At 32.2% G+C, this 115,343-nt stretch carries 109 protein-coding genes and 1 tRNA gene (1 of these 110 running past the window's edge); 34 read left to right on the forward strand and 76 right to left on the reverse strand.

Translation table 11 applies throughout. The annotated features are described in order from the left end of the window. Positions 1-129 precede the first annotated feature (129 nt). The 4 genes from ACKGJY_RS13465 to ACKGJY_RS13480 all read left to right on the forward strand — a co-directional run bounded on the left by ACKGJY_RS13465 (position 130) and on the right by ACKGJY_RS13480 (position 1,899). Positions 130-348, forward strand: coding sequence for a hypothetical protein (locus tag ACKGJY_RS13465; protein ID WP_413974426.1), 219 nt, complete (start codon positions 130-132; stop codon positions 346-348). Positions 349-561: 213 nt separating this feature from the next. Then, positions 562-810: a type II toxin-antitoxin system ParD family antitoxin gene (locus tag ACKGJY_RS13470; protein WP_413974427.1), complete on the forward strand. Its 249-nt coding sequence runs from the start codon at positions 562-564 to the stop codon at positions 808-810. Between the two features lie 139 nt (positions 811-949). Continuing rightward, on the forward strand, positions 950-1,102 hold the full coding sequence (locus ACKGJY_RS13475) for a type II toxin-antitoxin system RelE/ParE family toxin (protein ID WP_413974550.1): 153 nt from the start codon (positions 950-952) through the stop codon (positions 1,100-1,102). A 149-nt stretch (positions 1,103-1,251) separates the two neighbouring features. After that, entirely contained in the window at positions 1,252-1,899 is a 648-nt protein-coding gene (locus tag ACKGJY_RS13480; protein WP_413974428.1) for a lysostaphin resistance A-like protein, read from the forward strand. A 289-nt stretch (positions 1,900-2,188) separates the two neighbouring features. On the opposite strand, the gene ACKGJY_RS13485 is transcribed toward ACKGJY_RS13480, so the two are convergent. Beyond that, entirely contained in the window at positions 2,189-3,568 is a 1,380-nt protein-coding gene (locus tag ACKGJY_RS13485) for a hypothetical protein (protein WP_413974429.1), read from the reverse strand. Between the two features lie 690 nt (positions 3,569-4,258). Further along, positions 4,259-5,989 carry a hypothetical protein gene (locus ACKGJY_RS13490; RefSeq protein WP_413974430.1) on the reverse strand — a complete coding sequence of 577 codons (1,731 nt, stop codon included), beginning with the start codon at positions 5,987-5,989 and terminating at the stop codon, positions 4,259-4,261. A 160-nt stretch (positions 5,990-6,149) separates the two neighbouring features. Between ACKGJY_RS13490 and ACKGJY_RS13495 the strand changes: the two genes are divergently transcribed. From ACKGJY_RS13495 to ACKGJY_RS13510, 4 genes are all read left to right on the forward strand, one after another. Continuing rightward, positions 6,150-6,668 carry an RNA polymerase sigma factor gene (locus ACKGJY_RS13495; RefSeq protein WP_413974431.1) on the forward strand — a complete coding sequence of 173 codons (519 nt, stop codon included), beginning with the start codon at positions 6,150-6,152 and terminating at the stop codon, positions 6,666-6,668. A gap of 191 nt (positions 6,669-6,859) precedes the next feature. Beyond that, positions 6,860-7,756 carry a FecR family protein gene (locus ACKGJY_RS13500; RefSeq protein ID WP_413974432.1) on the forward strand — a complete coding sequence of 299 codons (897 nt, stop codon included), beginning with the start codon at positions 6,860-6,862 and terminating at the stop codon, positions 7,754-7,756. Beyond that, positions 7,749-10,097: a TonB-dependent receptor plug domain-containing protein gene (locus ACKGJY_RS13505; protein WP_413974433.1), complete on the forward strand. Its 2,349-nt coding sequence runs from the start codon at positions 7,749-7,751 to the stop codon at positions 10,095-10,097. The genes ACKGJY_RS13500 and ACKGJY_RS13505 overlap by 8 nt, the downstream gene beginning before the upstream one ends. 69 nt (positions 10,098-10,166) lie before the next feature. Next, positions 10,167-11,234, forward strand: a complete 1,068-nt coding sequence (locus tag ACKGJY_RS13510) for an SGNH/GDSL hydrolase family protein (protein ID WP_413974434.1) — start codon at positions 10,167-10,169, stop codon at positions 11,232-11,234. A 1-nt stretch (position 11,235) separates the two neighbouring features. Here the strand turns inward: ACKGJY_RS13510 and argS are convergent, their stop codons facing one another. Beyond that, positions 11,236-13,020: an arginine--tRNA ligase gene (gene argS / locus ACKGJY_RS13515; RefSeq protein ID WP_413974435.1), complete on the reverse strand. Its 1,785-nt coding sequence runs from the start codon at positions 13,018-13,020 to the stop codon at positions 11,236-11,238. Between the two features lie 487 nt (positions 13,021-13,507). On the opposite strand from argS, the gene ACKGJY_RS13520 reads away from it, so the two are divergent. Continuing rightward, entirely contained in the window at positions 13,508-15,574 is a 2,067-nt protein-coding gene (locus tag ACKGJY_RS13520) for an ATP-binding protein (protein WP_413974436.1), read from the forward strand. Here the strand turns inward: ACKGJY_RS13520 and ctlX are convergent. Continuing rightward, the gene (ctlX, locus tag ACKGJY_RS13525) at positions 15,571-16,518 is read right to left on the reverse strand and encodes a citrulline utilization hydrolase CtlX (protein ID WP_413974437.1); all 948 of its coding nucleotides are present in this window, start codon (positions 16,516-16,518) and stop codon (positions 15,571-15,573) included. The genes ACKGJY_RS13520 and ctlX overlap by 4 nt on opposite strands. Positions 16,519-16,668: 150 nt before the next feature. Between ctlX and ACKGJY_RS13530 the strand changes: the two genes are divergently transcribed. Then, positions 16,669-17,442, forward strand: coding sequence for an FkbM family methyltransferase (locus ACKGJY_RS13530; RefSeq protein ID WP_413974438.1), 774 nt, complete (start codon positions 16,669-16,671; stop codon positions 17,440-17,442). 23 nt (positions 17,443-17,465) lie between these two features. Here ACKGJY_RS13530 and ACKGJY_RS13535 read toward each other — a convergent pair whose 3' ends face one another. The 36 genes from ACKGJY_RS13535 to rpsL form a co-directional block, all read right to left on the reverse strand. Beyond that, on the reverse strand, positions 17,466-18,380 hold the full coding sequence (locus ACKGJY_RS13535; RefSeq protein ID WP_413974551.1) for a dimethylarginine dimethylaminohydrolase family protein: 915 nt from the start codon (positions 18,378-18,380) through the stop codon (positions 17,466-17,468). A gap of 74 nt (positions 18,381-18,454) precedes the next feature. After that, positions 18,455-19,741 (reverse strand): citrate synthase, encoded by a 1,287-nt coding sequence (locus tag ACKGJY_RS13540; protein WP_413974439.1) that lies wholly within the window; start codon positions 19,739-19,741, stop codon positions 18,455-18,457. Between the two features lie 169 nt (positions 19,742-19,910). Next, on the reverse strand, positions 19,911-21,203 hold the full coding sequence (gene eno / locus ACKGJY_RS13545; protein WP_413974440.1) for a phosphopyruvate hydratase: 1,293 nt from the start codon (positions 21,201-21,203) through the stop codon (positions 19,911-19,913). A 117-nt stretch (positions 21,204-21,320) separates the two neighbouring features. Further along, the gene (carA, locus tag ACKGJY_RS13550; RefSeq protein WP_413974441.1) at positions 21,321-22,445 is read right to left on the reverse strand and encodes a glutamine-hydrolyzing carbamoyl-phosphate synthase small subunit; all 1,125 of its coding nucleotides are present in this window, start codon (positions 22,443-22,445) and stop codon (positions 21,321-21,323) included. A 184-nt stretch (positions 22,446-22,629) separates the two neighbouring features. Continuing rightward, positions 22,630-23,103 (reverse strand): 50S ribosomal protein L17, encoded by a 474-nt coding sequence (gene rplQ / locus ACKGJY_RS13555; RefSeq protein ID WP_413974442.1) that lies wholly within the window; start codon positions 23,101-23,103, stop codon positions 22,630-22,632. A gap of 71 nt (positions 23,104-23,174) precedes the next feature. Next, positions 23,175-24,167 carry a DNA-directed RNA polymerase subunit alpha gene (locus ACKGJY_RS13560; RefSeq protein WP_413974443.1) on the reverse strand — a complete coding sequence of 331 codons (993 nt, stop codon included), beginning with the start codon at positions 24,165-24,167 and terminating at the stop codon, positions 23,175-23,177. A 101-nt stretch (positions 24,168-24,268) separates the two neighbouring features. Continuing rightward, positions 24,269-24,874, reverse strand: coding sequence for a 30S ribosomal protein S4 (gene rpsD, locus ACKGJY_RS13565; RefSeq protein ID WP_413974444.1), 606 nt, complete (start codon positions 24,872-24,874; stop codon positions 24,269-24,271). A 182-nt stretch (positions 24,875-25,056) separates the two neighbouring features. Next, positions 25,057-25,440: a 30S ribosomal protein S11 gene (rpsK, locus tag ACKGJY_RS13570; RefSeq protein WP_413974445.1), complete on the reverse strand. Its 384-nt coding sequence runs from the start codon at positions 25,438-25,440 to the stop codon at positions 25,057-25,059. A gap of 103 nt (positions 25,441-25,543) precedes the next feature. Next, positions 25,544-25,918, reverse strand: a complete 375-nt coding sequence (gene rpsM, locus ACKGJY_RS13575) for a 30S ribosomal protein S13 (protein WP_413974446.1) — start codon at positions 25,916-25,918, stop codon at positions 25,544-25,546. A gap of 3 nt (positions 25,919-25,921) precedes the next feature. Next, positions 25,922-26,038 (reverse strand): type B 50S ribosomal protein L36, encoded by a 117-nt coding sequence (gene ykgO / locus ACKGJY_RS13580; protein WP_013305171.1) that lies wholly within the window; start codon positions 26,036-26,038, stop codon positions 25,922-25,924. Between the two features lie 54 nt (positions 26,039-26,092). Then, positions 26,093-26,308: a translation initiation factor IF-1 gene (gene infA, locus ACKGJY_RS13585; protein ID WP_007094967.1), complete on the reverse strand. Its 216-nt coding sequence runs from the start codon at positions 26,306-26,308 to the stop codon at positions 26,093-26,095. A gap of 12 nt (positions 26,309-26,320) precedes the next feature. Beyond that, complete coding sequence (gene secY / locus ACKGJY_RS13590) at positions 26,321-27,673, reverse strand: preprotein translocase subunit SecY (protein ID WP_413974447.1); 1,353 nt, start codon at positions 27,671-27,673, stop codon at positions 26,321-26,323. A gap of 14 nt (positions 27,674-27,687) precedes the next feature. After that, positions 27,688-28,140: a 50S ribosomal protein L15 gene (gene rplO / locus ACKGJY_RS13595; RefSeq protein ID WP_413974448.1), complete on the reverse strand. Its 453-nt coding sequence runs from the start codon at positions 28,138-28,140 to the stop codon at positions 27,688-27,690. Between the two features lie 16 nt (positions 28,141-28,156). Beyond that, the gene (gene rpmD, locus ACKGJY_RS13600) at positions 28,157-28,336 is read right to left on the reverse strand and encodes a 50S ribosomal protein L30 (RefSeq protein WP_413974449.1); all 180 of its coding nucleotides are present in this window, start codon (positions 28,334-28,336) and stop codon (positions 28,157-28,159) included. A 12-nt stretch (positions 28,337-28,348) separates the two neighbouring features. Next, positions 28,349-28,873, reverse strand: coding sequence for a 30S ribosomal protein S5 (rpsE, locus tag ACKGJY_RS13605; RefSeq protein WP_413974450.1), 525 nt, complete (start codon positions 28,871-28,873; stop codon positions 28,349-28,351). 6 nt (positions 28,874-28,879) lie between these two features. After that, the gene (gene rplR / locus ACKGJY_RS13610; RefSeq protein WP_413974451.1) at positions 28,880-29,236 is read right to left on the reverse strand and encodes a 50S ribosomal protein L18; all 357 of its coding nucleotides are present in this window, start codon (positions 29,234-29,236) and stop codon (positions 28,880-28,882) included. 10 nt (positions 29,237-29,246) lie between these two features. Then, positions 29,247-29,789: a 50S ribosomal protein L6 gene (gene rplF, locus ACKGJY_RS13615; protein WP_413974452.1), complete on the reverse strand. Its 543-nt coding sequence runs from the start codon at positions 29,787-29,789 to the stop codon at positions 29,247-29,249. Positions 29,790-29,804: 15 nt separating this feature from the next. After that, a complete protein-coding gene (gene rpsH / locus ACKGJY_RS13620; RefSeq protein WP_413974453.1) occupies positions 29,805-30,203 on the reverse strand; it encodes a 30S ribosomal protein S8 in 399 nt (132 codons plus the stop codon). Between the two features lie 74 nt (positions 30,204-30,277). Then, positions 30,278-30,547: a 30S ribosomal protein S14 gene (gene rpsN / locus ACKGJY_RS13625; RefSeq protein WP_130937895.1), complete on the reverse strand. Its 270-nt coding sequence runs from the start codon at positions 30,545-30,547 to the stop codon at positions 30,278-30,280. Positions 30,548-30,550: 3 nt separating this feature from the next. Further along, entirely contained in the window at positions 30,551-31,102 is a 552-nt protein-coding gene (gene rplE / locus ACKGJY_RS13630) for a 50S ribosomal protein L5 (RefSeq protein ID WP_413974454.1), read from the reverse strand. 2 nt (positions 31,103-31,104) lie between these two features. Further along, complete coding sequence (gene rplX / locus ACKGJY_RS13635) at positions 31,105-31,416, reverse strand: 50S ribosomal protein L24 (RefSeq protein ID WP_413974455.1); 312 nt, start codon at positions 31,414-31,416, stop codon at positions 31,105-31,107. A gap of 15 nt (positions 31,417-31,431) precedes the next feature. Beyond that, complete coding sequence (gene rplN / locus ACKGJY_RS13640; protein WP_413974456.1) at positions 31,432-31,800, reverse strand: 50S ribosomal protein L14; 369 nt, start codon at positions 31,798-31,800, stop codon at positions 31,432-31,434. Between the two features lie 2 nt (positions 31,801-31,802). Beyond that, entirely contained in the window at positions 31,803-32,060 is a 258-nt protein-coding gene (gene rpsQ / locus ACKGJY_RS13645; RefSeq protein ID WP_413974457.1) for a 30S ribosomal protein S17, read from the reverse strand. Positions 32,061-32,072: 12 nt separating this feature from the next. Next, positions 32,073-32,264 (reverse strand): 50S ribosomal protein L29, encoded by a 192-nt coding sequence (rpmC, locus tag ACKGJY_RS13650; protein ID WP_413974552.1) that lies wholly within the window; start codon positions 32,262-32,264, stop codon positions 32,073-32,075. 12 nt (positions 32,265-32,276) lie between these two features. After that, complete coding sequence (gene rplP, locus ACKGJY_RS13655) at positions 32,277-32,696, reverse strand: 50S ribosomal protein L16 (RefSeq protein ID WP_413974458.1); 420 nt, start codon at positions 32,694-32,696, stop codon at positions 32,277-32,279. A 20-nt stretch (positions 32,697-32,716) separates the two neighbouring features. After that, positions 32,717-33,439, reverse strand: a complete 723-nt coding sequence (rpsC, locus tag ACKGJY_RS13660) for a 30S ribosomal protein S3 (RefSeq protein WP_413974459.1) — start codon at positions 33,437-33,439, stop codon at positions 32,717-32,719. Between the two features lie 7 nt (positions 33,440-33,446). Then, positions 33,447-33,854, reverse strand: coding sequence for a 50S ribosomal protein L22 (gene rplV / locus ACKGJY_RS13665; protein ID WP_413974460.1), 408 nt, complete (start codon positions 33,852-33,854; stop codon positions 33,447-33,449). Positions 33,855-33,857: 3 nt separating this feature from the next. Beyond that, positions 33,858-34,136 (reverse strand): 30S ribosomal protein S19, encoded by a 279-nt coding sequence (rpsS, locus tag ACKGJY_RS13670; RefSeq protein WP_027880209.1) that lies wholly within the window; start codon positions 34,134-34,136, stop codon positions 33,858-33,860. A gap of 3 nt (positions 34,137-34,139) precedes the next feature. Then, on the reverse strand, positions 34,140-34,967 hold the full coding sequence (gene rplB / locus ACKGJY_RS13675) for a 50S ribosomal protein L2 (RefSeq protein WP_413974461.1): 828 nt from the start codon (positions 34,965-34,967) through the stop codon (positions 34,140-34,142). A gap of 5 nt (positions 34,968-34,972) precedes the next feature. Next, positions 34,973-35,263: a 50S ribosomal protein L23 gene (gene rplW, locus ACKGJY_RS13680; RefSeq protein ID WP_413974462.1), complete on the reverse strand. Its 291-nt coding sequence runs from the start codon at positions 35,261-35,263 to the stop codon at positions 34,973-34,975. A gap of 6 nt (positions 35,264-35,269) precedes the next feature. Next, positions 35,270-35,899 carry a 50S ribosomal protein L4 gene (gene rplD, locus ACKGJY_RS13685; RefSeq protein WP_413974463.1) on the reverse strand — a complete coding sequence of 210 codons (630 nt, stop codon included), beginning with the start codon at positions 35,897-35,899 and terminating at the stop codon, positions 35,270-35,272. Then, the gene (rplC, locus tag ACKGJY_RS13690) at positions 35,899-36,516 is read right to left on the reverse strand and encodes a 50S ribosomal protein L3 (protein ID WP_413974464.1); all 618 of its coding nucleotides are present in this window, start codon (positions 36,514-36,516) and stop codon (positions 35,899-35,901) included. Before rplC ends, rplD begins: the two co-directional genes overlap by 1 nt. A gap of 227 nt (positions 36,517-36,743) precedes the next feature. After that, positions 36,744-37,049 (reverse strand): 30S ribosomal protein S10, encoded by a 306-nt coding sequence (rpsJ, locus tag ACKGJY_RS13695; protein ID WP_106461997.1) that lies wholly within the window; start codon positions 37,047-37,049, stop codon positions 36,744-36,746. 11 nt (positions 37,050-37,060) lie between these two features. Beyond that, positions 37,061-39,187 (reverse strand): elongation factor G, encoded by a 2,127-nt coding sequence (gene fusA / locus ACKGJY_RS13700; RefSeq protein ID WP_413974465.1) that lies wholly within the window; start codon positions 39,185-39,187, stop codon positions 37,061-37,063. Positions 39,188-39,190: 3 nt separating this feature from the next. Beyond that, on the reverse strand, positions 39,191-39,667 hold the full coding sequence (gene rpsG, locus ACKGJY_RS13705) for a 30S ribosomal protein S7 (RefSeq protein ID WP_413974466.1): 477 nt from the start codon (positions 39,665-39,667) through the stop codon (positions 39,191-39,193). A 20-nt stretch (positions 39,668-39,687) separates the two neighbouring features. Next, positions 39,688-40,062, reverse strand: coding sequence for a 30S ribosomal protein S12 (rpsL, locus tag ACKGJY_RS13710; protein ID WP_042245171.1), 375 nt, complete (start codon positions 40,060-40,062; stop codon positions 39,688-39,690). 177 nt (positions 40,063-40,239) lie between these two features. Here rpsL and ACKGJY_RS13715 point away from each other — a divergent pair, with 177 nt between their 5' ends. The 4 genes from ACKGJY_RS13715 to rlmB all read left to right on the forward strand — a co-directional run bounded on the left by ACKGJY_RS13715 (position 40,240) and on the right by rlmB (position 47,520). Beyond that, entirely contained in the window at positions 40,240-41,934 is a 1,695-nt protein-coding gene (locus ACKGJY_RS13715) for a POTRA domain-containing protein (protein WP_413974467.1), read from the forward strand. Positions 41,935-42,051: 117 nt separating this feature from the next. Then, positions 42,052-45,207, forward strand: a complete 3,156-nt coding sequence (locus tag ACKGJY_RS13720; protein ID WP_413974468.1) for a SusC/RagA family TonB-linked outer membrane protein — start codon at positions 42,052-42,054, stop codon at positions 45,205-45,207. Between the two features lie 4 nt (positions 45,208-45,211). Then, a complete protein-coding gene (locus tag ACKGJY_RS13725; RefSeq protein ID WP_413974469.1) occupies positions 45,212-46,651 on the forward strand; it encodes a SusD/RagB family nutrient-binding outer membrane lipoprotein in 1,440 nt (479 codons plus the stop codon). 137 nt (positions 46,652-46,788) lie between these two features. Continuing rightward, positions 46,789-47,520, forward strand: a complete 732-nt coding sequence (gene rlmB / locus ACKGJY_RS13730; protein ID WP_413974470.1) for a 23S rRNA (guanosine(2251)-2'-O)-methyltransferase RlmB — start codon at positions 46,789-46,791, stop codon at positions 47,518-47,520. A 43-nt stretch (positions 47,521-47,563) separates the two neighbouring features. Here the strand turns inward: rlmB and ACKGJY_RS13735 are convergent, their stop codons facing one another. Then, positions 47,564-48,298: a rhomboid family intramembrane serine protease gene (locus ACKGJY_RS13735; RefSeq protein WP_413974471.1), complete on the reverse strand. Its 735-nt coding sequence runs from the start codon at positions 48,296-48,298 to the stop codon at positions 47,564-47,566. Between the two features lie 185 nt (positions 48,299-48,483). On the opposite strand from ACKGJY_RS13735, the gene ACKGJY_RS13740 reads away from it, so the two are divergent. Next, a complete protein-coding gene (locus ACKGJY_RS13740; RefSeq protein WP_413974553.1) occupies positions 48,484-49,761 on the forward strand; it encodes a replication-associated recombination protein A in 1,278 nt (425 codons plus the stop codon). Between the two features lie 27 nt (positions 49,762-49,788). Here ACKGJY_RS13740 and ACKGJY_RS13745 read toward each other — a convergent pair whose 3' ends face one another. The 6 genes from ACKGJY_RS13745 to radC are packed head-to-tail and all read right to left on the reverse strand — an operon-like array spanning position 49,789 to position 55,372. Beyond that, positions 49,789-50,652 carry a hypothetical protein gene (locus ACKGJY_RS13745; RefSeq protein ID WP_413974472.1) on the reverse strand — a complete coding sequence of 288 codons (864 nt, stop codon included), beginning with the start codon at positions 50,650-50,652 and terminating at the stop codon, positions 49,789-49,791. Continuing rightward, a complete protein-coding gene (locus tag ACKGJY_RS13750; protein ID WP_413974473.1) occupies positions 50,642-52,060 on the reverse strand; it encodes a DUF5723 family protein in 1,419 nt (472 codons plus the stop codon). The genes ACKGJY_RS13745 and ACKGJY_RS13750 overlap by 11 nt, the downstream gene beginning before the upstream one ends. Next, positions 52,057-52,611 carry a hypothetical protein gene (locus ACKGJY_RS13755; RefSeq protein WP_413974474.1) on the reverse strand — a complete coding sequence of 185 codons (555 nt, stop codon included), beginning with the start codon at positions 52,609-52,611 and terminating at the stop codon, positions 52,057-52,059. Before ACKGJY_RS13755 ends, ACKGJY_RS13750 begins: the two co-directional genes overlap by 4 nt. A 34-nt stretch (positions 52,612-52,645) precedes the next feature. Beyond that, positions 52,646-53,338: a YjjG family noncanonical pyrimidine nucleotidase gene (locus ACKGJY_RS13760; RefSeq protein ID WP_413974475.1), complete on the reverse strand. Its 693-nt coding sequence runs from the start codon at positions 53,336-53,338 to the stop codon at positions 52,646-52,648. A gap of 2 nt (positions 53,339-53,340) precedes the next feature. Continuing rightward, entirely contained in the window at positions 53,341-54,633 is a 1,293-nt protein-coding gene (locus ACKGJY_RS13765; protein ID WP_413974476.1) for a polysaccharide deacetylase family protein, read from the reverse strand. A 40-nt stretch (positions 54,634-54,673) separates the two neighbouring features. Next, positions 54,674-55,372, reverse strand: coding sequence for a RadC family protein (radC, locus tag ACKGJY_RS13770; protein WP_413974477.1), 699 nt, complete (start codon positions 55,370-55,372; stop codon positions 54,674-54,676). A 152-nt stretch (positions 55,373-55,524) separates the two neighbouring features. Between radC and ACKGJY_RS13775 the strand changes: the two genes are divergently transcribed. Beyond that, complete coding sequence (locus ACKGJY_RS13775) at positions 55,525-56,157, forward strand: MOSC domain-containing protein (RefSeq protein WP_413974478.1); 633 nt, start codon at positions 55,525-55,527, stop codon at positions 56,155-56,157. Positions 56,158-56,297: 140 nt separating this feature from the next. Here the strand turns inward: ACKGJY_RS13775 and ACKGJY_RS13780 are convergent, their stop codons facing one another. Next, the gene (locus tag ACKGJY_RS13780) at positions 56,298-58,931 is read right to left on the reverse strand and encodes a valine--tRNA ligase (RefSeq protein WP_413974479.1); all 2,634 of its coding nucleotides are present in this window, start codon (positions 58,929-58,931) and stop codon (positions 56,298-56,300) included. Between the two features lie 173 nt (positions 58,932-59,104). Between ACKGJY_RS13780 and ACKGJY_RS13785 the strand changes: the two genes are divergently transcribed. From ACKGJY_RS13785 to ACKGJY_RS13805, 5 genes are all read left to right on the forward strand, one after another. Further along, positions 59,105-59,530, forward strand: a complete 426-nt coding sequence (locus ACKGJY_RS13785) for a DUF1573 domain-containing protein (protein WP_413974480.1) — start codon at positions 59,105-59,107, stop codon at positions 59,528-59,530. A 199-nt stretch (positions 59,531-59,729) separates the two neighbouring features. After that, entirely contained in the window at positions 59,730-60,920 is a 1,191-nt protein-coding gene (locus ACKGJY_RS13790) for a pyridoxal phosphate-dependent aminotransferase (RefSeq protein ID WP_413974481.1), read from the forward strand. Continuing rightward, positions 60,920-61,933 (forward strand): UDP-N-acetylmuramate dehydrogenase, encoded by a 1,014-nt coding sequence (gene murB / locus ACKGJY_RS13795; RefSeq protein WP_413974482.1) that lies wholly within the window; start codon positions 60,920-60,922, stop codon positions 61,931-61,933. Before ACKGJY_RS13790 ends, murB begins: the two co-directional genes overlap by 1 nt. A 60-nt stretch (positions 61,934-61,993) precedes the next feature. Beyond that, positions 61,994-62,527 carry an RNA polymerase sigma factor gene (locus ACKGJY_RS13800; RefSeq protein WP_413974483.1) on the forward strand — a complete coding sequence of 178 codons (534 nt, stop codon included), beginning with the start codon at positions 61,994-61,996 and terminating at the stop codon, positions 62,525-62,527. 8 nt (positions 62,528-62,535) lie between these two features. Further along, positions 62,536-63,324 carry an anti-sigma factor domain-containing protein gene (locus ACKGJY_RS13805; protein WP_413974484.1) on the forward strand — a complete coding sequence of 263 codons (789 nt, stop codon included), beginning with the start codon at positions 62,536-62,538 and terminating at the stop codon, positions 63,322-63,324. Positions 63,325-63,418: 94 nt separating this feature from the next. On the opposite strand, the gene aqpZ is transcribed toward ACKGJY_RS13805, so the two are convergent. Next, entirely contained in the window at positions 63,419-64,105 is a 687-nt protein-coding gene (aqpZ, locus tag ACKGJY_RS13810) for an aquaporin Z (protein WP_413974485.1), read from the reverse strand. A 149-nt stretch (positions 64,106-64,254) separates the two neighbouring features. On the opposite strand from aqpZ, the gene ACKGJY_RS13815 reads away from it, so the two are divergent. The 7 genes from ACKGJY_RS13815 (at position 64,255) to ACKGJY_RS13845 (ending at position 71,481) form a co-directional block, all read left to right on the forward strand. Further along, the gene (locus ACKGJY_RS13815) at positions 64,255-64,461 is read left to right on the forward strand and encodes a membrane or secreted protein (protein WP_413974486.1); all 207 of its coding nucleotides are present in this window, start codon (positions 64,255-64,257) and stop codon (positions 64,459-64,461) included. Positions 64,462-64,464: 3 nt separating this feature from the next. Continuing rightward, positions 64,465-65,580: a glycosyltransferase gene (locus ACKGJY_RS13820; protein WP_413974487.1), complete on the forward strand. Its 1,116-nt coding sequence runs from the start codon at positions 64,465-64,467 to the stop codon at positions 65,578-65,580. Continuing rightward, complete coding sequence (locus tag ACKGJY_RS13825) at positions 65,571-66,116, forward strand: RNA polymerase sigma factor (protein WP_413974488.1); 546 nt, start codon at positions 65,571-65,573, stop codon at positions 66,114-66,116. Before ACKGJY_RS13820 ends, ACKGJY_RS13825 begins: the two co-directional genes overlap by 10 nt. 2 nt (positions 66,117-66,118) lie before the next feature. Next, positions 66,119-67,012, forward strand: coding sequence for a hypothetical protein (locus tag ACKGJY_RS13830; RefSeq protein WP_413974489.1), 894 nt, complete (start codon positions 66,119-66,121; stop codon positions 67,010-67,012). Beyond that, positions 67,002-68,249: an NRAMP family divalent metal transporter gene (locus tag ACKGJY_RS13835; protein WP_413974490.1), complete on the forward strand. Its 1,248-nt coding sequence runs from the start codon at positions 67,002-67,004 to the stop codon at positions 68,247-68,249. Before ACKGJY_RS13830 ends, ACKGJY_RS13835 begins: the two co-directional genes overlap by 11 nt. Before the next feature lie 44 nt (positions 68,250-68,293). Further along, a complete protein-coding gene (gene lipA / locus ACKGJY_RS13840) occupies positions 68,294-69,172 on the forward strand; it encodes a lipoyl synthase (protein WP_413974491.1) in 879 nt (292 codons plus the stop codon). Positions 69,173-69,249: 77 nt separating this feature from the next. Continuing rightward, entirely contained in the window at positions 69,250-71,481 is a 2,232-nt protein-coding gene (locus tag ACKGJY_RS13845) for an ATP-binding protein (RefSeq protein ID WP_413974492.1), read from the forward strand. Here the strand turns inward: ACKGJY_RS13845 and lpxK are convergent. Continuing rightward, positions 71,478-72,485, reverse strand: coding sequence for a tetraacyldisaccharide 4'-kinase (lpxK, locus tag ACKGJY_RS13850; RefSeq protein WP_413974493.1), 1,008 nt, complete (start codon positions 72,483-72,485; stop codon positions 71,478-71,480). The two genes, ACKGJY_RS13845 and lpxK, sit on opposite strands and share 4 nt — an antisense overlap. Before the next feature lie 143 nt (positions 72,486-72,628). Between lpxK and ACKGJY_RS13855 the strand changes: the two genes are divergently transcribed. The 3 genes from ACKGJY_RS13855 to msrA all read left to right on the forward strand — a co-directional run bounded on the left by ACKGJY_RS13855 (position 72,629) and on the right by msrA (position 75,526). After that, entirely contained in the window at positions 72,629-73,723 is a 1,095-nt protein-coding gene (locus ACKGJY_RS13855) for a Nif3-like dinuclear metal center hexameric protein (RefSeq protein WP_413974494.1), read from the forward strand. Positions 73,724-73,726: 3 nt separating this feature from the next. Next, positions 73,727-74,506: a zinc ribbon domain-containing protein gene (locus ACKGJY_RS13860; protein WP_413974495.1), complete on the forward strand. Its 780-nt coding sequence runs from the start codon at positions 73,727-73,729 to the stop codon at positions 74,504-74,506. Between the two features lie 357 nt (positions 74,507-74,863). Continuing rightward, positions 74,864-75,526 (forward strand): peptide-methionine (S)-S-oxide reductase MsrA, encoded by a 663-nt coding sequence (gene msrA / locus ACKGJY_RS13865; RefSeq protein ID WP_413974496.1) that lies wholly within the window; start codon positions 74,864-74,866, stop codon positions 75,524-75,526. Between the two features lie 8 nt (positions 75,527-75,534). On the opposite strand, the gene ACKGJY_RS13870 is transcribed toward msrA, so the two are convergent. Further along, the gene (locus ACKGJY_RS13870) at positions 75,535-76,221 is read right to left on the reverse strand and encodes a GNAT family N-acetyltransferase (RefSeq protein ID WP_413974497.1); all 687 of its coding nucleotides are present in this window, start codon (positions 76,219-76,221) and stop codon (positions 75,535-75,537) included. Positions 76,222-76,311: 90 nt separating this feature from the next. After that, a complete protein-coding gene (locus ACKGJY_RS13875; RefSeq protein ID WP_413974498.1) occupies positions 76,312-77,448 on the reverse strand; it encodes a glycoside hydrolase family 26 protein in 1,137 nt (378 codons plus the stop codon). Between the two features lie 354 nt (positions 77,449-77,802). On the opposite strand from ACKGJY_RS13875, the gene ACKGJY_RS13880 reads away from it, so the two are divergent. The 3 genes from ACKGJY_RS13880 to rpe all read left to right on the forward strand — a co-directional run bounded on the left by ACKGJY_RS13880 (position 77,803) and on the right by rpe (position 80,004). Continuing rightward, positions 77,803-78,666 carry an RNA polymerase sigma factor RpoD/SigA gene (locus tag ACKGJY_RS13880; RefSeq protein WP_034041378.1) on the forward strand — a complete coding sequence of 288 codons (864 nt, stop codon included), beginning with the start codon at positions 77,803-77,805 and terminating at the stop codon, positions 78,664-78,666. A 222-nt stretch (positions 78,667-78,888) separates the two neighbouring features. After that, the gene (locus ACKGJY_RS13885; RefSeq protein WP_413974499.1) at positions 78,889-79,299 is read left to right on the forward strand and encodes a BLUF domain-containing protein; all 411 of its coding nucleotides are present in this window, start codon (positions 78,889-78,891) and stop codon (positions 79,297-79,299) included. Between the two features lie 42 nt (positions 79,300-79,341). Beyond that, positions 79,342-80,004 carry a ribulose-phosphate 3-epimerase gene (rpe, locus tag ACKGJY_RS13890; RefSeq protein ID WP_413974500.1) on the forward strand — a complete coding sequence of 221 codons (663 nt, stop codon included), beginning with the start codon at positions 79,342-79,344 and terminating at the stop codon, positions 80,002-80,004. On the opposite strand, the gene ACKGJY_RS13895 is transcribed toward rpe, so the two are convergent. From ACKGJY_RS13895 to ACKGJY_RS14010, 24 genes are all read right to left on the reverse strand, one after another. Then, positions 80,001-80,420, reverse strand: coding sequence for a CBS domain-containing protein (locus tag ACKGJY_RS13895; protein WP_413974501.1), 420 nt, complete (start codon positions 80,418-80,420; stop codon positions 80,001-80,003). The two genes, rpe and ACKGJY_RS13895, sit on opposite strands and share 4 nt — an antisense overlap. A 133-nt stretch (positions 80,421-80,553) precedes the next feature. After that, a complete protein-coding gene (locus ACKGJY_RS13900) occupies positions 80,554-81,711 on the reverse strand; it encodes an alginate lyase family protein (RefSeq protein ID WP_413974502.1) in 1,158 nt (385 codons plus the stop codon). Between the two features lie 38 nt (positions 81,712-81,749). Continuing rightward, entirely contained in the window at positions 81,750-84,167 is a 2,418-nt protein-coding gene (locus tag ACKGJY_RS13905) for a glycoside hydrolase family 2 protein (protein ID WP_413974503.1), read from the reverse strand. Positions 84,168-84,258: 91 nt separating this feature from the next. Next, positions 84,259-85,446, reverse strand: a complete 1,188-nt coding sequence (locus tag ACKGJY_RS13910) for a glycoside hydrolase family 88 protein (protein ID WP_413974504.1) — start codon at positions 85,444-85,446, stop codon at positions 84,259-84,261. Between the two features lie 16 nt (positions 85,447-85,462). Beyond that, positions 85,463-86,974, reverse strand: a complete 1,512-nt coding sequence (locus ACKGJY_RS13915; RefSeq protein WP_413974505.1) for a RagB/SusD family nutrient uptake outer membrane protein — start codon at positions 86,972-86,974, stop codon at positions 85,463-85,465. Between the two features lie 18 nt (positions 86,975-86,992). Continuing rightward, positions 86,993-90,025 (reverse strand): SusC/RagA family TonB-linked outer membrane protein, encoded by a 3,033-nt coding sequence (locus tag ACKGJY_RS13920; RefSeq protein WP_413974506.1) that lies wholly within the window; start codon positions 90,023-90,025, stop codon positions 86,993-86,995. Between the two features lie 293 nt (positions 90,026-90,318). After that, entirely contained in the window at positions 90,319-94,377 is a 4,059-nt protein-coding gene (locus ACKGJY_RS13925; RefSeq protein ID WP_413974507.1) for a two-component regulator propeller domain-containing protein, read from the reverse strand. A 108-nt stretch (positions 94,378-94,485) separates the two neighbouring features. Beyond that, the gene (locus ACKGJY_RS13930; protein WP_413974508.1) at positions 94,486-95,250 is read right to left on the reverse strand and encodes an SDR family NAD(P)-dependent oxidoreductase; all 765 of its coding nucleotides are present in this window, start codon (positions 95,248-95,250) and stop codon (positions 94,486-94,488) included. A 36-nt stretch (positions 95,251-95,286) separates the two neighbouring features. Next, positions 95,287-96,585 (reverse strand): MFS transporter, encoded by a 1,299-nt coding sequence (locus ACKGJY_RS13935; RefSeq protein WP_413974509.1) that lies wholly within the window; start codon positions 96,583-96,585, stop codon positions 95,287-95,289. A 161-nt stretch (positions 96,586-96,746) separates the two neighbouring features. After that, entirely contained in the window at positions 96,747-97,457 is a 711-nt protein-coding gene (locus tag ACKGJY_RS13940; RefSeq protein WP_413974510.1) for a FadR/GntR family transcriptional regulator, read from the reverse strand. An 81-nt stretch (positions 97,458-97,538) separates the two neighbouring features. Beyond that, positions 97,539-97,886, reverse strand: a complete 348-nt coding sequence (locus tag ACKGJY_RS13945) for a cupin domain-containing protein (RefSeq protein ID WP_413974511.1) — start codon at positions 97,884-97,886, stop codon at positions 97,539-97,541. Positions 97,887-97,900: 14 nt separating this feature from the next. Then, positions 97,901-100,174, reverse strand: coding sequence for a heparinase II/III family protein (locus ACKGJY_RS13950; RefSeq protein ID WP_413974512.1), 2,274 nt, complete (start codon positions 100,172-100,174; stop codon positions 97,901-97,903). A gap of 24 nt (positions 100,175-100,198) precedes the next feature. Then, positions 100,199-102,499, reverse strand: coding sequence for a chondroitinase-B domain-containing protein (locus ACKGJY_RS13955; RefSeq protein ID WP_413974513.1), 2,301 nt, complete (start codon positions 102,497-102,499; stop codon positions 100,199-100,201). A gap of 566 nt (positions 102,500-103,065) precedes the next feature. After that, positions 103,066-103,139: transfer RNA gene (locus ACKGJY_RS13960), tRNA-Arg, on the reverse strand. 20 nt (positions 103,140-103,159) lie between these two features. Further along, positions 103,160-103,609, reverse strand: a complete 450-nt coding sequence (locus ACKGJY_RS13965) for a GatB/YqeY domain-containing protein (RefSeq protein WP_413974514.1) — start codon at positions 103,607-103,609, stop codon at positions 103,160-103,162. Positions 103,610-103,725: 116 nt separating this feature from the next. Next, on the reverse strand, positions 103,726-105,690 hold the full coding sequence (gene ftsZ, locus ACKGJY_RS13970; protein ID WP_413974515.1) for a cell division protein FtsZ: 1,965 nt from the start codon (positions 105,688-105,690) through the stop codon (positions 103,726-103,728). 58 nt (positions 105,691-105,748) lie between these two features. Then, positions 105,749-107,068, reverse strand: a complete 1,320-nt coding sequence (gene ftsA / locus ACKGJY_RS13975; RefSeq protein ID WP_413974516.1) for a cell division protein FtsA — start codon at positions 107,066-107,068, stop codon at positions 105,749-105,751. A gap of 3 nt (positions 107,069-107,071) precedes the next feature. Continuing rightward, the gene (locus ACKGJY_RS13980; RefSeq protein WP_413974517.1) at positions 107,072-107,764 is read right to left on the reverse strand and encodes a cell division protein FtsQ/DivIB; all 693 of its coding nucleotides are present in this window, start codon (positions 107,762-107,764) and stop codon (positions 107,072-107,074) included. A 16-nt stretch (positions 107,765-107,780) separates the two neighbouring features. Continuing rightward, positions 107,781-109,133: a UDP-N-acetylmuramate--L-alanine ligase gene (gene murC / locus ACKGJY_RS13985; protein WP_413974518.1), complete on the reverse strand. Its 1,353-nt coding sequence runs from the start codon at positions 109,131-109,133 to the stop codon at positions 107,781-107,783. Continuing rightward, positions 109,130-110,233 (reverse strand): undecaprenyldiphospho-muramoylpentapeptide beta-N-acetylglucosaminyltransferase, encoded by a 1,104-nt coding sequence (murG, locus tag ACKGJY_RS13990; protein WP_413974519.1) that lies wholly within the window; start codon positions 110,231-110,233, stop codon positions 109,130-109,132. The genes murC and murG overlap by 4 nt, the downstream gene beginning before the upstream one ends. Beyond that, positions 110,234-111,421, reverse strand: a complete 1,188-nt coding sequence (locus ACKGJY_RS13995) for an FtsW/RodA/SpoVE family cell cycle protein (protein ID WP_413974520.1) — start codon at positions 111,419-111,421, stop codon at positions 110,234-110,236. A gap of 104 nt (positions 111,422-111,525) precedes the next feature. Further along, complete coding sequence (gene murD / locus ACKGJY_RS14000; RefSeq protein ID WP_413974554.1) at positions 111,526-112,845, reverse strand: UDP-N-acetylmuramoyl-L-alanine--D-glutamate ligase; 1,320 nt, start codon at positions 112,843-112,845, stop codon at positions 111,526-111,528. A 120-nt stretch (positions 112,846-112,965) separates the two neighbouring features. Next, positions 112,966-114,201, reverse strand: coding sequence for a phospho-N-acetylmuramoyl-pentapeptide-transferase (mraY, locus tag ACKGJY_RS14005; RefSeq protein WP_413974521.1), 1,236 nt, complete (start codon positions 114,199-114,201; stop codon positions 112,966-112,968). Next, positions 114,202-115,343, reverse strand: the 3' portion of a protein-coding gene (locus ACKGJY_RS14010; RefSeq protein WP_413974522.1) for a UDP-N-acetylmuramoyl-L-alanyl-D-glutamate--2,6-diaminopimelate ligase. The gene runs 322 nt beyond the window's last position; the window shows 1,142 of its 1,464 coding nt (coding positions 323-1,464); its start codon lies off the right edge, out of view; the stop codon is at positions 114,202-114,204.

A 115,343-nucleotide genomic window follows, 5' to 3' on the forward strand; every position in this document is an offset into this window, starting at 1 on the left:
ATTGTTTTCTGCCAAATATGGGAATCCGAAACTGGAATTTTTCTCTGAATATATTCCAACTTCATTAACGAAAGAAATTAATACAACAAGAGATTCTTATAGTCAATATTATTATTGGATAAAGACAATTTGTGCGTCCAATTATCTGAATTTGGATATTCCGAAGAGGGTTCAAATAAAGAACGTAGGTCATTATTTATAACATATTCTTCGTTAAAGTTTCAAAAGGAAATTTTAAAAAGAACGAAACTAAAAGAGGAATTAGAGCTTAACAAGGAAAGACAAGAAGAAATTGATGAACGAAACAGGACAAGAAAAGAAGACAGCTTAAGAAAAGAAATATTTTAAAAAACGCACTACAACAATGTATAACCGCAATTACGGCGGATTCGACTACGTCCGAATCCACTCGGAATTGCTAATGTCAGTGCGTAACCGAAAATAATCGCTAATTAACCCGTAACTGACGGTTATACGAGACCGTTAGCTGTAATTTGCGAAAACGAGCAAAATTTGAATTTTTTACCAATTTTGGGTAAATTTGATAAAATTAATAAATAAATGAAAAATACATCAATATCACTCGGAAATTATTTTGATCAATTCGTAAGTAGTCAAGTTTCTGCTGGACGATACAAAAATGTCAGCGAAGTAATTAGGGCTGGACTTCGACTCTTGGAAGATGAAGAAAGTAAGGTTATTGCTTTAAGGGAAGCCATTAAAAAAGGTAAAGAAAGCGGTTTAGTAGAAGACTTTGACCCAGTTCAAAACCTAAAAAATCTAAAAGCCAAACACGGAATTGATGACTAAATATCGATTGACAAGTCTATCGAATCAAGATATAAACGAAATTTGGGAATATACTTTTCATAAATGGTCGATTAAACAAGCGGATAAGTATTATTGACTTATTAATTGAATCCTTTAATCAAATTACGATTGACCCAAACTGGGTAAGAATTACGGAGGAGTAGAACCAAAACTTCGTGGACTCAAAACGGGAAAACATATTGTGTTTTATGAAATTATAGATAAAGATACAATTGAAATTAACAGGATTTTACATCAAAGTATGGACATAAAAAATAAGCTGAAAAAATAAAAATTATACCCAAAATGGCTATAAATAGTTGCTAGTTCTCAGCTACTTTTGAATAATCTTTGCGGATTTTCAGTTTGGTGCATACTTGCAAAGTTCAGTACTAAACCACGCAACTACTCATAGCCGATAGCGTTGGCGTGCATTTGAAAATGAAGACACACAAAGCATTTTTTCATACTTTTTTATTTATTCTTTTTTTAGAATTAATAGGAATGTGGATTCTGTTAATACCAGATGAAATTGAAAATATAGGTCTGATAAAAGCATCACATTTTATCAACTCATTTATTACATTAATTTTATTGGTTCTAATATTCAAATCGTTAAAGCAACCTGATTTATTAAAGTTTAAGAAACCAGAACCTGGTTATTATTTTATTGCTATAATATTAGGGGTTGGATTTGTTTTCTTTCAATCGATTCTGAACATAATATATTATCAGGAAATATCATTTAATTATGACTTTACTCTTGACCATTTGAATTCTCTGAGTGTCATAGCTTCCATTATCTTTGTGCCGATTACTGAGGAACTGTTCTTTCGGAATTATTTGCTTCGCAGACTATTAGAAAAGAATAAACCTATAAAAGCCATAATTATATCATCTTTGTTGTTTGCTTTTATACATATTCCATTTGTCTCATTGTTTTTTGAATTTATGGATTTTAGTTTTCATCATGCTTATATAGCCTTATTTGGCGGATTAATCGCCGGAATTTCATTTTATAAATCCAAATCTATTGTTCCTTCAATAATTTTCCATGTATTTTGGAACTTGACAAGTTATATTTCATAAAAAACGACACGCCGACAAAGTACTGTGTTAAAAAAACAAATAAAATCTCATTAATTTTTCTTCAACATACTTTTATATTCACCATCATAAAACCAACCCAGATTTAGCTATTGCAAGATCTAGCCTCACTATACCTTACAGAATGGACGATGTAAATTAAAACAAGAACCACTGTCTTTAAAGAAATTAAATCAATTTTTTTAAGTTTACTGTACAAAAAATGCCGAACTATTAAAATAGTTCGGCATTTAAACTTAATAATTTATTCTAATTTACTATATATATCTTATTAATTAGTAGGATCACCATATTGTTGACCAATAGCACTTCCAAATGGTTGAGAAACTACAGGACAATTGATTATAGCACCTGCTGCAGTTAATAAACTTGATAAAGTATTTGAAGCTGGATATTGATTTAAATTACCTCTGAATGGTCTTAAAATACCTTCTTCTAACAATTGATTTATTTGATCAAAACTTTTTAAAATTACACGATCTTCTTCAGGAACTCTAAATTCTGTTAAATGTGCATCCCACATTGGTGCATATGATGGGTCTCTTGGATCTATTGGGAATGTATTTGTTGGATCCATTGTTTGTCTGTTACTTAAAGAAGCTGTATTTAATCCTTGGAATAAACCATCTCCAGTATCTCCTCTACCATTTACTGTAGGACTAAAAGGCAACATAGAACCCCCTGGAAAAACTCCGAATGTTGGAAGATTTGCTAATTTTGGAGCAAATACACCAAGCTCGATAGTTGCAGGTCCAGGATCTGAAGTATCTGTTACAATGTGAAAATAATAAGGTCTACCATTATGCCATCCATCAAGTAATTGTAATACTACAGCTGCACCATCTCTATCTATATTTGGATTGTTTTGATTGTCTTCTTGCTCAGAATTTGTTCCGTTTCCATGAGGAATTCTATCATGTAATCCTGTGCTATTAGCTAATGGTTGTGCGTTGATAACTACATCGGTTCCTGGTAATACGACATATGAAGACCAGTTATCATCTGCTACTGCACCAGGAGTTACAGATGCTGGAGGGAATCCAAGTAGTAAACCATCATCAGACAATCCACCAGGTATTAAACTTCTTTTTGGAGAAAAATCTACTGTCCCTTCAAAAACAAGTCGACCATCATCACTCCAAGTAGAATTTTGTTCTCCTCCAGATCCTATTGAATTAGCCATTCTAGGTGCATAAATAACCCCTAATAATCTTGCTAATTCCCTATCAGAAGCCTCTGTGATTACATAGTGAAGCTCTCTTGGTGTTCCATTTACTATTTCCCAACCTTGAAATAATGGAAGTCTTACGGTAGGCCCCTCAGGAGCAATATTTCTATCTACTGTATAATCGACTCCTAATACACTAGGAAAGAATACATTTGCTTCTTCTGGATACGTTACTGCTGGATTATCAGCATCAAATGGAACTCCTCCATCAGTTTGAATACTTGTTAATAGTAAATCTGCTGCATCAATCATCATAACTGTATTACCATCTTCACCGTCTTCACCATCTTCTCCATCTTCACCATCTTGACCATCTATACCATCAATACCGTCTTCACCATCAATACCGTCTTCACCATCACAACTTGTGAAGAATAAACTTAGTGACAATAATGTCACAATCATTAAATTAAACTTTTTCATTTTGGTTTTTTTAAAATTAATATATTTTTGAAATTTTTGTTTTTGTCTTCTCTAGAGTTTTTGGACAATTTTCATAATTATTAGACTAACCGCAATGAATTTACTTACGATTAGAAAAAGTCTCAGATGACAAAAAAAACTTTAATCACTCATAATCAAGTAATTAATAATTATTTTTTAACAAAAACTTAACAAAAAAAATTTTGAATTTTGAAAATTTAGCTATCGGATACAATTGATAAAAACCTAAATTTATAGACTAAAAATTGTTGGACTTATACTATTAAACATTTACAAGAAAAACAGTATAAAGGTTACATAATCTTAAACATTTTGTACAAAAAAATGAAAGGATTGTTATATAGAAATTTATATTATACCATAGAGTATATAAATAAAAAAACTCACTAGAAATAGTGAGGATTTTTGCGATCGTGACAGGATTTGCATCTAATCTCGAAACATAATATCAAATCTAAAACACGAAGTTTACCTATTTAACTATAATACTAGCACTATAAAATTTTATAAATAGAACATTTAAATACCGTATAATAATAAAATTTGTTAAACTAAAAAAGGCTGCCAAATTTAATTTAGCAGCCCTATAAAGGCATCTTAGTTAATTAACCTGAATGAATATTTAAGATGCACTTTTATTAACCAAAAGCAATTTATTTTCTTTTTCACTTATTGTACGTTTTCTAATACTAAGATACGCTCTATCTCTCCATTAGCATTGTAATCTTTTAGCTCTATTCTTTCTCTTGTAATTTCTTTAATTTTCCATCTGTGTCTTAATTCACTAAATGGTTCGTTTTGCGTTCTAAAGTTTAAGGCTAGGTTTAAGCCATCGTATCTGTAACCTCTCCAAGAGCCATTGTAATTATTACCTTGTCCTTCAGCAAATAATTTACCATTTACATCAAAGCCAATAACATATCCTTCATAATTGCTAGTTTCGTCAGCGCCTTGATCGTTATAAGATGCTACTACCCATACGCCATTAACTAAAACCTCTGTTATAAAATTTACGTCGCCGTCGTTTTCTGGACAGTCTCTTTTTAAAATCATTTCGTTATTAGCATTTTTTAATTTAATAGCATCTTCATCTAAAAATGTAATAACCCATTGTAGTTTTAAATCTGGGCGTCCTTCTAAGTTTATTTCTAAACCTATGGCACCGTTTCTTACTAATACCTCGTAAGTACCTTCAACTAACTCGCCATTAATTCTAATTTTAACGATGTTATCTCCAAAGAATTTTAAAGGTGTACCTATATAATCTTTCTCATTATCTGTTTCATTTACATTTAATCGTGTTACTCTCCAAAAACATACTTTTAAGAAATTTTCAACACGTGCTTTTGTAATATCTATAACAACATCACAGTTTCTTTTAAGTATTATTCTATTACCTCCAGTTTCAAAGATTTTAATTTTACCATCTTCAAAATCATACAATAACCATTGTAGTGTAAAATCTGCTAAGTTTTCAAACTCCATATTTAATAGTACGCCTCGTCTTGTTTGTGTTAACGTCCACGCTCCTGTTAATACATCTCCGTTTCTAGAACGTAATGTTACAATATTGTCTTCTTTATAGTTTATAGCATATTGCCCAAACTCTCCCGTATTATCTTGGTTATCTCTTTTAAATTCGTAAACAATCCAAGGGCATCTTTTTAAGTAGTTTTTTAAACGCTCTTTAGAGATATCGTTTTCTTCCTCACAACTATCTTTAGCATTAGTTATTATACGTCTTAGTTGTTCGTTATTCTCAGCAGTAAGTACTGTTCCATCTTTTAGCACCATGTTTACTGGAAAGTTTAGGCTTGCAAATACTTCAGAGTTTTTAACCCGCTTCATAAAACGGTGTAAATCTCTGTTGTTTTCGATAGTTACAACATTTATAACTTCAAAATCTCTATCGAATACTGAAAATGAAATTGGAAACTGAAAATCAACACAACGTATTTCTTTTTCGTCGTCGTCATCATCACCTTTACATTCAGCAATAAATCCTGCTAATTGTTCAGCACTTTCTATAGTAATTTCTTCATGGTCAGATGAAATAATTGTTATAGGAAATAGAATATCTAGGCGATCTAAATCGTCTTCAACCTCATCATACAATCGCTTAATTTTTGCATAATCAGCTTCGGTATCAATTCTAACTTCAATGCCACGAACTTTTACAACAACTGGTAGTTTTACAGAAATACAACTTGTACCGTCTATAATATTATCTTTAGAACCGTCGTTTTTAGATGTTGCACTTATAAAACTTGTAAGCTCTGAATTAGCTACTAATGTTTCAGCCTCGTCTGGAGAAGAAATTTCAACTGTCTCCTCCTGACATGAGGTGAATAATAAAAGGACAAAAAAAGGTATTGCTAATACTATTTTAATAGTTTTCATGGTATATATTTTTGGGTTAAACAAAGTGTTCTTTTCTTATAAAACAGATAAGCTTTAAAAACTCCTACCCTAGTTTGAAAAAAATTTAAATAAAATAATTCATAAATTCCGAAAACAAACTCTTAAAACCCTTATTTTAGTAGCGTTAACCAACAAACCAATGACTAAGCAATTACATGACAATATTTGTGAAGAGCGTATATTTTCGTCTATTTTTAATAAACACTCTAAAAATTTACATGATTTTTTGTATTACAAATTTGGCGACCTATTAAACCCGAAAGATAAAGTACAAGAAGCCTTTGTTAAGTTATGGCAAAACTGTGCTAAAGTTACTCCTGATAAAGCGAAGAGTTTTGTATTTACTACGGCTAATAATTTAATGTTGAATGAAGTAGCACACCAAAAAGTAGTATTAAAACATCAGCAAACTTCTAAACCTAAACTTAGTACTAATGAGAATCCTGAGTTTTTAATGCAGGAATCTGAATATAATGACAAACTACAACGAGCTTTGGCTAATTTAACTGAAGCACAACGGGTTGCGTTTATGATGAACAGAGTTGAAGGGAAACGCTTTAAGGAAATTGCTGAGTTATTAGATATTTCTACCAAAGCGGTAGAGAAACGTATTTACGGAGCTTTAACGAAATTACGGAAGGATATTAAGGAATTATAGAAAAAAACGGAAGACCGATGATAAATAAAAAAAAACAATTCCTACAAATGCGCTAAGACGTAAAGTTTTCACTCCGTGAATCTCTTAAAATCTCTTTGAAACAATTGGAATTTAGTTTTTAAAATTAGAATTTTTTAAAAAGTTAGGTAGGAAAAAATAAAAGTTAACTGTTATATAATTGAATAAAGATTATGAATAGAAAAGAACTCATATCGAAATGGTTAGATAACAACCTAAATACTGAGGAGCTTGAGGCTTTTAAAAAGCTTGAAGACTATGCCGATTTAGTGAAGTTAAACACCAATATGCAACGCTTTAAGGCGGATAATTATGATACTTCAATCGAATTAGAAAACGTATTATCTACCATTAAAGGTGAAAGCACATCAAAAATTCATTGGTTAAAACCATTATTGCGTGTTGCCGCTATTCTTGCTATTTGTTTTAGCGTGTACTACTACACTACAACGCTAGACACTACAATTACTACAGAATTGGCACAAAAAACAACTATAGAATTACCAGATGCATCTACCGTTTCCATCAACGCAAAATCGTTTTTAGCATACAATAAAAACGATTGGAAAAAAGATCGCGAAGTAGAACTTAAAGGTGAAGCCTTTTTTAAAGTGGCTAAAGGATCATCATTTAAAGTAAAAACAACATCAGGAATCGTTACAGTTTATGGTACTCAATTTAATGTAAAACAACGGGAAAATTATTTTGAAGTTATTTGCTACGAAGGACTTGTTGGGGTTACTTACAACTCTAATGAAATAAAATTAAAACCGGGAAACAGTTTTTTAATAATTGATGGGAAACTAATTACTAAAGATAAAGAAAACCGCGCCTCACCGTCGTGGTTAACTAACGAAAGTGATTTTAAAAGCATACCTTTTAAACAAGTTATTGCTGAGTTTGAAAGACAATATAATGTTGAAATCACTCTGGTACATGTAGATGAAACACAGTTATTTACTGGCTCGTTTACGCATAATAATATTGATTTGGCATTAAAATCTATTGCATTACCTTTACAAGTAACCTATAGCAAACAAAACAATACGATTATTTTAAAGCGTGAATAGAAAAGGACAACTTTTTCTTTTAAGTCTCTTATTTTTTTTGAATGGTTTACAAGGTTTCTCGCAAGCCAATCAAAAAACACAACCGCTTATCACTATTCTAAACGTGCTCTCTGATCGGTATAATATTAGCTTTTCGTATGTAGATGTAACTATTGCTGATATTAAAGCAATATTACCTGATGAAGATTTAAAACTTGAAGATGCTATTTATCAACTAGAATTAGATACCAACTTAAAGTTTAGCATTCTTAACAAACGCTTTGTTACTATTGTAAAACTAAAACAAAGCAATGCCATTATTCGAGAGCAGCTTGAAGAAGTTGTTATTAATAACTACTTAACTTCTGGTATCACCAAACTAAACGATGGTTCTCTTGTTTTAAGACCAGAGAAGTTTGGAATTTTACCTGGATTGATTGAACCTGATGTTTTACAAACCATACAAGCACTACCAGGTATTTTTAGTGTTGAAGAATCTGTATCAAATATTAATATTCGGGGTGGTACACACGATCAAAATTTAATATTATGGGATGGTATTAAAATGTATCAATCTGGTCATTTCTTTGGATTAATCTCTGCATTTAATCCTTATACTACAACACAAGTAAATGTATCTAAAAACGGAACACCTGCTAGGTTTGGCGATGGAGTTTCTGGTGTGATAGATATGCAATTATCTGACACTATTGATGGGATATTTAATGCTGGAGCAGGCTTTAATTTAATAAATGCTCATGCGTATGCTAAAATTCCCTTATCGCATAATACAGAAATACAATTATCTACAAGACGCTCTATTACAGATGCAATTGTAACACCAACATACAATCAATATTTTAAACGTGTATTTCAAGATTCTGATTTATCAAATAATGCACAAAGTGATAATATTATTTCACAAAACGAAGACTTTTCATTTTATGATATCACTACTAAATTTCTGTATAACATTAGCAAAAAAGATAAATTACGCCTTCACTTTATGACAATAAACAACGCGTTGAATTACGAAGAGCAATCTAAAATAAACGATAGAAGTGAAGCGCTTAACAGTAACCTATCTCAACAAAACTTTGCTTATGGATTATCTTATACCAGAGATTGGAATTCGGCTTTTTCTACGAAAGCACAATTATACGTTACCAATTATGATTTGGATGCTACAAATTTTGATATTATAAACAACCAACGCTTAATTCAAGAAAATGAAGTGTTTGATGGTTCTGCAAGATTAGATTTAAATTATAAACCAAATCAAAATTTTAAATTTAACTTAGGGTATCAATTTTCAGAAATTGGTATAAGTAATCTAGAGGATGTAAATAATCCTAATTTCAGGAGTTTTGTTCGTGATGTTGCTAGAAGCAATTCAGTATATGCTGAAAGTGCTTTTTTATCAACCAATGCTAAAACGAGACTAAATATAGGTATTCGCGCAAATCACTTAGATATATCTAATAACTTATTATTTGAACCACGACTTAACTTTAGTCAGCGCTTTTTAAATGTATTTCGTGTTGAACTTTTAGGTGAATTTAAAAGTCAAACTGCTTCACAAATTATCGATTTACAAAATGATTTTTTAGGTATTGAAAAACGACGATGGACTTTAGCGAACGACCGTAGTGAAGTAGAAATCCAAAATGGAAAATCATTATTTCCTGTGCCTGTAGTACAAAGTAAACAAGCTTCTGCTGGTATTCATTTTAATAAAAATAAGTTTTTAATTAGTGTTGAAGCTTTTATTAAAAACGTAGATGGAATTACAACTAGAAGCCAAGGTTTTCAGAATCAGTACCAATTTGAATATGCTATCGGGAGCTATGAAATTAAAGGTTTAGATGTGCTTATAAATAAACACTTTGAGGATGTTGTGAGTACTTGGTTGGGGTATTCCTATAGTAATAATGAGTATACATTTCCAACGTTAAACAACGGGCAGTCATTTCCTAATAACGCAGATGTTAGGCATGCGCTTACCTTTGCAAGCACTTATACTTATGGAAATTTTAAACTTGCAGCTGGTTTTAACTGGTTTTCTGGAAGACCTACTACACTGCCAACATTTATACAAAACGAAAATGATACTCGAATAAACTACTCTAATCCTAATGGGTCTCGTTTAGAAGATTATATACGTGCAGATATTTCTGCAACTTATAATCTTAAGGTATCAGAAGGTGTTAAAGCTGTTATTGGCACATCACTATGGAATGTGTTAAACCAACAAAATGTTTTAAACAGGTATTATATTTTAGATGAAGATAACAATGTATCACCTATTGAGAATGTAGCTTTAGGTATTACACCAAACGTTAGCTTTAGAGTAATTTTTTAAACTATTATTAGTGATAACCTATCTATTTTCATAATGAAATATTATTCGATTATCTATATAATTATCTTGATGGTACTAGTTTTATGTTGTAAAAACTCCTCTTTAAAATCAAAAGACACTTTGTTTATCAACTATTCGAACCCTAATATCACCTACGAGGGAAGAATAAATAATATTAACTCAAAAAGTGCTCGACTATATTGGTCTGGAAGTTCAATTTCAATGAATTTTAAAGGCAAATCAATATCAGCACTGTTAAAAGACAGTAAAGGTAAAAGCTACTACAATGTGATTTTAGATAAAGATAGCCTATACGTATTACGACCAAGTAAATTAAAGCAATATCATATTCTGGCTAAAAACTTAGATTCAGGAACTCATCATATTGAATTATTTAAAAGAACAGAATCCCATTATGGGGATACTGATTTTTTTGGTTTTAAAATTAAAGGTAATCCTAAACTACAACCAAAACCAGCTCCTAAAAAAAAGAAAATGGAATTTTATGGCAACTCTATAACAGCTGGTTACGCTGTTGAAGATTTATCTGGTGCGGATGTTCCAGATAGCACATATACTAATAATTACTTGAGCTATTCAGCTATTACAGCACGTCATTTTAACGCTGAATATAATGCAATTTGCAAAAGTGGTATTGGGATTATGGTAAGTTGGGACACCTTAATTATGCCAGAAATGTATAATAGATTAAACCCTAATGATCCTAACAGCCTTTGGGATTTCAAGTTGTATCAACCAGATGTAGTGGTTATTAATTTATTCCAAAACGATTCTTGGTTAATAAACTATTCAAATCATGAAAGCTTTAAAGCTCGTTTTGGAAATAAAGCGCCTTCTAAAACTGAAATAATAGAAGCTTATAAAACATTTGTGTATACTATTAGAGGGCATTACCCCGATGCTCATATAATTTGTATTCTAGGTAATATGGATGTTACTAAAGAAAACTCAAAATGGCCTGAATATGTTAATAGTGCAGTAAATGCTTTGGAAGACTCAAAAATTTACACACATTTTATACCTTACAAGAAAACCGATGGACATCCTTCTATCAAAGAACAGAAAGCCATAGCTAACGAATTAATTAAATTTATAGAAAATACTATTAAGTGGTAGATTACATACGCTCTGGTACATCAATACCAAGTAAACTAAACGCATTTTTAATAGTATTTGCAACTGTAATTGATAATTGCACTCTAAAGATTTTTTCATCTATACTATCGGCACCTAATATAGATACGTTCTGATAAAAAGAATTAAATTCCTTAACCAAATCGTAAGTATAATTTGCTATTAAAGCGGGACTATGATGTTCTGCAGCATTTTGAATTACTTCTGGAAACAGTTGTAGTTGTTTAATTAACTCTCGTTCTTTGTGATGGAGCAAGATACTATTTTTGGTATCTATTTGATCAGATTTTAAATCAGCTTTACGTAAAATTGATTGAATTCTAGCATAAGTATATTGAATAAACGGCCCTGTATTTCCTTGAAAATCGATAGAGTCTTTAGGGTTGAATAAAATTCTTTTTTTAGGATCTACTTTTAAGATATGGTATTTTAGAGCACCTAAACCAATGGTTTTATAAAGTTGTTGTTTTTCAGCTGCAGTATACCCCTCTAATTTACCCAACTCTTCAGAGATTTCTTCAGCTGTTTTAGCCATGTCATCAATTAAATCATCAGCATCAACAACGGTGCCTTCTCTACTTTTCATTTTTCCGCTAGGTAAATCTACCATACCATAACTTAAATGGTATAAATTTTTGGCCCATTCAAAACCTAACTTCTTCAGAATTAAAAACAAAACCTGAAAATGATAATCTTGTTCATTTCCAACAGTATATACCATTCCCCCTACATCAGGATTATCCTTTATGCGTTGTATGGCTGTACCAATATCTTGCGTCATGTAAACAGCGGTACCATCGGCACGTAAAACAATTTTTTTATCTAGGCCTTCATTAGTTAAATCACACCAAACCGAACCATCATCTTCTTTTTGAAACACACCAGTTTTTAAACCTTCAGCAACAAATTCCTTTCCTAGTAAATAGGTGTCACTTTCGTAATATAAAGTATCAAAATCAACTCCTAAATTTTTATAAGTAACATCAAAACCATTATAAACCCAACCATTCATTTTTTTCCATAGCGCAACAGTTTGGGCATCTCCAGCTTCCCAATCGCGTAACATAGCTTGAGCTTCTCTGAGAATAGGGGCCTCTTGCTTTGCTTCGGCTTCATTTTTACCATTGGCTATTAACGCTTGTACCTCTTTTTTGTATTCTTTATCAAACTTAACATAATAATTTCCTGCAAGTTTATCACCTTTTAAGCCTGTAGTTTCAGGGGTTTCATTATTACCAAAACGTTTCCAAGCTAACATACTTTTACATATATGTATGCCTCTATCGTTAATTATTTGAGTTTTATATACCTTTTTACCAGCAGCCTTTAAGATTTCTGAAACACTGTAACCTAAAAGATTATTTCTAACATGCCCCAAATGCAAAGGTTTATTTGTATTTGGTGAGGAGTACTCTACCATTATGGCTTTATCTGTATCATTAAAACTTTTAAACCCATAAGTAGTATTGTCTCTTATAGTATTAAAAAGATTAAGATAGTACGCATCACTTACTTCAACATTTAAAAATCCTTTTACAACATTAAAACCCTTGACTTCGTTAACATTTTTTTCCAGATATTGCCCAATAGATTCTCCTATTTGCACAGGATTTCCTTTGATAACTCGTAGCATTGGAAAAACAACTATTGTAATGTCTCCTGCAAACTCCTTTCTGGTTGATTGAAATTCAACAGAATCTAATTTCAAATTATATAACTCTAAAACTGCCTGTTTTACCTGAGAAGTTAATAACGCTTGAATACTCATTTCTTTCAAATTATAAGTCATCAAAGATAAAATTTTAAATCAAGTATCTCGGTTATTTAATTCTGAAATATTCATTGAGTAGGTTTAAAAAACATACATATTTTTTAATATGAAAAGTAGAATTTAGTTTACTTTGGTTTCATTTTTTTCAAAATTCATATGATAAAAACATTAAAAACTAACGTAAAATCATGTATTATGAAATTGAAAATTAAAACCCAATTAAATTATCAATATTGTAGATTTTCTATGTTTTTTGCAGTTAATCTATTCGTCGATTTTTTAAAAAAAACCCACCTCGCTCTTTATCTAATTTATTGGTAGAAAAACCTATAAATTAGAATATAAAAACCCTTTTTCTAACTTTTGTTTGTCTAAGCTATTATTGATAAAACATTATTAACTAATCTCAAAAGATATCTTGATTTCCCTCAACCAAGCTTCTTTAGAAAAACAATTTTACAAAAAGCTATAACTAAGCATTTATATGAGACGCATAGTTACTCTCATTTTATTATTACACCTATTTTTTGGTTATTCTCAAACCAAAGAGCTGGATAGCTTATCTATAGCCTTAGGTTTTGAAACCAATGATTCATCCAAGGTTGATACTTCTCTTAAAATAATTAATCTTCTTTATAATTCGCAAGATTTTGAACACGCGCTTAGGTATATTAGACTAAGTGATAAATTATCTTCAGATATTAATTACAAAACAGGTATTGCAAAAATTACATATTACAAGGCACTCATTTACGCTGAGAAGAATGATTATATAAATGCCATGGATGGCTACGGTAAGGCTAAAGTATTATTTAACAAACTAAAAGACACACTATACATTGCTAAAGTTAATAATAGTATTGGCCTAATTGAAATGGATAGAGGCAACTTTGATAAAGGATTACAATATTCATTATCAGCCATTAGAGAATTAGAGCGAAGAGGTTTGAGCCATGAATTACGCTCTGCTTATGCTAGTTTGGGTCAGGTGTATTACAAATTAAATGACGTAGACAAAGCTATTGAATATAATATGAAAGCCCTTGACATACAAGAGCAAATGAACGACTCTGATGGAATAAGTAATTCTAGCTTACTTTTAGCTAATTTGTATTCTAAATCTAAAGAACACAGAAAATCTATCGAGTACTATGAGAAAGTCTTAAATAGTGATAAAGGAAAAATAGATTCTATTAGAAGTAGCGTTTTACCAAAACTTGGTGGAGAATATTTAGAATTTAAGGATTATAAGTCTGCAGCAAAATATTTGATAAGAGGCTTAAAACTAAACCGTCGTAATAACAATAAAACTAATTTAGCAAGTACACTAAATAATCTAGGAAAACTCAATCTAAATGAAGGTAGGTTGCGTTTAGCAGAAAAACAATTATTTGAAGCGGGAGTTTTAGCTAAAAAAATTAATAATACAGATGAACTTTTAAATTATTACAGTTTAATGAAAGCGCTAGATTCTACCAATAAGCGTTTTGATAGAGCGTTTATGTGGCAAAGCCGCTATTATAGTTTGAAAGACAGCTTAAATAAAACAAATAATAAGCCTTCTCCAAAAAAATTTGAGACTTCCCTTAAGGACTTGAGTTTAAACTTTGATGAAAAATTTGTTAAAGCAGAAACAACACCTAAAGTAAATTTAAGAATAGAAGAAGACGATAAGCTTAAAAAATTTAAGCTGTTTTTCTATATTCTCTTAGGTATACTTGCAATAGTTTGTTTGTTTTTAGTTTTAATTTACCTAAAACGAAACAATAGTTTAAAATACACGCAAGAGCTAGAAGAGAAAAACCTTAAAATACAGTTAAAAAACGAAGCCTTTGCAGAACAGACAAAACATTTAGAAAACATAAATAATGTAAAAGACAAATTATTTTCCATTGTTTCTCATGATCTAAAAGATTCTTTATCATCAATAAATGGTTTTATCGATTTATTAAGAGATGGCTCTTTATCAAGAGAAGAGTTTGACAACCTAATACCTGAACTTAGTGAAAACGCAAATAATGCCTCTTTGCTCTTATTTAATCTATTAAATTGGTCTAAGTCTCAAATGCAATCACTCAAACCCAGTCCTAGTTTGTTTGATATTCAAGAAGTTTTTGAAGAAAAAATAAAATTAGTAGAGCAACGTTTAGAAAGCAAAGGCATAGAGTTAGTAGACCATTCATTACGAGATTTTGCTTATGCAGATAGAAGTATGGTTGAAATAGTAATTCAGAATCTTATGGCCAACGCCCTAAAGTTTTCTCGTAAGGGAGATAAAATAACCGTTTCTAACCACATTAGTAGTGGAAGTTGCATTATAAGTGTTGCAGATACGGGTATTGGTATACCAAAACAAAATATTGACAAATTATTTAAAAGCAATACCTATTCTACAATAGGCACTAATAATGAAAAAGGTACAGGGTTAGGACTTTCTATTTGTAAAGAGTTAGTTGAGCTTAATGGAGGTAAAATTTGGGTTGAAAGCACAGTAGGAGTAGGTAGCACATTCTACGTTCAACTACCAAAATCTAAACCAAATAAAGACTAGGTATCGCTATCCACTTTTGGTAAAAAAACTTCTGCCATCATACAACGCGCACTGCCACCACCACAAGTTTCAATAGTTTCCAATGAGGTTGACAAAATTTTACAATAGTTTTCAATTTTTTTTATTTGAAATTTAGTTAAAGCCATTAAAGCAGCTTTACTCATAATTATATAGGATTGGTTATTATCTCCTTTTACCTGTAACATATTACCTGCAAATTTTCCTACCTGAGCTTCAGTAATATCAATAATTTCTTTACCGTCTTCTTTTAGATGCTTTACAACATTTTTACGTTCTTTTTTATCCTCAATACTGCTTAAACAAATTACAGCAAAATGATCTGCAATACACATCATAACATTAGTATGATAAATGGGTTTTCGTTCTCCATTTACCGTTTGGTAAGCAACAAAAACTACAGGAGTAAACTCAAAATCTTCACAAAATTCAATAAATAAATCTTCGTCCGCTCTAGGAGAAAGTGCACAGTATGCTTTTCTATTTTTACGATCTAAGATTATACTACCCGTACCTTCTAAAAATACACCTTCTTCCTCAGCACTAGTGTAATCTATTATATTATTGATAATAAATCCCTTACTTTCAAGCACTTCTAAAATATCTTCTCTTCGCTCTAAACGTCTGTTTTCTGCAAACATTGGATACAGACCAATATCCCCATTTTCATGAAAAGACACCCAATTATTAGGAAAAATAGAATCTGGTGTATTTGTTTCTTTTAAATCATCTACAACTATAACATCTACACCTATATTTTGCAGCTTAGATACAAAGGCATCAAATTCTTTTTGTGCTTTAATATTTATAGTTTCTGGTAATATACCCTTTATAGATTCTTGATAGTAGTTATTTATTGCTGTTTGCTCATTCATCCTAAAATTAACTGGACGTACCATTAATATAGTTTTAGTCGTTTGTTGCATATAAATATCTTTTATTTACAAAAATATACTTATTTAGAGGATAAGTATTTTTATTTGAAATTTTTATCAGAAGTATTTTAAAAACGGTAAATTGGGTTTTTTGCTGTTTCTAATAAACACTGGGTTATTTGCATTTATTTCAATCGAAAAATGAAAAAAAAATTAAGAAAAATATTAAATAGCTTTAATTACGACTTAATTAAACTATCTAATTTGAGAAAGTTATTCGCCGACCAAAAAATGGCAAAAGAATATGAGTTTATTTTAAGCTATCCAGCTACAATAGGAGCTAATTACTTAAAATATAAGGGTTATTCTAAATCTCAAATTAAGCAAGATTTATTTGTTTTGTGCGAATTAGATTTTAAAAAAAATGGTTTTTTTATTGAGTTTGGCGCAACCGATGGTATTTCTATGAGTAACACCTTTCTATTAGAAAAAGATTTTAATTGGAAGGGTATACTTGCTGAACCAGGTAGGTGTTGGCATAGTGCTTTAAAGGAAAACAGGGATACATTTATTGAGACAAATTGCGTTTGGCATAAAACAGGTGAAGAATTACAATTTCAAGAAGCACAAAGCTCAACCCTTTCAACCGTAGTTGGTTTTGGTAAAACAGATTCTCATTCTCAAGATAGAGATACCAAAAAGGTGTATTCAGTAACTACCATTTCATTAAATGATTTATTATTAAAATATAAAGCACCAAAAATAATCGACTATTTATCAATTGATACAGAAGGAAGTGAATATATTATATTGAACAATTTAAATTTTGATGATTATAAATTTAGAGTAATTACAGTAGAACATAATTACACGAGTTTACGAGAAAAGATTTTTAAATTATTATCATCCAAAGGGTATAGTAGAGTACATACTACACATTCATTATTTGATGATTGGTATATATATAAACACTAGATGCTCTCGCAAAACTAATTCATCTATTCTCTATACAAGGGCAAAGTAGTGCATCTTAGTAACCCTTCTTGTTTACCTATTTCAGCATATGGTACTTCTTCAACTATAAAACCTTGTTTTCTCAACCACCTATTTAGGCGCGTAAATTTTTTTTCTGAAATAATAACTTCTTCTGAAATTGAAAATACATTACTACACATTTGATACATTTCATCTTTTGTAATTTCAAAAATATTTTCTTTGCCAAAGAAATTAACTAACCATTCATATTCACTTTCAATCAAAAAACCGTTTTTATGCAGTATAGCTTTACCTTTTCCTAACGGATTGAAACAACAATCTAGATGCAATGCATTTTCTTTTGGATTAGTATTAGACTTTCTAAGTTCGAAAGCCTTTATCTTTTTTTTTGGAAAAATATCTCCTATTACATTAATTGCTTGAATATTTGTTCGAGCTGTAATTAAATCGGGATAATCGTCTCCTGAATATACCCCCATGAAAACATAATGATTCCAAGGCATAACATCTCCGCCTTCTACATGACACTCTTCTGGAAGTATGATCCGTTTATCCGTATCTACCTTATTCCATATATAATCTATGGCATGTACTTCCTTTTCTCTATGCGGTAAAATATTTGCTTCTATCATGATATCATCAATTACAAAAGCGATATCACGTGAAAATATTTGATTACAATCCTTTATAAGCTCTGGTCTATAAACTTCAACATCATACTTTTTAAAAACATTTAAAACAGACTTCATTTCATTTATCATATCCTTTTCTGTTGGATATGTTCCCGCTTTTATGTGTTCGATACTTTTAGGATCATAACAATCTTCTATTCTAGGAATAGGCCCGTTACTTTCTGCTGTGCCAAGAACAACTTTTCTTAATCTTGAAATCTCATTCTGTATATTTAGTTTTAGCATATTGTAAATATAAAAAAGCTTCATAACAACTAAGTTATGAAGCTTTAAAATATATTAATATAGAATGTAATATCTTATCTTTTGTCTACAACAACAAACGGACGCTCTGTTGCACCAATATAAACTTGTCTTGGCCTACCAATAGGTTCTTTACGTAAACGCATTTCTCTCCATTGCGCTATCCAACCTGGTAATCGCCCTATAGCAAACATTACTGTAAACATTTCGGTTGGTATACCCATTGCTCTGTAAATAATACCAGAATAAAAATCTACATTTGGATATAATTTTCTATCAACGAAATACTGGTCTTCTAAAGCTTCTTTTTCTAAACCTTTCGCTATATCTAAAATTGGATCTTCAATTCCTAAATCGTGTAATACCTGATCTGCTGCTTTTTTGATAATTTTAGCTCTAGGATCGAAATTTTTGTAAACACGGTGTCCAAAGCCCATTAATCTAAAAGGATCACTTTTATCTTTAGCTTTTGCCATATATTTTTTGGTATCACCGCCATCTGCTTGAATAGCTTCAAGCATTTCTAAAACCGCTTGATTAGCCCCACCATGAAGTGGTCCCCATAATGCAGAGATTCCAGCAGAAATTGAAGCAAACAAACCAGCATGTGATGAGCCTACAATTCTTACCGTAGAGGTAGAACAGTTTTGCTCATGATCTGCATGTAAAATTAAGAGTTTATCCAAAGCGTCAACTAAAACCGGATTTTGCACATAACAACTATTAGGTCTAGAAAACATCATTTTTAAAATATTTTCTACGTAACCTAAAGTATTATCACCGTAATCTAAGGGTTGCCCTTGTTTTTTACGCATAGTCCATGCTACAAGCACTGGCATTTTACCTAATAATCTTACAACAGACTTATACATTTCTTCTTCAGAATCTACATCAACAGAATCAGGGTTAAATGCTGTTAATGCACTTGTTAGAGAAGAAATAACACCCATTGGATGCGCTGATTTAGGAAATGCATCTAATATCTTCTTAACATCCTCATCTACTGCGGACTCTGCTTTAATATCGTCATGAAACTTATCATTCTGTGCTTTGGTAGGTAACTCTCCAAAGATTAGTAGATAAGCAACTTCTAAAAAATCAACTTTATTTGCTAATTCTGCGATATCATAACCTCTATATCTTAAGATACCTTTTTCACCGTCTAAAAAAGTAATTGCACTTTCACACGATCCAGTATTTTTATAACCTGGATCAATAGTAATTATACCATTAGTTACAGTTCTTAATTTTGAAATATTAATTGCTAGCTCATTCTCGGTTCCCTTTTCTATTGGAAACTCATGTTTCTCTCCATTAATCTCTAGAATAGCGGTATCAGACATATGTTTTGTGTTTATTTTTTTAGGATTGCTAATTTACAAAATATCCCTCGATTTAAGAAGTCTGTACGATAAGGTTTTGTTAATTTATAGATTGATAAAATGAAAGCTAAAAAAAGGCGATTAATATAAAATTAATCGCCTTTTACTCAAAATCTTTTGATTTGTATTATTATTTAATCTTAAAAGCATTTTCTCCAGGAAAATAAGCTACAGAACCAAGCTCTTCCTCTATACGAAGTAATTGGTTGTACTTAGCCATACGATCACTACGCGAAGCAGATCCTGTCTTTATTTGTCCTGTGTTTAAAGCCACTGCTAAATCTGCGATAGTATTATCTTCAGTTTCACCAGAACGGTGTGACATTACAGAAGTATACCCAGCATTATGTGCCATATTTACAGCAGCAATAGTTTCTGTTAACGACCCTATTTGGTTTACTTTTATCAAAATTGAATTGGCAATACCTTCGTTAATACCTCTTGATAAACGCTCTACATTTGTTACAAATAAATCATCTCCAACTAATTGTACTTTATCTCCAATTAACTCAGTTAAATAAGCCCAACCTTCCCAATCGTTCTCATCCATCCCGTCTTCAATTGAAATAATTGGATATTTAGAAGCTAACTCCGCTAAGTATTCTGCTTGTTCTTTGCTAGTTCTTATAACTCCGGAATCACCTTCAAACTTTTTGTAATCGTATTTACCATCAACAAAAAATTCTGCTGAAGCACAATCTAAAGCAATTTTAATTTCATCACCAAATTTATATCCTGCATTGCTTACTGCTTTTGCAATGGTATCTAAAGCATCTTCTGTTCCTCCAGCAAGATTTGGTGCAAAACCACCCTCATCTCCTACAGATGTACTTAAATCTCTGTCATGCAACACCTTTTTTAAATGGTGAAAAATTTCAGTTCCCATTTGCATAGCATGGGTGAAATTTTTAGCTTTCACTGGCATAATCATAAACTCTTGAAATGCAATTGGCGCATCACTATGAGAACCACCATTGATAATATTCATCATTGGTAATGGTAACGTATTTGCCGAAACACCACCAACGTAACGATACAATGGCATATTCAACTCATTAGCTGCGGCCTTAGCTGCGGCTAATGAAACTCCTAAAATGGCATTAGCCCCTAATTTGGATTTATTTGGTGTACCATCTAAATCAATCATCATTTGATCGATAAAGTTTTGTTCAAATACTGAAATACCTACTAATTCTTCGGCTATAGTTGTGTTAACATTTTCTACTGCTTTTAAAACACCTTTACCCATGTAAGTATCTCCACCATCACGTAGCTCTACTGCTTCATGCTCTCCTGTTGATGCTCCTGATGGTACAGCAGCCCTACCTAATACTCCATTTTCTGTAACTACATCTACTTCTACGGTTGGATTACCTCTTGAATCTAGAATTTGTCTTGCGTGTACGCTAACTATTATACTCATAATTGGTTTGTTTTTAATCTTTTATTACTTCAAATTTACGTCTAAATATTCTTTAATTATCTGGCTTTTGTCATAAAATCCTAAAATTGAAGCTATAACGTTTTAGTAATTAAATTGTTATTTTACAGTTGATAATTTACCTTTTTTAATATTTTCTACAAACTGATCGAATAAGTACGATGAATCGTGAGGACCAGGACTTGCTTCTGGATGGTATTGTACCGAAAACACATTCTTACTTTTCATTGCTAAACCAGCAACAGTGTCATCATTTAAATGAACATGCGTTACTTTTAAATCTGCATTAGCTTCAGCTTCTTCTCTGTTTACTGCAAATCCGTGATTTTGAGATGTGATTTCGCCTTTACCTGTAATTAAATTTTTAACAGGATGGTTTATACCACGATGGCCATTATGCATTTTATAAGTTGTAACACCGTTTGCAATTGCAATTATTTGGTGTCCTAAGCATATACCAAACAGCGGTAAATCTCTTTTAATAACTTCTTTGGCTATTGCTTGCGCTTCAACTAAGGGTTCTGGATCTCCTGGACCATTTGATAAGAAATATCCATCTGGATTGAACGCCTCTAAATCTTCAAATTTAGCGTTGTATGGAAATACTTTAATGTAACAATCTCTACTAGAAATATTTCTCAAAATATTCTTTTTAATACCGATATCTAATGCAGCTACTTTATATGTGGCATTCTCATTACCGAAATAATAAGGTGTTTTGGTAGAAACTTTTGATGCCAACTCTAGGCCTTTCATACTTGGCACATCGGCCAATTGTTGCTTTAAACTTTCGATATTGTCAACCTCTGTAGAAATTACAGCGTTCATAGCACCGTTATCTCTTATATAACTTACCAAGGCTCTGGTGTCTACGTCTGAGATTGCTAATAAATTATTTTTATCTAAAAAATCTTCTAAAGACCCATCTGCTCTATCTCGAGAATACTCGTAACTAAAGTTTTTTACGATTAAACCAGCTATTTTAATAGAATCAGATTCTACCTCGTCCTTATTGGTACCGTAGTTACCAATGTGAGCGTTGGTAGCTACCATTAGCTGCCCAAAGTACGATGGATCTGTGAATATTTCTTGATATCCTGTCATTCCCGTATTAAAACACACCTCGCCAAAAGCAGTTCCTTGTTTTCCGCCTACTGCTTTTCCATAAAAAATTGTACCATCTGCAAGTAGAATGATGGCATTTTGTTTCTTCTGATATTTCATATGTTCCATTATTTTTTTCTGCGTTAGGGATTAAGGGATTTGTTGAATCCCGATAAGAATCGGGAGACTCCCGAAAGCCCGACCCGACCATAGGAGGGTAACGCCCAAAAGTTTTACAAAAATTCAAAAAAAAAGGATAAACTAAAAATAGTTTATCCTTTATATATTAAATGCTTATTAACATTTATTCTTCTTCGTTTGATGCGTTAGTGTCAACTGGTGCCACAGCAACTGGTTTACTTCCGCCTCTTCTGCTTCTTCTAGTAGTTTTCTTCTTAGCTTTACCAGCGTTGTAAATTTCGTTATAATCTACTAACTCTATCATAGCCATATCGGCATTATCACCTAAACGGTTACCTAATTTGATAATTCTGGTATAACCACCTGGTCTATCTGCTACTTTAGTAGCAACGTCTCTAAACAACTCTGTAACAGCCTCTTTTTGTCTTAGCTTACTAAATACAATACGTCTGTTGTGTGTTGTATCAGTTTTAGATTTTGTTACTAAAGGCTCTACAAATTGTTTTAAGGCTTTTGCTTTTGCAACTGTAGTGTTAATACGTTTGTGCTCTATTAAAGAACAAGCCATATTTGCTAACATTGCCTTTCTATGGGCTGTTTTTCTACCTAAATGGTTAATTTTTTTTCCGTGTCTCATGACCTTTGTTTTAAACTTCTATCTTGCTACCACATCTTATACAGAGAGCAAACTATAGAAGAGTTGATTATTTAATCTTTATCTAATTTATATTTACTTAAATCCATTCCGAAGTTTAATCCTTTAACGTGTACAAGCTCTTCAAGCTCTGTTAAAGATTTTTTACCGAAGTTACGGAACTTCATTAAATCATTTTTATTAAAAGATACTAAGTCTCCTAAAGTATCAACTTCTGCAGCTTTTAAACAGTTAAGCGCACGTACGGATAAATCCATATCAATAAGCTTAGTTTTAAGCAACTGTCTCATGTGAAGTGATTCTTCATCATAAGTTTCAGTTTGTGCAATTTCATCAGCTTCTAAAGTGATACGCTCATCAGAGAATAACATAAAGTGATGAATTAATGTTTTAGCTGCTTCTGTTAAAGCATCTTGCGGTGTAATTGAACCATCTGTAATGATTTCGAAAACTAATTTTTCGTAATCAGTTTTTTGCTCTACACGGTAATTTTCAATGCTATATTTAACATTTTTGATTGGTGTGTAAATAGAGTCTGTAAAAATAGTACCTATCGGTGCAGACGCTTTTTTATTTTCTTCTGCTGGTACATAACCTCTACCTTTTTCTATAGTGATTTCCATATTGATACTCACTTTAGGATCTAAATTACAGATTACTAATTCTGAATTTAATACTTGAAATCCTGAAATAAACTTTTGGAAGTCTCCAGCTAATATTTGTTCTTGACCAGATATTGAAATTGAGATTGACTCATTATCTATATCTTCTATTTGTCTTTTAAAACGTACTTGTTTTAAATTCAAAATAATCTCTGTTACATCTTCTACCACACCAGCAATTGTAGAAAATTCGTGATCTACACCTTCTACTCTAACTGAGGTGATTGCAAAACCCTCTAAAGAAGATAATAAAACTCTTCTAAGTGCATTACCAACTGTTAAACCGTAACCTGGTTCTAATGGTCTGAATTCGAATTTACCTTCGAAATCAGTAGAATCAATCATGATTACTTTATCGGGCTTTTGAAAATTAAATACTGCCATAATGTTTTCTTCGTTTTAATTGTTATTTGGTTGCGCGGTTTAAAAGTTTGAAGAGCACTAGCAAACCCTTTGGCCAAATACCAATATGATTAATATATGTATTACTTAGAGTATAATTCTACGATGAATTGCTCGTTGATATTTTCTGGAATCTGGATTCTTGCAGGAACAGAGACATAAGTACCAGACTTTGTATCATTATTCCAAGTAATCCATTCGTATACATGACTTGAGTTTGATAAAGAACTATCAATAGCTTCAAGCGATTTTGATTTTTCTCTTACTGCAACTACATCTCCAGCTTTTAACTGATAAGAAGGTATATTTACTAATTCACCGTTAACAGTAATATGCCTGTGAGATACCAATTGACGTGCACCGCTTCTAGATGGAGAAATTCCCATTCTATAAACTACGTTGTCTAATCTAGATTCACATAATTGTAATAACACTTCACCTGTAATACCTTGTGCAGCTGTTGCTTTTTTGAATAAACCTCTAAATTGACGCTCTAAAATACCGTAGGTATATTTAGCTTTTTGCTTTTCCATTAACTGGATTGCGTATTCAGATTTTTTACCACGTCTTCTATTATTTCCGTGTTGTCCTGGAGGATAATTTCTTTTTTCGAATGATTTGTCTTCTCCAAAGATAGCTTCGCCGAATTTTCGTGCGATTTTAGTTTTAGGACCAGTATATCTTGCCATTTTAAATTGTTTTTGAGAGCGATTATGAATTAAGGTCTTAATCTTATCCTTCGATAACCTTTAATCTCCCGTTGATACTTGTTAATATTATTTTTTTCGGTTTGCAAATTTATGCAAAAAATTAATACCATCTGATAAACAGATGCTATTAATTTTTTTATTCTAAACACATTGAAACGTGATTAAACTCTTCTACGTTTTGGTGGACGACAACCGTTATGTGGTAATGGTGTAACATCAACAATTTCAGTTACTTCAATACCTGCATTATGTATAGAACGAATAGCAGATTCTCTACCATTTCCTGGTCCTTTTACATATACTTTTACCTTTTTTAAGCCAGCTTCTAGGGCTACACCCGAAGCATCTTCTGCAGCTAATTGTGCAGCGTAAGGTGTATTTTTCTTAGACCCTCTAAATCCCATTTTACCAGCAGAAGACCAAGAGATTACATCTCCCTTCTTATTGGTTAATGAAATTATGATGTTATTAAATGAAGCAGTTACGTGCGCTTCTCCAACAGCATCAACTATTACTTTACGTTTTTTTGTACTTGACTTTGCCATATTATTTTGTTGTAGTTGTTAGCTTTAGTTGTTAGAATCCTAAACCTTTCGATTTCGAACAGATTCATCTAACGTCTATACACTAATGACTAATGTCTAATTATTATTTAGTTGCTTTTTTCTTGTTAGCAACAGTTTTTCTTCTACCTTTTCTTGTTCTAGAGTTATTCTTAGTACGTTGTCCTCTTAATGGAAGACCGGATCTATGACGTATACCTCTGTAACACCCAATATCCATTAATCGCTTAATGTTTAATTGTGTTTCAGAACGTAATTCACCTTCAATAGTATAAGTTCCCACAGCATCACGAATCGATCCGATTTCGTCGTCTGTCCAATCTTGTACTTTAGTACTTTCGTCTACTTTAGCAGTTGCTAAAATTTCTTGTGCTCTACTTTTACCTATACCATAGATATAAGTTAAAGAGATAACTCCTCTTTTTTGTTTTGGTATGTCTACACCTGCAATTCTTGCCATAATTTACCCTTGTCTTTGTTTAAATCTAGGATTCTTTTTGTTTATCACGTAAAGTCTACCTTTTCTACGCACAATCTTACAATCTGCGCTTCTTTTTTTAACTGATGCTCTTACTTTCATCTTATACTAATTATTCTATATTACTGTTAGATATTATCTTGCGACTATACCTGTTTAGTATCTATAAGTTATGCGAGCCTTAGTTAAATCGTAAGGACTCATTTCTAATTTCACTTTATCTCCTGGTAATAATTTGATATAGTGCATACGCATTTTACCAGAAATATGTGCTGTCACAATGTGACCGTTTTCTAATTCAACACGGAACATAGCATTTGATAATGCCTCTATAATTGTACCGTCTTGTTCTATTGCTGCTTGTTTTGCCATAACATCTATATATTAAGCTACTGCTTTTCTATTTTTACCTGTTTTCATTAAGCCATCATAGTGTCTATTTAACAAATAAGAGTTTATTTGCTGCATAGTATCGATTGCAACTCCAACCATAATTAACAGTGATGTTCCTCCAAAAAACAATGCCCATCCTTGAGTAACATTCATTAGACTTACAATGAAGGCTGGAAATATAGCTATTAAGGCTAAAAAAATTGAACCTGGTAGCGTAATTTGAGACATTATTTTATCTAGATATTCTGAAGTTTCAGAACCCGGACGAATACCAGGAATAAAACCACCACTACGTTTTAAATCATCTGCCATCTTATTAGTAGGCACTGTAATTGCAGTGTAAAAATATGTAAAAACAATAATCAATAAGGCAAAAATTAAATTATACCAAAATCCGAAGATATCAGCAAAATTTGTTTGCATCCATAATCCTGCAGAAGTATCTTTTAAGAAAGAAGAACCTCCAATTAAACTTGGTACAAACATTATAGCTTGAGCAAATATAATTGGCATTACACCAGATGCATTTAATTTTAATGGAATATATTGTCTAGACCCTCCTGCTGCAGCTTTTTCGTAGCCACCTGAAGCTGTCCGTCTAGCATATTGCACAGCAATTTTTCTAACTGCCATTACCAACATAATAGAGGCTAAAATTATAACAAACCATATTACTAGTTCAATTAAAATCATTATTAAACCACCATTAGACTCTGTTACTCTGGCTGCATATTCTTGGACAAAAGACTGAGGTAATGTAGCTATGATTCCTACCATGATTAACAATGAAATACCATTACCAATACCTTTATCAGTAATTTTTTCACCTAACCACATGGCGAAAATACATCCAGTAACAAGTATTATTATAGAAGAGAAATAAAACAATCCTCCAGTTCCTAAAAGAAACGCAGATTGTGGAATCCCTAATGCTGGCAAACTAGCTAAATATCCTGGTGCTTGCACCAAACAAATCGCAATTGTTAACCAACGTGTAATCTGTGTTATTTTCTTTTGTCCACTAGCACCTTCCTTTTGTAATTTTTGTAGATAGGGAATAGCAATACCCATTAACTGCACAACAATAGAAGCTGAAATGTAAGGCATAATACCAAGTGCAAAAACTGAAGCATTAGCAAAAGCCCCGCCTGTAAAGGCATTAAGTAAACCTAATAAACCACCATCGGTTTTCTCAGCTAAACCTCCCAATTGGGCTGCATCAATACCTGGTAATACAACTTGGGCACCAAATCGATAAACTAATAACAAACTCAACGTTACGATGATTCTGTTTCTTAGTTCCTCAATTTTCCAAACATTTTTTATTGATTCTATAAATTTCATACGTTAATGTATTCTTATAAAGTTATAACTTCTCCTCCTGCAGCTTCAATTGCAGCTTTTGCTGAAGCAGAGAACTTATGAGCAGATACTTTTAATTTAGACTTTAATTCACCTCTTCCCAATACTTTAACTAGATCGTTTTTGCCAGCTAATCTATTAGAAAATAAGATTTCAAAATCTACTGTATCCTTTACTTTTTTATCATCTACTAACGCCTGTAAAGTATCTAAGTTTATAGCTTGATACTCCACACGGTTAATGTTGGTAAAACCAAACTTAGGTACACGTCTTTGTAAAGGCATCTGTCCACCTTCAAATCCTAACTTTTTAGAATATCCAGAACGAGACTTAGCGCCTTTGTGACCACGGGTAGCAGTACCACCCTTTCCTGAACCTTGTCCGCGACCTACTCGCTTGCCTTGTGTTTTTACCGAGCCTTTCGCTGGTTGTAAGTTACTTAAATCCATTTTTCTTGTTTATATATTAAGCTTCTTCTACAGAAACTAAATGTGAAACTTTAGCAACCATACCAAGAATATTTGGTGTAGCCTCATGCTCTTTTATTTGTCCAATCTTTTTAAGACCTAGAGCTTCTAAAGTTCTTTTTTGTCTTTGCGTACGATTGATAGCGCTTTTAACTTTTTTTACTTTAATTTTTCCCATCGTTGATAGTTATTAAGCGTTAAAAACTTTTTCAAGTGAAATACCTCTATCCTTAGCAATAGCATTTGCGTCTCTTAATTGTAATAAAGCATCAAAAGTTGCTTTTACAACATTGTGAGGGTTCGAAGATCCTTGAGATTTTGATAATACATCGTGTACACCAACTGCTTCAAGAACAGTTCTAACAGCACCACCAGCAATTACACCGGTACCTGGAGCTGCAGGAATAATATTTACTCGTGCACCACCATATTTACCTTTTTGTGCGTGAGGTAATGTCCCTTTTCTTATAGGAATACGAACAAGATTTTTCTTAGCGTCTTCAACAGCCTTTGCAATTGCACTAGCTACATCTTTCGATTTCCCTAGACCTTGTCCTACAACACCCGCTTCATCTCCAACAACAACTATTGCTGAAAAACCAAATGCTCTACCACCTTTTGTTACTTTTGTAACTCTTTGCACACCAACTAAACGATCTTTAAGATCTAATCCACCTGGTTTTACTAATTCTGCGCTTTTATAGTTTTGATACATAATTTCTTAGAATTTAAGTCCTGCTTCTCTTGCTCCTTCTGCTAATGATTTTACTCTACCATGGTATAAGTAACCACCTCTATCAAAAGAAATAGTACTAATACCAGCTTTCAAAGCTTTTTCTCCAATTGATTTCCCAACTAAAGCAGCTACTTCACTTTTGTTTCCTTTAGCTTTCGCTATATCTTTATCTCTAGAAGATGCAGCGCTTAAGGTTTTACCAGAAACATCATCAACTATTTGAGCGTAGATCTCTTTATTACTTCTATAAACAGCTAATCTAGGTTTTGTTTCTGTACCAGAAACTACCTTACGAATTCTGCTTTTTATTCTTAATCTTCTTTGATTTTTTGTCAATGCCATAACTCAATTATTAAGCTGATTTACCTGCTTTTCTTCTTAATTCTTCACCAACAAACTTAACTCCTTTTCCTTTGTAAGGTTCTGGCTTACGGAAGCCTCGGATTTTAGCTGCTACTTGACCAACTAATTGCTTGTCGTGTGATGTTAATTTAATGATTGGGTTTTTACCTTTTTCAGAAATTGTTTCAATTTTAACTTCAGGAGCAATACTCAACACAATATTATGAGAAAAACCTAAAGCTAAATCTAGTTTCTGCCCTTGGTTTGATGCTCTGTAACCTACACCTACCAATTCTAATTCTTTTGTCCAACCTGTAGATACACCAGCAATCATATTATTAACAAGAGATCTATATAGACCATGTTTTGCTTTGTGTTCCTTAGTTTCTGCAGAACGTGTAACCAAAACATTACCGTCTTCTACTTTTACACTTACAGTATCAAAATTTTGAGTTAGTTCTCCTAATTTACCTTTTACTGTAATTACGTTATCTTTTACTTCTACTGTAACTCCTTCTGGAATTACAACTGGGTTATTTCCTATTCTACTCATCTCTTTCTCCCTTTTTTAGTAAACGTAACATAAAACTTCACCACCAACATTGTCTCTTTGAGCTTGCTTACCTGTCATTACACCATGAGATGTAGAAACTATAGCAATACCAAGACCATTAAGTACTCTAGGTAGTTCTTTAGCACCGGAATACTTACGTAAACCTGGTGTACTAATACGTTGAATTTTTTTTATTACTGGTTCTTTAGTCTCCTTGTTGTACTTAAGTGCTATTTTAATAGTGCCCTGTACTGAAGAATCGTCGAACTTGTAACTTAAAATATATCCTTGCTCGAATAATATTTTAGTGATGTCCTTTTTTAAATTAGATGCAGGAATCTCAACCACTCTGTGATTAGCTCTAATTGCATTTCTAACTCTCGTAAGGTAATCCGCTATTGGATCTGAATACATATTTATTAATTTGCGGTAATGGTTTTTAATTCTGTCTTTCAGATTAAACCTTCTACCAATTTATAATTCGTTTTTTACCAGCTTGCCTTTTTAACACCAGGTATTAAACCTTGGTTAGCCATTTCTCTAAATGTAACACGAGAAATCCCAAACTGTCTCATATATCCTTTAGGTCTTCCTGTAAGCTTACATCTGTTATGTTGACGTATAGGAGATGCATTTTTTGGCAACTTTTGCAGTGCTTCGTAATCTCCAGCTTCTTTTAAAGCTTTACGTTTTTCAGCATACTTAGCTACTGTTTTAGCTCTCTTTACCTCACGGGCTTTCATTGATTCTTTAGCCATAACTTAGTTCTTTTTAAAAGGTACCCCTAATTCAGTTAATAATGATTTTGCTTCTTTATCTGTTTCAGCAGAAGTTACAAATGTAATATCCATACCTGAGATTTTATTCACTTTATCAATGTTTATCTCAGGGAATATGATTTGCTCAGTAACACCTAAATTGTAGTTACCTCTTCCATCAAAACCTGTAGCTTTAATACCGTTAAAATCCCTTACACGTGGAAGTGCAGAAGTTACTAAACGATCTAAAAACTCATACATTCTTTCTCCTCGTAAAGTTACTTTAGCGCCAATTGGCATACCTTTACGTAATTTAAAAGATGCAACATCTTTTTTAGATAATGTAGATACAGCTTTTTGTCCAGATATTGTAGTCAATTCTTCCAATGCATGGTCGATTAACTTTTTGTCTGCAACCGCTGCTCCAACGCCTTTTGATATTACTATCTTTTGCAATTTTGGAACTTGCATTACATTTTTATATCCAAATTCGTCTGTAAGAGCTGCAATTACTTTGCTTTTATACTCTTCTTTAAGTCTAGGTGAATATGCCATAACTATATTACTTCATTAGATTTTGTTGAAAATCTTACTTTTTTATCACCTTCTATCTTATATCCAACTCTTGTTGTTTCTCCTTTTGAAGTTAACAATGATAAATTAGATATATGAATAGGTGCTTCTTTTTCTACGATTCCACCTTGAGGACTTTGTGCACTTGGTTTAGTATGTTTCTTAACCATATTTACACCCTCAACAATCGCTTTGTTCTTTTCTATTAATACCTGTTGTACTTTACCTTCAGATCCTTTATGGTCTCCAGCAATTACCTTTACGGTATCTCCAGTTTTTATTTTAAGCTTTCCCATCTTAATATTTCTGTATTAAAGCACTTCTGGTGCTAATGATACAATCTTCATGAATTGTTTATCACGAAGTTCTCTAGCAACAGGTCCAAATACGCGTGTTCCTCTCATTTCACCCGTTGGGTTTAAAAGTACACAAGCATTGTCATCAAATCTTATATAAGATCCGTCTGGACGTCTTACTTCTTTTATTGTACGAACAACAACTGCTGTAGAAACTGCTTTTTTCTTAATGTTTCCATTAGGAGTTGCATCTTTTACCGAAACAACTATTTTGTCTCCAACGGAAGCATATCTTCTTTTAGTTCCTCCTAAAACGCGAATTACTAAAACTTCTTTTGCTCCAGTGTTGTCTGCTACTTTAATTCTTGATTCTTGTTGTAACATAATTATTTAGCTCTTTCTAGGATTTCTACTAATCTCCAACATTTAGATTTACTCATAGGTCTTGTTTCCATGATCTTTACAGTATCTCCTTCGTTGCAATCGTTTTTTTCGTCGTGTGCTACGTACTTTTTTGTTTTAAGTACGAACTTACCATACATAGGGTGTTTTACTTTTTTCACCTCAGAAACCACAATAGATTTCTGCATCTTGTTACTTGTAACAACTCCTATACGTTCTTTTCTTAAATTTCTTGTTTCCATCTTTCTGCAGAATTATTGTGAATCTCTTTTAGTTAATTCAGTCGCAATTCTAGCTACTGTTCGTCGCAATGAACGTAACTGAACTGGGTTTTCTAAAGGAGATATTGCATGAGACAATTTAAGGTCTGAATAACTCTTTTTAGTTTCACCAAGTTTTTCTGTTAACTCAGCTACAGATAATTCTTTAATTTCTGATTGTTTCATCATCTTAAATTATTATGCTTGGTAATCTCTAGCAATTATAAACTTAGTTTTTACTGGTAATTTTTGAGCTGCTAAACGTAATGCCTCTTTTGCAACGTCTAGTGGCACTCCACCAACTTCAAATAAAACACGACCTGGTTTAACAACAGCTGCCCAATATTCTACAGCACCTTTACCTTTACCCATACGTACTTCAAGAGGCTTTTTTGTGATAGGCTTATCTGGAAAAATTTTAATCCAAAGTTGCCCTTCTCTCTTCATGAAACGAGTGGCAGCAATACGTGCAGCTTCTATTTGACGCGATGTTAAAAAATTCGAGTCTAGTGATTTTATACCAAAAGTTCCACTTGAAAGTTGATGCCCTCTACCGGCGTTACCTTTCATGCGTCCTTTTTGCTGTTTACGAAATTTTGTTCTTTTAGGCTGTAACATTTTTCTTTTACTTTAAAAAATTACTTTCTACGACGAGATTGATTTCTATTATCTCTTCCGCCTCGTCCACCTTTTCCTTTTTGCTTAGATAATCCAACCAAAGGAGAAAGCTCTCTTTTACCATATACTTCACCTTTCATGATCCATACTTTAACACCCAATCTACCATAAGTAGTGTGTGCTTCAACTAAAGCATAATCAATATCGGCTCTAAAAGTTGACAAAGGAATACGTCCTTCTTTGTAGTGTTCTGAACGTGCCATTTCAGCACCATTTAAACGACCACTAATTTGGATTTTAATTCCTTCGGCATTCATACGCATTGTAGCAGCAATAGCCATTTTGATTGCACGACGGTAAGAGATACGATTCTCAATTTGTCTAGCAATACTTGATGCTACTAAAAATGCATCTAGTTCAGGTCTCTTTATTTCAAAGATGTTAATCTGAACTTCTTTACCCGTAATCTTTTTAAGTTCTTCTTTTAACTTGTCTACCTCTTGACCGCCTTTACCAATAATGATACCTGGACGTGCCGTTGTGATAGTAACGGTTACAAGTTTAAGAGTTCTTTCGATGATTACTCTACTTACACTAGCTTTAGATAAACGCGCGTGAACGTATTTTCTAATCTTATCGTCTTCGGCAAGTTTATCACCATAATCGTTTCCTCCGTACCAGTTAGATTCCCATCCTCTGATAATTCCTAAGCGATTTCCGATTGGATTTGTTTTTTGTCCCATACTCTATTTAAGCTTGTGTGTTATTGTTTGCACCAACCACTAATGTAACGTGGTTTGAGCGTTTTCTAATTCTGTGTGCACGACCTTGCGGTGCTGGACGTAATCTTTTTAACATAGATCCGCTATCCACTTTAATCTCCTTAACAAATAATTCAGAAGATTCTACATCGGCATCCTCATTCTTTGCTTGCCAGTTAGCAATAGCTGATAATAACAACTTTTCTAAACGACCAGAAGCCTCCTTATTGTTAAACTTTAAGATATTAAGTGCTTTTTCTACTTTTTCACCTCTTACTAAATCGGCTACTAAACGCATTTTTCTCGGTGACGTAGGACAGTTATTAAGTTTTGCAAAAGCAACATGCTTCTTTGCTTCCTTAATAGCGTCTGCCATTTGTTTTTTACGACTTCCCATAGCTTACTTTTTACCTTTATTTTTAGCACCTGCATGTCCACGAAATGAACGTGTTGGTGAAAATTCTCCTAATTTATGACCTACCATATTTTCAGTTACGTAAACTGGTACAAATTGACGGCCATTGTGTACTGCAATAGTTTGTCCAACAAAATCAGGTGTAATCATACTAGCTCTAGACCAAGTTTTGATTACTGTTTTCTTGTTAGCTTCAACATTTGCAGCTACTTTCTTTTCTAATTTATAATGAACGTAAGGTCCTTTTTTTAATGATCTTGCCATGTCTTATTTCTTTCTACGTTCTACAATATATTTATTACTCGCTTTTGTTTTAGAACGGGTTCTATAACCTTTGGCAGGTATACCATTTCTAGAACGTGGATGTCCACCTGAAGCACGACCTTCACCACCACCCATTGGGTGATCAACTGGATTCATTCTAACAGGGTTCGTTCGTGGTCTTCTACCTAACCATCTTGTTCTACCTGCTTTACCACCAACAATCAACTGATGATCTGAGTTAGAAACAACTCCGATAGTTGCCATACAAGTAACTAACACTAAACGCGTTTCGCCAGATGGTAACTTTACAGTTGCAAACTTACCGTCTCTTGCCATTAACTGAGCAAATGCACCAGCACTTCGTGCCATAACAGCACCTTGACCTGGACGTAACTCTAAACAAGAAATGATTGTACCTAATGGAATTTCACTTAGTGGCATTGCATTACCAATTTCTGGAGCAATACCAGTATCACCAGATACTACCTTTTGCCCAACTTGCAATCCATTTTGAGCAATGATATAACGCTTTTCACCATCTTGATAATTTAACAAAGCGATAAAAGCTGTTCTGTTTGGATCGTATTGAATAGAAGCAACTTCACCAGGAATCCCAGATTTGTCTCTTTTAAAATCGATAATACGATATTTCTTTTTATGACCACCACCTATGTAGCGCATGGTCATTTTTCCTTCACTGTTTCTACCACCAGACCTTTTTTTCGGAGCTAATAAACTTTTCTCCGGCTTATCAGTAGTTATGGCATCGTAACCATTTACTACTCTAAATCGCTGTCCTGGTGTGATTGGTTTTAATTTTCTTACTGACATTCTAATTACATATTAGCATATAAATCAATCATCTCACCTTCCGCCAGTTGTACAATTGCTTTTTTAACAGCATTTGTTTTACCATGTTGAATACCAGTTTTTGTAAACTTGGTACTACGTTCTGGACGGACATTTATAGTACGAACTTTTTCAACAGAAACACCATAAGCAGCTTCCACCGCTTTTTTAATTTCTACCTTGTTCGCCTTTGTGTTCACTGCGAACCAATAGCAGTTTTTTAACTCGCTATCTGCTGTCGCTTTTTCTGTGATTATAGGTTTAATTAAGATACTCATTGTTCCTTATTTACTTAAGTTTGTTTCAATTCCTTCTAAAGCTCCTTCTAAAAGCACAACTTGATTTGCATTTAAAATCTTGTATGTACTTAATTCTGAACTAGTTATAACTTCAGAGCGTTTTAAATTGCGCGATGACAAATATACGTTATTATTTGACCCACCCAACACAAACAATGTTTTTTTGTTTTCAAGCTCTAAAGCCTTTAATACTGCAGTAAAGTTTTTAGTTTTTGGAGCATCAAAATTAAAGTCTTCTAAAACTGTAATTGATTTTTCTCCTGCTTTAATACTTAAGGCAGATTTACGCGCTAAACGCTTTAAATTTTTATTAAGTTTAAAACTATAGTTTCTTGGTCTTGGACCGAACATGCGACCACCACCTTTAAACACACCAGATTTGATACTACCCGCACGAGCTGTACCAGTTCCTTTTTGCTTTTTTATCTTACGTGTTGATCCAGCGATCTCTGCTCTTTCTTTCGATTTATGAGTACCCTGTCTTTGGTTTGCCAAATATTGTTTAACATCCAAATACACCGCATGATTGTTAGGCTCAATAGCAAATACATTTTTAGAAAGGTCTGCCTTTCTACCTGTATCTTTTCCGTTTATATCTAAAACTGCTACTTTCATTACTTCTGAATTGTTACATAAGCGTTTTTGTGTCCAGGTACACACCCTTTCACAACAAGTAAGTTCTTTTCAGCAACTACTTTTAAAACTCTTAAATTTTGAACTTTTACTGTGTCTCCACCCATTCTTCCGGCCATTTTCATACCTTTGAATACACGTGCAGGATAAGATGCAGCTCCAATAGAACCTGGTGCTCTTAAACGGTTATGTTGACCGTGAGTAGCTTGACCTACACCACCGAAACCATGACGCTTTACAACACCTTGAAATCCTTTACCTTTTGATGTACCAGCTACGTCAACAAATTCACCCTCGGCAAAATGTTCTACAGTGATTGCATCTCCTAATTTGTACTCCTCATCAAAACTTTTAAATTCAACAACTTTGCGTTTTACAGAAGTACCCGCTTTTTTAGCATGACCTAAGTCAGCTTTAGTAGCGCTTTTTTCTGTCGCGTCATCGAAACCTAGTTGAAGTGCAGAATAACCATCCACTTCTTCAGTTCTGACTTGGGTAACGATACATGGTCCAGCTTCGATTACTGTACAAGGAATATTTTTCCCGTTTTCATCAAAGATGCTGGTCATACCGATTTTTTTTCCAATTAACCCAGACATATTTATTTATTATTAATTATTACTATTTCGTTGAAAATTAATTCAACATTATTATCTAAAAAAACAGGGACAAAATACCTTTCGTCCCTGAAGTGTATTTATCCGTTTTTCCTTCGCTCGCAGCTTAGGACATGTTCATCCTCGCGAAAGCGGGGATCTTTTTAATTTATTATCCTCTTGTATTTAAGAGATTCCCACCTTCGTCGGAATGTTCAATAAAAGTATAATTATACTTTTATCTCTACTTCAACACCACTTGGTAATTCTAGCTTCATCAAGGCGTCAATTGTTTTTGATGACGAAGAGTAAATATCTAATAATCTCTTATAAGAAGATAATTGAAACTGCTCTCTTGATTTCTTGTTTACGTGTGGAGAACGTAATACAGTGAAAATTTTCTTGTGCGTTGGTAATGGAATTGGTCCGGTTACAACAGCACCTGTACTTTTTACTGTTTTTACAATCTTATCAGCAGACTTATCTACTAAGCTGTGATCGTAAGACTTTAATTTTATTCTGATTTTTTGACTCATTTTCTTAAGATTTACGATTCAACACCTTTAGCAGCTTTAATAACTTCTTCAGATATATTTGAAGGTGTTTCAGCATAGTGTGAAAATTCCATTGTTGACGTTGCACGACCTGATGATAATGTTCTTAATGTTGTAACATAACCAAACATTTCAGATAATGGCACAGTAGCTTTAACAGTTTTTGCACCAGCTCTATCCCCCATATCACTTACTTGTCCTCTTCTTCTATTTAAATCACCTACAATATCACCCATATTCTCTTCAGGTGTAATTACCTCAAGTTTCATTATAGGTTCCATGATTACAGCTTTTGCAGCTTTTGCAACATTTTTAAACCCGAGTTTAGCAGCTAATTCAAAAGATAGTTGATCAGAATCTACATCGTGATAAGAACCATCTTTTAAAGTGATTTTCATAGCATCAACTTCGAAACCAGCTAACGGTCCATTTACCATTGCCATTTTAAATCCTTTCTCTATAGAAGGAATAAATTCTTTAGGCACATTACCACCTTTAATTACAGACTCAAACTGAAGACCTTCTTGCCCTTCATCTGCAGGCTCGATAGTAAATACAATATCGGCGAATTTACCACGACCACCAGATTGCTTTTTATAAACTTCTCTGTGATCTGCGGATGCTGTAATTGCCTCTTTATACTCTACTTGTGGCTGACCTTGGTTAACCTCAACTTTAAATTCTCTTTTTAAACGATCAACAATTACATCTAAGTGTAACTCACCCATTCCAGATATAATAGTCTGTCCTGAAGCTTCGTCTGAACGCACTGTAAATGTTGGATCTTCTTCAGCTAATTTAGCTAAGCCCATTCCTAATTTATCAACATCTGCTTTAGTTTTAGGCTCAACCGCGATACCAATTACTGGATCTGGAAAGTCCATAGATTCTAAAACAATAGGATGTTTTTCAGCTGTAAGTGTATCTCCTGTTTTAATCGATTTAAATCCAACAGCAGCTCCAATATCACCAGCTTCTATAAAATCAATTGCATTTTGCTTGTTAGCATGCATTTGGTAGATACGAGAAATACGTTCTTTTTTTCCAGAACGGTTATTCAACACATAAGAACCTGCATCTAAACGACCCGAATACGCTCTAAAAAATGCTAAACGACCTACAAAAGGATCAGTAGCGATTTTAAATGCTAAAGCCGCAAATGGCTCTTTTACATCTGGCTTACGAATTTCTTCTTGTTCTGTATCTGGATTCATACCAACTATACCTTCTTTATCAGTAGGAGATGGCAAATAACGACATACAGCATCTAATAAGAATTGTACACCTTTATTTTTAAAAGCAGAACCACAGATCATAGGAATGATAGCCATATCCATTACAGCAGCTCTAAGTGCAGCGTGCACTTCCTCTTCTGTAATTGAATCTTCATCTTCCATGAACTTTTCTAATAAGTTCTCATCATAACTTGCTACTTCTTCAATTAGAAGCGCTCTATATTTTTTAGCCTCTGCTTTAAGCTCTTCTGGTATTTCAATAACATCAAAAGTTGCCCCTTGTGTTTCATCGTGCCATACAATAGCTCTATTCTTAACTAAATCTATAATACCTTTAAAATCGTCCTCGTCACCAATGTTTAATACGATTGGCACCGCATTAGACTTTAACATATCTTTTACTTGCTGACATACACCCAAAAAGTCAGATCCTTGACGGTCCATTTTATTAACGAAACCAATTCTAGGCACTTTATAGTTATCAGCTAGTCTCCAGTTCGTTTCAGATTGTGGCTCAACACCATCAACTGCACTAAATAAGAATACTAAACCATCAAGCACACGTAACGAACGATTTACCTCAACAGTAAAATCTACGTGACCCGGTGTATCTATTATATTAAAGTGATATCCTTTAGTTTCTGGTGTTGGCTCTCCATTTTCAATTGGAAACCTCCATGTACAAGTTGTTGCAGCAGAAGTAATTGTTATACCTCTTTCCTGCTCTTGCTCCATCCAGTCCATTGTTGCAGCACCATCATGTACTTCACCAATTTTATGAGAAACACCTGTATAATAAAGAATACGTTCTGTAGTAGTAGTTTTTCCTGCATCAATATGCGCAGCAATACCTATATTTCTTGTGAATTTTAAATCTCTTGCCATGTCTTAAAATCTAAAGTGAGAGAATGCTTTGTTCGCCTCTGCCATTTTATGCGTATCAACTCTTTTCTTAACCGCTGCGCCTTCTTCTTTAGCTGCTGCTAAAATCTCAGAAGCTAAACGTTGTGCCATAGATTTTTCATTACGCTTTCTAGCATAACCTATTAACCATTTCATGGCTGTAGATATTTTTCTATCTGGACGAATTTGCATTGGTATTTGAAACGTTGCTCCACCAACACGACGACTACGTACTTCTACGTGAGGCATCACATTACCTAAAGCATCTTTCCAAATCTCTAAAGCTGTTTTTTCTTCATCAGTTTTTTTTGTATCTACAATGTCAATCGCATCATAGAATACTTTAAATGCTACTGACTTTTTACCATCCCACATCATGTTGTTTACAAAACGTGTTACTAATTGGTCATTAAACCTTGGATCTGGTAAAAGTGGCCTTTTTTTCGCTGCTCTTTTTCTCATGTCTTCTTCTTAAAGTTTAATTACTTTTTAGGGCGTTTTGCACCGTACTTAGATCTACGTTGGGTTCTTCCAGCAACACCTGCTGTATCTAAAGCCCCACGAACAACGTGATATCTAACACCTGGTAAATCTTTTACCCTTCCACCTCTAACCAATACTATCGAGTGCTCCTGTAAATTATGTCCTTCACCGCCTATGTATGCATTAACCTCGTTACCGTTTGTTAAACGCACCCTTGCTACCTTTCTCATTGCAGAATTTGGTTTTTTAGGTGTTGTTGTGTAAACACGAGTACATACACCACGTCTTTGCGGACAAGAATCTAAAGCAGCCGATTTACTCTTCTTGGTTATTTTGGCTCTTCCTTTTCTTACTAATTGTGAAATTGTTGGCATATATTTCTATATAAAATTTTATTAACCTCTATTTAGAGGCGTGCAAAGGTAGAAATTAAAATTAATTATTCAAACCCTAATTCATTAATTTTCAGAAGAATTTAAAATTATAGTTTTAAGACATATTAAAAGTGTTCTTTTTCCGTTAGATTTACACTAAAATTCAGTAAAATAGACGTGCAGAGATCTCATTTTATTCTCCTTATTATTTCTATACTTTTTTCTCCTAAGGCGTTGAGTCAAGATTTATACTTAAACATATCTGGAAAAACTGATATTGAAACGAGCATAATCGATTCATTGGGTTATTTAAATAAACATAAAAATTATATCTCAATAAAACATGAAGTAGACTCTCTTAGAAATCGTTTAAATCGCACTGGTTATATTGAAAACAAATTAATCGAATTAAAAAAAAAGAACGATTCTGTATTTAAAACCAAAATTCATTTAAAGCAAAAATTCCATACCATATATATATACCATAAAGATTCTGGTTTAAATCTTCAATTCTTAAACACCTTATCAGATATCGTAACTGATGACTATTTTGTTATTACCATGAATGATATTGAGTCTACTCTTGAAATTTTAAATTCTGAAATATCGACTCATGGAAATCCGTTTTCAAAATTAAAACTATCAAATATCAAAAAGAAAGATGATTCTAATTTGAAAGCTCAATTAATCATTGATTCAAAAGTAAAGAAAAGAACCATTGATGCTATTAAAATTGTAGGCTATGATAAATTCCCAAAATCATACTTGAAACATTATTTAAAACTTAAGCCAAAACAGATTTTTGATATAAAAACTATAGAAAATAAAACAGCACAGTTAAGTAACTTAAAATTTGCCAATCAAGTAAAATCTCCTGAAGTATTATTTCAAAAAGACTCAACGTCCTTATACATATATATAGAAAAATCTAAGAGTAACACCTTTGATGGCTTTTTAGGATTCGGAACCAATGACGAAACTAACAACATAGAGTTTGATGGGTTTTTAAATTTGAGACTGAATAATAATTTAAACTTCGGTGAAACATTTAGCTTAGTTTATAAGAGTGATGAAATTGATCAAGATACTTTTGACGCAGCTTTAGGATTACCTTTTTTATTTAATACACCAATAGGCATTGATTTAAATTTAAGAATATTTAGAAAAGACTCTTCTTTTACTACCGTTGATCAAAAGTTAAAACTAAACTATCAAATTAATCCCTTACATAAAGTAGCAGTAGGTATCTCAAATGTAGAGTCAAACAATTTACTATCAGAAACATTTAACACTACTCTTCAAGACTACAAATCAAGCTTCTTTAGTGGGTCGTACGAATATTTTAAACCACAATTTTATGATGTTTTATTTCCTATTAAATCGAACTTTTATTTAGAAACTAATTTTGGAAATAGAACAGCTGATGCATCAAAAACGGAGCAATCCTTAATCACTTTAAAAGCATTTAACAATTTTAAACTCAATAGAAAAAATAGTATCTACATAAACATAGACGCTTCAAGTCTTATGTCTGATAATTACTTTGATAATGAATTATTACGTTTTGGAGGCATAAACTCTATACGCGGTTTTGAAGAAAACAGCTTATTTGCATCTTTATATGGCGTTTTAAACACAGAATACAGATATCGTGTAAGTAATTCGATTTATATACATTCTATAACTGACGTAGCATATTTTGAAAACAAAACTGTTAATTCAAAAGAAAAACTCTTTGCTTTAGGATTTGGTTTTGGAATTCTTACAAATTCAGGGCTACTAAAATTCAATTATGCTAATGGCACAAATGAGAATCAATTATTAAAGTTATCAAATTCTAAGATTCACATTAGTTTGGTTGCAAATTTTTAGCTAAAAACTATCATTTCCTCAATTTTTAAACCTAAAAGGCAAATTTTAACCCTAATTTATTGTTTTATTAACTTTTTATTGTGATTTTTGACATTGACTAATTCAAATAATTATAAAATGAAAACAAAGTTTAGTGGAATTCTAACGCTACTACTAGCGTTTGTCGTGCATGTTTCTTTTGCACAAGCAAAGACTGTTTCAGGAACGGTAAGTGATGAAAGTGGCTTACCCCTACCAGGAACTACGGTCTTAATTAAAGGCACAACAAATGGTACATCAACAGATTTTGATGGTAATTATACTATTAGTGCAAAACAAGGAGACATACTTGTATTTAGTTTTGTAGGTTATACTACCTTAGAAAAAACTGTTGGCGCTTCAAACTCAATCAAAGTTACTCTTAAAGAAGATGCTGCTGCTTTAGATGAAGTTGTAGTAACTGCTTTAGGTATCAGAAGAGAAGCCAGATCGATTGGTTACGCTGTATCAACAGTAAAATCTGAAGACTTAAACGAAGTTAGAGAAACTAATGTACTTAGCTCTCTTCAAGGAAAAGCTTCTGGTTTATTAATTACTAACCAAAGTGGTAATGTTGGTGGCTCGACCAGAATATTAATTAGAGGTAATTCTAGTTTATCTGGAACTGTACAGCCTTTATTTGTTGTAGATGGGGTACCAATCTCTAACCAAAACGTTGCAACTGGTTCTAGAATTACTGGTGGATTTGATTTTGGTAACAGAGCACAAGATATAAACCCTGACGATATTGATACTGTTACAATATTAAAAGGAGCTTCGGCTGCTGCACTATACGGATCTAGAGCATCTGGTGGTGTTATTATCATCACTACAAAACGAGGAAAAAAAGGATCAAAAGCTAGTGTTTCGTTTAATTCGAACTTTAGATTTGATACACCTTTAAGATTACCTGATTTCCAAAACAGTTTTGCTGCTGGTGATGAAGGTGAATATGATTTTGACCAACTACCTAATGAGCAAGTAACTGCTGGTTGGGGACCAAGTTTATCCTCTTTAGCAGGACAAACTTATGATAACTTCAACGACACTACTAGACCTTTTGCTGCTGTTCCTAACAACGTTGAAGACTTTTATAATACTGGAGCAATTAGCATCAATAGTATTACAGTATCTGGTGCTGGAGAAGACGGTAGTGATTACAGATTAAGTGTAGCTTACACGGATCAAAAAGGATTGGTACCTAATTCAAATCTTAACAGAACGAATATAGGTTTTAATGGTGGAAAAGAATTTAGTGATAAATTCAAATCAAGAGTTAACTTTAACTACATAAGAACAAACCTAAATGGTACTGCAAGAGTTGGAGCAAATGATCCTAATGTATTAACTAGTATTGTTAATTTTTTACCTAGAACTACTGACTTTGAAGACTTTTTACCGTTTAGAGATGATCAAGGAAATCAAATAAACGCTCCTGGAGGTCAACAAAATAACCCATATTGGATAGCATTTGAAAATGCTCCAGAAGTTTCTGTACAACGCTTTTTCGGTAATGTATCTATGGAGTATTCTCCAACTGACGATTTAGGAATTCTTGCCAGAGCAGGTTATGATACCGCAGTTGACAAACGTTTTACGCAAAACTCTATAGGAACTGTTGGTAGGTTAAATGGAACATTTACAGATGATTTTATTGATACTCGTGAGTTAACTCTTGATTTAATAGCAACATATAACAAAGATATTACTCAAGAATTTAATATTACCACAAGAGGAGGTGTACAGTGGAATGAAAGAGTATTTGAAAGACTTGGCAATAATGCACTAGACTTAACAGTGCCTGAATTATTTGCTCCAGGTAACGCTGATGTTAATAATGTATTTAAAGATTTTACACAACGAAGAATATTTGGTGTTTTTGGTGATGTTACTTTTAATTACAAAAATTGGTTAATATTAAATGCTACAGGTAGAAATGATTTTTCTTCTACGTTACCAGCATCAAATAACAGCTTCTTTTATCCTTCAGTATCTTTAAGTTGGGTATTCTCTGATGCGCTAAACCTTAAAAGCGATATTTTTAGTTTTGGTAAATTAAGAGGTAGTTGGGCAAATGTAGGTGGAGACACAAATGCTTATTTATTGGATTTTAATTTTAATCCTGATACAGCATTTTTTGGTCAATTTGGAACAGGTGGTACATTCCCATTTAGTGGACAACTAGCTTTTAATTCTAATGGTTTTATTACTAACCCTGATTTAAGACCTTCTAACCAAGAAAATTACGAAGTAGGTATAGAATTAGGTTTCTTTAAGAGCAGGTTAAATATAAATGCAACCTATTATTCGAATTTAACTGAAGATGATATTGTTTTCGTGCCAACACCACAAACATCTGGTTTTGCAAGTTTCTTAACTAATGTAGGTGGAGTTTCTAATAAAGGCTTTGAAATTGATGTAAATGCAACTCTAATAAGAACTACTGATTTTAACTGGGAAGTTGTTGCTAACTTTTCTAAAAACGAAACAATAGTAGAAGATTTAGCAGGATTACCAGGAGAAGCATTAAATTTAGCAACAGAGTTTAATGGTATTGCTGTAAGAGCGGTTGAAGGTAAACCATTCCAATTATTCGGTACTAGATTTGCAAGAGCAACTGACGATGAAGGAGAAGAAATAGAAGACCAAATTTTAGTTGATGAAAATGGTATACGCCAAATAGGTCAACCTGGAGAACTTGGTGCTATACAACCAGATTTCACCATGGGATTATCAACTACAATTAGATACAAAGGTTTTGCACTATCTACAACATTTGATTGGAGAGAAGGTGGTTTAATGTTTTCTAATACAATAGGTGCTCTTAGAACCTCTGGTTTAGCTGCTGAAACTGCAGTTGATAGAGATAATTTATTTGTAGATCCTAATACATTTGTTGATAACGGAGACGGCACATTTAGTCCAAACACGACACCTATAGAAAGCGCACAAGCCTATTGGCAACAATTTTCTAGTGCTTCTATAGCTGAGGGTAATGTTTTTGACGCAACATTTATTAAGTGGAGAGAGTTAAGTCTTACTTACACGTTCCCATCAAAATCGTTAGACAACACACCTATTAAAGCATTACAATTAGGAATACAAGGACGTAATTTAGCAATATTTAACTCTGATGTTCCGCATATAGATCCAGAAGCTAGTATTGGTGGTGCAGCTAGCCAGTTAGATGGTATAGAACGTGGATCTGTACCAAGCCCAAGAAGTATAGGAGTAAATTTAACAGTAAACTTTTAAGAAAATGAAAAATATAAAATCCTTATACAAAACCACAATATTATTGTGTTTTGCCATCCTTTTAGTTGGTTGTGAAGACTCCATCGAAGGAATAAATACTGATCCCCTTGCTGCTACAAGCATAAGCGCAGAGTTATTAATGCCACAAGTTTTAGTTGCAGGATTATCAGCCAATAGAACTATTGAGCTAAATTCAATGAATATGCATTCTCAATCTTGGTCTGCAACAGTAGGTTTTGGTGTATTTGCAAACCCAGAGCGATATAATATTAGTGCTAATACCACTAACAATGTTTGGGTAGGTCAATACACAACTGCATTAAGAAATTTGCAACAAATGCGTGTATTAACCGAAACTAATAATCCTGAAGCACTAAATATTATTGGACAAGCCCAAGTGCTAGAAGCCTTTGCTTACTTAAATCTTACACAAATTTTTGGAGATATACCTTTTAGTGAAGCTATACAGGTGGCTGATTTTTCTAATCCAAATTTTGATAGTCAAGAAGATGTATTAAGAGGTTTACCGGCACTACTAGATCAAGCGTTACAAAATTTATCTAGTGATACAGGTATCATTGAATCTGCAGATTTAGTTTACGGTGGAGATAGAGCTTCATGGGTAAGATTTGCAAATTCATTAAAATTAAAGTGTTTAATGTTGATCGCAAATGTTGATGCTGCATCAGTACAAGCTGAAATTCAAAATACAGCGAACCAGCCTCTTATATTGGATGCTTCACAGGATGCAGTTTTAAACTATACAGCTGTCCCTGGTAATGAAAACCCAATTTGGAAAACTATTGACCAATTTGGTGGAGGTGTAAATACGTTTTGGGGTGGAGGGATTCCATTGATAGATATCATGAATGCAAACTCTGATCCTAGAAGAGCAACTTATTTTGATACTAATGAGGATGGTGACTATGTTGGTCAAGAACAAGGTGTTTTTAGTACAACAGGTGTTTCTACTATCAGTTTAAACATTATAAGACCAGAAATGCCAGACAGATATAGTACTGCTGCAGAAACCAACTTTTATTTAGCTGAAGCTGCACTATTAGGTTATATAAATGGTGATGCAAATGCATTTTATAGAGCTGGAATTACTGCATCTCTTGATTCTTATGATGGTGCTCCTGGTGCGATTTCAGAAGCAGATAAAGCTGCGTTTTTAGCTTCACCTAGAGGAACTATAAGTGGTGATAGTGAAGAAGATGCTTTATTAAAAATACATGAAGAAACATTCGTAGCTAACTTTACTAGAGCTATAGAATCTTGGACAGATTGGAGAAGAAATGACGTACCAACGATAACTTTACCTACAGGTGCAGTACTTACTGACTTTTTAAGAAGGTATCAAATTCCTCTTAGTGAAGTTACATCTAATGCCAATGCTCCTGCAGTTGAAGATTTGACGGAACCTATGTGGTTTGAAAATTAGAATCTTTTACAAATAATATATTTATAAGAACGAAAGGCTGTCTTAGTTAACTAAGACAGCCTTTTTTTATTCAGTAAAATATTTATATCATTAAAGATAATATATCTTTATATTTATTTATCAAATATTATTATTTTATGCAAACCCAAATATTCGGAATAAGAGCCATAATTGAGGCCATAAACTCTGAAGAAACTATTGATAAAGTGTTTTTACAAAAAGGACTTAAAGGAGAGCTTTTTACAGAATTAGAGTCTGTAATTAGAAAAAATTCTATTAACACCTCATATGTTCCTGTTGAGAAATTAAATAGGCTCACTAAAAAAAACCATCAAGGTGCAGTTGCACAAATATCTCCTATTGCATTTCACGATATAGAAACCTTGGTTTTAAATATTACTGAATCTGGTAAAACACCATTATTTTTACTTTTAGATCAGTTAAGTGATGTTCGTAATTTTGGTGCTATTATTAGAACTGCGGAGTGTACAGGTGTGAATGGTATAATAATACAAAAAAAAGGTGGTGCACCTGTAAATGGAGATACTATTAAAACTAGTGCTGGTGCTGTATTTAAAATTCCTATTTGTAAAGTAGACCATATTAAAGATGCTGTGTTTTATATGCAGGCCTCTGGCATAAAAGTAATAGCTGCAACCGAAAAAACGAATAATACACTCTATAATATTTCTTTTAAGGAGCCTTGTGCTATTATTATGGGTTCTGAAGGTCGTGGTATTAATCCATCTACATTAAAAGTTGTAGATGAGAAAGCTAAACTACCTTTACTTGGAGATATTGAATCTTTAAATGTTTCTGTAGCATGTGGCGCTTTTTTGTATGAAGTAGTGAGACAACGGCTTAAATAAGCTCTATTATAATAAGTCTATTTGGATTTAAAGACTATTGTTATTAGGTATTTTTCTCTTTATCACTTTTAAAGGTATAATTAATTTTTATACTCTCTTCCTCTACTTCGGGTTCTAAAGTTTCAATAAAGTTACCGTTTTCATCAAAATGTTTTAAGAATGGATCGTCATCTTCATTAAAATTTTCTTGTTCCCACATATATTTTTTAGGTTTTGCAATTTGTTTTCTAAATACTAATGCAAATACTAATCCTGTTATTAGCCCTGATAAGTGTCCTTCCCATGAGATGCCTTTTTCTATGGGCAATGTATACCAAATCATGCTTCCATATAAAAACACTACGAGTAAAGACAATGCAATAAGCCTGTAATGTTTAGCAAACACGCCTTTAAAAAACGTAAAGCTTACGAGTACATAAACTAATCCGCTTGCTCCAATATGATAAGATGGCCTACCAATACACCAGGTTAAAAATCCTGATACTAAAATACCCCATAAAAGCACGCGCCACGCAAGAGGTTTATAGAAATAAAATAATGCTGATGATAATACAAAAAGAGGAATACTATTATGGTATAAATGCTGTATATCTCCATGTAAAAAGGGACTAAAAACTACACCTCGTAATCCTAAAAAAGTTTGCGGATAGACGCCATATTTTGATAACTTAAACCCAAACCTTACTTCGAACCAAAATACTAACCAGATGATTAATACGAATAAAATAGGGTAAGCTATAACTCCCGTTGAGTATTCAAAATGTTTGTTTTGTGCCATTGTACTAAATATAGCAAATAGTTAACCATATTTGGATGATGTGCTAAAATGGCAGATAGGTGCGTGAGGGATTGAGCGATTGTTGAAGCTCCTCGAAGAGAGCGACTCGTGAAAGCCCGACCCAGATTTTTATCTGGGGCACGCCCAAAACTAAAATAAAATCTATTAATTTTACACTGATGAATATAAATATACCTTTAGCCGAACGATTACGGCCAAAACGCTTGGTAGACTATGTGAGCCAAACGCATTTAGTGGGTGAGCATGGTGCATTGTCTCAGCAATTGAAACATGGACTGATTGCTTCTATGATATTTTGGGGACCGCCAGGGACAGGAAAAACAACGCTTGCTAATATTATTGCTTCTGAATCTGAAAGACCGTTTTACACATTAAGTGCCATAAATTCTGGTGTTAAAGATGTTAGAGAAGTAATTGATAAGGCTAAACAAAGTGGTGGTTTGTTTACAACTAAAAACCCAATTTTGTTTATTGATGAAATACATAGATTTAGTAAATCTCAACAAGATTCGTTATTACAAGCGGTAGAAAAAGGATGGATAACTTTGATTGGGGCTACTACTGAAAACCCAAGTTTTGAGGTCATACCTGCATTATTGTCGCGTTGCCAAGTATATGTTTTAAATGCATTTTCTAAAAGTGATTTAGAAACGCTGCTTAAGCGTGCGATTGAAAACGATATTGTTATCTCTAAAAAGGATATTATACTTAAAGAAACAGATGCTTTGTTACGACTTTCGGGTGGTGATGCTAGAAAATTACTTAATATTTTTGAGCTTATTGTAAATTCTAGTAATGCTGATAAGGTTACTATTACCGATGCTTTTGTTTTAGATAATGTACAAAACAATACGGCACGATATGACAAAACTGGAGAACAGCATTATGATATAATTTCGGCGTTTATAAAATCGATTAGGGGAAGTGACCCCAATGGTGCCGTGTATTGGCTTGCTAGAATGATTGAAGGTGGTGAGGATGTGAAATTTATAGCACGTAGACTTTTAATTTCGGCTAGTGAAGATATTGGTAATGCTAACCCGACAGCGTTAGTAATTGCAAATAATGCTTTTCAAGCAGTTTCTGCCATTGGGTTTCCAGAATCTCGTATTATTTTAAGTCAATGTGCTACGTATTTAGCATGTTCTCCAAAAAGCAACGCAGCTTATAAAGCAATAGGTGAAGCACAACAACTGGTAAAAGATACTGGTGATTTATCTGTACCATTAGAAATAAGAAATGCCCCTACTAAATTAATGAAAGAACTTGGTTATGGAGAAAACTACAAGTATGCCCATAACTATGAAAATAATTTTGCACAACAGGAGTTTTTACCTGACGAAATAAAGGGAACTAAACTTTACGAACCTAGTAATAATGCTCGTGAAAATGCACAACGAGAGTTTTTAAAACAGCGTTGGAAAGATAAGTATAACTATTAGTGGCTAATGGCTCTAATGGCTGAAAAACTAGAACTTTATATTTAACTTTTCTACTAGTATTGTATGTTGTGTGTGATGCTCCAGAAACCAGATATCATTACTTTTGTATATGATAGCGGATTTATCTTCAACTAAAAACACATTTTTCACTCCTGTATTTTTAATTTTATAAATCACTTTTGGCGAACTATCTACTAATTGAAACCCATTATCTATTTCTTGGGCATATAAAATAATAGATGTTGATTGTTTTAAAGTTGTACTAGATTCTTTAATTTTATTTTCTGAAGATACAACCTTGGTTGTTTCTTTTACCCCAACTACTTTTTCGTTAGCTTTTGTAGTTTCTTTTTTAAGAGTCTTTATTTCTTGCTTTAATTTTTCGATCTCTTGTTGTGTTTGGACTTTTGCCTCGTCTACAACTACTGCTGATTGAGATGACACTAGGCTTTGCTCTGGTTCGTACTTGTAATTTAAGGCTTTAAAAGAATCGAATGCAGCCCTTAATGCTTTATTGTAAGCTACTTTAAACTCTTTTTCTCTACTTTCACCTGTTTTAGAGGAGTATACTACTTTATCGTTACAATCTTTTAAAACAACATTTAGTTTTGTTTTAAACATTCCTGACCCTTTTATAACGTTAGAGCGTAACGCTAAACACCTATCTAATTTAAGATCTCTAGGATATTCTGTACCTTCAAATAATGCTGTAAAACCATATTTATTAAACAGGTATTGTGATAATTCATTTAACCGGTGTTGATTCTCTTCTTTAAGGAAGTCGTATTTTTTTGGCACCAAAACATACTTATAGTTATTAAGATTATTTTGAGCAAAATTATTAGCAATTGCAAATAATACTAGTATTAACGTAAAATATTTAATTTTCATTTTTAAAAATATAATTTAATCCTAATTGTAAAGATACATGTTGTGAGTCATATACGTTTTGATATGATAATAAATTATCGGCCATAGCATATATATTCAACCCCCATAAGTTACTAGAAACACCAAATCCTATGTTACTGTAAGTATATGAGTCTATAGTATAAGTTGCTTTAACACTCAGGCCATTAAAAACTCTTCTGTAATAATATGCAGTTAGTGCACTTTGTATACCTCTAGGACGTTTTATCATAAATAATTGCGCGCCAACCCTATTTAAATAATCACCTTCATCTGCTAAACAATCACAATCTTTTAACTTTTTCTTCCCAAAAGCATAATTTAAAGACGTATTGAGTTTTACGGGTCTCCACACTGTGTACTTAGTTTGCGTGGTATCTATTTCAAAAAGATCTTCAAATTCTTCCTCTATTTCGCTCCAAAAATCATCTGCCGACTCGTTATCTTGTGATTCTGGAAATAGCGGGTCTATGCCTTCAAAGGTAAACTCATCTTTTAACTCGTAGTTTTCTATATTTTTGGAGTGTCGTACAAAACCTAAATCTAATACACTGGCATCCCAGTATAATTGCTTATTTATTTGTTTAGTAAAACCAACATCAAGACCTAGTCCTAAATTTTCTCCAAATAATAAGCGTTTTCTTATTGTTTTAATATCTTCAGTAAAATCATCATTCTCATCGTTAATCAAATTGGCTACTCCTGAAGATCTCAGTGCTAAATCTAAATTAAAAATATGATTATAGGTATTGTTTTCCCCTTCAACTGTAGTAAATGCACCTCTGTTGTTTGTTGAATTTATGTTAAAAACACTAGAGTAAATTTTTCCTCTAACTCCAAAATTGAATTTTTCATTTACTTTTTTATTATAACCTAAATGTAGTACTGTAAGCACATCTACGTTGAGGTTTAAATGGTCTAATTTAAAAGGCCTACCTATATTTGATTGATTTCCTTCTAGTGCTAAAACAACGTAATCTTTTGGGAAATAACTGATAAAATCGAACTCTTGGTAGAGGCCAAAACTTATATACTCGTTTTTTTGATATGATGGACCAAAAGCAAAACCTCCAGAGAATATTTCAAGTTGTTGTGTTATTGTAGTAAAATCATTTGCATCTAATCTATTTACGGCTTCTCTAAATTTCAAATTAAAGTTTCTACCGTCATTTACAAAAAAATCAAAAACTGACACGTTAGAAGAACCAGCATTTAAATGCATATGAGATACTAATGGTATACCAAAATACCCCATGTTATTAATTTGTCCTCCAGGGTTTAATAATAATGCTTGTGGCGTTTCTGTAAACCCATATAATATTTGTTTGTTTTGTGCATAACCAATTCCCGATATAAGCATTAATACTAGTAAAATTTTTTTCAATATCATCCGCCTATATTTAAATGAAACACTCCTATAGAATGCACTTCGATTTCCCCAGGTGTATCGGTTGTAATTGGTTCTCCTGGTAACATTCTGAGTGTGAAATTTAAGATTGATGATTGTTTAATTCTTACTAAGGCTTCATCTTCAAAAACTTCGGTATGCGTATTAGCAATAACACTATTATTAGGAGAAGCGTCTGCACTAATAGTAAATGTTTCAAGAAGGTCTCCGTTTGTATCTAAAAAATCTAATTGTAATTCGTAAGCCCTATTAATGGAATTTTCTATATCTAATACAAACTCAAGTTTAATAAGATTATTATTAATAAAACTGTTATTAAAAATATCTATTTGAACAAAATCTGAAACCTCACTCTGCTCTGTGCCTCCTGTAAAAAATTCGCTAGCTTCTGCATTAAAAAAGAAAATACTAGATTCTACAACAGGCTCTAGAAGTAAATCATCCAATTGATTAAAATCTACAGGTTTTGTACATGCTATAAATAACATCAAAAATGAAAGGACACTTAAGTAATTGAGTTTAACTATTTTCATTGATTTAAAACGTTACAATTTGGCTTGGTATTGTTTATAATATATTTTTTAACTGAGTTAGGTGCGACACTTTATTTACACTATCTACAGTAAAAGACTGCTTAGGATCATAAAAAATAGCTTGCATCCCAACGTTTAAGGCACCTTCAATATCAGCTTCATAACTATCCCCAATCATTACCGTGTTTTCAACCTCAACTTTGGCAAGATTTAAAGCGTAATTAAATATTATAGGATTGGGCTTTTTAACACCTGCCAACTCAGAATTTGTAATGGTTTGAAAATACTTTAGTATGTTTGATTTGTTAAGTTTACTGTGTTGTACCTCATTAAAACCATTAGTGATAATGTGAAGTCTATATTTGTTTTTTAAATAATTTAAAGTGTCTATAGCGCCATCTAATAAATAATTAAACGATGCTAAGTGCAGTATATAATCATCAGACAATTTATTGATCTGTTCTTTTTCTAGAGTTACACCTAGGGCTTTAAATGTATCATTCAATCTTGAAAATCTTAAGTTTTCTTTACTTATTTTTTCTTCTCTATATAATTTCCAATATTGAAAATTTATAGGCGAATATTTTTTTATAAAAGTTGCTAAATCAACATCTATTTTATTAATTCTAAAAATTTTTTCAAAAGCAAGTCCAGAGTTTTTTTCAAAATCCCATAATGTGTGGTCTAAATCAAAAAAAACATCAGTAATAGTATTATATGTATTCATTTTTATTTTGAGGCTAAAATGATATTAAATAATTCTTTAAATCCATTCCATCTTGATGCGTTACTAAATGTGTAATTATGAAACACAGGTACAAATTGCCCATTTACGTGCTTTATTTCGTTAATTATGGTGTTTAATACTTTTTTCTTATCTAATAATGATGACTGTTTTAATAATGCAAAATCCATCATATGAAATGGGCAAATTTTTAACGGTGTTTGCACTTCATAATCTAAATCATAAAATAAAAAGGGAGTGCAAGATCCTGCTCTAAAACCTATATGGTTTATGTAGCCCATTGTAAAATCTTCATTAATTTCCAAGTCAACCAAGTTTCTATAAGATTCAGGTAAGTTTAATTTTGAAAATGAATATCTAGACGCAGTTAATGATGTATTTATGACATCCTCCATTTGTCTTTTTTCTTTTTTTAAAGTTTCTATATTGTTCACTGAAAAATATGATGCTTTTAGGCCTACATGACAATAATCTGCTAGGTGTTTTATAAGTGAAACATATTTACGTTTATTGATATTTATACCTTTATCAAATGTAGAATAGGAGCCAATAAAAAAAAATATTAAAAATTTAAATTGAGATTGTTTTTGTTTATTTATGATATATTTAAAGGTATCGAAAGGATCGTGTTTTAAACCAAATAAAACTGCATATCTGGTATACAGGCCTTTAAATCTAAATCTAAAAAAATCTTTAACGGTACCTCCTAACGATCGCATAATCCCTTTAAGTTTATAATTATAGGGGCTAGGAACATCTATAATTGGTGTTATGCTATATTGTTTTTTTGGAAATGTAAAATCTGGAAACTGTAATTGTAATGCAGCTTTAAACTTATAGGCCCAAATATCTACAACAGGTTGCTGTAAAAACCCATGTTTATAGCCTAAACTTTCTGTTGCTAAAAATCTACCATATTTATCTTTACGATGTGGTAAGTATTCCTCATATCTTGATAACATATAAAACGAAGCTGCAAAAATATCAAATGGTATTGCGCTTTTATCGCCATTAAAAAAAAAGCATTTTGTGTTTTCCCATTGTTGTACAGTAATTTCTATATCCATGAGACCTTGCTCAAACAAAATAGCATTGCTTTTTATAAAAAACTCGTTACCTAATTGTTGTTTTGTGTACGACATTTTAAGGCTATCGTGCGCAATAAAATCTTCAATTTTAGTGGTAAAATTAACTTTTACTCCCAAAACACGTGTACAAATATGTTTAAATACATATTTTAATCGTGGTGCTATTTTATGGGTATAAACAAGTAACATTATAATTAATTTGTAAAATAAAGCATTAAATTTTTAGTTTTTAAAGCAGCGCTTCGTCTGCAAAACTAAAATAGGCTTTTTCGGTTATTATTAAGTGATCTAAAACTTTAATATCTAAACTTTGTGCAGCAATCTTTAGTTTTTGGGTAATTTGTTTATCTGCTTCACTAGGTTTTAATGTTCCAGATGGATGATTATGCACTAAAATTAATCCTGTTGCACCAACTTCTAATGCATTTTTAAGCACTATCCTAACATCAACTAAAGTACCAGTAATACCACCTTTACTTAACTGATGCTTTTGTATCACCTTATTAGAATTATTTAAATAAATAATCCAAAATTCCTCATGCTCTAGTTCGCCTATTATGGGTTGCATGAGCTCGAAAACTGATGTACTAGATGTAATTTTACTTTTCTCTAAAGCCTCCTCTCCTCTACGACGCCTTCCCAATTCTAAAGCAGCAATTATTGTTATAGCCTTAGCTTCTCCAATACCCTTAAACGTCATAAGTTGTTTTATAGAAAGTTTACCAAGAGCACTTAAATTATTATCTACGCTTGCTAGAATACGTTTACAAAGTGCTACAGCACTTTCCTCTCGATTTCCAGATCCTATTAGTATTGCTACTAGTTCTGCATCACTCAATGCTGATTTACCCTTGTATAGTAATTTTTCTCGGGGTTGATCGTCTTGACTCCAGTTTTTAATTGAAAAAGAAGATGGTTTTTCTTTCATTGGCTAAATATAAATATTGTAATTATAAAAACATATGAAATAAAGTTGCAATGCTTTAAATATAGATAAACCAATTGAAAGGCATTGTGTTTTAATATTATTAACACATAATTTTTACTACTTTTAAACAAGCACATTAATATATATTAGTTATGTACATAGAATCCACTAATATTTCTAAACCTAAAACGATACTGTGGAAGGATAAAGAAATTAATACTGGTATTTACAAAACACCAACTCATAAAGCTATTTACTTAAGTAAAACCGGTATTGTTAATGACTATGTTGCAGACACGAAAGTACATGGAGGCATTTACAAAGCATGTTATTTATTTTCCTCAAATCAGTATCCATATTGGGAAAATATATATCCAAATTTAAAATGGCATTGGGGCATGTTTGGTGAGAACTTAACTGTGAATGGTATGGATGAAAAGCTGATTATGGTTGGTGATATTTATAGAATTGGTGATGCAGTAGTACAGGTAACTCAGCCACGTGAACCCTGTTTTAAATTTGGCTTTAAATTTGGAAACCAAAATATTATTACACAATTTATAAATCATGGTTTTTCTGGCACTTATGTTCGTGTTTTAGAAGAAGGCTTAATACATGTTAAAGACAATGTAGAACTTATTGACCGTTTAGAAAAAACACTTAGCGTAGCCCAACTATATGCTATAATTTTCTCTAAAATTAATAACAGAAAACTACTTGAAATTGCTGTAACGTTAGATACTATACCTTTTGAAAAAAGAGAGCAATTAAGACGAATGATTTGAAATTTTATTATTGTATGGGTTAGTCCGAAGGCAAATATAAATACAAAAAGAAGGTGTGATATGGTTAATAGTCGGAACAAAAAAACATCCAACAATTAGACATACCAAAAAGAAGCTTTTTTAGTATTGTTTATTAATTTTTAACTTAAACTAGATAAACTTGACTTTATAGTTTCAATTTTAGCCAATGCATCAGCTTCTTTTTTCTTCTCACTCGCTACTACTTGCTCTGGTGCATTATTTACAAAACGTTCGTTAGATAATTTTTTCTGCACAGATTTTAAAAAACCCTCAGTATATTTTAGCTCTTCTTTTAGCTTTTCAATTTCAGCTTCAACATCAATGGCACCTGCCATTGGTATAAAATATTCATTAGATTTTACGCGGTATGTTAGAGCACCATCAACAGCTTCATTGATATAATTAATGTCTTCTAAATTTCCAAGCTTAGCTATTATTGTATCAAAAGTATTGTTAGTATTTTCATTATTAATTACAGAAAAAGGAATGGCATCTTTAAAGGCAATATTTTTTTGTTTTCTAATGTTTCTGATACCCGATATAACTTCTGAAGCAAATTCAAACTCTGTAATTAATGTTGCATTTACCGCTTTAGCTTGTGGCCACTTAGCGACAATTAATGCTTCATCTGGGGTTCTTTTAGAAATATAATGCCATAAATCTTCAGTTAAAAAAGGCATAAACGGATGCACTATTTTCAGATTATCTTCAAAAATTGATATGATAGCCTTGTAGGAAACAGCGTCTATTGGTTTTTGATATGCTGGCTTTACAATTTCTAGCATCCATCCGCAGAAATCATCATAAATTAATTTATAAATTGCCATTAACGCATCACTTAGGCGATATTTACTAAAATGGTCTTCAATTTCAATCAAAGCTTTTTGAAATTTAGATGTATACCATTCAATAGCAATTTTACTAGATGTTGGCTGTTGTATAGTAGCGTCTATCTCCCAACCATCAACTAAGCGATATGCATTCCATATTTTATTACCAAATTGTTTTCCTTGTTGGCATAATGCTTCATCAAACATTAAATCATTACCCGCAGCAGAACTTAGTAACAAGCCTACACGAACACCATCTGCACTGTATTGTTCAATTAATTTAAGAGCGTCAGGAGAGTTACCTAAAGACTTACTCATCTTTCTACGTTGCTTATCTCTTACTAAACCTGTTAGATATACATTTTCAAAAGGTTTTTCATCTTTATATTCATAGCCTGCAATAATCATACGTGCTACCCAAAAGAATAGTATATCTGGGCCTGTTACCAAATCGTTAGTTGGATAGTAATACTTTATTTCATCATTTTCGGGATTTCTAATGCCATCAAAAACCGACATAGGCCATAACCAAGAAGAAAACCAAGTATCTAAAGCATCCGTTTCTTGACGCAAGTCGCTTAAGGATAACGTATTGTTTTTTGTTTTAATTCTTGCCAATTCAACTGCAGCATTAACATCTTCAGCAACTACAAAATCATCTTTTCCATCTCCATAATAAAATGCTGGTATTTGTTGGCCCCATAATAGTTGACGAGAAATATTCCAATCACGAATATTCTCCATCCAGTGGCGGTATGTATTTTCAAACTTCTTTGGAAATAATTTTATATCGTTATCATGTAATACTGATTTAATGGCAGGTTTTACTAAATCTTCCATTTTCAAAAACCATTGGTCGCTAAGGCGAGGCTCTATAACAGCTTTTGTTCTTTCTGATGTCCCTACTTTATTTATATGAGTTTCAGTTTTAACCAAAACACCTAAAGCATCAAGAGCTTTTGCTACTGATGTTCTAGCAATAAAACGATCCTGTCCTTCAAATTGTAAACCATAACTATTTAAAGATGCATCTTCATTAAAAATATCTATAACTTCTAAGTTGTGTTTATCGCCTAAAGTTTTATCGTTTTCATCATGGGCTGGCGTTACTTTTAGGCAACCTGTACCAAACTCTAAATCAACATATTCGTCTTCAATTATTGGCACCACACGATTACAAATAGGCACAATTGCTTTTTTTCCTTTTAAATGCTTAAAACGCTCATCGTTTGGGTTTATACATATAGCGGTGTCACCAAAAATAGTTTCAGGTCTTGTTGTTGCAATTGTTAAAACATCATCACTACCCACAATTTTATAATTGATGTAGTACAAATTACCCTGACGTTCTTCATGAACCACTTCTTCATCAGATAAGGTAGTTTTAGCTTCAGGATCCCAATTTACCATACGGTAACCACGATAAATAAGACCTTTGCTATATAAGTCTACAAAAACCTTAATTACGGCTTCTGACATATCGTCATCCATAGTAAACTTAGTCCGATCCCAATCGCAAGAGCAACCTAATTTTTTTAGTTGTTCTAAAATCACACCTCCATATTCATGCGTCCACTCCCAAGCATGCTTTAAAAACTCATCACGTGATAAATCGTTTTTATCTATACCTTGTTCCTTTAATTTAGCTACTACTTTGGCCTCTGTAGCAATTGATGCATGGTCTGTTCCAGGTACCCAACATGCATTTTTACCTTGTAATCTTGCACGACGAATTAATACATCTTGAATAGTGTTGTTTAACATATGCCCCATGTGCAATACCCCCGTTACGTTTGGTGGCGGGATTACTATGGTGTAAGGCTCTCTGCTATCTGGTGTTGAATGAAAATAATTATGTGTCATCCAGTAGTCATACCACTTGCTTTCTACCTTATTTGCATCGTATTTTGATGGGATTTGCATACTTTGGAACAGTTTTTGAATTTTGATTCGCAAAAGTACTTATATTTCTTTTCCTGTGAAAGTTGATGATAAAATGCAATATGTTAAGATTACTGTAATTCATCTATTATTTTTGCAGGTTGTGGAAAAAGTACCTATGTTTGAATTAAATAATAACCATTAATTACAAAAAGATGAAACATTTATTTACAATTTTATTTGTAGGGTTACTTAGTTTCTCGCTTAATGCGCAAGAAAAAATTGCTAAAATTGAGTTTAAAGATACTACTATAGATTATGGTACTATTGAAAAAGGCTCTAACGGTGTAAGAACATTTGAATTTACCAATACTGGTGAGGCTCCATTAATTATAACGAAAGTAAGCTCTAGTTGTGGATGTACTATTCCTAAAAAACCAGATGGCCCAATAATGCCCGGTAAAACTGGAGTAATTGAAGTTAAGTATGACACTAATAGAGTTAACCCTATTAGAAAAACAATAACAGTAATGTCTAATGCAGATACACCTACAGTAGCATTAAAAATTAAAGGTTTAGTAATAGACCCTTCTAAAAACAACGTTTTAGAGAAAAAAAGCAAAAGCGTTATTGAGCAATAAAACAATAATTGGCTTATATATAATAAAAAACCTAGACGAATTGTCTGGGTTTTTTTGTAAAATATCTACACAGTTAAAATCAACTATTAGAAGCTTTTAGCTTATAAATAAAACAGGAATTACTATTTAATAAATTCCCTTTATTTTTTAAAATAAGTCTAAGATAATTTTTGCAACTTTGCGCACTAATATTAGTTTAATGCCAACAATATCAGAAAAAGGGCTAAATATGCCCGAATCACCAATTAGAAAACTAGTACCTTATGCAGAAAATGCAGAAGCTGAAGGTAAGTTTGTTTACTATCTTAATATAGGACAGCCTGATATAAAAACACCAGAAGTTGCTTTAAACGCAGTAAAAAATAATACTATAGAGGTATTATCTTATTCGCGGTCTGAAGGGTCTGACACCTACAGAAAAAAAATTGCAAACTACTACAACTATCACAACATAAAAGTAGACTTAAACGATATAATTGTGACTACTGGAGCTAGTGAAGCTATTGCTTTTATCTTTGGAAGTATTATGGATCCTGATGATGAAGTTATTATCTGCGAACCATTTTACGCTAATTATATTGCTTTTGCAACTGCTGCAAGTGTAAAGGTAAAACCTATAATTTCTAAAATTGAAGATAACTTTGCGCTGCCATCAATAGCTGAGTTTGAAAAATTGATTACCAATCGTACCAAAGCCATAATGATATGTAATCCTGGTAACCCAACAGGGTATCTTTATTCAAAAGAAGAAATTAAACAATTGGCTGCAATAGTTAAAAAGCATGACTTATTTTTAATTTCTGATGAAGTATATCGAGAGTTTACTTATGATGGGTATTCACATCATTCTATACTAGAATTAGAGGGTATGGATGAACATACTATTATGATTGATTCCGTATCAAAACGCTACAGTATGTGTGGTGCAAGAATTGGATGTTTAGTTACACGAAACGAGGTAATTAGGCACACTGTTTTAAAATTTGCTCAAGCACGGTTAAGTCCGCCTACATATGCACAAATAGCTAGTGAGGCTGCTTTAAGCACTCCCCAGAGTTATTTTGAAGATATTAAAAACGAATATATAGAACGTAGAGATACTTTAATAGCCGAATTGCATAAGATAGATGGTATTAGAGTAGCAATACCTAAAGGTGCTTTTTATTGTATTGTAGAACTCCCTGTAATAGATGCAGACCACTTTGCACAATGGCTATTAGAATCCTTTAGTTTTGAAAACGAAACAGTTATGGTAGCTCCTGCTAGTGGTTTTTATTCCACAAAAGGTTTAGGAAAAAACCAAATTAGAATTGCTTACGTATTACATAAACAACATTTAATTAAAGCTGTAACTATTTTAAAAAACGCGCTAAAAGTTTATACTAATTAATGCATGTAGCAGAAAACATATCCCTAAAAGATTATAATACTTTTGGTATTGATGTAAACGCAAAATACTTTGTTTCAGTCTCCAGTATTAACGAGTTAAAACAAGTATTAAGCCTAAAAGAACACCCAAAAAAATTACTTTTAGGTGGTGGTAGTAATATGCTACTTACGCAAAACCAAGATAAATTAGTTATTCATGTTAATCTTAAGGGAATTACTGTAGAAGATGAAACCAGTGATTATGTTTTAGTAAAAGCTAATGCTGGCGAAAATTGGCACGAATTTGTGTTATGGTGTTTAGCAAATAACTTTGGAGGTATCGAAAATTTATCCCTGATACCAGGAAATGTAGGTACGGCTCCAATACAAAACATTGGTGCTTATGGTGTTGAGTTAAAAGATACGTTTGTAGCATGTGATACTATAAATATAGAAACTCTAGACATCAAATCGTTTCGTAAAGCCGATTGTAATTTTGGATACAGAAATTCTATTTTTAAAAACGAAGTAAGCGGCCAATATATAATTACATCGGTAACTTTTCGGCTAACTAAAAGAAACCATCTGCTTCAAATGAAGTATGGCGCTATAACTTCAGAATTAGAAGCTCAAAATATAGTTACTCCAACAATTCAAGATATTTCAAAAGCAATAATAGCTATAAGAGAACGTAAATTACCAAACCCAAAAGAGATAGGTAATAGTGGTAGTTTTTTTAAAAATCCTGTAATTTCTTTAACTAAATTTAAAAGTCTTCAAGAAAATTTTGAGGATATACCCAGTTACTCAATTTCAGAAACTAAAGTAAAAGTGCCTGCCGGTTGGCTTATTGAAAAAGCTGGCTTTAAAGGCAAGCGTTTTGGAAATCATGGCGTACACGAAAATCAAGCACTAGTGTTAGTAAATTATGGTGGTGCAACAGGTGCTGATGTATTAAAACTATCAGAATTAATTCAAAAAACAGTTTTAAGATTATTTGATATTACAATTGAAGCAGAAGTAAACATTTTATAGTTTAAATAAATTTTTAACTTTGACGTTAATGAAATTAAACTTCAACTAAACCAACACATATTGATTTCAAACATAGAAAAAGAAATAGTTAACTTACTTCAAAATAGCGACAAAAAAGCTATTTCTCTGCTCTATGAAAATTATGCCGATGCACTTTACGGTGTAATACGAAAGATAATTACAGATGAAGATATAGCACAAGACGTACTTCAAGAAACGTTTATAAAAATTTGGAGGTACGCTAAAAAATATGATGCCTCTAAAGCAAAGTTATTTACTTGGTTGTATAGAATAGCGTATAATACAGCTATTGATAAAACTAGGTCTTTAAAAAATAAAACGGCGAAAGAAGTCCAAATCGATACATCTAGCGTATATAAAATAACCACTAATGCTTTAAATCAAGATGTTTTGGATATAAAAAAGCATTTAGGAAGTTTGGAAGAAAAATATCAAATAGTAATAAATGCATTGTTTTTTGAGGGTATGACCCAACAAGAAGCAAGTGATGAGTTAGATATCCCATTGGGAACTATTAAATCGAGATTAAAAATTGGATTGAGAGAATTGAAAAAAATCTACGATCCGCAATAAACCAAGTCATGAATGAGAAAATAACTACTTTTTTAAATTCAGACCTTTTAGATAAATATCTAATGGGCACCACAACTGTTGCTGAAACGGAACATGTTGAAACCTACATATCAAAATATACAGAAGTACAGAATGCCTATAATACGTTACAAAACAATTTAGAAATTGTTGCTAAAAGTAATGCTATTGAAGCTCCAAAACACATTTTAAATAATGTGCTTAATGAGTTTAATGATGCTCCGGTTATAGCATTGTCAAAACGTGCTAGGTATAAAAAATGGTATAAGCTAAGTGTTGCTGCAAGTGTTGCTGCAATTACATTTGCCGCTTCTACATATTTATTTTATAATCAAAATCAAAAACTTAGTCAAGAAAATCAGGTAGTTGTTGATGAAATATTTGATTTAAGAAGCGATATTGAAATGAATAATAAAAAACTAGATGCCGTTATGGAGCAGTTTAAGCGATTAAATGATCCAGAGACCTACAAGTATATTATGAAAGGAAACGAACGTGCTAGAAACTTAAAGACTGTTGCCTATATCAATCCAAAGGAAAAAACATCTATGATTGATGTGGTATCGCTTCCGCAATTACCAGAAGAAAAATGTTATCAAATTTGGGCAGATTTACAAGGTAGGATGGTAAGTTTAGGGATTTTAAGTGAGACAGACAGACAACTTAAAAGAATACCTTTTACTGAAAATGCAAGAGGTCTCAATATTACTATAGAGCCTAAAGGTGGTAATACTATAGCATCTTTAGAGAATACTGTAGCAGAAATTAGCCTGCAATAAATAGTTGCAAAATATTAAAATTAAAAAAGCCTCTTTCTAAAACAGAAGAGGCTTTTTACTTGCTATTAACAACTCTTATTACAGGTCATTATCATTATTCCTTATTAAAAAATGCTTTATGTATTAATCCGGCAACTATTGCTCCTGCAATAGGTGCTAACCAAAACAACCATAATTGAGCAGTAAAATCGGCTCCAGCAAAAATAGCTTGACTTGTAGATCTTGCAGGGTTTACAGATGTATTTGAAATTGGAATACTTATTAAATGTATAAGCGTTAAGGCTAAACCTATAGCTATACCAGCAAATCCTTTTGGTGCTTTTGGGTACGTACTTCCTAAAATGATTAAAAGGAAAAACATGGTAAGTACAAACTCTGCCACTAGTACAGAAACCATACTATAACCACCAGGAGACAATTCTCCGTAACCGTTTGCCGCAAAACCACCAATACCTGTAAAATCAGATTTGCCAGATATTATAAGATATAAAACACCGGCAGCTGCGATTGCTCCAATAAGTTGAGCAATAATGTAACCTAAAAGATGTTTACCTTCAAATTTTCCACCGGCCCACAATCCTAAAGAAACTGCAGGATTAAAATGCGCTCCTGATACATGCCCTACAGCGTAAGCCATGGTTAATACTGTTAGACCAAAGGCAAGCGATACGCCTAAAAGACCAATACCCACTTCTGGAAAAGCAGCAGCAAAAATTGCACTACCACATCCTCCAAAAACAAGCCAAAATGTTCCAAAAAATTCAGCTAATAATTTTTTCATAATATATTATAGTTTTATTGGTTAGAAATGAAAATATAATTCATTAATAATGAGACACATAAAAAATTAATAAGTCACAAAAAATAATTATAGGTATAGTTTAATAGAGGTTTTTTGTAAAACCGTTATCTTTGTGTAAAATTTTTTTAATGAAACTTCTTCTTATTACTATACTACTTCTAGGACTAGGTATTGCAGGTATAGCCATTAAAATTTGGGCCAAAAAAGATGGTAAATTTGCTGGCACTTGTGCAAGCCAAAACCCTATGTTAAATAAAAATGGGGAGGCTTGTGGTTTTTGCGGAAAATCTCCTGACCAATTTGGTGATTGTGATGAACCGCAACATACCAAATAATTCATGCTTATTCTTGATATTATACTCTACGTATTTGCAGTAGTTGTTTTAATTCAAGTCTTTTTTTATTTATACGTCTTTGGCAAGTTTGCATTTTACAAACCAACAAATAATAACAAATCGCCTAACACTCCTGTTTCTGTTATTATTTGTGCTAAAAATGAAACTGAAAATCTAAAAGCATTTATACCTTATGTAATTAATCAAGAATATCAAAATTTTGAAATTGTATTAATTAATGACTTTTCTAGTGATGATACTTTAGAGGTTATGGAGGAGTTTGCGCTAATTAATCAAAATATTAAAATTGTAAATGTAGAACCTGTGGAAGCGTTTTGGGGAAATAAAAAATACCCATTAACTCTTGGTATTAAAGCTGCTAAACATAATATAGTGTTATTTACTGATGCCGATTGTAAGCCTATTTCAAAATATTGGATTAAAGAAATGATTTCAAAATTTAACTCTGAAACGTCAATTGTTTTAGGTTATGGTGCTTATACAAAAGTTAAAAACTCATTATTAAATAAACTTATTAGGTTTGAAACATTAACCGCAGCAATATCGTATTTTTCACTTGCTAATTTAGGAATGCCTTATATGGGTGTTGGTAGAAATTTAGCATATACAAAGACAAAGTTTTTTGAAGTTAATGGATTTACAAAACACATGAATATTCGCTCTGGCGATGACGACTTATTTGTAAATGCAGCTGCTACAAATAGTAATACTCAAATTAGTATAGCTAAAGAAAGCTTTACGACATCTATTGCTAAAACCTCATTAAAATCGTGGTTTGTACAAAAACGAAGACACGTTTCAACTGCAAAGCACTACAGGTTAAATCATAAAATTATTCTTGGTTTATCGTATATATCTAATTTACTATTTTGGGTGTTAGCTATATTACTTGTAATACTTTGGCACTTTCCAATGGCAATCCTATCTTTAATTTTATTAAGAATGATATTTGTGTATTTTATATATGGAAAATCTGCAAAAAAACTTAACGAAAAAGATCTTATTATACTTTTACCTTTTCTAGAAATCTTTCTAATTGTTTCTCAATTAGCTATATTTATATCAAATATTATTTCAAAACCCAAATATTGGAAATAAAGGAAGCTATCTCTCGTGCTAAAAATAATGACCAAAAGGCCTTTAATTTTTTACTGGACCGCTATTGGGATGATGTGTATGGTTTTCAACTAAAGCGTATTCAAAACGAAAACGATACTGAAGACATCACCATTCAAACATTTTCTAGAGCTTTTGATAGAATAGAAACTTTTGATGAAAACTATACTTTTAAAACATGGCTAATTACCATTTCAAAAAACATACATATTGATATTATTAGAAAAGAAAAGAACTCTATAAAACATGCTATTTCAAAAGATGATGGTAGAGCTTTTCAAATATTAGACGAGTCTCCTACTGTAGAAGACAAGCTAATTACAGAGCAAAACTTAGCTAATTTACTTCGCGATATCAAAAAACTAAAACCGCATTACCAAAAAGTAATTAATTTAAGATACTTTCAAGAGTTAAGCTATAAAGAGATTTCTAAAGAATTAGATGAACCCATCAACAATGTAAAAGTAAAACTATTAAGGGCTAAAAAATTACTTGCAGAAGTTATTAAAAATAAATAGCCATGGATAATTCATCACTAAATTATTATAAAGAATCTGGAGTAGCACAACCAATTAATATTGGGCTTACTTTGGCATGTGCTTTCGCTACACTATTGTGCATTAGTTATTTTTACAGTTTAATTATAAATTTTATTCCTATTGTTTATTTAAACTTTCTCATCGTTATTCTATATGGTTATATAGTTTCTTATACAAGTAGAATATTTAATACAATTTTTAAAATTAGAAATCGTAATACATCAATTACCATTACATGTATTATAGCTGTTTTTGCTGTGTATTTTCAATGGGTAAGTTATTTATATATTATTTCGATGGAAGATTTTAATCCATCCTTGATTTTTAAAGAATTTGGTTATTTTTTTAATATTTTTTTTAGACCAGATTTGGTTGTTTTAGAAATGATAGAGATAAATAAAATTGGGCTTTGGTCTTTATATGGCGTATCTTATATTAATGGGTTACCACTTTGGTTGGTATGGTTTGCCGAGGCAGCAATAATAATATATGTTGCTATCAAAAGTTTTTCAAGTTTTGAAATTATTCCGTTTTCAGAAAAAGATAACACATGGTTTAAAAAAGAGTTTATAGATTTTGATTTTGAACGTATTACATTTAAAAATAAATTTTTAGAAGCGTTTATATTACATCCATCTAAAGCTATATTAGATTTACACAGAGGCGATGGCCTTAGGCACTCAAAAATTAGTATTTTTAGTTCAGAAACAGAAAGCAAGAGCATTATTACTATAGATAATATTATCATTACTAAAAGTGGTAAAGGAAGTAAAGATGTGTCATCAGTACTCAAACATTGCTACATTGATAATATACATCTAAGTAAATTAAGAGCACAATTTAGGACAAAAAAAGCATCAATCTTTGATTACTAAATTAAAAAATCTTGGACCAGGGTTATTATTTGCAGGTGCGGCAATTGGTGTATCTCATTTAGTACAATCTACAAGAGCAGGTGCCGATTTTGGCTTAGGCCTAATTTGGGCACTAATTTTAGTAACACTTTTTAAATATCCGTTTTTTCAATATGGCCCTCGCTATGCAGCTGCCACCGGAGAGAGCCTTTTACATGGTTATAAAAAACTAGGAAGAGGAACACTTATAGCTTATTATATATTAACACTAGGCACCATGTTTGTAATACAAATGGCTGTTACTATCGTTACAGCTGGTATAGCGTCTTCTCTCTTTTATAAATTTAAAACAATCACAATAGGCGTATTATCTATAGATAGTGTACAGTTATGGTCTATAATTATTTTATGTATTTGTGTATTATTACTATTACTTGGAAAGTATAAGTTACTAGATAATCTTATAAAAATCATTATTGTTACGCTAACTATAAGTACAATTGTAGCAGTATTTATGGCTTTAATAAATAATAAAATACCATTAACAATAGTACAGGTTTTACCAAAAAATAGTTTAGAAATTTCCTTCTTAATAGCATTTATGGGTTGGATGCCTGGTCCTTTAGATATTTCAGTGTGGCACTCATTATGGACTTTAGAGAAACAAAATACTCAAAATAATTTTTCAACAAAACGGGCGATTTTTGACTTTAACATAGGCTACATCGGTACTATTATTTTAGGTGTTTGCTTTGTGCTTTTAGGTGCATTAGTAATGTTTAATAGCGGTGAAACTTTTAGCAAATCAGCAAGTGTTTTTGCAGGCCAGTTAATACACATGTATACAACTAGTTTAGGTAATTGGGCATACATTATTATTGGTATTGCTGCTTTTACAACTATGTTTAGCACTACCTTAACAACACTAGATGCTTCACCAAGAGCTATGAACAAAACCACAGAATTACTTTTAAATAAAAATTACAAATACGGTTATATATTCTGGATTATTTTGCTTTGCTTAGGAACCGTATATATATTTTTATTTTTAGGATCAGAAATGGGCTTACTCATTAAAATTGCTACTATCCTATCTTTTATAACTGCTCCTTTTTATGCTATTATTAATTACATACTTATTTCTGGAAAACATACACCAAAAATATGGAGACCGTCTAAAATACTTCATATTTTAAGTAAGTTAGGAATCTTGTTTTTGCTAGGGTTTAGTATTTGGTATCTTACCACCCTCTATTAGCCCTTTTATAGAATACTTTGTATCTTTGCAATTCATTTTTTGCTATGGAAAAAGATACAATTTCTAACATATTACCAGAACGACAAGCAAAACCTAAATGGTTACGTGTTAAGTTACCAACTGGAAAAAAATACACAGAATTAAGAGGTTTAGTTGATAAATACAAACTTAATACTATTTGCACCTCTGGAAGCTGCCCTAATATGGGAGAATGCTGGGGAGAAGGTACTGCTACATTTATGATTTTAGGAAATATCTGCACCCGCTCATGTGGGTTTTGTGGTGTAAAAACTGGCAGACCAGAAACCGTAGATTGGGACGAACCTGAAAAAGTAGCACGCTCTATAAAAATTATGGGTATTAAACACGCAGTTTTAACTAGTGTAGATAGAGATGATTTAAAAGACATGGGAAGTATTATGTGGGCAGAAACGGTTAATGCCGTGAGAAGAATGAACCCTAACACTACTTTAGAAACACTTATTCCAGATTTTCAAGGTATTGAAAAACATATCGATAGAATAATCAGTGTAGCGCCAGAAGTTGTGTCTCATAATATTGAAACCGTAAGAAGGTTGACACGTGAAGTTCGTATTCAAGCTAAATACGATAAAAGTATGGGAGTTTTAAAATACTTAAAACAGCAAGGACAAAGACGAACTAAGTCTGGAATAATGTTAGGTTTAGGTGAAGCCAGAGAGGAAGTTATAGAGACGCTACATGATTTAAGAGCTAATGATGTTGATGTGGTAACAATTGGCCAATACCTACAACCAAGTAAAAAACACTTACCTGTTAAGCGTTTTATAAATCCAGATGAATTTGATGAATACAAACAAATAGGTTTAGATTTAGGATTTAGGCATGTTGAAAGTAGTGCACTTGTTCGGTCATCTTACAAAGCTCAAAAGCATATCAATTAATTAAATATGCAATTTATCGATAAAAATATGTATTTTGTCGAATAAATAATTATATTTGTCTAGCTATTTAACTTAAAATGTCCCAAATAAAGCAATACATATTTATTGTTTTGATACTATTATCAATAAGTTCGTTCTCTCAAAACACAATAGAGAAGGATCCTGAGATCATTCAAAACAACATAAACTACCGTATCGAGCAAGCTCAAAAATCAATTGAAAACTTTAATTATTTTGAAGCTCAAAAGACGTTAGACGAAGCACTAGAACTCGCACAAAATTCAAATAATAAAAAAAGTATAGGAATAATTCAATGCAAAAAAGGCCGCCTTCACTTAATTATAGAAGATGTGGATACTGCAATTAAAGAGCTTACTGCAGCAATTGCAATGCAACGAATAATAAACGATAACAAAAATCTTGGTCGCTCTTATAAAACGTTTGGTGATGTTTATATGGCAAAAAATAACATATACCAAGCTTTAGATCAATATCGTGCAGCAAAATCTAAATTTCAAGAAGAAAATCTAGATGCAGAACTTGCAGAAACTTTATTGGCTGAGAGTAATGCATACATTGAACTAAAGAATTACCGAAAAGCTAGAGAACTTATAGAACAAGCCGTGGCGCTTTCTAGAAAAGAAGGTTTAACTAATACATTAAGTAGTGCATTGGTTAAGCACGGTAAAGTATATAACATTCTAAAAGACTATCAAAAAGCCTTAGATTTTGCTGATGAAGGTTTAAAACTAGCACAAGCTAACAACTATAAATCTATAGAAAATACAGGGCTTTTAATATTGAGTAAAATTCATGAAAGTAATACTAATTATGAACTTGCCAATAACTACTTAAAGGCTCATGTAAAATTATCAGATTCTTTAAGAGGCGTAAAACGAGCTAGTTTATCTCCAGAAAAACGTGCAGCCTTATTAAATAACGATTTAGTAGAAAGTAATAAAAAACAGCAGGCTGAATTAGAAGTAGCCAATAGTAAAAACGATTTAAGCACATTAATTTCAATACTTAGTGTAGCACTTATCACCATTTTATCTTTACTCACGCTTTCACTTTACAAAAACAATAACATTAGGCTTAAAACAAACAATATGCTTCATAAAAAAAATAATGAACTTATTGTGGCTAAAGAGAAAGCTGAACTTGCATCTAAAACAAAAGCTAACTTCTTATCTACAGTTACTCACGAGTTGAGAACACCACTGTATGCAGTTACTGGATTAAGTAATATGTTACTAGATGAAAACCCCAAACCTGAACAAATTCAACATTTAAAATCATTAAAATTTTCTGGAGATTATCTATTAACTTTTATAAATGATATTCTTCAAATTAATAAAATTGAAGCAAATAAAGTTGAAATAGAATCAGAACCATTTAATCTTAAAAAGAAAATTAACAACATAATTCTAGCATTAAACAACTCTGCTTTAGATAATGATATTACTGTACATTTTGAATATGATAAGGACTTGCCTGAAAACTTTATAGCAGATCAATTAAAAATTTCACAAATATTAATTAACCTTCTAGGAAACTCAATAAAGTTTACTAAAGAAGGTGATATTTGGATTAGAGTTTACAAAATAGGACAAAAAAATGATATGTATCAACTACGTTTTGAAGTAGAAGATAATGGTATTGGTATCACCAAAGAGAAACAAGACAATATGTTTGAGAGCTTCTCGCAAGGCTCAATTCAAATCAATAGAAAATATGGTGGTACTGGCCTAGGTTTATCTATTGTTAAAGGTTTAATAGACATATTAAAAGGTAAAATTTATTTACAAAGTGAGTTAGGAAAGGGTACAACTTTTTTCTTCGAAATTCCTCTAGAATATAATGAAGCTAAAGAAAAAGCAGCTAAAAAACAAATTCTGAAAGTTGAAACTAAACCTAAAATAGATTTAAGTACCGTTAAAATTTTGGTTGTAGAAGATAATAAGATTAACCAAATGATTACCAAAAAGATTTTGAACAAAATGGATCTTGCTTGCGAAATAGTAGATAATGGAGAAGATGCTGTTAAAAAAATAAAAAACAATAAATATGACATTATTTTAATGGATATACATATGCCTGGAATTAGCGGTATAGAGGCTACTAAAATTGTGAGAAGTTTTGATAAAGAACTTACCATTTTTGCACTTACCGCGGTTACTATAGAAGATAAAATGCAAGAATTTGAAGACGCAGGTTTTACAGATATCATCCCAAAACCATTTAAACAGGAAGAATTTGAGAAAAAACTTTTTAATGCGCTATCTGAAAAAAAATCTAAAACTGCTTAAAATGATTTTATAAAATCATTTATAACACCATCAAACACCTCACTCTCAGATATCACCATCTTAATTGGTAAATAAAATAATTTTCTTTCTAAAGATTTATACTTTTTTAATCGCATATAATCTTTTTCCGTAGTTAATAGTTTCTCATGTAATTCTAAATTAGATATATCTTCAACAGAAAATTGATGATGATCTTTATAATTCAAATGCTCAAATTTTAAGTTTTTAGATTTTAAATACCGCACTAAAGGTTCTGCATTTGCTATTCCTGTTACCAATGTAAAATTGTTTATTACATCTAAGTTTACTTTTTCTGTTTTTGATAGTACTATATTAGAATAAGATATAGAGCTAAAAAACACCTGTTGGTGGTTTAAAGCATTTATTTTTTTTATAAACTTAGCTTTTTCAGTATCAGCTATATCTAAAGGGCATTTAGTAACTACAATAATATTTGCACGTTTGTACCCTTGCCTTGGCTCTCTTAAATTACCAGTTGGCAAAACAATATCCTTAAAAAACGGATTATTATACGTTGTAAGCATAATATTAAAGCCAGCTTTAACCTTTCTGTGCTGGAACGCATCATCTAATAATACTATGTTTGGTGGCTTAGTTTGCTGTAATAATTGTGCTATCCCATTTACACGATTACTATCTACTGCAACATAAATTGATGACCCAAACTTATTATGGAATTGAAAAGGCTCATCACCTATATCTTCCATAACAGTTGTGTTATCTGCTAATTGAAACCCAACACTTTTACGCTTATAACCTCTACTTAAGGTTGCTACTTTATGTTGTGCCTTTAAAAGTATAATCAAATACTCAATCATAGGTGTTTTTCCTGTACCACCAACACTTAAATTACCAACACAAATTACAGGAACATCATAAGTAGTTGATGTTTTTATGCCAAAGTCATAAAATTTATTTCGTAACCAAGTCACCATATAATAAATTGGTACAATTGGAAATAATATTTTTCTTAACAGCTTCACAAACGATATCAATTTGTTTTAAAATTAAAAAGCAATGAATATAATAATTATTACGACAATGAAACTACAAGAAGTCCATTGAATGAAATTATTTATACTTTGTGAATGTAATTATTTTATATTTGAATTTAAACACGAATAACATGATTATACAAGAAGTTATTAATCATCTAGAAACTTTATCTCCATTATCTTATGCCGAAGATTTTGATAACGTTGGAACTTTAGTAGGAGATGTAACTGCACCATTAACGGGAGTATTAGTAACTCTTGATACTTTAGAAAGCGTAGTAGATGAAGCAATTGCAAAAAACTGCAACCTTATTGTGAGCTTCCACCCTATTATTTTTAAAGGTCTAAAAAAACTAACTGGCAAAACCTATGTGGAGCGTGTTGTTATAAAAGCTATAAAACATAGTATAGTAATATACAGTATGCATACCGCTTTAGATAATACTTTTGAAGGTGTAAGTGCTATAATTTGTAATAAATTAGAGTTACAACATAAACAAATTTTAATACCACAACACGGCACTATAAAAAAACTAACAACGTATGTACCTAAAGATGAAGCCAAAACATTACGAAATGCACTTTTTAGTAGTGGCGCCGGCAGTATAGGTAATTATAGCAATTGTAGTTTTAGTGTTGAAGGCAATGGAACTTTTAAAGGTAATACTGTTTCAAACCCTACAAAAGGTACAAAGGATACAATACATACTGAAGCTGAAACTAAAATAACAGTGACATTTCCAAAACACTTGCAATCTAAAATTTTAAAAACACTACTAGAAACACATTCTTATGAGGAAGTAGCTTACGAGATAATAACTATAGAGAATAAAAATCAGCATATAGGTATGGGAATGGTTGGCGAATTGCAAAACTCGCTTTCTGAGATTGATTTTCTAAATCATTTAAAATTAAAAATGAATACAGGGTGCATTCGCCACTCTTCACTATTACACAAACCTATTAAAAAAATAGCAGTTTTAGGTGGCTCAGGCAGTTTTGCTATAGGTGCAGCTAAAGCTGCTGGTGCTGACGCTTTTGTAACTGCAGATTTAAAATATCATGATTTTTTCTCAGCTGAAAACAGTATATTTTTAGCAGACATTGGGCACTACGAAAGCGAACAATTCACAAAAAACTATTTAGTAGAGTATCTTACAAAAAAAATTACTAATTTTGCAATCATTTTATCAAAGACAAATACCAATCCTGTTAAGTATTTTTAAAGTATGGCTAAAAAGAAAGAAGTTAGTGTAGAAGATCGTTTAAGAGCTTTATACGATTTACAACTTATAGATTCTCGCATTGATGAAATAAGAAATGTACGAGGAGAATTGCCTTTAGAAGTAAGAGATTTAGAAGATGAAGTTGCTGGGTTAAACATTAGATTAGAAAAACTAGTCGCTGATTTAGAAGGTATAGACAATAATATTTCTTCTAGAAAAAATTTAATTGAAGAGTCTAAGGCACTCATTAAAAAATATGGCGAACAACAAAAAAATGTTAGAAATAACAGAGAATTTAATTCGCTTTCTAAGGAAGTTGAATTTCAAGAATTAGAAATTCAACTGGCCGATAAACACATCAAAGAATTTAAGGCACAAATTGAACAAAAGAAAGAGGTAATAAATACCACTAAAGATTTGTTAAAAGAACGCGAAACACACTTAAAACATAAAAAAAGTGAGTTAGATGCTATTTTAGCCGAAACTGAAAAAGAAGAGCAAGCCTTAATCTCTAAATCTGATGACTATAAAAAACAGATTGAAGAACGTTTGGTTGCAGCTTACGATAGAATTCGTATAAATGTTAAAAACGGACTAGCTGTAGTACCTATAGAAAGAGGAGCTTCTGGAGGTTCATTCTTTACAATTCCACCTCAAGTTCAAGTAGAAATTGCGTCTCGTAAAAAAGTAATTACTGATGAGCATAGTGGTAGAATTTTAGTAGATGCTGAATTAGCTGAAGAACAAAAAGCAAAAATGGAAAAAATGTTTGCTAAACTGTAAAACATTTTACATTATAAAACTAAGAGCCTTCATTAACTGAAGGCTTTTTTTATGCAAAATAATTTGGGCGTTACCCAAGGGTCGGGCTTTCGGGAGTCGCTCCCTCCTACGTCGGGGAGCTTCAACAAATCCCTCAATCCCTAACGCAAACCCAACCGTAGTCCTTCCAAGCAGATAAACTCAACTCCTTGGCGCTAGTTTATGGTTTCTGAGTCAGGAAATTTAATTAAAATAGAAGTCAACCTATATCAATTAGAAAAATTAATGCTTAAACGCAAAACAAATATTTAAAATAACTTTCACACTTTACCACTTAAGGTTTTGTATTTTTATACGTCTATTAGAAAAAGAAAAACAATGAAAAATCTTATTACTATATTAATTGTAACGTTATGTTTTAGTTGTCAAAACTCTGCCCAAAATAGTAAAAAACAGCAAAGCGTAATTAGTGCTCAACCTATTGAAGTACCATTAGAAAATGGAAAAGCAAAAGCTTATTTTGCAAGTGGATGTTTTTGGTGTGTAGAAGCAGTTTATGAAAGTATAAAAGGAGTGGACGAGGTTATTAATGGCTATTCAGGAGGCCATACAGAAAACCCAACATACGCTGCTAGCAACACAGGGCGCACAGGACATGCCGAAGCTATAGAGGTAATTTACGATCCTAAAGTAGTTAGTTTTTCAATACTTGTTGATGCTTATTTTGCATCGCAAAACCCAATACAAGTAAACGGACAAGGTCCTGATAGAGGTTCTCAATACCGATCTATTATTTTTTATCAAAATGATATTCAAAAGAAAATTATTCTTGAGAAAAAAGCAGCCTTAGCTACAAAACTAAATGCTACTATTGCGGCAGAAGTATACCCTTTTCAGAAATTTTGGATAGGTGAAGATTATCATCAAAACTACGAAAGACTTCATCCAAACAACGGTTACATTCGCAATGTATCTGTGCCTAGACTAAAACGTTTTCAGGCTAAGTTTCCGAAGGAGTTATTAAAAGAAGCACATCACTAAAAAAGGGTTTACTTCGTATGGAAATACCACCAATTCATATCTCTAGTTAATTTAAAACCTAATGATTTGTATAAGCCTATTGCAGGGTTACCTTTATTGGTATGCAAAATAGGCTGCTTTTTAACTTTTAATATTTCTTTTGTAGTATGTGTTATAAGTTGTTTTGCATAACCAAGCCTAGTAAAATCAGGATGAGTAACAACACCGCTTACTTCTATAAAATTATTAGTCTGCATACGCTGGCCTGTAACAGCTACCAACTTTTTATCTTTAAAAATCCCAAAATAGTTTCCCATTTCAAAACTTCTTTTTTTGTAATACCCTGGCATTACTAACCATATTAAATCATAAATTTCTTGTTTATAAGCTGCTGTTAGCGGCACAATAACTTCTGTTATTTCAACTTCTATAAGCATATTTAGTACCATTTGGCAGCCTTCTATTTTTCTGTCTAGCACAACATAATTATCATCTACTACAGGCGTACCGTTTTCAGAAACTAAAAAAAAAGTTTCTACTAATTTTGAATATGCCGTAAGTGCTTGTTTAGTTTTTTCTCCATTGGTAAATGCACCAAAAGGGCAAATTTCTGGATTGTAAAATTTTACCTCATCATACTCTATAACAAATTCTTTATGGGTTTCCTTTAGAGCATACCAAACTGGGTTTTGTAATGTTTGTTGCAAATGCGTCATGATTAAACACTTTTATATGCCAAATGTAATTTGAATAATTGAGATTATAGCTTAACTACAGTTATCGTTTTAATTTAGTGTTTGTAAAAACTATTGAATATCACTACTTAACAACATAAGTTCATTTTGTAGAAATTCATTAAAATTATTTTCAGAGGCATGCCCAACAAAAGGTGCATGGAAAAATGTAGTCATATCGTTTCGCCATATCATAGTGTAGGTAATACTACTACTTCTAATGGCTTTATATAAACGTTCTGTAAACCATGTATTGTCCACTACATTTTCTAAACCTGTTTCTGTAAGTGCGAAGAGCATATTTTTTTCGAGTGCAATATCTTCTACAATTTCTAGATTTCTTAAAGCATTGTTTAAGTAATTTCCATTTCTAAAATCGTATACATCAATACCTAACATATCTACATAATCGTCTCCTGGATAATTTCTTAAATACTCTGATCTATTAGATACTAAGTTGGGCGCGTAAACATAAATAAGGTTATGTACGTTAAAATCTTCAGAGAGTATTTTTATAGTGTCTTTCCAGAGTTGTGTATAATCTTGAGTTGTTCTAAAACCCTCTCCCCAAAAAAAGAAATTGCCATTCATTTCATGCCAAGGTCTAAATAACACTGGTATGGGATTACCCTGAGCATCTACCAGATTATTTAATAACCGCGCTGCTCTGGATAAACGCTCTATGTATTCGTTACGAAATTCTCCTCCCTCTAGAAACTTAGCTACTATGCCATCAAAACTAGAACCAAAACCGTTTGGATTTACATGATGCCAACTTATGGTTATAATACTTCCATTTTGGTGGGCTTCTATTACTGCGGTTGTAAATCTATTGACAAATTCGTCAAGAGAAGATACAGGGGTATTTGAATCTGGCTGGAGGCTAATTAATTCTAAATCGAATCCTGCAATTGCGGGATAATCTCCTGTAACTTCAAAAAAATCTTGTTCTAAGGCGTTAGTTACTGGAAAATTGTTTCCAGTACCAAAGGGTTGTTGTTGCCCAAATGCAATACCGTTTTGCGTTATGTTAATTAATCTCGTATATAAATCTCTGGCTTGTTGGTTTAAATTTGGGTCTGCAAATTGATTTGGAACCGAAATTATTGGAGGAGTTCTTACAGCATTTGCATTAAATAAATCATCTTTTTCACTACAACTAAAACAAAAAGTTGTAACTAAACATACTATTATACCAAAGTTTTTCATGATATTTTAAGTCGTGAAAGTTTAATCGTCTTTACAAAAAGCACACGCTATTTCATCCAAGCTAAATTTTTATCTTGGCGTATTGAGTAAGCCGCAAGAGTAAGCGCATTAGGGATTGTAGTGGAAAGCCCGCAGCCCGACGTAAGGAGGTGCGAGGACTTGTAGCGGAAAGCCCGACCCTTTAGGGTAATGCCCAAAAAAAATTATTGATGAATGTGACTTTTTGAGTTTTTTAGCGTCTAATAACTAAGAGGTTAAAAATAAATTAATCTTTTTTTGTAACAAAATGTAACTTTTGCACGTATAACTAATGAACGACCTATTTATTCACAATTTAAAATCAGGATACATTAGATGAGACAACTTAAAATTACGAAGCAGGTTACCAATAGAGAAACCGCATCGTTAGATAAATATCTACAGGAAATTGGTAAGGTTGATTTAATTACAGCCGATGAGGAAGTGGAATTAGCACAGCGTATTAAGGCTGGCGACCAGATAGCTTTAGAGAAATTAACGAAAGCTAATTTACGTTTCGTAGTATCTGTGGCTAAGCAATACCAAAACCAAGGTTTAACGTTACCAGATTTGATTAATGAGGGTAATTTAGGTTTAATTAAAGCGGCACAACGTTTTGATGAAACGCGTGGTTTTAAATTTATTTCGTACGCGGTTTGGTGGATTCGTCAATCGATTCTTCAAGCATTGGCTGAACAATCTCGTATTGTACGTTTACCTTTAAACAAAATTGGTTCTATTAATAAAATTAACAAAACGTTTGCTTTCTTGGAGCAAAGTCATGAACGCCCACCTTCTGCTGAGGAAATTGCAAAGGAATTGGACATGACGATTAACGATGTTAAGGAGTCTATGAAAAACTCTGGACGCCACGTAAGTATGGATGCGCCTTTAGTTGAAGGTGAAGATTCTAACTTATATGATGTATTAAACTCGGGAGAATCTCCAAACCCAGATCGAGAATTATTACACGAATCTTTACGTACGGAAATTGAGCGTGCTTTGGAAACATTAACGCCTCGTGAAGCTGATGTTATTCGTTTATATTTTGGTTTAGGAAACCAACACCCAATGACTTTAGAGGAAATTGGAGAAACGTTTGATTTAACTCGTGAGCGTGTTAGACAAATTAAAGAAAAAGCTATTCGTAGGTTAAAACATACGTCTAGAAGTAAAATATTAAAAACATATTTAGGTTAGTAATTTTTAGATAAATATTACGACTAAATTAAGGTAACAACAGTTACAAAACATAACTGTTCGTTTTTTGATTGATGAAAGAACCCGCGGCTGATTACCGCGGGTTTGTTTTTGTAATTTATGTACAGTATACTAAGAAAAGAATTTTATATTTGTAGAGGAACCTAAACGTATGTGGAGGTATAAAATATTTATATACAGTTAAAAAACCTCTAACCAACAATGCTGAAAACTGTTTGCTACATTAGTGATGCTCGATTAAGCGAACCTCTAGAAAACGTAAAAGCCATCTATAAAAAAGCTAAAGAAAACAACTTAAAACATGATATTACTGGTGTTTTGATTTTTCACAAAGGTAATTTTTTGCAAGTGCTTGAAGGTATGGCAGAAAGTGTTGACCAGACTTATGAAAAAATAAGGTTTGACTCCAGACATAAAAATATCATTAAGGTTATAAATATTAAAACTGAACAGCGCATTTTTGAAGATTATAGTTTTGGGTTTACCATTGTTAAAAGCAGTAACGAGTTTAAAGAGCTTACTGAGTATTTAAAATGGTTAAAAAATGCTGATAATAAAATTGCAAATAAATTAATAATTATGGTTGAAAATTTTATTCGAAATGTTGGATAATAATTTCTAACCACTTAGCTAAAAAATAAAAAAAAAAGCGAAATGAGTTCTATTTTAATTGCACCTTCAATGCTTGCTTCAGACTTTGGAAACTTACAAAGAGATACTGAAATGGTAAATAATAGTGATGCAGATTGGTTTCATATAGATGTTATGGATGGACACTTTGTACCAAACATTTCTTATGGTATGCCTGTGATACAAGCTATTAAAAAGCATGCAACTAAACCTTTGGACGTACATTTAATGATTGAAAAACCTGAGCGCTATATTGAGGAATTTGCTAAAGTTGGTGCAGATATTATTACTGTACATTACGAATCTACAGTGCATTTACATAGAACATTAAGACAAATAAAAGCCGCTGGTTGTAAAGCTGGTATTGTACTTAATTTAACTACTCCTGTATCTGTTTTAGAAGATATTTTACCTGAGTGTTTTATGGTGTTGCTCATGTCTATAAATCCTGGTTTTGGAGGACAAAAGTTTGAAGATATTACCTATGGTCGTGTTAAAAAACTTCGCAAAATGATTAACGAACAAGGTTTAGAAACGCATATAGAAATTGATGGTGGTGTAACTGATAAGAACATAAAACAATTAGTTGACGCAGGTGCAAATGTTTTTGTAGCGGGTAGCCATGTTTTTAAGAGTAATAACCAGCCTGAAACTATTAAAAATTTAAAAGTTATTGCTAATTCTTAAAATTGCTCTAATAGGTAGTTTATTAAATCTGTAGTAGTAACTATACCAACTAATTGGTTATTATTTATAACTGGTAATGCATGAAATTCTTTTTTGGCTAATATTTTTGCTACTTCTTTTATGGAGCAAGAGGACGAAACACTTTCTATGTTTTTCTTCATAACTTGATGTATTGTAAACATATTGTAAATCATTACGTCTACAGCTGTATCGTTACTATTAGTTATATCTGCAAAACTTAACCGTAGCAAATCTGAATAGCTTAACATGCCGACAACTACGTTTTTTTCTACTACAGGAATGTGCCTAATATTATAGCTCTTAAATAATTTCTCTGCTTTTTCTAAATTATCATCTTGTGCTAAGGTGATAACGTGAGGCGTCATTATCATAGAAACAGGTGCTTTTCGTATCATATCTTAAAGGCATTTACTTAATTACCAATAAAATTAATAATACTTTTATATAAAAAGCATGATAAAAATCATTCTAACTCAAAACTTAGATGATTTTCTTAATAAGAAGAAAAAAGACTTTAAAGCCTTGAAATCAATACCATAACAAAGGATATTTAACAGGCATGTTTCGCTCTATTTCTTCTTTTTTAAATTTAGAATCGAGATTAGTCCATAGATTTAAATATTCGTTATTTTTAAAATGAATACCTCCAAATAAAAGAGCAGATTGTCGTACTGGCCAATCTTTAAAATACATAACATCTTTTGGGTATGGCCAACTCGATTTATCTTTTATGTAAGGATATAAAAATTGTAAACCTAGTTGTATCGAACGTCCATCGTCGGTTTTATAGTCAAATAAATTATCATCTTTAGTTGATAGCAATTGGCATACGTTACTCATTGCATCTAAATTAAATAAAGAATAGCCATAAGGTTTTGTTCTACTTAATTCTTTTGGAAAACTACCATCAATAGCCATTTGGTTGGGTAATAAATTAGTTTTATAAAATTTTCTACAATAATTTAATTGACGATTATCACCTACTAATCGAGCAAAAGCTGCAACTTGAACTGCCCAACATACACTATGGTTATTACCATTATCACGTTCTAAAATACCAAAGGCATGTGTTGTAAGCCAATTTAGATACTCTTTAAACCACTGTTTTATAGCTTGTAATCGAGATTGTTCTAATATATTAGATTCCGCAAGTACTTCTATGGCTAGTGCTACTTCAACCAAATGTACAGTATCTATTATACCAATACCTCTTCCTGTTACTTTACCCTTTATAGCCTGAGCGTATAATAAATTTGGATTCATCTTGGTTTCAGGATTGACGAACCACGCCTCTAAATGAGGAATAAGCTGTTTTAAATGCTTTTTATCTTTTGTAATGATATATGAAGAAGCTAGAGTACCGGAAATATGATTTAACTGTATAATTGCTTTTCTGTGATGTTTAAAGTTATCAGGGTTTGATAAGCCATCTCGCCTAATATAAGCACCTTCTTTAGCATCAGGATTTGGCCACCAATAGTCACCTTCAGAATAAAAATCATGTTTTGTTCCAGCACTTCTGTTACAAAAACTATCTGTAACGGTAAGTGGTTTTAAATTAGAATAATCTTCTACTTTATTTAAAATACGTGCTTTTTCAACATTTAATAAACTAAATTTTTCTTGAGAAGTTTCACAAGAAAAAATAGTACCTAATACTACTAAATAAACACTCAAAAATTTCATTTATAAAATTCAGGATTTAATTACTAATTATAAATACATTACTTTATTGTTAAATATGTACCCTTAAAATTCTGGTTAAGCACCATCATTTTTAATGGTTGGTCTTTCGTATTTCTTTTCACTTCAATTGATGCTTTTCCATTTGCCATTTCTATAGATTCACTACCTGTTGGTGTGCCTAAGCTTTTAAATGTTTCACCACCAGATAAACATTGAAAATACACTCTATTTTCATAATCTAAACATCTTAAGCCTTTACTATCAATAGCAGTTGCAGTTACTAAATAATTCCCATTATCTAAAGCGTTATAATTTAATTTAAGTTCTTTCGCTTTTCCATTTTTTATATATCTATAATTTAGTTTTAATTCATCTTTAAACTCCTTATTATCTGATGTTTTACCAACGGATACAAGTGTATTATCACCTTCTTTAAAACTCAAATTCCAGTTTAAACCTGCTGCAGGAAATACTTTAGTATCGCGCTTTTTTACACCTAGACTTTTACCATTTAAAAATAACTCAACTTCAGGACAATTACTATATACTGAAACGTCTCTAGTTTTTCCTTTTGGTCCTTGTCGCTCTGTCCAAGTATGAGATTCTATGTAAGTAAAGGGAACATCACTCCAGTAACTTTTAAATACATAAAATGCATCTTTAGGTTTTCCAGTTCTATCTACCAATCCTTTTTGATTCATATACGGTATAGCATTCTCAGGACGTAAAGGTGTTCCAAAATCTTTAAACGCCCACTGTACATTACCAACAAATGTAGAGTCGTTTTCTGAAATTCTAAGATGCCAATCAAAAAGATCAACAATATAATTTTCACTCCAATCTCCTATTTGGGCTATATTAGCAACGTCGGTTTGTACAATAGCCTCTTCCCATCCATCGGCCTGAATTTTACCTTCTCCAGTTATGGGGTTTTCAGTATGTCTACCAACATGACTAGACCCTCCATACTCAGCATGTAAAAAATGTGGGTATACGTTTTTATATTGGTCTATAGCTTTTTGATAACTTTTATAACTACCAGAGTACCAACCTGACCAGATTGAAGGTGAAAATACATCAACAATATGTGCGCCTTCATAATATTTACGAATAGCAGTTTTTCGAGTTGGATCTAACTCATGTGCATAATCATTTAATTCTTGTAAAAACGTATTAATTTTTTTTCTATCATCGCCATTTTCAAAATCTGGAAGCCAATAAATTTCATTACCTAAAGACCATAAAATGACGCTTGGGTGATTATAATTTTGTTCTATAATCTCCTTTAACATTGCTTTAGTGTTTACTTTCCACGCATCGTTACCTAAACCACCGCGACACCAGGGCAATTCGTCCCACACCAAAAGTCCTAATTCATCACAAGCTTTGTAAACTTCTGGATCTTGTGGGTAATGTGCTAATCTCACAAAATTAGCTCCCATATCTTTAATAAGTTCCATATCCTTTCTATGTTGCGCATTACTCATAGCAGCACCAACGCCAGCATGTTCTTCATGCCGATGTGTACCTCTTAACAACAAACGCTTACCATTTAAATAAAATGCACCATGGTCTTTAAACTCAAACCACCTAAAACCCACTCGTTCTGATAAGATATCTTTAACGATTTTATTCTCAATTAACTCTACTTTTAGCGTATATAGATTTGGAGTTTTAGTATCCCAAAGTTTAGGGTTTTTAATATTCTTAAATGATATATTAGCTACATCCTGAGATATATCAACTAAGGCTGTTTGTACAACCTTATTACTGGTATCCATTAAAGATGCCTTAACTTTTAGTTTAGAATCTGTACCTTTATTTAATGTTACTGTAGCTAGTAATTCTGCATTTTCATTTGAAACATTTGGTGTAGTAATTTTTAAATTTGAAAGGTACTGAGGTGGCATTGTTTCCAACCAAACATCTCTAGTGATGCCTCCAAAAATAAAAAAATCACTTTTTTGAGATGGTATGACTTCAGGGTTATAACCATTATCTGCACGAACTAAAATTTGATTTTCTCCATTATTAATAGCTTCAGTTATATCTATTCTAAAACCAATATAACCACCTGTATGTTCTCCTAATTTTTCTCCATTAACATAAACCTCGCTTTCTATGTTAACACCCTCAAAGTATAAGTGATATTTTTGTCCAGACAATTTATTAATTTCTATATCTTTTTTGTACCAGCTAGCATTTCTGCGATAACCAGGTATCACATCGGTTGCATCTAGAGCATTCCACGAATGTGGTAAATTAATAGTTTCCCAACCTTTAGTCTCTAATGCTATGTCTGGAGACTTAACATTCTCATTTAAATATTGCCAATTCTCATTAATATTAATTCTTGAACGCTCATGATTTTCTGTTGTTTTAGAATTACAGGATACTAATAACATAGTAGCACAAAAAAAACTCATGATACTATGTAGAGAAATATTAATTTTCATTTTAAATTTTTGGTTTATTAATAAATGTCTAATAAGGTTAGTGCTGTAATTGAAAAGACAACATTACTACAAATTAAATTACTAAAAAAACTTATAATTTTTCTAAATCACGTAACCGAAGTAAAGTCTGTAAAAAATAGTAATCGCCGTATACTATAGGCTCATCCATTTCGTGACGTTTAGACCAATCACCAAAACTATGATTTAAAATAAATGGAATATTTAAATCTTTTGGTAAGATGTAATTTGTACTTTTTAAACTATTTACAACCTTTTTGCTGTAGTTTAAGTAGGCTTCGTTTTTTGTATACTGATATAACTCTACTAAACCAGATGCTACAACGGTAGCCGCAGAAACATCTCTTGGAATATTAGGTATATCTGGATGACTAAAATCCCAATACGGAATTCCATCTTCAGGTAAATCTTTATGATTTATAAAAAAATCTGCAGTATTTATAGCGCGATCTAAGTATTTTTTATCTTTTGTGTAACGATATACTGTAGTGTATCCATTTATTGCCCATCCTTGACCTCTAGCCCATGCAGAATCATCATTTATGCCTTGATGGGTAACACGATCTCTTACTTGCCCAGAAATTGTATCATAATCTAAAACATGCCAAGTACTATGATCCTTACGAAAATGATTTTTCATAGTGGTGTTTGCATGATTTACTGCAATAGAATAAAAGGTACTATCTCCTGAGATTTTAGCAGCCTCAAAAAGCAATTCTAAATTCATCATATTATCAATAATAACAGGGAATTGCCATTTATCTTTATTAAAGTCCCATGAACGTATACTCTGTATATGAGGATTATATCGTGTGCTTAACGTTCTTGCACTCTTAACAATAATATCTCTATAATCTTGGTTGTCTTCAACTGTAAGTCCGTTTCCAAAACTGCAAAATATTTTAAACCCCATATCGTGGGTTCCACCATTAAACTTTTCTTTCTCAACAAAAGCAGTCCATATTTTAGCACGTTCTTTAAAAGCTTTGTTACCAGTTAACATATAAATTTGCCAAAAATTTCCAGCGAAGAAACCACTAGTCCAATCTTTTGAAGGTCTCTTATTTATAGTTTTTGTTTCAGTAGAATAACTACGAGCAAATGCCATAGAATCTACTCCATAATCAAGAAGTTGTGAGTATCTAGCGTTAAGTAATGCATCTATTTCCAGTTTAGATAGGTCTGTATATTTTTTATCCTCAGATTTACATGATACACATGCAAATCCAAGGATAATAAATAAAAAACTAACTCTAAACATTAAACTAAACTTTGACTTAGTATCCAGGGTTCTGAGGTAAAAGGTTAGGATTTCTTTCAAGCTCTTGTGCTGGTAATGGGAATAAATAATCTTGATTAGGATCAAAGTTTGGTTTTTCACCCTCTAAACCAGAGGCACTAAACACTTCAGAACCTAATCTTCTTCTAGCGATATCGTACCATCTTTTAAACTCAAATGCTAATTCTAATCTTCGTTCTTCTAAAACCATATCTCTAAAATCATCTTGTGATAATCCAGAAACATCTTCAGGAAACGTACCGCCGTTTCTTGCTCTATCTCTTACTCTATTTACATAGCCTTCAGCTTCTGTAGATCCACCAGAAATTTCATTTAGTGCTTCAGCAGCAATTAATAAAACCTCTGCATAACGCATCATAGAATAATTATGCTGTGAAGCTCTACCGTTATTATTAGCAGTCACACCAGTATTACGGGTATATTTTGCAATATGAGGACGATTAACAGCCCTACTATTAAAGTTTCTGTAATTAGCAAATGGCTCTTCATTTCCATCAAAGATACCAGTAGCATCAAAACTTACAGCTTTTCTGTAATCTCTATCATCCCAAGTGTTATAAACTTCTAAAGAAGGTACAGCTACAGACCAACCGCCGCCAATACCATACTGTTCGTCGCTTCTAATACCTGTTAATGCTGGTTGGTAATCTTGACCAGCATCCCCATCTCTAAATCCATTAAAATCTAACGAAAATATTGGCTCTTTAGAACCATCAATTGTAGTAGCGTCAAATAAATCTTGAAAATCTGCTTCTAAAGCCAAATCATAAGCACCTTCATTATCTATAACACCTTTAGCCTCATCATAGGCGTCTTGATAGTTACCCATAGTTAAATGTACTAAAGCTAAATAAGAATGTGCTGCAGATTTTGCTGGTATTGATCTAGCTGGTTGTGTATTTGGCAACCACTGCTTTGCAAATTCTAAATCTGCTATAATATTTGAATACACATCTGCTGCTGAAGTTTTACTCATTGAACCTGCTGCTTCTACATCTCTTACAGGAGCATCTAAATAAGGAATATCACCAAATTGTCGTACTAAATGAAAATAAGCAAATGCTCTAACGAAATATGCTTGTGCTGTTATCGGGTTCTTTTGCTCATCAGGAGCATTTACTAAATCCGCTCCAGCAATAGCTTGATTTGCAGCTGCTATAATTTGATATGTTCTTCTCCAGTTATCTGGAATCATACCATTATCACCAGGTACATTAAACTCGTTATGCTCTATTCTACGGGCAGATGTCGTTGGATCCCCAATATCTACCATATCACCACGTAATAATATAGTTAGTGACATTTTTCTTCCCCAAAAATCCTCATGAGTCATGTGTCCATATACACCGTTAACAGCCGTTTGTAAGTCTCTTGGAGATTGAAAAAATCCTTCAGGAGCTAATAAGCCAACTGGCACTTCTTCTAAATCTGAACATCCTATTATTGATAACCCTATCAATAAAAAGAAAAATTTGTACGTTGTTTTCATATTAATATTTTTTATTTTTTAGAATCTTAAATTTACACTAAAATTAACAGATGTCAAATTTGGATAATTTCCAAAATCAAATCCATTTGTTGTATTAGCACTTGAACTACTTCCACCACCAGAACCGAAATAACTTACTTCTGGATCTAAACCAGAGTAATCGGTAATTGTTAGTAAGTTTTGTGCACTAATAGAAAGTCTTACACTCTGCATACCTAAGTTTTCAACTACATCATTAGGTAGCGTATAACCTAAGGCTATGTTCTTTAATCTAATATAGCTTCCATCTTCCACAAATCGAGACGAAATTTCTTTTCCTCTAAGTTTAGCGCGAGGAATATCAGTATTTGTATTTGTTGGAGTCCAAGAATTAAGTATCTCAGTAGTTGCATTAGAATCTCCATTAAATAATTGAATAGCTGTAAGATTCATAATATCGCCACCTTGTACACCTTGAAAAAAGATATTCAAATCAAAATTCTTGTATGTAAAGTTGTTTGTAAAACCAAAAGTAAAGTCTGGTGTTGGATCGCCAATAATTTTTTGATCTGATGGTGAAATTTCTCCACTGCCATCCACATCTACAAATAACTGATCTCCAGCTTCACCACCTGGTAATAAGGCAGTACCCTCATCCAAATCGCCACCTTGGTATACGCCTAAGTATTCGTACCCCCAGAATGCTCCTAATACTTCACCTTCTCTTAATAAGTGTGTGCGTTCTAAATTAAAATAGCCTGGTGATGCGTCTAAAAACACATCTACATTACCTTCAAATAAAGATGTTATTTCATTTCTGTTTATTGCTAAATTAAAATCTGTAGTCCAGCTAAAATCTTGATTACTAATATTCCTAGTATTCAAATTAACTTCAAAACCACTATTATTTACTTCAGCAACATTTTTTACACTATCAGGTGTTAAAAACCCTAAAAATAAAGGTTGAGAACGATCTCTGATAAGTAAATCTTCAGTATCAATATTATAATAATCTAGAGACAATGATACTTTGTTATTAAATAACCCAAGATCTATACCTAAATTGGTTTGTACAGAAGTTTCCCATTTTAAATTTGGATTTGCTGGCTGATCTGGTGTTACAGCATTTATGGTTTGTCCATTATTAACTGCGTAAAGATTTTGAAAACTTGCCAAGGACTCGTATGCGTCTATGGCTTGGTTACCTGTTACACCATAACTCGCTCTAAATTTTAAATTTGAGATAGACTCACTATCTTTTAAAAAGTCTTCATTTGATATTTTCCAACCAATCGCTGCTGATGGGAAAATTGCATACTTTTCATTAGCTGCGAAGTTTGATGCACCATCACGTCTTACAGTAGCTGTGAATAAATACTTATCATCATAATCAAAATTAACTCTACCAAATTGAGATTGAATTTCAGACTCTACTAAAGATGATGTTGGTATCAATTGTACTGCACCAGCTGACAGATTTCGGTAAGAAAAAGAATCAGAGGTAAAAGTTTCAGCTCCTGCTTCAAATTCTTCTCTTACATCTTTTTGATATGAATACCCTGCTAATAAGGTTAATTGACCTTTACCAACCTCAGCATTATATGTTAAATAATTTTCGCTAATAAAATTTGTTCTTTTCAAATTACTTATGGCTGCTCTTCCGCCTACATTTCCTCCCGCAGTAGTAATTAAAGTAGAAGGTCTAAAAAGTCCAGCAGTTTCATTTCTAGCACTAAAACCAAAAGTTGTTTTAAATGCTAAATTCTCTATAATATCATAATTTGCATATAAGTTTGCTCTATAAACATCTGTTTTAGTTTCATTAACACCTTCTCTTGCAACTGCAACAGGATTGTCAATATCATCGCCAACACCGTTAATGGTATTATTTCCATTAGCGTCTAACACTCCTAAATCTGGAGCAAATCTAAAAGAACCACTAACTACATCATCTCCACCACCATTGGCAGTTTCTCCTGTAGATTGTGTAGGTACGCCATTTTCTGCACCTCTGCTTCCAAATACATTAATACCAAGTTTTAACTTTTCGGTTACTTGCGCATCTATATTAGATAAGAATGTAAAACGTTCAAACTCAGAATTGATAAGTACACCATCTTGCTTAAAGTAATTAGCTGATGCATAGAAATTCACTTTATCTGTTCCTCCAGAAAAAGAGGCTTGATGGTTTTGCGTACTACCTGTTCTGTATAACAAATCTTGCCAATCTGTATTTGCTGGCCCTTGAACATAACTAGAATTAATAGCTTGCTGATATGTAGCGAATTGATTAGCATCTAAAAGATCTAATTCATTTGATGTGTTTTGGACTGAATAATTTGAATTCAATTCAATAGTCAAAGCGCCGCTTCTACCTTTCTTAGTGGTAACTAAAACCACACCATTAGATCCTCTAGACCCATAAATAGCAGTAGCAGAAGCATCTTTTAAAACCTCCATAGACGCAATGTCGTTTGGCTGAGGAAATGTTGCACCAACAAATCCATCTACTACAATAAGTGGAGAACTACTCGCACCAATAGATGTATTACCTCTAATTTGGATATTAATAGGCGCACCTGGCTCACCACCATTATTAGATTGCACTACTACACCAGCTGCACGACCTTGTAATGCCTGTGCTGCATCTAGTACAGGAAATGCAGTTAACTCTTCAGTGTTTACTGACGATACAGCCCCTGTTAAATCACTTTTACGTCTTGAACCATACCCCACAACAACAACTTCATCTAAAGCTGCTAGGTCATCTTCTAAAGTTACATTTACTGTGCTAGAGTTGCCTACAGTAATTTCTTTAGTAGCAAAACCTACGTAACTAAATACTAGAACAGCACCATTACCATTAACGGTAATCTTGTAATTACCATCAAAATCTGTAGAGGCACCAATATTAGTACCTTTAACTACAACATTTACTCCCGGTAATGCTTCACCATCAGATTGGGATGTTACTGTTCCTGATATTGTTTTTTCTTGAGCGCTTACAATTAGCACAAAACAAAAACTCAATACTAGGGAAAGTGTCCTCTTTAATTGTTTTGTTTTTTTCATTAGTTTAATTTTAGTTAATACTTATTAGTTTAAGTTAAAAAATTTGGTTTTCCAAACTGGTAAACCAAATTGGTTTTCCAAATATATGAAAATTTAGTTATATGAAAAACTTTAGTTTAGATAAATAATGATAAGGCTAAAAATTACAATTACTGCAATAAGTGCAAATTCTACATATCTATATTTATTTTTCAAATTTTTCAACATCTAAAACTATAAGAAATTATGATGGCAGGAGTACAAATAAGGGGTAAAAAAGTACAAATTACTGATTATCAGTATTTTATATATTATTATTCAGAAAACGTATTAGCATATTGTGAAGGTGTTTTACCAAACTTTTTTTGGAAAGACTTACTAAAATATTTTGGATTTTTATATCCTACTTGATAACTAACCTGAGAAATATTAATTTTTCCTTGCTCTAAGAGTTGAGCTGCTCTTTTCATTCTGAAGTGTAAAATAAACTCGTTAGGCGTAAAATTAGACCATGCTTTTATTTTTGTAAACAACATAGTTCTGCTTACACCTAACTCTGAACAGAAGTAAGGTATATCAAAAGTCTCATTTCCTATATTTGCATTAACTATCTTTAAGGCTTTTTTATATAGTTTTTCGTCAAATGAAGACACCAGTACATCTTCTGGTTTTAAACCATCATTAGATACAAATTTTTCTCGAAACTTTTCTCGTGTTTGTAGTAAATTTTTAATTCTAAGGTTAAACTCTTTTATGTCAAAAGGTTTACTTATGTAATCGTCTGCTCCAAGTTCTAAACCATCTAGTTTATAAATTAAAGAAGATCTTGAAGTTAACAGAATAATTGGAATATGACTTGTTTTAATATCTCCTTTAATGGCTGAGCATAACTCTGTACCTGTCATTTCGGGCATTATAACGTCACTTACTATTAAGTCTGGAGAGTCTTTTTTAGCTTTTTTAAATCCCACTTTTCCATTTTCAGCTTCTATTATATTGTATTCCACTTTTAATAAGCTTTTTATAAACTTACGTAATGGCTTATGATCTTCTACTAAAAGAATTGTTTTTCTTTCAGCTTCATTTTCAACTTCTTCAAAGTCGTCTTCAATAAAATCTACAGATGAATTTAACTGAGTGACATATTGTGATACATCATCACTAAACTTAAAGTCCTGTATAATTTCTCCATCTTTTAAATGTGCACAACCTAATAATAATGACACAGAGAAAACAGAACCTTTATCATTTATATTACTCTTAACTTTTATACTACCTTTATGAAGTTCTACAATATTCTTTGCTATTGATAACCCAATACCTGTGCCTTTGTTATAGTTGCTATCTGGATTGTTATTTAAAGCTACTTCAAAAAAACGTTCAAAAATCTGCTCTTGATATTCTTTTGCAACGCCTACACCTGTGTCTTCTACATTTATGTTTAAGCTATTGCTTGTTTTTTTTATTCTTATAGTAATTTTACCGCCTTTAGGTGTATAACGAAATGCATTTGAAATCAAATTATAAAAAACACGTTCCAGTTTATTTCTATCATAGTAAACTAATACAATTTCATCATCACACACAAAATCAAACTCGTAATCTCCATTTTTAGCAAACTCTGTGAACGATAAATAAATCTCTCTTAAAAACTTAATTATGTTACCCTCTGCAGCTTGAAGTTTATATAAGTTATTTTCAAACTTTCTAAAATCCATCAGTCTGTTAATCAAATGCAATAAGTGGTTGGCATTATTTTGAATAACTAGTAGTTTTTTATACATTTTACTACTGCCACGGTATTCTTCTATTATTTGATGTAATGGTCCTAATATTAAAGCTAAAGGTGTTCTAAACTCATGAGATATATTTGTAAAAAACTCTAATTTATCTTTATTTATCTCTTTTGTTTTCTCGGTTTCTAAGTACTCTAACTGTAAATCGTGTCTTAGTCTAGTTCTAGATTTAAGAATATTAATTAAAAAATATAACGCCCCTAAAATTAATAAACCATAAATTAAAAATGCCCACCATGTGCGCCAAGGTGCAGGAGCTACACGAATGTTTAATTGGGTTATCGCATTATTCCAAACATTATCACTATTAGCTCCTTGAACCTCGAAAACGTAATTTCCAGGGTTTTGAATTGTGTACGATGCGGAATTACTAGTTGTTAAATTCCATTCTTTTTCTAAACCCTTAAGCCTATATTTATACTTATTATTACTTGAATTTATAAAATTAGGAATAGAAAATGAAATGCTAAAATTACCTTGAGTGTGAGATAATTTAACTGATTTGGTATAAGGAAGTGTTTCTACTAAAACTTTATTTGTTTTAACTCCTGCTACAACATTTTCTTTAACATCAAAATCTGTTAAAAGTACCTGCGGTGTATACTTATTTGTATTTAATGTGCTTGAATTAAAATATGTGATACCTGAAGGGCCTCCAAAATAAAACTCAGAGGCTTCCGTTTTTAAACTTGCATTATCATTAAACTCATTACTAATAAGACCATCAATTTGATTATAAAGCTGAATATCTTCTTCTTCATAACTATATTTTATTAAACCTTGATTGGTACTAATCCATAATTGCGATTTATCATCCTCTTGAATACTATGTACAGAGGAAATCTTTGTATTATTTATTGATAAACCAACAGGAACAAACAATTTTTCTCTTAATTGATATAATCCTTTAGATTTAGTACCTACCCACAAATTTTTTGAAGCATCCTCAAAAACGCATAAAATATCATCACCATATTGCAAACTCTTATCGTAAAAGTAACTTGTTATTGTATCATCATTTGCTATTTTATTTAGTCCTTTTTCTGTACTTACCCAAATATTTCCGTTAGAATCAAGACAAATATTTCTCACTAGATTACTAGATAACGTACTAGTATCCTCATCTTTTTGATAAAATCTTTTAAATGATTTAGACTCTACATTGTACTTGAATAAACCTTTACCAAAAGTACCTATCCATAAATTGTTTAAGTTATCTTTTTCTACATCATATACACCAGTATCTTTAAGGAGTTTTATTAAGTTAACAGGCAGGGTGTTTGCAACAAACTGCTTTTTATTTATATCATAAATATCTAACCCATTTTTAAAAGTTCCAATCCATAATACACCATCTAAAACATAAAGGGATTTAATATTATTATCAGATAGTTTAGAATTTTTCTCTGAAATGTATGTAAATGAATTATTTTTTTTATTCCAAAAATTAATGCCACCGCCTTCAGTTCCAAAGAAAAAATCATCATTATAACGCTCTATAGAACTTACAACAGAATAACTTAAACCTTTACCTATTTGATTTTGAATGATATTTCTAAAATTAACGTTTGATTCGTCCCAAATATTAACCCCTCCATAATAAGTACCAATCCAAATTGAACCTTTTTTATCTTTAAATAGATACTTTATTGAATTTTTGCTTAATCCGTTTTTATTATCAATATCTGATTTTATGGTTACTATAGAACCGTCTTCGCTAACTATTTTTAAGCCATTATATGTTCCAATCCATAGTTTGTTATTATCAAAAAGTAGCTTTCTAACATTTCTATCATCATTATCTTCGATACTATCTATACTTAGATAGCGCGAAAATACTTTTTGAGTTTTATTATAATTTACAACACTATTACTTCTAGTGGCTACTAAAATATTTTGAGTTAAACCCTCTACTAAATCCTGAACATAAAAGTCTTCACTACCTTTTATAATATTGAATTTTAGTAGTGCATTATGTGACTGTGATGCCTTATAAATTCCTGCTCCTGTACCCACAAAAACGTCTCCGTTAGTTGTTTCCAAAACAGACAAAACACGTTTAAAAACAGGACGTTCTAGTTCACTTAAATAATTAGTAAAATTATCTTGTTCTTCATTGTAAATAGCAAGTCCTCCAGAAGTACCAACCCATACCTTACCGTTAGAAAGTGTATTTATTGTCCAAATTGTATTATTACATAATGATGTGGTTTTTTCATTATGAAAATACCTAGTGAAGGTATCGGTTCTAGGGTCATATTTATTTAAACCATTGTAGGTACCAATCCATATAAATCCATCATTATCTTCATGTATAGATAAAATATCATTATTACTTATAGAATTTGGGTTATCTTCTTGATTTCTGTAAATGGTAAATTTAGTACCATCATATTTGTTTAAACCATCACGAGTACCTATCCATATTTGCCCTAATTTATCTTGATGAATAGTTATAACCACACTTTGAGAAAGTCCATCGGCAGTAGACAGATGTTGAAACTGATAATCTTGAGTTTGACAAAACCCAAAACAATTCAAACCTAAAAATAAAAAAAGGATAATATGTCGAATCATAGATAATTATCAGGTTTGATACAATTATAAATATAAAAATAGAAAACCAAAAGTACTTTGGTTTTCTATTTTAATTTAAAAAAACTATTATGAAAACTTAAAAAAAGTTTATATACCTAAACCTTGTCCTCCACCAACTTGTATGGTTTCTGCGGTCATAAATGCAGCGTCTTTACTTACTAAAAAAGAAACCACAGATGCTACGTCTTCTGGTTGTCCTAATCTTCCTAATAAAATATTATTTTTCCAGGATGCAAAAACTTCTGGTTTTGTAGATTTAATTTGAGCGTGGAAAGGTGTGTCTATAGTACCAGGAGACACCGCATTTACTCTAATACTATATTCTGCTAAGTCTTTTGCTAATGCTCTAGTTATAGCATGAACAGCAGCTTTTGATGTACCATATATTCCAGCTCCTGGCCCTCCAGCATTCCATCCTGCAATAGATGTATAATTAATTATTGACGCATTATCACTTTTTTTAAGAAAAGGAATAGCAGCTCTTGATGCAAAAAATGTGGAATCTAAATTTAGCGCCATTACAAATCTATAAAACTCTGTAGTCATCTCTTCAAATCTAGACCTGCCGCCTAAACCACCTGCGTTGTTGATGAGCACATCAATTTTACCATACTTATTTCCTATCTTATTAATATTTGAAGTTACTGCTTCTTCGTTTGTAACATCAAACTCATAAAACTCTGCTGTTATCCCTAAAGCTGTTAAATTAGCCACTTTTTTTGCGCCTTCTTCACTATTTAAACCATTTAATATTACAGTGTATCCGTCTTTTCCTAATCGTTTTGACACTTCAAAACCAATACCGCCTGTTGCACCAGTTATTATTGCTATTTTTTGCTCTGTATTACTCATATTCTTTAATTTTTAGTACTTGTTTTTATTTAATTTTTATTTTGCTTTTAATGGTTCAATTTTTGGGCACAAAAACCAAACGGCAGAGAGTGCTATTATGGCCAAAACTCCGCCTATAATGAATGCAGGAGTGTAATTTCCTCCAGTTGTTATAAATGCAACTAAATAGGTAAGTCCAGCTGCACCTAGTTTAGCAGCCATACCAGCAAAGCCTGACAATGTACCAACTATTTTACCGCTAAAGAGATCACTTGGTAAAGTCTGTATATTACCTATTGCTATTTGAAAACCAAAAAGTAAAACTGCCATAATGATTACAGCACTAGTAGCAGATGCTGGGGCTTTTAATAAGAAAAAGCAAGGAATCATAATTAAACATCCTAAAGTGATAGTCATTTTTCTTGTTTTATCTACAGACCATCCTGCTGTAATTCTATTTTTGGCAAGTAAGCCACCAAATATTGCTCCAATCATTGCGCCTACATAAGGCACCCATGCTGAGAATGCTATTTCTTTAACATCCATTCCAAAAACTTCTGATAAGTAAAGCGGAATCCAGACTATAAACAACCACCAAATAGGGTCTATTGCTGCAGAAGCTATTACAACACCCCAACTCTCTTTATGCTTAAATAGTTGGCCTGTAGTTGGCGCATATCCTTCATCATAATTACCATCTTCATTAATATCTTGATTCTTTTGCCCTGAGAGAATAAACTTTTTTTCATCATCAGTTAACCAAGGATGCGTTTTAGGATCACCCTTAACCACAAAAAACCAAGGTAGCAACCATAAAAATCCAAGAACTGCAACTACAATAAAAATTGCTTTCCAATCAAAATAATATGATAGTAATCCAATAACTGGATAAGCTACTATACCGCCAATAGCTGCTCCTGAATTAAAGATTCCTTGTGCTAGAGCTCTCTCTTTAGTTGGAAACCATTCTGCATTGGCTTTAGCAGCACCAGGCCAGTTTCCAGCTTCTGCAATTCCTAATATTGATCTAAAAATTGAAAAACTTAACATACCTTGAGCAAATGCATGTAACATGGTGGCTATAGACCACACTCCAATAGAAAGTGCGAATCCTAACCTAGTTCCTATCCAGTCGAAAATTTTACCAAAAAGGGCTTGACCTCCGGCATAAGATAATATGAAAACGGTTGATATAGTGCCATAAATAGCTTTGTGCCCATCTTTATCCATATCTGGGAATAATTCACTGGCAATATCAGGCCAAAGCGCACCAAACGCTTGCCTATCTATATAATTTATAACTGCGGCTAGTGCCACAAGACTAACTACCCACCAACGTAATCCCTTTAATTTCATAATTTTTAGTTTTAGTCAATACAATATTACCACAACCAAAAAAGGTTATGACCAAAGAATTTTATTTTAAAAATTTAAAAGAAATATCTGTGACTGAAGAATTTCTTCTTTAGCTATTCTAAAACTGGAAAAATTATAAGTTTTTTTAACCCAGATTTAGTTTACGCCGATTTGCTATTGTAGCAATATTGATATAAAACATTAAAATGTTCTTTCATCTTTTGTTTGGCCAAATCAGTATTTTGCGCTTTAATAGCTTCATAGATTGCTCTATGTTCATCAATACCTAGAGTTGCCTGGTTTTTATCACATACATGATATTTACCAAAATCTATAATAATTTGCGGAGTAATAGTTAACATAAATTTATTTATGGTACTATTTCTGCTTGCTTTTGCAATAGCTAAATGAAACAGCAAATCTTCCTGTACAGCATCTTCTCCAGAAAGCACCTTCTTTTCATAAGCATCTTGCATTGCTTTAATATGCTTTAAATCCTCATCAGATCTTCTTAAAGACGCTAACTTTACTGTTTTAAGTTCTAATAAAATTCTTGTTTCTACTAACGATTTAAAATTTTGCTCTTCTAGCCCTAAAATATCGTCAATCATACCATTCATAGCAATTACACCTATATTAGCTACAAAAGTGCCACTTTGTGGTTTAGACTCTAATATTCCATAAAATTCTAATGTTTGTATAGACTCTCTAACAATACCCCTAGAAACTTCAAATTTTTCAGACAACATCCGTTCCGAAGGCAATTTATCACCAGGTTCTAAATTTTTATAGTTTATTAAATTTTTAATCTTTAATATAATATCTCTTTGAATATTTTTATTATCTCCAATTATTAGCTCATCTAGCTTCATCTAAAATTTTATTTAATTGGTTTACCAGATTGGTTACCCAAATATATGTATTTTTTATTAAAAATAACCAAATCTTTTTGTCTATTCCATAAAATCCTCACGAATAGGACTAAACACATCAATTAAAACGCCAGCTTTAGTACAAATAGCACCATGAAGTACGTGCGGAGGTATGTATACTGAATCTCCACCTTTTACAGTTTTAGTTTCTTCTCCAATAGAAAATTCAAATTCTCCACTCTCTACATAAGTTACTTGAGAATGGTAGTGCTCATGTTTATAACCTATTCCTCCTTTATCAAAATCTACTTTAACCAGCATAATTTTGTCATCATAAGTCATTATTTTTCGCTTTACGCCTTCGCCTACTGTTTCCCATTCCAAGTCATTATCTAATACAAATTCTTTACTTGCTCCAAATGTTTTCATATTCTTAAGTTTATTTATTTAAAATAATAAGCACCCGTCCATTGGTACGTATTTGCATCTAATTTTAATTTATGTTTAGCTTCTTTTGAAGCATTTACGTTTGAAAGTATAAGTTTTTTTGTAATTCCAGACTTCATCTTAAATTCTAAAGCTGTATAATCATCAGTGTTTTGTAATATTTTTATAGACTCAAATTTACTGTAGGCATCATTGGCTTTCTCATTTACTGGATTGTAAGTACCATGTGCTTCAATAATTGTAGCAAATAATGCAGATTTAGTATTGTTTTTTCTTAGGATTAAAGATGGGTCTCTCCTCAAATTAAATTCAGGGTCTTTTGCTCCAATTCTAGCAAGAATAGCCGTATCATCTTTATTAGTTGCCGATGTAATACTATAAAATATTCTATTATTCATCCATGTAAATTGAATACTTTCAAGTTCAGCTTTACTTTCTGATGTTTTCCACAAGTGCTGATAGCCATTTTGGGTCCCCAAAGCACTTAATTTCTGTGGTGCTTCTGTACTAAAACTTGTTGAAATAATTTGCCCAAAATAATAGTATGGTAAATCGTATTGGTGTAATCTGTTTGAAGTTATTTTAAATACATCTACAACATATGGTTTATCAAATTCAACGTCTTTTATCATTACCATAGTACGATGGAAATTTGTACCTGGGTAAGCGTTATCCTCTTTAGCACTCATAATTTGAAAACTCTTGTTTGTAGTATCAAACAGGTATTTCTTTGAATGGAATTTACTTCCTGTTTTAAAATCTCCATTAAAGTGAGATGTTTCATTTTGAATGACGGTGTTATGCGCTATAGTTTGTTTTGCAAATGTTTTATTTTCTTTCAAATAGCCTCCACCATTTTTTTGCTCTACGTTTACAAAACGCGCTAATCCATAATCTTGTATTACCTCATCTCCATTTTCGTATAAAGAAAATGATAGTTTATCGTAATGTCCGTGACTTAAACCTTGCCCAGTATATTTCATAACAAGGCCTGTGGTAGTATTAGCATCATTATATCTTAAAATACCAACTGCTCCTTCGTCTCCATTGGCACCATCAGATAATTCTATAGATTGTTTCACAAATGGTTTTTCTTTTTCATCTCTCAATCCTACAGCCACTGCTAATCCTGTAGCATCTAATTGCACTTTATTTTGCAATTTTGCAATCGATAATAATTCTGGTTGTTTATTCCCAAAAAAATACGCAATATCAACAGCAGAAACTAAGGAGGATGTATAATATGACATTCCTTTTTGTCCATCATTTAAAGGAAAAAACGCTCCATTTGCATCTGTTAAATTTAAAAGTGCATTAACCGCTTTTAGTAACACACCATTCTTATACTCAAAGATTTTAAGTTCTGGTTTTTTTTGTTGAAGCGCTTGAGCAAAAATCATAAATGGATACATGGCATATCTTTGATAATATGGCCCCTCGGTATAAAATCCATCTGGAGAAAAAGGACTATCTAGGTTAGCTAAAAACCCTGCTTTACCATCTTTATCATATATAAATCCACCATCGTTATCCTTTACTTCCAAATCTATATCCGCTTTCTTTAAACCATACAAAGCCCTATTTACTAATTCTTCATCATCCATTACTAAACCAATCATACCTACTGCAACATTGCCCCAAGTACTGTGATTATGTATACGATTAAAATACTGAGGTGTTTCAACTGATAAAAAATCTGCATATGGCCTAAATAGTGTTTTATTTAAATACTCAGTTTGTTCTTTTGGAAGCCAATCGTAAATACAATCATAAGCCTGACTTGTATACGTTAACCAATTAGAGTCGTTTAAACACTGCCAAAAAAACTTTCCTCTAGCATAACTACGCTCTTGTGGATGTCGTCCTAAAGTGGGAAATATTTTAGCATACTCCAAAAGCATATCTCTTATGTATATGGCATAGGTTTCGTCTCCTAATATCTGAAACAATACGCCTGCCTTTTGCATATTTACATAATTAGCTTTGTGCTGTGTATGTGTGTAACCTCCAGCCATATCTTTTGGTATTGGCACATCTATACCAGCTTTTATAGCTGTATTTACAGTTATTTTTACTTGCTTTAAAGTTTTATCAAAGAGAGGAACTTCTCCTAATTGCGATTGTATATTTAAAACACTTTGTTGTGTTAAAATTAAATTAGGGTGACCGCCTTTTTGGCGATCATCTGCATTAACAGCTACATCAGTATTATCTTTACAAGATAGTATCGTAAATAAAAGTATAGAGATTATGTGAATGCTTATTTTCATCTTTTTATTTTTATAACTCATGTATTAATACAAAAGTTTTAATTTTAAATTCTCAACTACTTTTATTTCACCTGAATTTACAACAGTATTATTTATAGATTCTTGTCCTTTTTCACCCCATAAAACTGCAACTACTTTTACAGGATTATTTATAAACCTATTATTAGCAAATTTTACGTTTACAATACCTCTATTTTTAATAAGAATATTTTCTTTTTCAGTAGTGCCACATTTTTTTAAAGTATTGCCCGTAAATATTAAATTACCACCAATGGTAGACTCATCATAACCACCACGATAATAATTAAAAACGTTTTCACTAATATTCTCAAACGTATTATCAACCACATAAACAAACTCGCTATTATAATCGCCTTTATCATTTGTTTCTTTATTGAGTTGAATGCCTTTTAAACAATTTTTAATATTAGAATTTCTAACAGAAACTGTATCAGCAAATGATCCTTTAGATACCTCTAAAACGCTATTAAAATTACTTATTTCGACATTTTCAATCCATAAACCATAAGCACTAGTCATATTTTTTTCTAGAGTTTTAAATGCTGCTTGGGTGTTGTTACCCTTTAAAACGACATTTTCTATATGAAGTATACCTTTGGGCAACATCTGAAAAGCTGTATTAGAAGTATTAAAATTTAATATTGCTTTTATATTATTGTTAGAAGATTTAAAGGTAATTTTTTTATCAATCGATAGCGTTTCAGTTATATTATAACTTGCAGGTTTTAAGCTAATAATATCACCGTTATTTGCTTCAATAATAGCTGTTAATAATTCTTTATTTGAAGTTACTTCAATTGTTTTTGATTTTGATGTTTTCTCATCAATTTTAAACCAACTTGTACCATAATTAGATGCATCAAAAGAAATAGTCTTACTATTATCTTTTACTAAAGCGCCAATAGTATTATTTTCTTTAGTTCTAGTATTACCTAATAAATCTGTTTTAATATTTATAAAATCAAAACCAGAATAAACTTCAGCAACCGCTGGATTAGGATTCCAATATGTATCAGATACCCTTTTAACAGTCATCCCCTTTGTAATTAATCCTTCGGGGGTTACTTCACTTTTATTTTTACTATTCGTATAGTTATTCTTAAATAGTACGCCATCAACTTTATCGTAACTTTTTATGGGATAGTTAAAAGGTGTTTCATTATATATTATATTATTTGCAACTACAGTTCTTATTGGTCTTGCAGAACGGATTTCGGATTTTGGTAAAACCTCGCTCTGACTCACATTTGATCCTACACTAAAATGAAACGGTGTTTCACAATCTACATAAGTATTATATGCCACAACAACATCTGTAACCTGGTTGTAACGATTTTGCGGAGATTTAGGAATACCATTCATAACAGCTAAAGGCGCTCTAAATGTAGAACCTTTTAACTTGTAGAAATAGTTATTAGTTATCCAATGTCCTGTATTAATAACACGAATACCACCAATGAATTCTGAATTTTCGTTACCTATAAACATATTACCATCAATAGTAGCATAATTACCATGGCGTAATACCAGAGAGCCTTCACTTTCAAAAAATACATTATTTTTAAACCTATTGTAATTAGATTTGCTTGATATAATTTCTACCTCGCCATTACAACGCTCAAATAAATTGTTTTCAACGTTTGTATAGGACGGCGCCATAGATGTACCACTATCACCAAGTTGCATGGTTTCTCCGTGTGGCCCACCTTTTCTAGGACGAGGACCAAAATGATTATTAATAATTTGATGGTGATTTTTTATATGCTGATTCCCCTTTAACATTACCATTACTGTTGGGCCAAAATTAGATTTTCCAGTAATGTAATTATTACTTATTTCGTTATGCCTGCCCCACATTTCTATCCAATGATCGCTAACATCTCTATTTGGCTGGGTAAATTCTTCTATTACACAATTAGTGAATTTTGAGTGGTTTGCAACTAGAGTATCGTTTATTTTAAAACGAATTATTTGACCTGTAGGTGTATATCCGTTTTTAAAATACAAACCGTCTACTATCAAATAATTACCTCCTATTTGTAAATTAGATTCTCCCTCTATAGTAACCTTTCCATAAGTTTCTGCTTTTAACGTTATAGGTTTGTTAGCTTCACCATTTCCAACTAGCCTAATTTGAATGTCTTTATAACTACCGTTTTTTAAAATAATGTTGTCTCCAGGTTTAGCATTTAAAATAGCTGTTTCTATGTCGTCTGTAGTTGAAACCAAAATATCAGAATTTTGGTTTTTCTGACAAGAAAATAACACAAATAAAAAATTTAAAACTAAAATGTAATTTTTCATATATATTGTTTTTATTAGTGCTTTAGAGACTAATTAGTTAAGTTAAAAATTAAATTTCAACACCTTAAACAAGTAAATTTTTAACAATACTTAGATTATTTAAATTGGTTCACCAAATTGGTTTACCAAAAATAGAATTAATATTTCAGTTAAAAAAAGAAATTGCATAAATATATTTCAAAAGCAATATTAGTAATTGGATGTATACTATTATCGATGAAGAATTACGACTTCCTCATTAATATAAGAGGTTTTAATATTGAAAAAATGAATTTTTATTTCCGCTACGCTTTGAAAAAAGAAAATCTCTGCTTACAAATTCAAGCGAGCTTTGTAAAACAATATAATTTAAGTATCATTTAATAGGGATTACATATCCCTTAACGCTACGCGTTGAAAAAAGAAAATCTCTGCTTACAAATTCAAGCGAGCTTTGTAAAACAATATAATTTAAGTATCATTTAATAGGGATTACATATCCCTTAACGCTACGCGTTGAAAAAAGAAAATCTCTGCTTACAAATTCAAGCGAGCTTGATTTGACACAGAGATTTTCTTTTTATTCGTGACCGCGAAGGGATTCGAACCCCCAACCCTCAGAGCCGAAATCTGATATTCTATCCAGTTGAACTACGCAGCCATTATATTCTACTAAAACTTTTAAGACAAGTTTGCTTTAACAATATTTGAAATGGTTTTACCATCAGCTTGTCCTGCTAATTGTTTACTAACCATACCCATAACCTTACCCATGTCTTTCATGCCTTCTGCTCCAACTTGCTCAATTGTAGCTACAACAACTTTGGTTATTTCCTCTTCCGTTAAGGCTTCTGGTAAAAACTGACTAATAATTTCTGCTTCTGCTAGTTCTGGTGAAGCTAAATCTTCCCTACCTTGTTCTAAATAAACAGCTGCACTATCTTTTCGTTGCTTCACTTGCTTTTGCAGTATCTTAAGCTCTTGTTCTTCAGACAATTCATCGCCAGCTCCGGTTTCGGTTTTTGCTAAAATAATTGCAGATTTAACTGCTCGTAATGCTGTTAATACTGTTTGATCTTTAGCTTTCATCGCATTTTTTAAAGCTGTCATTATATCTTCTTGTAAACCCATAATCTTTTTTTGAAAGAGCTGCGAAGATAGAAAAAAGACATAAAAAATCCCGAAAAGAATGAGGGAAACTCTTCGGGATCATAACTTAAGTGAGGTTAAACACAGAAGTATCTTAATTAATCTACATTGTCATGTAAAAAAGAATTATTTGTTCTAATTTGAATATCATCATTATCATCTAAACCAACACTAGTTCTGGAAATATCTGTTTCAGAAGAATGTTTAGCTTCCTCTAAATTTACACCTTGACGTTTATATGCTGGCACTTTTTCGATATCATCAATTTTAGCTGTATTAAATTTATAATTAAAGTCCTTCATCTTACGTCTACGTTCTGCTGTACGCTGTTTTAGTATTTCAGAAATTGGCAACTCGGTATCTTCAACATCTTCATCTATTTCTTCTTCAACAGTCGTTTCTTGCAATACTTTCTTTTCAAAAACAATATCCTCTTGAATCTCTTCTGCTACTTCTTTAGCTGTTACTTGTGCTTGGTTCATTGAAGATTCTGCTTCAATATAATCATCTAAAGCATAACGTATATCGTTTCCGTCTTCATTAGTTTCGGTAACTGTTATTAACTCTACATGATCGTTTACGGGTATAGCATTTATTTCCTCTTCATCAAGACTATACGTAACTGTATCCGCAGCTGTTGGTTCTTCTTCATTTTTTGTAGATAATGGCAAATCAAAAGTTAACGTTATTTGCTGTTCATCTTCATCTTGTTCAAAAACGTCTTCCTCAACTTCCATTGTTGTTATTGGTTTAATGATAAAATCATCTTCTTCAATAACTGTATTTGCCTCCTCGTAAACTACGTCAATATTTTTTATTAATTCTGAAGTTGGTATCAAAGTGAAATCTTTTGGTGCATCACTAGGTTTTGGCTTTTCAACTACAACTTTTTCTGCCGAAGTAATTTCCTCTTCAACTTCATCTATATCTAAAGTATGCCTAACTACAGGGGCTGCTTCTTTTTTCTCTAGTTCTACTATTGGTGCAATAATTACAGGTTCTTTATCTTTCTTTTCAGCATCATCTTCTAAAGCATGAACAACCTTTTTAGTTTCAGTATTTGAAATTTCATCTTGTTGTTCAATATTAAATCCTGTAGCAATAATGGTTACAGAAATTGATTCTTGTAAAGTTTCATCTTCACCAACACCCATAATAATATTTGCACCATGGCCAGCTTCATTTTGAATATGATCATTAATTTCTCCAATCTCATCAATAGTAATTTCTTGTTCACCAGAAACAATAAGAAGCAATACATTTTTAGCTCCTGTAATTTTATTATCATTTAATAATGGGGAATCTAAAGCTTTACGAATAGCATCCTGCGCTCTATCTTCACCAGAGGCTATAGATGAACCCATAATAGCAGTACCACTATTACTTAAAACCGTTTTGGCATCTCGTAAATCTATATTTTGTGTGTAGTGATGTGTAATAACCTCAGCTATTCCGCGAGCAGCAGTAGATAGCACTTCATCAGCTTTAGAAAACCCAGCTTTAAACCCTAAATTTCCGTATACTTCACGAAGCTTATTATTATTAATTACAATTAAAGAATCTACAACATTTCTTAACTTCTCAATACCTTTTTGAGATTGCTCTAAACGCATTTTTCCTTCAAACTGAAAAGGCATGGTTACAATACCTACAGTTAAGATATCTTTATCCTTTGCCATTTTAGCAATTATAGGTGCTGCACCTGTACCAGTACCACCACCCATGCCTGCTGTAATAAATACCATTTTGGTATTTGTATCAAGCATTTGAGAGATATCATCAAAACTCTCTACTGCAGATTGCTCTCCAATATCTGGATTTGCACCAGCTCCTAAACCTTCGGTTAAATTTAAACCTAACTGAATTTTATTAGGTACTCCACTATTTTGTAAGGCTTGTGCATCAGTATTACAGATATAAAAATCTACACCTTTTATACCCTGTTGAAACATGTGATTAATAGCATTGCTACCGCCACCGCCAACACCGATAACTTTTATGACATTAGATTGATTTTTGGGTAAATCAAATGCAATACTTTCGAATTCGTTTTTGCTGCTCATAAATTCTTGTTTTCTGGGGTTCTAAATATTATTTTTTGATCAATGGTTTATTCTAATACTATTCTGCGTTATCTAAAAAATCTTTAACGCGTTCGGTTAACTTATCTAAAAATGATTTACGCTCTTTCAATGGCTTTTCAATCTTTTCTTCGCTAATGGTTTCATCTTTAATTTGCTCTTCGTAAACTTCTTGTTCTGCTGCTTCTACTTTAATGCGCTCTTTACGCTTTAATCCATCAAGCACCAAACCAACAGCTGTTGCATACAAAGGACTGGTAATATCAGCATCACTATCGCCAGCTAAATGCTCATTAGGATAGCCTATTCTAGTATCCATCCCTGTAATATATTCTACCAACTGCTTTAAATGTTTTAACTGGCTACCACCACCAGTTAATACAATACCTGCAATTAGTTTTTTCTTCTGCTCTTCATGCCCATAATTTTTAATCTCAGCAAAAACTTGTTCAACAATTTCAACCACACGAGCATGAATAATTCTTGAGAGATTTTTTAAAGTGATTTCTTTAGGCTCTCGTCCTCGTAATCCAGGAATAGATACAATCTCATTCTCTTTATTTTCACCAGGCCACGCAGAACCAAATTTTATTTTCAAGAGTTCTGCTTGTTTTTCTATAATAGAACACCCTTCTTTAATATCTTCTGTAATAACATTCCCTCCAAATGGTATAACCGCTGTGTGACGAATAATACCATCTCTAAATATGGCTAAATCTGTCGTACCACCTCCTATATCAATTAACGCAACGCCTGCTTCTTTTTCTTCTTGACTCAAAACTGCATTTGCCGATGCCAAAGGCTCTAAAGTGATACCTTCTAGATTTAAACCTGAACTTTGCACACAACGCCCTATATTTCGAATTGAAGATACTTGCCCAACAACCACATGGAAATTTGCTTCTAAGCGGCCACCATACATGCCAATAGGTTCTTTAACCTCGGCTTGACCATCCACTTTAAACTCTTGTGGTAATACGTGTATAATTTCTTCACCTGGAAGCATTACTAGCTTATGGACTTGATTTATTAATCTATCAATATCATCTTCATCTATTACGGTTTCAGAATTTGGTCTTGTTATATAATCACTGTGCTGTAAACTGCGAATGTGTTGACCTGCAATACCTACTGTAACTTCTTCAATCTTTAATTCTGCTGTAGCTTCAGCCTCCTGAACAGCCTGTTGAATAGATTGTATAGTTTGTGTAATATTATTAACGACACCACGGTGTACCCCTAAACTTTTAGATTTACCAATACCTAAAATCTCAAGTTTGCCGTATTCGTTTTTACGACCAATCATCGCCACTATTTTTGTGGTTCCAATATCTAAACCTACTGATAAATTATGCTCCATGTTTTAAGTTTTGGTACACACTACTTGGTTATCAAATTGCAAATTCACTTTGCTGTATATATTTAATGTCTTTTCTTTTAAGCTTTTTTTATAAAAAGCCTTTAAGTTATTTATTTTCTTATCTAAAAACTCTAAACCGCCAAGGTTTACAATAAAATCACATTTTCTTAGTCTTAAAGCTAATGCACCGTTTGCGCTTTGATTAATCTCTACAACATGATGTTTTAAAAAATCATCCCTTTCTACCATTTGGGCAACTTTAAAAACACGTTGTAAATTATTTTTTTCAACATAACCAGTAACTAGAGGCACTCGCGCAGTGTAATTAGATGATAATGGCATATAATTACCCGCATCATCTATATAATAAGATGCGTTAGTACTTACTCTTGCAATAGGTGTTTTTTGTTCAACTTCTGCACTAAGCATCCCATTTACAGCAACATACACCTCTGCCGATTTTATCATGGGGTTAGAATTCAGGGCGATTTCTAATCTATTCAAATCTAAAGTTTCTTTAGCCTTATTTTTAACGCCTTCTTGATTTTGTATTAACAATTTACTAACAGTTTCATGTGAGATAAAAAGATTGTTTTTACCTAAAAAAGAAATATTAGGTTTTGATGTTGTTCTTACATTATTTTTAACTGTAGCAAAAGCATACAAAAACACCACTACTGCTAATAAACCAATCATTTTTATGTAATTCCAATTAACTCGCAACGCTTAATTTGTTTTTAATATGTTTTACCTCTTCCCCTATGTCTCCAGCACCAAGAGTTAAAATAACTTCTGCTGTACTTTTATATATTTCTGAAACAAGATCCCGTTTACCTACTAGTTTCTTGTTAGTGTTTTTTATTTTATTTAGCAACCAATTTGAGGTTACACCCTCAATAGGTAATTCTCTCGCTGGATATATATCTAGTAATAACACTTCATCAAATTTTGATAAACTTTCTGCAAAATCATTAATAAAATCTCTTGTTCTAGTATACAAATGGGGTTGAAAAATAGCCAGTACTCTTTTTTTAGGATACATCTCTCTTACAGCACCATGTACTGCATTAATTTCTTCTGGATGATGCGCATAATCATCAATAAAAACCAAACTATCTGTTTTAATTTGGTATGTAAATCTGCGCTTTACACCTTTATATGAAGCTAATGCACTTATTAATGTATTAGCAGTCACCCCATATTCAATAGCCATAGCCATTGCTATTAACGCATTAGATAAATTATGTCTTCCTGGGAGATTAAACTTCAAGTCTATTAAAATGGTATCTGGTGTTTTAATATCAAACACATAAGCACCATTTTCAATTTTAATATTTTGAACAGCATAATCTGCATCATCTTCAATGCCATAAGTTATTCCCTGTAAAGGCAATCCGTTTTTGACAAACAACTTACCATTAGGTTTTATTTTTTTTGAAAAATCTTCAAATGATTTTTTTAAGGCTGAAGCATCACCATATATATCCAAATGATCTGCATCCATTGAAGTGATACAAGCCAAATCTGGAGACAATGTTAAAAACGATCTATCAAACTCATCCGCTTCAACTACCGAAACATCATCACCATTTAAGATAAGATTAGAATTATAGTTTTCACTAATACCTCCTAAAAAAGCAGTTAACTTAACATTACTTTGATACAATAAATGTCCTAATATACTAGTTGTCGTTGTTTTACCGTGTGTACCTGCAACTGCTAAACAAAAGGTGTTTTCTGTAATTAAACCTAATATTTTTGAACGCTTCATAACGTTAAAACCATTAGATTTAAAATAGTTTAACTGTACTTGTGTTTTAGGTATTGCAGGTGTATACACTACCAATGTGGTGCTTTTATTTTTATATAGGTCGTCTACACCATCAACATTGTCTTTAAAATGAACAGATATCCCTAAATTCTCAAGAGTTTTGGTGATTTCAGAAGGTGTTTTATCGTAACCTGAAACGGCTTTACCTATAGATTTAAAATACCGTGCCAATGCACTCATACCGATACCACCTATACCAATAAAAAATACGTTATGTACACTATCTAAATTCATCTATTTAGTAATTTTTCTACTTCATCAACGATATCATTCGTTGCATTTATTAAAGCTAATTTTTTAATGTTTTTTCCTAATTGTAATTGCCTTACAGCATCAGATTTAAGTCTTGAAAACTTATTTTCGAAATCTGCATTTAGCTCATCTTCCTTTATCAACAATGCAGCATCGTGATTAACAATCGCCATAGCGTTTTTAGTTTGATGATCTTCTGCTACATTTGGCGACGGAATAAATATCACTGGTTTTCCAACTATACATAATTCTGAAACAGAACTTGCTCCTGCTCTTGAAATAATAATATCTGCTGCAGCATACGCTAAGTCCATTCTATTTAAAAATTTATGAACCTGAATACCTTTAGAATTACCATACAGTTTATATTGCTGATAATAGAACTTGCCACATTGCCAAATAACCTCTAGATTTTGAGTATCAAAAAAATCTAACTCTTTTTCGATTAATTCGTTAATACGTCTCGACCCTAAACTTCCACCCAAAACCAAAAGTGTTATTTTACTAGGTGTAAGATTGAAAAAGGTTTTACCTTCTTCGGTTTTTCCATCTACACTTAATAAATCTTGTCTTACAGGGTTGCCTGTGATCTTAATTTTATCCTTCGGAAAAAAACGCTCTAAACCTTCATAAGCCACACAAATTTTTTGTGCTTTTTTAGATAGTAATTTATTTGTAATCCCAGGATAAGAATTTTGTTCTTGTAATATTGCAGGCACGTTATTAGATACTGCCATTTGCAACAATGGCCCACTTGCAAAACCTCCTGTACCAATAGCTACATCTGGTTTAAACGACTTTACAATACGTTGCGCTTTCCAAAGACTACTTATTAGTTTAAATGGAAATATCAAATTCTTTGGCGTTAATTGCCTTTGAATACCAGAAATCCACAATCCTTTTATATTGTATCCAGCCTGTGGCACCTTTTCCATTTCCATTCTATCCTTAGCTCCTACAAACAAAAACTCAGATTCTGGATATCTACTTTTTAATTCGTTAGCAATAGCAATAGCTGGGTAAATATGACCACCTGTGCCACCTCCCGATAAAATAATTTTATAGTGCTTATTACTTAACATTTATAGTGCTTCTGAAAGTATTTCTAATGGGTTATCTTCGTTTATTTCTTGTTCCTTTATTTCTTCTCGTCTGGCGCTAACACTTAATATAATACCAATTGCAAGACAAGTCATCCAGATTGATGTACCCCCACTACTAATTAATGGTAAAGTTTGCCCCGTAACTGGAAACAACTCTACCGCCACCGCCATATTTATTAAAGCTTGAAAAATTATAGGCAAACCAACTCCTAGAACTAACAGTTTTCCGAAAATGGTATCAGATTTTTGAGCTACAATAATCACTCTAAAGAGTAACCATAAATACAATAGCATGATGAAAAATCCACCAATTAATCCATATTCTTCTATAATAATTGCAAAAATAAAATCGGAAGAGGATTGCGGCAAGAAGTTTTTTTGAATACTTTTTCCTGGACCAACACCCTTAATCTTACCTGATGCTATGGCTATTTTAGCCTTTTCTATCTGGTAATCTGCTTCAGTATCTTCTCCATTCCAGTAATTTTTTATTCTGTTCTCCCAAGTATTTACTTTTATTTTTAAAGGCCCGTTAGTCATTTTTGCTACCAAAACAAAAAACGTTAAGGCCACTAAACCCGAACCTAATATGATGGCTAAATACTTTATAGGATAACCGCCTAAAAACACCAACACTAAAACCATGGTAAATATAATTGCCGTGGTTGAAAAGTTAGAAGGTAAAATTAATGCTAGCACTAAAAACACAGGAAGCCATAACGGTAAAATAGACGACTTAAATGTTATTATCTTATCCTTCATTTTAGATAAATATCGAGCTACATATACCATTAAAACTACTGAAGCTAACGTAGATGTTTGAAAAGACATACCTCCAAATTTTATCCACCTACTCGCACTTGCACCTTCAACAGTAGTTCCTTGTAAAATGGTGATGGTGAGTAATACCAAAACAATAGGAATCATTACCAACGACAACCCTCTAAAATAACGATAAGGGATTTTATGCACACCATACATTATGGAAAATCCGAGTAATAAATGCACAAAATGTTTAATAAAAAAAGCAAAGGTATTACTACCACCACCTCTATAAGCCAAATTACTCGCAGCACTGTAAACTGGTAAAAATGATAAAATAGCTAATAGCGCTACAATAGCCCAAATTAAACGATCTCCTTTTATGTTTTTAAATATCTGTTGCATACCATCTGCCCTTGCAGGCACCTTCTCTAACGGAAGAATTTGTTCTTTTTAATTATATTATTAACTAACATTAGTTTCTGTATTTCAGGAAAATTAAGATAGAATTACAAATTTCTAACTGCATCTTTAAATTGACGTCCTCTATCCTCGTAGTTCTCAAACAAGTCAAAGCTTGCACATGCTGGCGATAACAATACGTTTTCTCCAGCTTCAGCTACTTTATATGCTATCTTTACAGCTTCACTCATAAATTGAGTTTCAATAATAACATCTACCATGTTACCAAAAGTATTCATGAGTTTTTCATTATCAACTCCTAAACAAATAATTGCTTTTACCTTTTCATTTACAAAAGGAAACAGCTCTCGATAATCGTTTCCCTTATCTACACCTCCAACAATCCAAACTGTAGGGGCATCCATACTTTCTAAAGCAAAATATGTAGCATTTACATTAGTTGCCTTAGAGTCATTAATGTATTGTACTTTATTAATTTTAAGCACTTGCTCCAGCCTATGCTCTACACCTTGGAAATTCTCCAAACTTTCACGTATGGTTTGTTTTCTAATTCTCAACAAATGCGCCACAGTAGATGCGGCCATGGCATTCTTGATGTTATGTTTTCCTTCGAGGGTTAAGTTGCGTGTTGGCATAATTAGTTTATCGTTTTCTATCGTTAGTATTATTTTATTATTTTCAAAATATGCTCCATTTTCAATCTTTTTTACAAGTGAAAAAGGCAATAATGTAGACTGAACTGGATGCTTCTTTAAATGATTTACAATAACCTCATCGTCAGCATCATAAATCAAATAATCATCAGATGTTTGATTCATTACAATTTTAAATTTCGCTTTCACGTAATCTTCAAATTGATAATTATACCTATCTAAATGATCTGGTGTTATATTGGTGATTACTGCTATTTTAGGCTTAAAATCAATCACATCATCTAACTGAAAACTGCTGATTTCTAAAACATAGTTTTCATAATTATATTCTAATAATTGTTGCGCAAAACTATCGCCAATATTACCTGCTAAACCCACATTTAAGTCATTTTTTAATAAATGATGTGTTAGTGTAGCCGTTGTGGTTTTCCCATTACTCCCTGTAATCCCAACTAGTGTTGCGTTACTAAATTTAGAAGCAAATTCAATTTCAGATACTATTGGAATTTCATGCGCCCTAATACCTTTAATTAAAGGCACCGTTTCTGGAATACCAGGACTTTTCATCACCAAGTCAGCATTTAGAATTTTATCCTCTGTATGCTGCTCATCTTCCCATTCAATCTCATTATGTATAAGAACTTTTTTGTATGATTCCTTTATTTTTCCTTTATCAGAAACAAAAACATCATAACCTTTTGCTTTCCCTAAAAGTGCTGTACCTACACCACTTTCTCCTCCTCCTAAAATCACTAAAAAACCACCTCCAACTCCTCCTTTGGAGGAAAGTTGCTCACTCGGTTGCTTTTCTTTTCTGCTCAATTACTTTTACTTTTTATTGAGATTCCCTTCTTCGAGGGAATAACAAACTTGTTACCTTATTTTCAACGTTACTATTGAAATGATAGCTAGTATAATACCAACAATCCAAAAACGTGTTACTATTTTACTCTCGTGATATCCTAATTTTTGATAATGATGATGTAATGGCGACATTTTAAAAATGCGTCGTCCTTCACCATATTTTTTCTTTGTATACTTAAACCAACTTACCTGCATTACTACTGATAAGTTTTCAGCTAAAAAAATACCACACAATAAAGGAATTAACCACTCTTTACGAACGGCAATAGCTATTACCGCTATAATACCACCAATGGTTAAGCTACCAGTATCGCCCATAAATACTTGTGCGGGATACGTATTATACCATAAAAAACCAATAAGCGCACCCACAAAAGCAGCGATGTAAATTGTGATTTCTTCTACCCTTGGTATGTACATGATATTAAGGTAATCTGAAAAAATAATATTACCAGACACCCATGCAAATATGCCTAAGGTTAATACTATAATAGCTGAAGTTCCTGCTGCCAAACCATCTATACCATCGGTTAAATTTGCACCGTTTGATACAGCTGTTATAATAAAAATGGCTGCTAGTATAAAAATTATCCATGCATATTTTTCTAGTTCAGGGCTTATCCAGGTAATTAAATCTGCATAATCAAACTCATTTTCTTTTACAAACGGAATAGTAGTTTTGGTTGATTTTTGTTCTGCTTTAAACTCTTTAACTTGAAACGTATTTTGAAACATAATTTGTTCCTGATTAGAAGTTTCAATCTCCTCTTTTATGGTTACTTCTGAATGAAAAAAGAACGTAGCGCCCACAATTACTCCTAACCCTATTTGACCAAGTACCTTAAAGCGCCCCTTTAAACCATCTTTATCATTTTTAAACTTCTTTATGTAATCATCTAAAAAACCAATAACTCCCATCCATAGCGTAGTGACGATTAGTACTATGATGTATATATTCTCAAGTTTTGCTAATAAGAACACAGGAATAAGTGTTGCCAAAATAATGATGATGCCACCCATAGTTGGCGTTCCAGCTTTTTCAGCTTGTCCTGCTAAACCTAAATCTCTAATGGTTTCACCCATTTGTTTTTTTTGAAGAAAGCGAATGATACGTTTTCCATAAATGGTAGAAATTAATAAAGACAGAATCATAGCTAAAGCCGCTCTAAAGGTTAAAAAACCAAAGAGTGTAGCTCCAGGAAACTGGAATTGTTTTTCTAAATATTCAAATAGATAGTATAACATTTACTTTTGCATCAGTATTAATAATTCTTGAACTATGCTATAATCATCAAAATCAAAACGCTTGCCTTTAATCTCTTGATAGGTCTCGTGTCCTTTGCCAGCAATCAAAATAATATCATTAGTTTCAGCTAATTGACACGCTGTTTTAATAGCTTGTTTTCTATCTACAATAGACAGTGTTTTTTTAAAATTTTGAGGTGCTACACCTTTCTCCATATCATCAATAATACGCTCAGGGATTTCACTTCTCGGGTTATCACTGGTAAAAATTACTTTGGTGCTTAACTCAGAGGCAATGTGTGCCATTTTTGGTCGCTTAGTTTTATCACGATCGCCACCACAACCCACAACGGTTATTAGCGATTCGTTTTTAGTACGAATACTATTTATTGTCTCAAGCACATTTTTTAACGCATCAGGTGTATGTGCATAATCTACAATTGCCGTAATTTTTTCATCAGACACCACATATTGAAACCTACCACTAACGCTTTGCAACTCGCTAATTAATCGTAGTATTTCAACTTTTTCTAGTCCTAATAATTCAGCTGTAGCATAAATTGCTAAAACATTATAGGCATTAAAATTTCCGATTAACCGAGTCCAAACCTCACTCCCATCAATAGATAGCAATAAACCGCTAAACTCATTCTCTAATATCTGCGCTTTATAATCCGCATAGCCTTTTAAAGCATAAGTGTATTGCTTCGCTGCTGTATTTTGCAACATTACCAATCCGCTTTTGTCGTCGGTATTAGATATTGCAAATGCCTGTTTATCTAAACCATCAAAAAACAACTTTTTTACATCACGATACTCAGCAAATGTTTTATGATAATCTAAATGATCGTGTGATAAATTAGTAAATACACCGCCTTTAAATTTTAAACCTTCTGTTCTACTTTGATGAATACCATGAGAGCTCACTTCCATAAAGCAAAATTCTACACCAACATCATTCATCATTTTTAAATATTTATTGATGGTTAAAGAGTCTGGTGTAGTATGTGTTGCCTTATACTCAACATCATCAATTAAAATTTTTACTGTAGATAACAAACCAACCTTATAACCCGCATTTTTAAATAGCTGATATAACAATGTAGTTACTGTCGTTTTTCCATTAGTACCTGTTACACCAA

Origin of the sequence: Hyunsoonleella sp. 2307UL5-6, assembly GCF_047345485.1 — a bacterium.
In the GTDB taxonomy this organism is placed as follows: Bacteria; Bacteroidota; Bacteroidia; order Flavobacteriales; family Flavobacteriaceae; genus Jejuia.

What these genes read in the sequence shown, in the direction of transcription:
- ACKGJY_RS13470 (WP_413974427.1), top strand. Translation starts at nt 562, where the DNA reads ATGAAAAATACATCAATATCACTCGGAAATTATTTTGATCAATTCGTA.
- ACKGJY_RS13480 (WP_413974428.1), top strand. Translation starts at nt 1,252, where the DNA reads ATGAAGACACACAAAGCATTTTTTCATACTTTTTTATTTATTCTTTTT.
- ACKGJY_RS13485 (WP_413974429.1), bottom strand. Translation starts at nt 3,568, where the DNA reads ATGAAAAAGTTTAATTTAATGATTGTGACATTATTGTCACTAAGTTTA.
- ACKGJY_RS13490 (WP_413974430.1), bottom strand. Translation starts at nt 5,989, where the DNA reads ATGAAAACTATTAAAATAGTATTAGCAATACCTTTTTTTGTCCTTTTA.
- ACKGJY_RS13495 (WP_413974431.1), top strand. Translation starts at nt 6,150, where the DNA reads ATGACTAAGCAATTACATGACAATATTTGTGAAGAGCGTATATTTTCG.
- ACKGJY_RS13500 (WP_413974432.1), top strand. Translation starts at nt 6,860, where the DNA reads ATGAATAGAAAAGAACTCATATCGAAATGGTTAGATAACAACCTAAAT.
- ACKGJY_RS13510 (WP_413974434.1), top strand. Translation starts at nt 10,167, where the DNA reads ATGGTACTAGTTTTATGTTGTAAAAACTCCTCTTTAAAATCAAAAGAC.
- argS (WP_413974435.1), bottom strand. Translation starts at nt 13,020, where the DNA reads ATGAGTATTCAAGCGTTATTAACTTCTCAGGTAAAACAGGCAGTTTTA.
- ACKGJY_RS13520 (WP_413974436.1), top strand. Translation starts at nt 13,508, where the DNA reads ATGAGACGCATAGTTACTCTCATTTTATTATTACACCTATTTTTTGGT.
- ctlX (WP_413974437.1), bottom strand. Translation starts at nt 16,518, where the DNA reads ATGCAACAAACGACTAAAACTATATTAATGGTACGTCCAGTTAATTTT.
- ACKGJY_RS13530 (WP_413974438.1), top strand. Translation starts at nt 16,669, where the DNA reads ATGAAAAAAAAATTAAGAAAAATATTAAATAGCTTTAATTACGACTTA.
- ACKGJY_RS13535 (WP_413974551.1), bottom strand. Translation starts at nt 18,380, where the DNA reads ATGCTAAAACTAAATATACAGAATGAGATTTCAAGATTAAGAAAAGTT.
- ACKGJY_RS13540 (WP_413974439.1), bottom strand. Translation starts at nt 19,741, where the DNA reads ATGTCTGATACCGCTATTCTAGAGATTAATGGAGAGAAACATGAGTTT.
- eno (WP_413974440.1), bottom strand. Translation starts at nt 21,203, where the DNA reads ATGAGTATAATAGTTAGCGTACACGCAAGACAAATTCTAGATTCAAGA.
- carA (WP_413974441.1), bottom strand. Translation starts at nt 22,445, where the DNA reads ATGAAATATCAGAAGAAACAAAATGCCATCATTCTACTTGCAGATGGT.
- rplQ (WP_413974442.1), bottom strand. Translation starts at nt 23,103, where the DNA reads ATGAGACACGGAAAAAAAATTAACCATTTAGGTAGAAAAACAGCCCAT.
- ACKGJY_RS13560 (WP_413974443.1), bottom strand. Translation starts at nt 24,167, where the DNA reads ATGGCAGTATTTAATTTTCAAAAGCCCGATAAAGTAATCATGATTGAT.
- rpsD (WP_413974444.1), bottom strand. Translation starts at nt 24,874, where the DNA reads ATGGCAAGATATACTGGTCCTAAAACTAAAATCGCACGAAAATTCGGC.
- rpsK (WP_413974445.1), bottom strand. Translation starts at nt 25,440, where the DNA reads ATGGCAAAGTCAAGTACAAAAAAACGTAAAGTAATAGTTGATGCTGTT.
- rpsM (WP_413974446.1), bottom strand. Translation starts at nt 25,918, where the DNA reads ATGGCAAGAATTGCAGGTGTAGACATACCAAAACAAAAAAGAGGAGTT.
- ykgO (WP_013305171.1), bottom strand. Translation starts at nt 26,038, where the DNA reads ATGAAAGTAAGAGCATCAGTTAAAAAAAGAAGCGCAGATTGTAAGATT.
- infA (WP_007094967.1), bottom strand. Translation starts at nt 26,308, where the DNA reads ATGGCAAAACAAGCAGCAATAGAACAAGACGGTACAATTATAGAGGCA.
- secY (WP_413974447.1), bottom strand. Translation starts at nt 27,673, where the DNA reads ATGAAATTTATAGAATCAATAAAAAATGTTTGGAAAATTGAGGAACTA.
- rplO (WP_413974448.1), bottom strand. Translation starts at nt 28,140, where the DNA reads ATGGATTTAAGTAACTTACAACCAGCGAAAGGCTCGGTAAAAACACAA.
- rpmD (WP_413974449.1), bottom strand. Translation starts at nt 28,336, where the DNA reads ATGGGAAAAATTAAAGTAAAAAAAGTTAAAAGCGCTATCAATCGTACG.
- rpsE (WP_413974450.1), bottom strand. Translation starts at nt 28,873, where the DNA reads ATGTATCAAAACTATAAAAGCGCAGAATTAGTAAAACCAGGTGGATTA.
- rplR (WP_413974451.1), bottom strand. Translation starts at nt 29,236, where the DNA reads ATGGCATTGACAAAAAATCAAAGAAGATTAAGAATAAAAAGCAGAATT.
- rplF (WP_413974452.1), bottom strand. Translation starts at nt 29,789, where the DNA reads ATGAGTAGAATAGGAAATAACCCAGTTGTAATTCCAGAAGGAGTTACA.
- rpsH (WP_413974453.1), bottom strand. Translation starts at nt 30,203, where the DNA reads ATGTATTCAGATCCAATAGCGGATTACCTTACGAGAGTTAGAAATGCA.
- rpsN (WP_130937895.1), bottom strand. Translation starts at nt 30,547, where the DNA reads ATGGCTAAAGAATCAATGAAAGCCCGTGAGGTAAAGAGAGCTAAAACA.
- rplE (WP_413974454.1), bottom strand. Translation starts at nt 31,102, where the DNA reads ATGGCATATTCACCTAGACTTAAAGAAGAGTATAAAAGCAAAGTAATT.
- rplX (WP_413974455.1), bottom strand. Translation starts at nt 31,416, where the DNA reads ATGGGAAAGCTTAAAATAAAAACTGGAGATACCGTAAAGGTAATTGCT.
- rplN (WP_413974456.1), bottom strand. Translation starts at nt 31,800, where the DNA reads ATGTTACAACAAGAATCAAGAATTAAAGTAGCAGACAACACTGGAGCA.
- rpsQ (WP_413974457.1), bottom strand. Translation starts at nt 32,060, where the DNA reads ATGGAAACAAGAAATTTAAGAAAAGAACGTATAGGAGTTGTTACAAGT.
- rpmC (WP_413974552.1), bottom strand. Translation starts at nt 32,264, where the DNA reads ATGAAACAATCAGAAATTAAAGAATTATCTGTAGCTGAGTTAACAGAA.
- rplP (WP_413974458.1), bottom strand. Translation starts at nt 32,696, where the DNA reads ATGTTACAGCCTAAAAGAACAAAATTTCGTAAACAGCAAAAAGGACGC.
- rpsC (WP_413974459.1), bottom strand. Translation starts at nt 33,439, where the DNA reads ATGGGACAAAAAACAAATCCAATCGGAAATCGCTTAGGAATTATCAGA.
- rplV (WP_413974460.1), bottom strand. Translation starts at nt 33,854, where the DNA reads ATGGGAAGTCGTAAAAAACAAATGGCAGACGCTATTAAGGAAGCAAAG.
- rpsS (WP_027880209.1), bottom strand. Translation starts at nt 34,136, where the DNA reads ATGGCAAGATCATTAAAAAAAGGACCTTACGTTCATTATAAATTAGAA.
- rplB (WP_413974461.1), bottom strand. Translation starts at nt 34,967, where the DNA reads ATGTCAGTAAGAAAATTAAAACCAATCACACCAGGACAGCGATTTAGA.
- rplW (WP_413974462.1), bottom strand. Translation starts at nt 35,263, where the DNA reads ATGAGTATCTTAATTAAACCTATAATCACAGAAAAAGCGACAGCAGAT.
- rplD (WP_413974463.1), bottom strand. Translation starts at nt 35,899, where the DNA reads ATGAAAGTAGCAGTTTTAGATATAAACGGAAAAGATACAGGTAGAAAG.
- rplC (WP_413974464.1), bottom strand. Translation starts at nt 36,516, where the DNA reads ATGTCTGGGTTAATTGGAAAAAAAATCGGTATGACCAGCATCTTTGAT.
- rpsJ (WP_106461997.1), bottom strand. Translation starts at nt 37,049, where the DNA reads ATGAGTCAAAAAATCAGAATAAAATTAAAGTCTTACGATCACAGCTTA.
- fusA (WP_413974465.1), bottom strand. Translation starts at nt 39,187, where the DNA reads ATGGCAAGAGATTTAAAATTCACAAGAAATATAGGTATTGCTGCGCAT.
- rpsG (WP_413974466.1), bottom strand. Translation starts at nt 39,667, where the DNA reads ATGAGAAAAAGAGCAGCGAAAAAAAGGCCACTTTTACCAGATCCAAGG.
- rpsL (WP_042245171.1), bottom strand. Translation starts at nt 40,062, where the DNA reads ATGCCAACAATTTCACAATTAGTAAGAAAAGGAAGAGCCAAAATAACC.
- ACKGJY_RS13720 (WP_413974468.1), top strand. Translation starts at nt 42,052, where the DNA reads ATGAAAACAAAGTTTAGTGGAATTCTAACGCTACTACTAGCGTTTGTC.
- ACKGJY_RS13725 (WP_413974469.1), top strand. Translation starts at nt 45,212, where the DNA reads ATGAAAAATATAAAATCCTTATACAAAACCACAATATTATTGTGTTTT.
- rlmB (WP_413974470.1), top strand. Translation starts at nt 46,789, where the DNA reads ATGCAAACCCAAATATTCGGAATAAGAGCCATAATTGAGGCCATAAAC.
- ACKGJY_RS13735 (WP_413974471.1), bottom strand. Translation starts at nt 48,298, where the DNA reads ATGGCACAAAACAAACATTTTGAATACTCAACGGGAGTTATAGCTTAC.
- ACKGJY_RS13745 (WP_413974472.1), bottom strand. Translation starts at nt 50,652, where the DNA reads ATGAAAATTAAATATTTTACGTTAATACTAGTATTATTTGCAATTGCT.
- ACKGJY_RS13750 (WP_413974473.1), bottom strand. Translation starts at nt 52,060, where the DNA reads ATGATATTGAAAAAAATTTTACTAGTATTAATGCTTATATCGGGAATT.
- ACKGJY_RS13755 (WP_413974474.1), bottom strand. Translation starts at nt 52,611, where the DNA reads ATGAAAATAGTTAAACTCAATTACTTAAGTGTCCTTTCATTTTTGATG.
- ACKGJY_RS13760 (WP_413974475.1), bottom strand. Translation starts at nt 53,338, where the DNA reads ATGAATACATATAATACTATTACTGATGTTTTTTTTGATTTAGACCAC.
- ACKGJY_RS13765 (WP_413974476.1), bottom strand. Translation starts at nt 54,633, where the DNA reads ATGTTACTTGTTTATACCCATAAAATAGCACCACGATTAAAATATGTA.
- radC (WP_413974477.1), bottom strand. Translation starts at nt 55,372, where the DNA reads ATGAAAGAAAAACCATCTTCTTTTTCAATTAAAAACTGGAGTCAAGAC.
- ACKGJY_RS13775 (WP_413974478.1), top strand. Translation starts at nt 55,525, where the DNA reads ATGTACATAGAATCCACTAATATTTCTAAACCTAAAACGATACTGTGG.
- ACKGJY_RS13780 (WP_413974479.1), bottom strand. Translation starts at nt 58,931, where the DNA reads ATGCAAATCCCATCAAAATACGATGCAAATAAGGTAGAAAGCAAGTGG.
- ACKGJY_RS13785 (WP_413974480.1), top strand. Translation starts at nt 59,105, where the DNA reads ATGAAACATTTATTTACAATTTTATTTGTAGGGTTACTTAGTTTCTCG.
- ACKGJY_RS13790 (WP_413974481.1), top strand. Translation starts at nt 59,730, where the DNA reads ATGCCAACAATATCAGAAAAAGGGCTAAATATGCCCGAATCACCAATT.
- murB (WP_413974482.1), top strand. Translation starts at nt 60,920, where the DNA reads ATGCATGTAGCAGAAAACATATCCCTAAAAGATTATAATACTTTTGGT.
- ACKGJY_RS13805 (WP_413974484.1), top strand. Translation starts at nt 62,536, where the DNA reads ATGAATGAGAAAATAACTACTTTTTTAAATTCAGACCTTTTAGATAAA.
- aqpZ (WP_413974485.1), bottom strand. Translation starts at nt 64,105, where the DNA reads ATGAAAAAATTATTAGCTGAATTTTTTGGAACATTTTGGCTTGTTTTT.
- ACKGJY_RS13815 (WP_413974486.1), top strand. Translation starts at nt 64,255, where the DNA reads ATGAAACTTCTTCTTATTACTATACTACTTCTAGGACTAGGTATTGCA.
- ACKGJY_RS13820 (WP_413974487.1), top strand. Translation starts at nt 64,465, where the DNA reads ATGCTTATTCTTGATATTATACTCTACGTATTTGCAGTAGTTGTTTTA.
- ACKGJY_RS13830 (WP_413974489.1), top strand. Translation starts at nt 66,119, where the DNA reads ATGGATAATTCATCACTAAATTATTATAAAGAATCTGGAGTAGCACAA.
- lipA (WP_413974491.1), top strand. Translation starts at nt 68,294, where the DNA reads ATGGAAAAAGATACAATTTCTAACATATTACCAGAACGACAAGCAAAA.
- ACKGJY_RS13845 (WP_413974492.1), top strand. Translation starts at nt 69,250, where the DNA reads ATGTCCCAAATAAAGCAATACATATTTATTGTTTTGATACTATTATCA.
- ACKGJY_RS13855 (WP_413974494.1), top strand. Translation starts at nt 72,629, where the DNA reads ATGATTATACAAGAAGTTATTAATCATCTAGAAACTTTATCTCCATTA.
- ACKGJY_RS13860 (WP_413974495.1), top strand. Translation starts at nt 73,727, where the DNA reads ATGGCTAAAAAGAAAGAAGTTAGTGTAGAAGATCGTTTAAGAGCTTTA.
- msrA (WP_413974496.1), top strand. Translation starts at nt 74,864, where the DNA reads ATGAAAAATCTTATTACTATATTAATTGTAACGTTATGTTTTAGTTGT.
- ACKGJY_RS13870 (WP_413974497.1), bottom strand. Translation starts at nt 76,221, where the DNA reads ATGACGCATTTGCAACAAACATTACAAAACCCAGTTTGGTATGCTCTA.
- ACKGJY_RS13875 (WP_413974498.1), bottom strand. Translation starts at nt 77,448, where the DNA reads ATGAAAAACTTTGGTATAATAGTATGTTTAGTTACAACTTTTTGTTTT.
- ACKGJY_RS13880 (WP_034041378.1), top strand. Translation starts at nt 77,803, where the DNA reads ATGAGACAACTTAAAATTACGAAGCAGGTTACCAATAGAGAAACCGCA.
- ACKGJY_RS13885 (WP_413974499.1), top strand. Translation starts at nt 78,889, where the DNA reads ATGCTGAAAACTGTTTGCTACATTAGTGATGCTCGATTAAGCGAACCT.
- rpe (WP_413974500.1), top strand. Translation starts at nt 79,342, where the DNA reads ATGAGTTCTATTTTAATTGCACCTTCAATGCTTGCTTCAGACTTTGGA.
- ACKGJY_RS13895 (WP_413974501.1), bottom strand. Translation starts at nt 80,420, where the DNA reads ATGATACGAAAAGCACCTGTTTCTATGATAATGACGCCTCACGTTATC.
- ACKGJY_RS13900 (WP_413974502.1), bottom strand. Translation starts at nt 81,711, where the DNA reads ATGAAATTTTTGAGTGTTTATTTAGTAGTATTAGGTACTATTTTTTCT.
- ACKGJY_RS13905 (WP_413974503.1), bottom strand. Translation starts at nt 84,167, where the DNA reads ATGAAAATTAATATTTCTCTACATAGTATCATGAGTTTTTTTTGTGCT.
- ACKGJY_RS13910 (WP_413974504.1), bottom strand. Translation starts at nt 85,446, where the DNA reads ATGTTTAGAGTTAGTTTTTTATTTATTATCCTTGGATTTGCATGTGTA.
- ACKGJY_RS13915 (WP_413974505.1), bottom strand. Translation starts at nt 86,974, where the DNA reads ATGAAAACAACGTACAAATTTTTCTTTTTATTGATAGGGTTATCAATA.
- ACKGJY_RS13920 (WP_413974506.1), bottom strand. Translation starts at nt 90,025, where the DNA reads ATGAAAAAAACAAAACAATTAAAGAGGACACTTTCCCTAGTATTGAGT.
- ACKGJY_RS13925 (WP_413974507.1), bottom strand. Translation starts at nt 94,377, where the DNA reads ATGATTCGACATATTATCCTTTTTTTATTTTTAGGTTTGAATTGTTTT.
- ACKGJY_RS13930 (WP_413974508.1), bottom strand. Translation starts at nt 95,250, where the DNA reads ATGAGTAATACAGAGCAAAAAATAGCAATAATAACTGGTGCAACAGGC.
- ACKGJY_RS13935 (WP_413974509.1), bottom strand. Translation starts at nt 96,585, where the DNA reads ATGAAATTAAAGGGATTACGTTGGTGGGTAGTTAGTCTTGTGGCACTA.
- ACKGJY_RS13940 (WP_413974510.1), bottom strand. Translation starts at nt 97,457, where the DNA reads ATGAAGCTAGATGAGCTAATAATTGGAGATAATAAAAATATTCAAAGA.
- ACKGJY_RS13945 (WP_413974511.1), bottom strand. Translation starts at nt 97,886, where the DNA reads ATGAAAACATTTGGAGCAAGTAAAGAATTTGTATTAGATAATGACTTG.
- ACKGJY_RS13950 (WP_413974512.1), bottom strand. Translation starts at nt 100,174, where the DNA reads ATGAAAATAAGCATTCACATAATCTCTATACTTTTATTTACGATACTA.
- ACKGJY_RS13955 (WP_413974513.1), bottom strand. Translation starts at nt 102,499, where the DNA reads ATGAAAAATTACATTTTAGTTTTAAATTTTTTATTTGTGTTATTTTCT.
- ACKGJY_RS13965 (WP_413974514.1), bottom strand. Translation starts at nt 103,609, where the DNA reads ATGGGTTTACAAGAAGATATAATGACAGCTTTAAAAAATGCGATGAAA.
- ftsZ (WP_413974515.1), bottom strand. Translation starts at nt 105,690, where the DNA reads ATGAGCAGCAAAAACGAATTCGAAAGTATTGCATTTGATTTACCCAAA.
- ftsA (WP_413974516.1), bottom strand. Translation starts at nt 107,068, where the DNA reads ATGGAGCATAATTTATCAGTAGGTTTAGATATTGGAACCACAAAAATA.
- ACKGJY_RS13980 (WP_413974517.1), bottom strand. Translation starts at nt 107,764, where the DNA reads ATGATTGGTTTATTAGCAGTAGTGGTGTTTTTGTATGCTTTTGCTACA.
- murC (WP_413974518.1), bottom strand. Translation starts at nt 109,133, where the DNA reads ATGAATTTAGATAGTGTACATAACGTATTTTTTATTGGTATAGGTGGT.
- murG (WP_413974519.1), bottom strand. Translation starts at nt 110,233, where the DNA reads ATGTTAAGTAATAAGCACTATAAAATTATTTTATCGGGAGGTGGCACA.
- ACKGJY_RS13995 (WP_413974520.1), bottom strand. Translation starts at nt 111,421, where the DNA reads ATGCAACAGATATTTAAAAACATAAAAGGAGATCGTTTAATTTGGGCT.
- mraY (WP_413974521.1), bottom strand. Translation starts at nt 114,201, where the DNA reads ATGTTATACTATCTATTTGAATATTTAGAAAAACAATTCCAGTTTCCT.